The sequence below is a fragment of the Spirillospora sp. NPDC052242 genome, assembly GCF_040679555.1.
Lineage (GTDB): Bacteria > Actinomycetota > Actinomycetes > Streptosporangiales > Streptosporangiaceae > Spirillospora.
On the sequence record NZ_JBFAUZ010000024.1, the window covers coordinates 1 to 113,728 of the forward strand.

A 113,728-nucleotide genomic window follows, 5' to 3' on the forward strand; every position below is an offset into this window, starting at 1 on the left:
ATCCGCGGCGAGAGCCCGTCCCGACGCGGCAACCGACAACTCAAACGGGCCTTCTACCTGGCCGCGTTCGCCTCCCTGCGCGACCCGATCTCCCGGGCCTACTACGACAAGAAACGAAGCGAGGGCAAACATCACGTCGCCGCACTCACCTGCCTGGCACGACGACGCACCGACGTACTGTTCGTCATGCTCCGCGACGGCACCCCGTACCGACCACCAACCCCCTCCACAGCTTGACGAAGCACATAGGGGCACCCTTTGGCGGCGCGGACGCTCACCGAGTCGATCGCGCAGCGCGACCAGAATCAAGACATGGTCTTAGGCATTTTCGCGCCTGCGGGACCTACAGAGGGGACGGTCACCCCATCATTGGAGTCAGCGCCGATTAACTCGGCGCGTCCTGCCAGCCCCGGGTGTCCCCACCTCGATCGGAGACCGTCGTGAAGAACAGCATGTTTTGGCGAGTTGTCGACAACGACAGTGGCGCCGAGGCCATCGTTAGTACGCCTGCCGAGGCGGTCGCGTTCATCAACAGCCGGTTCGACACCGATGAGGACGACGAGCCGTTCAGCTTCACCGAGGTCGGTCCCTTCGTCCCGAAGCCGCTCGGCGTCATCACCGCGTGGGCGGCCGGACAAGACGACGGGCGGACCGATGGGCGAATCGCACCGATCACGATCAGGCCGGTAGTAACCGACGGCGCCATCGACGAGTGCGACGACGTCGTGCTCTGGGGTGACGTGCAAGTCACGTGGGACCACGACGCGTACACCGTCAATGGGCCGGACGGCTTCGAGTGCGACGTCGCCGACAGCGCAGCCGAACTCAACGAGATCCTCGACGAGTACGCCACCGGCTACGAGTACGTCGAACCTGAGGGGTCCGACGGTCACGCGCGGCCGAGCCGGCGAGAGTTGATCCGGTACGGCGCCCAGGAGTGCGCCGGCCGGTTCGGGCATCTTGACGACGACGCTCTGCTGTGGCTCGCCGCCACCCGGATCACGCTCGCACTGTGGCGCAACACGCCAGTCGAGAACTGGCATGCCGGCAGGAGCCCGCTGCACGACGGCATGATGATGCGGATCAACGCGGCGACCACCCGGCTCGTGCGCTCGATGCTGTCGTTCGACCATGTCGACTGGGTCGCTGTCGGTCTCGCGGTGGTCGACCCGTCTCGGGTTCTGCCGACCGGACAGTCGGTGCTCGATCTCGGGTTGGCCTGTCACAACCCTGACGACCCGGCGCACGAGGACGATCCGCGCGATGACCTCGCGGAGATGGCACAGGACGCGATCGCTTGGGGCCGTGCGTACCGCCTCCACGAGCAGGAGTTCGGCCTGCGGACTCTGATCGAATTCTTCTGCGCGTTCGACAACGGCTGGTTCGGCGCGCCTAGTTGGGGGCGCATCGTCGACCGGTTCGTTGCCGCAGTCGACGACCGGGAGCACGGGCACTGGCGCCTGCACCGGGACGAGCCTTGGTTCGACGAGTGGTTCACCAGCCGTCCGGCGGACATTGCGGACAACGCTGAACTGCGTCGGCTCCTTCTTGCCGGGCCGGACCTGCTGTCCGAAGCAGCAGCCGATTGGTGCGTGGAAGGTGCCATCCGCTACGTCTGTCAGGACGATCATGCGAAAGGCTGCGAGCGGTGCGGTGTCCCGCTGGCGACAGAGTCGTCGGTTTGAAGCGCCCTGATCTGATGGAGCCTCCACCCGACCCGAAGTGCCTTTGTATTTGTCAAGTCACGGGTCAATCTGCCTGAGGTGATGTTCTGCGAAACACGTAAAGCGCGGGCCGCGTTTGGGCGATACTTGCTGCGAGATGTCTGAGACCACGAGTAAACGCGCGCTGGGGTTGGACGCGCTGGCGATCAGTGATCGGTTCCGGCTGCTGCATTTCGTCAAGCGCGACGACCACCTCACCTATCTGTGGATCTTGCGGGCGATCGACCGGCTTCGCGCTGTCCACCGTGTCCAGGTGGGTGTGGATGATGTCGCGACGGTCATGCGGGAGTTCAGCGGCGCCTACCACGATGCTCCGCTCCTCGACGACGTGACGTTGCGTCAGCGTCTGGACATGCTCGCTGATGATGATCAGGTGCTGCACCGGTTGGATGATGTGTCGCGAGCGGGGTCGCTGGCCCGGTATCGCAATCGGCAGTCGGTGTACCAGTTCACCGAACTGGGGTACCGGGCGTTCGCGCTGCTGGAGGATCTGCTGGCCGTGCGGGTTCGGGACGCCAACCTGTCGCGGCTCGCGTTCTCCGACATCCTCGATGATTTGCGATCTTTGGCGGCGGCGAACCGGGCTGGCGATGGTGAGCAGATCCACCGGCGGCTGACCAGGTTGGACGGGGTGATGCAGGACATGTCCCGCCGCTCCGCGCAATTCCATGTGACGCTGGGCGAGATTGTGTCCTCGAATGAGGCGTCCCAAGAGCTGTTTCTGCGCTACAAGAACGCATTGTTGTCACACATGAGCGACTTCATGGCCGAACTCGACCGCTACCTGCCGCGCTTGGAGGCGGCGGTTGACGAGGTGCAGGAGACGGGCGTCGCCACGATGCTGGCCCGCGCGGCCGAGGCCGATGACCGTCCCTTTGTCAGCCGCGCTGACCGGCTGGCCGATTGGGAGCGACGCTGGGAGGCGCTGCGTGGCTGGTTCACCACCCCCGCGCCGGCGTCCGCCCCGGTCTCGACGGGGACGACCATTGTGGCGGCTGGATCTGGAGTCGCACAGTTGCGAGCGGCGACTCGGGCCGCGGTGTCGGCGGTGATCGCGCTGCTGCGGCAGTTGGCCGAGGCCAACCGCAGCGGGGTCAACCGCTCCTCCGAGTTGCGCCACCTGGCCGCATGGATAGCGGCGGTCCCCGATGAGGACGCCGCCCACGCCTTGGCGACCGCGGCGTTCAACCTCAGTTCCGCTCGGCATCTGGGCGGGGCGCACGATGACGAGGAGCAGATTCCTGCAAACCGCACCTGGTGGGAAGCGCCGGGTGTCGAGGTGGCGCTCACGGTCTTCCGCACTGGGCGCAGCGCCGGCCCGGGGATCCCGCAGCCGGTCCGCGCCGATACCGGCGCGCGGGCGGAGCTTCGACGCCGCCAGGTGGAGGAGTTCACCGCTGAACGCAAGGCTGCAGCGGGCCTTGCCGAAACCGGCACACACGGCCGGGTGCTGTCGGAGCCCGAAGCCCGGGTGTTGTTCCGGCTGTTGACCAAGGCGCTGGAAGCTCGGACGGTGATCTCCGGGCGGGTCTCGGGCGGGTCTGGCAGCGACGACACCGTGACGCTGCGGCTGCGGCCCGCAGAAGTCGGTGAGGTGATCCAGATTCCTGGGGGGATGCTGCATCTACCCGGGTTCAGTCTAGAGATCACTCCTGCGGTCAAGCGCCGCCCGATGAGAGGCCGCCGTGGCTGAGCCTCGTGCCGCCGCGGACATTCCCGTCAGCGAACTCGGTTCTTTCCAAACCGCGGTCCGGTTGGTGCTGACCAACGACATCATCACTCCCACCCATCCGCGGCCGGGGGTGTTGGAGCGGGTGCTGCCGTGGGCTGACCAGCTCACACGCGACCTGCGTGAGCTGTTCGGCTACACCCTCGTCGCCACCACCCATCAGGTCCGCCTCGTCCGCCGCCTGGACGTGTTGGATCCCTCGCGCGGCAAGGTGTTCGTCTCCAAGACCGGGCGGCCCTGGGACCGACGCCGGATCGCCTACCTGTGCTTGATCATGTCCACCTTCCAACGATCCCGGGTGGAAGTCAGCCTCGCCGATATGGTCCGTGCCTTTGCGCCGCTGGCCGCGGCGACCGGAGGGCTGGGATTCGACCCGCTGGTCCAGGGCCATAAGGCTGCCGTCGTGGACGTGGTGACCTGGCTGGTGGACCGGGGCGCGCTGCGCCTGTCGGACGGCTCTGCCGAATCATGGGCCCGCTCAGCCGACGGCGACGCCCTGTATGACATCGACCACGACATCTGCGCGGCGCTGCTGCGGCCCGCCCGCCCGATCCAGCACCTCACCACTGCCGCAGGTCTTTTGGAGGACCCGGCGTCCTCGGTCGAGCAGCGGGTACGACGGCTGCTGTTGGAACGGCCCGTGGTGTACTTCGACGACCTAGACTCCGCAGCCGCGGCGGTGCTTCGTCGCGAGGACGTGACCGACAACCTGGCCCGCTTGACGGGGCTGGTGGCGGAACGGCGCGCGGAGGGCGTTGCGCTCATCGACGCGAGCGGGTCGTTCACCGACCGGCCGTTCCCAGGGCGCGGCGGAGCGGTCAGCCGCGCCGCCGGGCTGCTTCTGGCCAAGATCGCCGATGAGCTGGAAGGACGGACCCTGCACAAGGTCGAAGCCGCCTCCCACACCAGCCTGCAAGCCGACCTGTTGGACCGTATCGACGCCGGCCTCCCAGCCGACGGAATAGTCCACGAGCTCGCCTGGGCTCCACCACAGGCGCCTCCTCCACCCGGTGTTGCCACCGGCGCCCACCATCGTCTGTATTTCGTGGAACGGCACCGGCTGGAGAAGATGATCAGTGAGCTGTTTGAGGAGTTCGGGGCCTCCTCGTTCACCGCGACCTGGCAGGCCGACCCGATCGGTCTGCTCGGCGCGGCCCTGACGCTACTCACCGATCTGGCATTGCTCCGACCGAACCCCGGCGGGGCGGTGCTGTTGCCAGCCGCGCTTCGCTACCGCAACATCACCATGGCTCTCCCCACAGACGATGGCCAGCTCGACCTGTTCGGCGGGGCCGACACCACCACCAGCAGCAGCTCCAGCGATACCAGCACCGCCAGCGACGCCCGCGAAGGGAAGAGTGCATGACCCGGTTCCGTCCGACCCGCGCCGGACTGATCAACATCTGGGACTACGTCGATGAGGAATTCGTCTTCGCCGACGGGCGGCTGGTGCTGCGCGGCCACAACGGATCCGGCAAGACCAAAGCCCTGGAGGTACTGTTTCCCTTCATCTTGGACGGCGTCGCCGACGCCCGCCGCCTGGACCCCTTCAGCGGCGAGAACCGGACGATGAAGTCCAACCTGCTCTACCGCGGGCAGGAGTCGGAGTACGGGTTCGTGTGGATGGAGTTCGCCGGCGGCGACACCCCTGACGCGGACGCGGTCACGTTGATCATCGCGTTGCGTGCGCACAAGGACAAACCGGCCGCCAGCACGTCGTTCTTCGTCACCCGCAGGCGCATCGGCCTGGACTTCGGTCTGCTGTCGGCCGATTCTCGGCCGCTCACCGAACGGCAACTGGAAACGATCTTAGGTTCAGAGTGCCGTTTTGACAGCGCGACCAAGTACCGCGACGCCATCGACCACGCACTGTTCGGCCTCGGCCGGCAGCGGTACTCCCAGCTGTTGGACCTGCTGCTGGCGTTGCGGAGGCCACTGCTGGCAAAGGACCTGGACCCGGCCAAGGTATCGGACACGCTCACCGCCGGGCTCAGCCCCATCTCCGAGGACCTGATCGAGCAGGCGGCCCGGGATTTCGAGAACTTGGCCGCAGTGCAGAGCCTGGTAGAGGACCTGAACGCGGCCGACAGCGCGGCCTCAGCGTTCCTCCACGTCTACAGCGACTACCTGATGGTGGAGGCCCGCAGCCGGCTGAGCCGCTTTGCCGAGCGCACCAAGCAAGCGACCGAACATGCCACTCGGCTGCGTGAGGCCAGCCTGGAGATCACTCGGGCGACCACCGCCGAGGACAAAGCACGCGCCAGTATGGCGGAGGCCGACAAACGCCGAACCACTCTCGAAGGCCAACTGGCCGGCCTCAAACGAGATGAGGCCTACACCGGTCAGGGGCGGTTGAACGATCTGCGCGACCGGGTCGCCGCCGGCAATCGAGATCTCAAAGAACGGCGGCAGACGCACGTCACGAACGGACGGCACCTCACCGACCTGACCCGCGAAGCGGGCGACCTCGCCGAGAAGCTGAAGCAGTACCATCTCACCGCCGGTCGCCACGGCGCCGACCAAGCCCGGGCAGCACAGACGGCAGGCATCGACGACAGCGAAACCGACCTGCAGACAGCAAAGGCACGCGCGGCCACACGCCGTGACGACGTCGACCACGTCCGCGCCCACCTCAGCGAGGTGGCCGACGCCGTCACCCGCCAACAGCAGGCCGCAGACGCGGTGTCGGCAGCCCACACGAAACTCGAGCGCTCCGAAGATGCCTGCTGGGAGGCTGAGAAAGCAGTTGACCAGGCACGGGCCCGGGCGCAGCAACTCTTGAATGACTGGATCGGTCGATGGGGTGCTCCCCTCAGCGGTGAGGCGCTCGGTGACGTCGACGTCAATCCCGCCGCGGCGATTGTGGCGGCCGACGAGGTCACCGCCCTCACTCAGGCACTGGCCGCTCTCGACGGCGAGAACGAAGCGGTGCCGCTGCCGGCGTTGTTCGGTGAACTGACCGAACAACGCCGCTCCCTTCTCGGGGACGAGCGGACACGCCTCGGCATCGAGCACCAGCGGATACGCGGTGACCGCGACGTGCTCCACACCGAACGTGAACAAGTCGCCGCCGAACGCGACGACGCCCCCATGCCGGCCTCCACCCGTAACAGCGACCGCTCCGGACGTCCCGGCGGTCCCCTGTGGCAACTGGTCCGTTTCGCCGACGACGTCGACGACACCCAGGCCGCGGCGATCGAGGCTGCGCTGGAGTCCGCCGGGCTACTGACCGCCTGGATCCATCCCGATCCCGCGCTCACCGATACTGCTTACCGCGACGGCGAGCACGACGCCTACCTTCGGCCGCTCCCACCGGCCCAGCGCACGGCCGGACTCACACTCGCCAGCGTCCTGACGCCTGACGACCAAGACCTGGTCCCCACGAACGTGATCAGCGACATCCTGGCCGGCATCGCCCTCTCTCCCCTCCTGGGATCAGCGGAGGCAGGCCCGGCGGTCAGCTCGGCCGGGCAGTTCACTTTCGGCATCCACTTGGGCGCCTACAGCAAGCCGATCCCTCAATACATTGGTGCCACCTACCGGGCCACTCGCCGCGCCGCACGCATCGCCGGCTACGACCAGCGGATCAACGACCTGGACCGCGAAATCGAGCAACTGCAACGCCAGCAGCAGCAGATCGAGGAGCATTTGAAGCAACTGCGGCAGGCCCGCAGCGAGCTCCCGCCCATCGCGCCGATCCAGTCCGCACTCACCCGGCTCTCCACCACGTCCGCGCTCTTGGCCCAAGCCCGCACCGAACAAAGCGATGCCGCGAAGAAACTGGATGCCGCCACCGCCGAAACCGACGCCGCCCGCCGACGGCTCCGCCTCGCCGCCGCCGAACGGAGTCTCCCGGCCGAGGCCAGCCCGGTGGACCTCATCGCCCAGGCCATCGACGACTTCCTCCAGGCGGCGCGAGAAGCAGACAAGGTGAAGGCGACCATCATCGCCATCTCTGAGGAAGCCGATCGCCGGACAGAGATGATCACCCGGATGGGGGAGGAGCACGCCGAGGAAGCGGAACGGATCGAGGAGAAGGCCGCCGCCCACCTCCACCTGACCGAAGAACTGGCAGGCTTGGAGGAGAAGCTGTCCGCGCCCCTCAAACAAGTACTGGACAAGATCGGGCAAGCAGAGGCGGGCATCACGGCCGCCCGCAGCGACTGGGACTCAGCCGATGAGAAGGCCCGCCAGGAACACGACGCGCGTGTTCAGGCAGAAACGGCCTACCGGTACTGCGAGCAGTCTGTGCGGGACGCGGTCACCGCACTGCTCGAGGCGGCCCATCCGCTCGCTGTCTTCATCGAGACGGATCTGCGTCCTCTTCTCGGCGTAACTGCGACCACGTCATGGCCTCACAGCTCCCAATGGCTCCCCAGCGAACAGGCCACCGCACAACTGATCCCCCTGCTGACCGCACCCGATACCTCCAACGCCGACAGCGCCGACGCCGACACTGCCAACGGCACTTCCGTCGTCCACAACGCGCTCCAGACGCTCATCCCCGGGGACGCGGCGCAACTCATCAGCCTCCTTGATACTGCCGCCACCGGCCGGTCGGCAGGTGAGAACGCCCGTAAGGCCGCACGGCAACGCCTGTCAGACGCGCTGAAGGAGTTCAACGAGGCGCTCGCCACCCGCCAGGAGGACTACCGATTGGACTGGCAGGCCGGCGACACCGTCATCACCGTGAACGTCTACGACGCTGACGGGCGCCACCCCGTCGCCGACTTCGCCGCCCGGGTCCACGACCGGTGCGAGGAGCAAAAGTTCCTGCTGGAGGAACGGGAACAGACCGTGCTGGAAAACGAACTGCTCACCGCACTGGCCCAGCAGGTGTTCGACCGCGTGTATTTCGCCCGGGACCTGGTCAAGAACATGGACGACGACATCCGCTCCCGGCCGATGACCAACGGCCTGACCTTCGGGATCCGCTGGGTCGCCTCCGACAAGCTCACCGATTTACAGCGCCAAGTGTCCGATCTCCTCGGCTACCAGCAACTCGGCCCCGACCAGCTCGCCTACCTCCGCCAGCTACTGCGGCAGATGCTGCGCGAATACCGAGCCGCCCACCCGCGCGACACCTACCAAGAAGCCCTGTCGGCGGTACTGGACTACCGCGCCTGGCGGACGTTTGAACTCCGCCTCAAAGTCCCCGGCGAGGAGGAGGTGAAGCTGAGCAAAAAACGGCACACCCTGCTGTCAGGCGGGGAGAAGTCGGCCGCGATTCACCTACCGTTCTTTGCCGCCGCCAACACCATTTACTCCTCCGCCCATGCCACCTGCCCCCGCATGATCGCCCTGGACGAGGCGTTCGCCGGTATCGACGACCGCTACAAGCCCGATCTGCTAGGACTCACCGTCCAATACGACTTGGACGCCTTCATGACCGGGCACGACCTGTGGATCCGCTACGACACCGTTCCCGCCGCCGCGCATTACGACATGCACTCCGACAAACTGTCCCACACCGTGTCCGCCATGCTCATCCTCTGGGAGGGCACCGAACTCCTGGATGCCGGAGCTGGCTACGCGGGCAACGAGGAACTCGCAGCCGACTTGCTCGGCTTCACCCCTACCCGGCACGCCCCCAACAACGAGGGACTCCTCGCCGACCTGCAAGCTTTCACCGATGACGGTTCTCTCGCCGATGCCGATCATCCCCATCAGGAGGACTCCGACCAGGATTCTGAGGAGGCCGTGCTCTGATGGCGACGCCCGCCGATAGCCCCGTCAACCCGGTCACCGACACCCCCGATCTGGCACGGCTGCTGGCAGCCGCCCGCCGCTCTCTGGAACGCACCGGCGGCGACCTGAACCGCACGATCACACTCGCCCAGCTCACCGACGCCGAACGGCGAGCCGTCGGTGGCCTCCTAGGACGCCATATCGCACCAGGCGCCAAACGCGTCGAGATCAACCTGGAACAGGTGGACACCCGGCTGCGTTCTCTGTCAGGACACGGCCTAGCCGAGACACTAGGCCGGGAGAAGCCGTTGCGGGACCGGCCCGCCGAAGCAACTCGTGACAAGGCGGCCCGCGAACGGCTGCTGGCCATCGCCCATGCCAGCACCCTCTACCGCCAAGGCTGGTTCACTGCCTGGATCGAGGAGATCCGGGGCAACGGCACCTTCACCCGGCTGCTGAAGACGCCGGCCAGACTCAGCCATGCCGTCGCGGCCCTGGAACTTATCGACGCGCTCGACGGCTCGACCGTCACGTTGCCCAAACTCGCGACCCGAGCGACCGGCCATTCCCACGCCCTCGACCACCGCACCCCACTGTCGGCTTTGGTCCTGGACGCACTCGCCTCGCGAACCAACACACCCCGACCCGCCACTACCGAACAGCGCCGCGAGTTGTGGGACCAGTTCAACGTCATCGTCGATGACCTGGCCAGCACCGTCCTCGTCCTCAACCTCCCCGCCACAGGCAACGGACTCGGAGACTGGCTCTCAAGCGCTGCCGCCACCGCCACGCCCTTCCACATCACTCTTCATCAAATCCTCACCCACCCCCTTCACCTCGCACCGCCGCTGGTGTACGTCTGCGAGAACCCCGCCGTACTCCGGGAAGCCAGCGATGTCCTGGGGCCCACCTGCCCGCCCCTGATCTCCACACAAGGCCAGCCCTCTACCGCTTTCCACCGCCTCGCCACCAAAATCACCAGCAACGGCGGCCAGCTCCGCTATCACGGAGACTTCGACTGGCCCGGCATCACCATGACCAACACCATGACCAACCGCCACAACGCCCAACCCTGGCGGATGACCACCACTGAATACACCAACGCCGTCAACCACACCCACAACGACGACGAACCCACGATCGGCAGCCTCAAAGGCAACCCGGAACCCACCCCATGGGACCCGCCGCTCAGCGCCGCTATGATCCGACATAATCGCGTTATCTACGAGGAAGCAGTCGTCGACGTGCTCATGGGCGACCTGAGCAATCACCAGTAATGTATGTCTTGCTTCGTCTCGCATTGGTCGAAGACCTGACCCTGCCCTGACTTGCCAGGGTGGCGCTGGGGGATGGCCTGGTGTTGGCCGGTGCTGCTCCCAATCAACTTCGGGGATCGAGTCTGCTTCGGGAGTTGGAACGTCGGCCGCCCTCGGGACCGCCGCCCGGCTTGCTTCGCCGACTTCGAGGTCGGGTGGGCGAGAGGTATTTGGCGGTGGTCCGGGCTCTGGCCGGGGCGCCTGGCCATCCTTCGCACCGTTACCGGTGTTCCCGGCCGACATCCGCCAGGTCGTCTGCACCGGTTCCGCCAGGCCACCCGCCGCGGGCACTTCCCCTCCGGGCAGGCCGCACTCAAGGTGCTCTACTTGGTCATCCGGGCCTGGTCATCCGGCAACCACTGAAGAACCGGCCGAACCTCACCGGCAAGACCCCGGGCTGAAGAACGCGCCGAGCGCGCTGGCGCTGCACTACGGTGCACGCTCACGGACCAGTCGATCCGGCCGATCGAGTCGTCGTGGGACCTGCACCTGGGTCAGGATACGGTCGAAGGTGCCGTCGGCGGCCCACCGTCGGTACCGCTCGTACACGGTTTTCCAGTTGCCGTACCGGTCGAGCAGGTCCCGCCATGGGGCACCGGTCGCCAGTTTCCACAAGATGCCGTTCAGCGCCGTTCGGTGCTCGGCCCACGGGCCGCCCCGGGCGGGCTGAGCGGGCAGAAGCGGCTCGATCCGCCGCCACGACGCATCGGTCAACTCATGTCGTCGCACCACGACACACCGTCAACCCACACCCGCAAGATCGACCTCAGCCGAACAGCAAGATTTTCCGGACAGGCCCTAGAAGACTGCTGAACTGGCGCCGAACCCGAGAAGGCCGGACAAGATGCAGGTCGTCGAGAACCGGCACATCTATATCGATTAGCCTGGCAGTGACGTTGATGCAGTGGCTCATCGAGGTGGACGCCCCTTCTACGCGTGAGGCGGGCTGACGTTGGACGGGGAGGACGGGTACGAGATATCGGTCGACGTCGAGGCCAGCGAGGGGGTCGTGGCCGCCAACCATGAGAGGCTGGTCTCCCTGGCGCGCCATCTGCCGAGCCTGGCGCAGGAAGGCGTTTCCCCCAGCGCGCACATCCATCTGACGGCCGGGCAGGAGATCGAATCCTCCAGTGACCTCATACCCGAACGCCGCTGAGCCGTCCGCGCACCACTTTCCCCGACGGCCCACCGGACGGTCCGCAGTACCCCGCGGATAATTCGGTCAGCCATTCAATGCCCCTCGCCGCCAACCTGGTCGGCGGTCCACTGAACTGACCGGCCGAGTCGGATAAGCGGGTTCATGTAGGTGATTCCTGAAGTTGATAGACGAGGCCGACTTCCCGCGCGTAGTTTCTTACCGATCTACGGAGGGGCGCGCATGTCGTTGGTGGACGGGCCCGGCTGGTCGGCCTCCGGGCTGGAACAGCGGGCAGGGCGGTATCCGCTGCGGGTCGAGGCGCCGGTAATGCGGGTGGCCGAGCTGCTCGTCCCGGGGGTTACCTCGCAGACGCGATACGTCCGCTACTACGCGTTCTACGCCGCGCTGGCCGCGCACGCCGCCGAGCACGAGCTCGACGCGGACGCGTGCCGCAGGCTGCTGCGGCGCGGTGAGGCGGTGCTGGCGGGCGTCTCGCTGGTACATGACGACCCCGACGGGTGGCCGGGCATGGCCCATGGGGCCGACGAGACGAAGAGCTCGCTGGGGGCGGAGCTGCCGACCGCGCGGGTCGCCGACGCCGAGGACGCGGACCACCGCTATTCGTCGCGCGCCTGGGGATTCTGGGAGCAGTACAAAGGCCCGAGCGCGGTCCTCGGCACGGTCGTCGACGAGGGCGGCGCCTTGCGGCCGGGGCGGCACGCGTGTCCCGCCGAGGTGGTCGAACTGTTCGCGCCGCTGCTGCGGGCAGCCGAACGGGACGCGCTCGACGGGGCGCGCCTGGACGCGCTGGCGCCGCTGGCGATGCAGGCGCCGGAGCGCCCTGAGACGGCGTGGATGCGGGGCCTGCTCACCGCGACGCGGGACGGACGGCACGAGTCCAGGGAGTGGGAACGCGACGACCGCCGCCGACGGGACACGTTCCGGATGCTCGCACGGGCGTTGACGCTCCACGGCGACGAGTTCGATCGCGGTTGGGAGCACTGTGTGCGGTCGGCCGTCGCCTTCGGCGGCGAGGCCGAGACCGACCCCGTCCTGAGGGACGTCGACGGCGTCCTCGGGTGGCGCGGCCTGCTGTTGCGGAACTACTCGGTGAGCGCCTGGCGGCGGCTGTGGGCGGGCCTTGTCCGGTCGATGGGTTCGGACGGCGGAGAGGCCGACCGCACCAGGGACGAGTTGTGCGATTGGCTGATGGCGGCGATGCCAGACGAGTCCCTCCGCAGCGTCCTGGACGGGTTGCCGGACACGATGAGCGGCGGGCACCCGGCGCCCGCCGAGCGGCACGTCCTCGCCGGCGCCGACCGGCGTGACCCCGTGGTTCAACGTGAAGCTGCTGCTGGTTGGCGGCCTGCGGGCGAAACAGCTCGCGGGCGAGGCCCGCACGACGTTCCTGGGAGCGCGCGACATCCTCAACCCGCTGTGGATGCGGGGCGTGATCGACGACTTCGCCGACCGTCCCATGCGGGACCTCGCCGAGCGCCTCGTGGACGACATGCTCGCGCAGTCCAGGCGCGTGGCGCTCGCCAAGATGCGTCCGGACAAGGACGGACGCATGAAGGTGTTTTCCCGCGTGCACGAGCGCGGCGGACGCTTCTACAAGACGGGTGACGAAGGCGACAGCGACATCGGGACGCGCATCCACCAGACATCGGACCTCGCGCACCAGCTCGGCCTCGTCAGGGTCACCGCAGACGGGACGGCGGAGATCACTCCGCTCGGCGAGAGCCTGCTGGAGGTGACGGAATGACCTGGGAGTTCGCCTCGCCCCTCACTCTCCTCGGCGAGTGGCGCGACCGCGCCGACGAGGCCGACCTGCACGAGCTGGTCCTGCTCGGCTTCACCGTCGACCTGCCGTTCCTGGAGAAGACGCTGATCCCGACCGCGCGCGCCCTCGGCGCGCGGGTCACCGTGCTCGGCGACGCCGCCCAGAGGCTGTACGACCCGGTGGACGTGCGGTCGGCCGGGCGCTCCTACTTCCACGGACTCGCAGCCTGCCGGGGCGCGTTCCACCCGAAGCTGGCACTGCTCATCGGCGCGGACGAGGCCGCTGCCGCGATCGGCTCTGGCAACCCCACGATGGCCGGCTGGGGGTACAACGACGAACTCTGGACCGTCCTGCGCGGCCGGGACGACGGCGCCCCAGAGGCACTGCAGGAACTGGGCCTGTGGCTCACCGCGCTGGACCGTGCCGTGGCCATGCCTGCGTACGCGGCGGAGCTGCTGAGGGAGACCGGCGAGCGGCTCCTGGACTTCCGCGACGTGCCGCATCCGGCGAGGGTGTTGCACAACCTCGAAGTCGGCCTGCTCGAGCAGTTGCCGACCGGCCCCGTGGACGAACTCCACCTGTACGCGCCGTTCGTCGACCTCGGCGGGGACACTCTGGCGGCGATCATCGACCAGCTCGCCCCGTCCAGGATCGTCATGGGGCTGCAGGAGCGGTGGAGCAGCTACGACGGGGACGTCCTGCTGGGCGCGTTCGGCGGCTGGGACGTCGAGCTGCGGTCGCTCGCCGAGCGGCGGCCACGGCACGGCAAGCTGCTCGAATGGTCCACCGGCGGACGATGGCACGCCCTCACCGGGAGTGCCAACCTCACCGCGAGCGCCATGATCAAGCCCGTCGCGGACGGCAACTGCGAGCTCGGGGTGCTCGCGCCCGTCCCAGGGCCGCTGCTGCCCGAAGGGGCGGCCACGCCGCTCGCGGACCTCCGGGGACGGAAGACGGCCCGACCCCACGAGGGACGCCCGGCGCTGCTCGTCCTCGGGGCCCTCCTCACGGGCGCCGGGCTGCTTCAGGTCACGCTGGCCCGCCCGTACGCGGCGGAGGTCGCCGTCGAAGTCTCGCCGGACGGGGCGCCCGGTTCGTGGGAGACGGTCGGCACCGTCCCCGCAGGGGAGACGGTCTGCGAGTTCCCCGTCCCCGAATTCGCGGGCGCGGTGGTGCGGATCGCCGGTTCGGGGACCGGCGGCCGGAGCGAGTCACCGCCCGTCTTCGTCGTCCACCCCGCTCGCTGCGCGCGCCGCCGGGACGGCGACGAGCGGGTCGGGCTCCGCCGCGACTACACCGAGGAGGAGATCTTCGAGGACGACGAGTTGGGCCGCCGCTTCCAGCACGACCTTCTCCGCCTCGGCGATCTGCTCGCCGAGCACCGGGCGGTGCAGCCGGCCCGGACCGCCCGCCCGGCCACGGTGTCGGCCGTCCATGACCAGTACGCCGCCTTCCTGGACGAGTGCGAGCGCACGTTCGGCCGTCCCCTCACGCTCGGCGTCTTCGGCCGGGCCGGGCCGCCCGACCTGACCATGGGAGCGCGGTGGGACGTGGCCGCCGACGTTTCGATCGAGGACGAGGACCCGGACGACCCGAAGCCGCCGGACGGCGGTGAGCCCGCGAAACCGGGACCCGAAGAGATGACGTCGAAGGCCAAAAGGGAGTGGCGCCGCTGGACCGCGCGCGCGGTGGGAAGGTTCGTCCCCGAGAAGGGCGCCGCGGCGCCGATCATGATGCGCGTCCTGCTCGCCCGCCAGTTCGTCCGGCTGCTCGCCCGGGGCGTCTGGGAGACCGGCGACGAGTCGTGGCGCGAGCCGATGGCCCGCATCACCCGAGCGCTCGTCCCCGAACCGGCGGACGACCTTCCCGATGAGGCGGTGGAGCACGTGACGGCGCTGACCGCGGTCTGCATGGGGCTGCTGCGCGGCGGGGTCTCCCTCACTGGCGGCGGTCCGCATGACCTGCTCGCCGCCGACACCTGGGACGTCGTCCGGGAGCGGATCGTCGGGGCCCAGCCCGAACGGGCAGCGACGCTGTTCATCCCTCCGGCTGTGCCCCACGCGCGGGTGCTGGGCCGCTGGGAGTTCGAGCGTCTCGCGGACCTCGCCGTCGATCCGCTCGCCGCGGCCCTCGACGAACTGGCGGCGGAGAAACTGCACGTCGAGCACGACGCCGGGCTGTACCGGGTGACCGGGAGTTTCGGCAACCCGATCCGTGCCGCCGGTCGCGTCGCCACCCGGCTCGGACGGCACGTGGACACGGTCCTCGTCCATGCGATCGGTGATCGTGGAGCTGCTTTCGTCGCCTGGCAGCGCCCCCACCTCGTCCTGGCCAGCTCGCCCACTTGGCGCGGCTGGCGGGTGTACCGCCTGTCCGGGCTGGTTACCCCCGAGACCAGGCTGAGCGGCGACGGCGGCCCCCCGACTATCGGGCTCGTAGGCAAGCCGGTGCGGCTGGAGGCCGTTCCGCCCGAGGCCGCGCAGGACGTCCTCGCCCGCGCAGGGCTCGACCACCTGGAGGTCGTGCGGAGGTTGACCGGCGCGGGCGAGTGATGCCGCTTCGCAACAGTTCGGCAAGGCGCAAGAGCGCCCTGACTACTACCCTGTTGCGCACGTCAACACGTCGGGCGCGCGGCGATCGCCCTCTGCAATGCCGCCACCACGTGCCGGTGGCGATGGCAGAACCGCCGCGGGATCCACTTTCCAGCCTGCGGGTCCTGCTCAGGAGCTGCGTGTAGGCGCCAATCGGCCGCCCGCACTCCCGCTTGCGCGGCGCCGGCGCCATGCAAACTGATTCCGGCTCTTCCAATGAGTGCCGCGGGCGCTGGTGGCCAGGTCCGCTTTGATCACGTCTTGTAGCCACCCCAGATGGCCGCCCGACAGCGTCGTGCGTGCCCCGTCGTACACGCACGTCGACTCCAGGAAGCGCGGATCGGCGCCCACCGCGGCACGTGCGGCGTCCTTCCACTGCACCTGACCCCGCGCAGCGTGCAGTTGCACCGCTGCCATACCGAGCAGCAGCCGCCCATGGGTGAGGTCACGGTCCCGCAGCATCGCGGTCATGACTTCCGAATGATCGCTTTTGGGCGCCGCCAGCGCCGTGTCCCCAGCCTCGAACCGTATTCCAATCCGAGCATTCCCCCCCGATCTGTTACGGAAGGCAACGCACGGGCTCGGCGACCTACCGTGCCAGTGCCTGGTGATCGCCACGCCGGGAATCGTTGATTCGGTTGCCATGTGATCGGTTGGTCGGGATCCGGACGCCTAGTCCGCAGATCAGGTGAGGCGGCCGGCGTCGTCCGTCATGCTGACGAAGGGGGCGAGATCGCTGCGACGGCCGGCAAAGTGTCGCCTCGGGACGGGTGATGAGCCAGTAGTCAAGGGGCATCTCGATCTCGGCGGGGAGCACCCGTACGAGACCGTCGTTACGTGAGGCAAGGAAAGTTGGAAGAAGTCCGTCCCGCTTCCGGTGAGAGCGGCCGGCACGTGCGGCTGCGGCGAAGCGGGTCCGCCGCAGCCCGGCGGCTGCCGGCCCGGTGAACGCGATCGCCTGCACCGGAGCGGGCATCGCTTCGGCCGAACAGGTAGCGTAATCGCCTGCCCTCGCGAGCGCGGTGCCCCGCTTTCGGGAGCCAAAAAGGGAGCCACCACAATCAGACCGCTCCAGATCTGGAACGACGTGGGCAGGGTGTTTGTGCAGGTGAGAGGCTCCCCGATCGACTCAGGTCGACCTAGATCGACTTACCTTTTCTGCTTCACACCGAAGAGGTCACTGGTTCGAACCCAGTATCGCCCACCCTTACGACACAGGCCCTCCAGCGAGATCGCGGGAGGGCCTCAGTGATCAACTGGGAGGATTTTGGGAGATCATCTCCCTCCCACCCAAACGAGGTCACGAGAAACCTCCCACGATTTATCACGCTCCGTAGTCATGAAGCGGGGGCGTACGCACGCGCCCGCCCCCACCCGACGATCACGAGACGCTGGCGAGGCGCCTCCGCGAATCGTCCTTCTGCCCCGAGACGTCCACCGGGACACCGGCCTTCCGCGCGGCCTCAAGAAGGCCGTCCAGAAGCGGCACCGGTGAGTGCGCCCCGAGTTCGAGCCGCGCCGCCAGCGAGTCCTCCCACCTCCGCTGGAGCTTGGCCTTGAGATCGTCGCGCATGGTCTGCGACACGTGGGAGTACACGCCCCGAATTCCCGGCACGGTGTGCCCCAGCCTTTCCGCCTGGAGGACCTCGGGAATCGCGTCCTCCAGCATCCAGGTCTTGTGGCTGTGCCGCAGCCCGTGCGGAGTGAGCCCCTCGATCAGCGGCAGCCACACCGCAGGAGCCTGCCCCTCCCTCACGACCCGGACGCCCTTGCCGCGAGGAGGGACGAATTGCTTTCCGGGCACGGCGTCGGGCCACGCCGGAAGCGGCGTCCCCGGCCATACCGTCGCATCGACCAGCACGCTCTTCCCGATCTGCCGGGTGCCGCGTGGATACCGCCCATCGGCCGCCGGCTGGAAGATCCGGCGGGCGTAGGTGGACCGCCGGTGGTGGCGCCCATTGGGACTGAGGAAGAGAAACTGCCCACCACCACCGCACGCGGGGTAGCGGCCCTCACAAGCGCACCGGCCCCGCGTCCGCGTGCTCTGATCGGACACCAGCGCCGCCAGGAAGGGCGGCAGGTCCGCGGGCCGGTGGGAATCGTCCTTGGGCGGCACCTTCTCCACCTGCCCGGCGAGCTCGCGCAGCTGCCAGTCGATCTGGATGCGGTCCAGGCGGCACGCGGGCCGTTCCAGCCCGTGAACCTCGCCCCACCGCATCCCGGTGTAGGCGGTGAGGACGATCATGACGAAGTCGTCGTCGCGCCCCGACAGCAGTGCGCACCGTTCGGCCAGCAACAGCACCTGCAACGGCGTCGCCCACACCTTCTCCGGCCCTCGCAAGGCGACCGCCCGCCGAGCCCGCTTGCGTCCCCGTCCCCGCCGCTTGACCGCGACGTTCGTGGCGACCATGCCGCGGTCCTTGGCGTCCCCGAGGATCGTGCCCAGAAGCGACCGCGCGTCCGCCGCCGTCCGATGCGAGAACCCCTTCGTCCGGGTCCGCTTCTCCCAGGCGACGATCTCCTCCGGACTGGTGAACGTGCTGACCGGCCGGTTCCCGAACGCCGGGATGATGTGGTGATCGATCAGGTACCGGTACTTGGCCTCGGTCGTCGCCTCCAGGTCCTGCCCGGACCACCACAGCTCGACCCAGTCGGCCAGTAACGCCGCCCCGTCCCGTGGATCGTTCCACCTATGTCGCCGAATCTCCGTTTCCTGCTCCTCTCCCCACCGGAGCGCGGCCTGCTTGGTCTCGAAGCCCGACTGCGATGCCTCCGTCCCGTCCGGCCGTGTGTAGCGCACCCGCCACTTCTTGCCGCGCTTTTCGGCATACGCCATGAGTTCCTCCTCACTGAGTGGACGCGGCTCACCTCCGGCCGCGTCGCCGTACGACCGGCTGCTTGGCGCCGGCCGCGATGATTCCGTCGATGTCCTGCTCGCTGAACCGCAGGTGCTTGCCGATGAACGTGCACGGGATGGCCCGTGCGGTGGCCTTCTTCCTCAGCCAGGACTCCCGCACCTGCAGCATCGCCGCCGCCTCGGCAGGCGTGTACAGCCGGACACCAGCCCTACGGTCATGGTCGGCGCAGCCCCTCTCCGGGGCTCGATCGTTCTGCAAGGCACACCTCGCCTCTTCAGCGGGTCCGCAGGCCGCGCCGCTGTGCAGGCTCGCCCTACAGCCCCTCCTCGTGGGACGGACAGCGCCTTTCAAGAGAGTTGGACGACCGTGACCACAACTTTTACACAGAGAGTGGCCGACTGTGTACTCTAAGGCTTCGTGTCCGAGTGTTGGGCGAGCTCGCTGGTGGAGAGGACACCCACGCACCAATTCCAGACGATGCGAGGACGCCGTTCTTGCCCGGTGATGCGGCCGCGCACGACGCTGATCCCCGAACGCTTCAGCCGGGCTGCGGCGCGCACCTCCCGGTTCAGCCGGCTGATCCAGGTCGGCCGCGTGGCGTCGCCATCTGCTCGGGCAGGCGCAGACCCCAGACTGCGAGGCCCGACGTTTGACGCTGATCGACATGGGTCAAGGCTGCTCGCGCGGGCACCCGATGGGTCGAAACGGGGCGCGGTTGTGCCGGTCGGACCACCTTCGCGCGCTGCGAGGAAACCGCCATTGCGAGTTGAGTAGCGGGGAATGCCTCGGATCACCCCCGCACGCTTGGGGAAAACGGGAAGGGCAGCGGAGGCGCCGCGTCGGGATTCGGATCACCCCCGCTCACGCGGGGGAACCAGCGCCGGCACCCGATCGCCGAACGAGGCCACGGACCCCCGCGCGCGGTCGTCCTGTTCGGCTTCCTCGGGTTCGCGTCGGTGCCGCCGCTCCAAACGCGCATGCTGGAGGCGGCCGAGGGCGCCCCCGCGCTCGCGTCCGCCGCCAACATCGGCGCGTTCAACCTGGGCAACGCTCTGGGGCCCTTCCTCAGCGGGCTCGCCATCGACGCGGGGCTCGGCTACACCTCGCCGTTTTGGGTCGGCGGCGCGCTCGGCGCCGCCGGCCTCGCCATCGCCTCGTCGCCGGGGTTCTCGCCCGAACCGAACGGCGTCCGCGCACGCCCGTCCGGACGCCACCCACCGAGACCGCGTCACCGATCGCGCCTGAGCCACCGGCGGCCCGATCACCGCACCGCGCCGGCCGGTGCCGAGCGACCGTCGGCGTCGGGCGCGAGGTCCCCTTGCATGTCGACCCAGGTGTCGTTCCACGCGTGACCGTGCTCGGGACCGCGCTGCCAGGTGTGGGTGAGGTGTCCGTCTGGCGCGCGTCCGAAGACCGACAGGTCGCCGCTGGGGTTGAGAACGACTGCGGGGTCGCTGGTCAGGTGCCCGTGCAGGGGCGTCCAGCCCGACCAGGGGCCGCCGGTGCCGGTCTGCCAGCGGTGGTGCAGGCCGCCATCGGCACCGCGCGCGAACAGGACCATGCCGCCGTCCCGGCCGACCAGGACCGTGGGCCGTCCTTCCACCGCACCTTCCATGTCGACCCACGAGTCGTTCCACGCGTGGCCGTGCTCAGGGCCGCGCTGCCAGGTGTGGGTGACGCGCCCATCGGGATCGCGGGCGAACACCGACAGGGCACCGTTCGGGCTCAGTACCACCGCCGGGTCGCTGGTCAGGTGCCCGTGCAGGGGTGACCAGGCCGACCAGGGGCCGCCCGTGCCGGTCTGCCAGCGGTGGTGCAGGCCGCCATCGGCACCGCGAGCGAACAGGACCATGCCGCCGTCCCGCCCGACCAGGACCGTGGGCCGTCCCTGCACCGCACCTTCCATGTCGACCCAGGCGTCGTTCCACGCGTGGCCGTGCTCGGGACCGCGCTGCCAGGTGTGGGTGATGCGCCCCTCAGGGGCGCGGGCGAACACCGAGAGCGCACCGTTCGGGCTCAGGACGACCGCCGGGTCGCTTGCCAGCCGACCGTGCAGAGAAACCCAGTTCGGAGCCCACTCCCCGGCTTCCGACTGCCAGGTGTGCCACAGCGCGCCGTCATCGCCACGGACGAACACCACCAGCTTGCCGTAACGCCCGACCAGCGCCCACGGACGGCCCACCGCCGCACCCGCCGGGCGACCCAGCGACGTCCACTCCGACCACGCACCGCCCGGCGCGTTCTGCCACCGATGGATCACCCCGCCCGACCCATCGACACCGAACACCACCATCCCCGAACCGTGATCCACCACCGACGGCACACCCACACTCACCCGCGAAGCCCATCGCGGGGGTGTGCCGACCGCGGCGCGGGCCTCCCTGAGCAGTTCCCGTGCCTTCGGCTCGGCCTGGTCGTAGCGCGCCGGGAAGGCCGAGCGCTGGACCTCCTGCGCCGTCAGCCCAGCGGAGAGGTGGGGGAACTTCCGCTCGACGCGTACGGCGCGGACGAAGAACTGCTCGGCCGCGTAGGGCACGTGCATGATCTGCTGCGGCGTCCCCCAGCCCTGGCTGGGGCGTTGCTGGAAGACTCCGAGGGAGTCCAGGTCCCCGCACGGCAGGTTGTTCATGTGGGACTCGACCCATCCGGCTTCGAACCCGGCGAGCATCACCTTGTCGGAGACCTTGAGGTCGCGGCCGACGATGTAGACGGCCTTGGTCACCTCAAGGTCGCGATCGGGCGGGACATGGCAGGGCCGTGCTGATGCGACCCTTGTGGTTGCGGCCAGGTCGGGGGCGAGGTCCCCTTGCATGTCGACCCAGGTGTCGTTCCACGCGTGACCATGTTGCGGACCGCGCTGCCAGGTGTGGGTGAGGTGTCCGTCTGGCGCGCGTCCGAAGACCGACAGGTCGCCGCTGGGGTTGAGGACGACTGCGGGGTCGCTGGTCAGGTGCCCGTGCAGGGGCGTCCAGCCCGACCAGGGGCCGCCGGTGCCGGTCTGCCAGCGATGATGCAACCCGCCGTCCGCACCGCGTGCGAACAGCACCATGCCACCGTCCCGGCCAACCAGGACCGTGGGTCGTCCTTCCACCGCGCCTTCCATGTCGACCCACGAGTCGTTCCACGCGTGACCGTGCTCAGGGCCGCGCTGCCAGGTGTGGGTGACGCGCCCATCGGGATCGCGGGCGAACACCGACAGCGCACCGTTCGGGCTCAGTACCACCGCCGGGTCGCTGGTCAGGTGCCCGTGCAACGGCGTCCAGCCCGACCAGGGGCCGCCCGTGCCGGTCTGCCAACGATGATGCAGACCGCCATCGGCACCGCGAGCGAACAGGACCATGCCGCCGTCCCGGCCAACCAGGACCGTGGGCCGCCCTTCCACCGCGCCCTCCATGTCGACCCACGAGTCGTTCCACGCGTGACCGTGCTCAGGGCCCCGCTGCCAGGTGTGGGTGACGCGCCCACCGGGATCCCGGGCGAACACCGACAGCGCACCGTTCGGGCTCAGCACCACCGCCGGGTCACTCGCCAGACGACCACCCAGCGACACCCAGCTCGGAGCCCACTCGCCCGCCTCCGACTGCCAGGTGTGCCACAACGCGCCGTCATCGCCACGGACGAACACCACCAGCTTGCCGTAACGCCCCACCAGCGCCCACGGACGGCCCACCGCCGCACCCGCCGGACGACCCAGCGACGTCCACTCCGACCACGCACCACCCGGCGCGTTCTGCCACCGATGAATCACCCCGCCCGACCCATCGACACCGAACACCACCATCCCCGAACCGTGATCCACCACCGACGGCACACCCACGCTCACCCGCGGAGTCCACGGGGACGTGGTCCACCACGTGGTCTCCTTGCGGGCGCCTGCCCAGTTGAAGCTGAAGTGCACGTGATCGGTGTGCGGGTTGTCCCCGGTGTACGGCGTCCAGCCGGCGCCGTGGCGGTACGCCTCCCAGATGCGGCGGTTCCAGATCACGTACATGATCCCGAAGCGGCGGGCGAGCGCGTGGGGGTTGCCGTGCCGGTCCGTGGCCAGGAGCCAGTCGATGAGTTCGGACACGATGTGCCCTTGGGTGTGGACGTCCACTCCCCAGTCCCAGGCGCGCCCCTCCTTGTGCTCGCTGGGGCCGCCCCTGCGGCATTCCCTGCTGATGCCCATGTCCCGGGTGCCCGGGTAGGCGTCGAGCACCAGGGCGCGGAACGCCGCCGTTCCCGGCTTCGCCGGCGGGTCGCAGTCCCGCTGGCCCTCGAACCGCGAGTAGGGGTCGATCTGCGGACCGAAGTCAGGCGTGCTGGGGGGCATGTTCTGCACTCCTCGGAAAGGGCGTGGACCCGACACGGGGCAGCCTTTCCCCGGTCGCTCTCGTCCCGGTCACCGCGCGGTCACGCGGCCGGACGGGCCAACGGGGCGGCCCTCGGAAAAGTTTTTCGGACGGGCCGGTCACATCCGTCCGGTTCCCTTCGTCAGTGCGGTGTCAGAGCGAAACGCCACTGTGAAGGAGACCGACCATGAGCGCTTCCGCGACCACCGCCTCCCGGCTGCCGAACCCGCAGCAGCTCGTCCCCGAGCTCGGAGCCGTCGGCGGCGCCCTGTTCAAGGCCGTCGGGAACGGCTCGATCCCGCAGACGACCGTCGGGCTGGTGCAGCTGCGCGCCGGTCAGCTCGCCGGCAACACCTACCTGACCGTCCTGCACTCCGGGAACCTCCGCAAGGCCGGGGAGCCGGAGGAGCGGATCACTGCGGTGGCGTCCTGGCGGGACGCGCCGTACTTCACCGGCGCCGAGCGGGCGGCGCTCGCGCTGACCGAGGCCGTCCTCACGCCCGCCGCGGGCGGCGAGCGGGTCCCCGACGCGCTGTACGCGGAGGCGTCCGAGCACTACGACGACAAGGCCCTCGCGACGCTGGCGATGGCGATCGGGCAGGTCGGGTTCTTCACGCCGCTCGCGCTGATCGGCAAGCCGCTCCCCGGCGTGTCGCCCGCCGAGCAGTGGCGCGCGGCCGAGTAGCCCTCCCCGGACCGAAGGAACCCTAGAAGTTCCCCCGGACGACGACCCCAACGAGGAGCAGTGAGGGTCCGGAGCACCTCGCTCGCGGCCCTGAACGCATCCACGGGCGAGCCGTGCAGCGGCACAGACCGTGACAAGCGACGCCTCCGCGTCAGGCGAGCGTCAGCAGGAGGACGGCCGCCGCGGCTCCGGCCAGGCGCCGGACTCGTCGCCCGCCTGTGCGAGGGCGAGGTACTGCACCCCGATGCCGACGCTCGCGACGAGCCCGTCCCGCAGCGCGGCCCGCACCGGGTCCCGTTCGTCCGGGGGGGATTGCGACACCAGCCACAGCGCGGGCAGCACCACGGCGATGCCCGTCCAGGCCGTGGCCGAGGGGCGGTCGCCGAGCAGGACGACTCCGGCGACCGCGGGGAGCGCCACCCCGCCGACCGCGCTGACGGGGACGACCACGCTCATGGCGCCACGCGCGATGCCCCGGTACAGGAAGGCCATGGCCGCGCCCGTCCCGGCCCCCGACAGCGCGCCCCACGCCAGGTCTTCGGACCGGACGTCCGGTGCCGGGAGCAGCAGCGCGGCGACCAGCGCGCAGCCGAGCCCGCCGACCTGGCCGAGGAGGGCGACGGCCCGGAAGTCGGCGCGGCGGGCCAGCAGCCCGCCGGCGACGTCGGCGACGCCGTAGCAGGCGGCCGAGCCGAGCGCGAGCGTCGCACCGGTCATGTCGCCCCCCGGGCCCGGCGGTCGGCCTGCCCGACCGGGCAGGCCGCGCCGTCGGTGCAGCATTCCCGGTCGCAGAGGCGGCACATGACCTCGGCGTCGCCGATCTCGTCGTAGAGGCGGCTGAGGAGCTTGCCGAGCAATGCGGCGAGCAGCTCGCGTTCGCCGTCGTCCAGACCGGCGAGGACGCAGGTCAGCGGGGCGTCGCGCGCGGCGAGCATCGTGCGCGCGGCCGTCCGCCCGGCGGCGGTCGGCCGGACGCGGACGACGCGGCCCGCGGCGGGCAGCCGCTCGACGAGCCCGGCGGCCTGCAGCAATCGCGGAGAATCCAACAAACCAGCCTCTGAGCTCGGTAGACGCTCGGATCGAATCGTCTGGGTAGAGCCGATCCGTGGAAGAGTCCTCGCAGGTCAGCGGCAACTTCGTTGGATTTACGGCTGTTGCTACGAGAACCCCGGGTCGGCGGCGATCGGCTCGCGAGGAGGATCGGTTCCGTTGGTGGCGGGCTGAGTCCGGGCCTTGGTGACCGGTGCTCAGCCCGGCTGGTCGGGCGGCTGGCCGGCGAGCGCGGTTCGCGCTCGCCGGGCTGCTACTTGGTGACCTCGCGGTAGATCCGGGCGCCGTTGACCATGTCGACGCCGATGCCCGGCGTGTAGACAAGGCGGGACTGGGTGTCCCGGTCGGCGGGCATGCGGGCGCGGTCGGCGCGGGCGAGCGCGGCTCGCAGGGTGGTGGCGTCGAGGTCGGTGCAGTAGGCGGGGGAGCCGGGCTCCATGCGCCAGGACTCGGCCAGCTCTCCGGCGTCGACGGCGTCGAACCCGGTGTCCTCGACCAGTTGCATCACGACCTTCTTGGCGGCGGCGTCGTCTCCGGCGACGGGCAGGGCGATCCGGTCGGGCTCGCCCGGAGCACGTCCCAGGGTCGCGAGGGTGAGGGAGAACACGGTGTTCCACGCCTTGATGACCGGGCGGCCGATCTGCCTGCTGATCCAGGTGCTCTGGGGGGTGGCGCCTTCGAGTTCCTCGATGACGCCGTGTGCGAGCGGGTAGTAGTTGGACATGTCGACGATCACCGCGGAGGCGGGCGCCCGGCGCAGGGTCTCGGCCAGGGTGGGGATCACCGTGATGGGGACCGAGAGCACGATGACGTCGGCCTGCGCGACGGCGTCGGCGGTGGTGGCGGCGCGGGCGTGGAGCTCGTCGGCCAGTTCCTGAAGGGTGTGCGGGCCGCGGGAGTTGGCCAGGGTGAGGGCGTGGCCGGCGCGGGCGAGCGCGCGGGCGAGCTGGCTGCCGATGTCGCCGGTTCCGATGACCGCGATGTTCATGGATTTCTCCTGTTCGTGTCGCCGGCCTGCCGATGCGGGCCGGGCCGGGGCCGGTTAGGCCAGGGCCCTGCGCCGGTCCGGCATGCTGCCAGCGTACGCCACGCGTGACAGTGACTGTCAAAGATGCGGGCTGCTAGCATGGGGGTATGGCCGAGTCCAGAGTTCGCGACGTGGCCCGTCGTGCCGTCCATGCCGAGATCACCGCGGTCGCGGAAAGCCTGTTCCGCGAGCAGGGCTACGACGCGACCACGGTCGACGACATCGCCGAGCGTGCGGGCATCTCCCAGCGGACCTTCTTCCGGTACGCCAGAACGAAAGAGGACCTGGTCCTGGGCGAGTACGACCGGCAAGGCGAGCACATGGTCGACGTCCTGCGGTCGCGTCCGGCCGAAGAGAGCCCGTGGACGTCCCTGCGCCACGCCTTCGAGGTCGTCGTCGCCCCCCGCCGGGAACAGGCGAACCGCGCACGGGCGAAGCTGCTGCACTCGATCGTCGAGTCCAGCCCGGCACTGCGCGCCGCCTACCTCGACCGGATGGAACTCATCCAGCGCCGACTCGTCGACGTCCTCACAGACCGCGCCCCCGACACCGAAAGCCGCGTCGTCACCCGCGCCCTCGTCGGAGCCGCGTTCGCCGCCCTCCACGCCGTCATGGAGGCCTGCGACCCCGACGGCGAGGGACCGGACACCTTCGCCGCCGACCTCGACCACGTCCTGGCCCGCCTGGAACCCACCGGCACCCAGCGCTGACCCGGCACCGACCGGCCCCGCTGGAGCCGGCCGAGAGGCCGGCCCGCGCCCGCCGCGGTCCGGTCCGATCTGCCCGCGAAGAGGGCCGGTACTGAGATTTTGTCGATGGTAAGACTGCAGGTCAGGATGTTGCGCGCCCGGCAGGATTCGAACCCGCGACCGTCGGATTAGAAGTCCGATGCTCTCCAAAGCCTCCGCACCTGCAACGACCTGTGCAAACTCCCCACCCCACCCCGTCACACCCAAGATCATTCCGCGCGTGCTCCGGATCTTGCTCTCGTGCGCCTCCGCTTGGCCGTGCGCGGGAGTCCCGCCCGCTGCGCCGTCTCACAGGTAGATTGGGCACCATGACCGCTCGGCCCGAGGAGCCGACCGCGCCGCGCGATCCCGGCGAGGATCCGGCGACGATCTTCGACGCGCTCCCGCCGTCGCACCGCGACCAGTTCCGGGCCGAGTACGACGAGGCGCTCGACGCCGCTCACGACCTGGCGCGGTCAAGCAGGTCCTAGTCCTCCTACGCCGGTGGCGCCTGCGGGCCATCGCCTACGACCGTCCCGGCTACGAGGAGGCGGTGCAGGACGCGCTACAGGGCAAGGAAGACACCTTCGTCCGCTATACCCCTCCGCGCTGGGAAGGTCGGGTGTGACGTACCGCTTCGACGGCTTCCACGGTCGTGCGCTGTACGAACTGAATAGACTCCCCGAAGAGGTCCGAGACGGCCCCCTCCTCGAATGCCTCCTTCGCCTCCTGGAGGCTCCGTGGGACGCCGTCCCCGCACGACCGAGGCAGACCGGCGGGACCACAGGCCACCTGTACGGAGGCAACACGGTCCGAAGTGCTTATTCGCGTGAACGACCCAGCGTGGCAAGCGGCATCGCGCGAATGAGCGCTTCGGCGCGCGGGGGTCCATGGGGCGCGAGACCACCTGGTAAGCGCACGCTCAATCGCCGTGACGCAGCGACTGTCAGCCGGCGACGGCGTTAGCCGCACTACGGCCTTTGGCTGTGGAGTTCGGGAGAAGTGTCGGCAATTGCGGCCCGGCGGCAACCGCTGGTTCCTACGGCGCCAGCTATGAGCAGATGGAGGCTGTATGGGGCATCACCCGGCAGGGTATCCGTAAGAAATGGCCCGACGTCGTATGGAGAACAACCGTAGGTGACGACGCTCGGTGTCACAGACCGATCCCTGCGGTTGCGTTCTCAAGTCAAGCATCGAGGATCCGGATGTAACCGAGTAGAGCGCGGCTGTCGCGTGCCGATGGGGGACCGTCCGCTCGGTGCTGGAGGACGTCCTCGCCGCGACCGTTCACGCGCTGAACGAGCACAGCGTGACGGCATTGGTCAGCGAGGTCGACCGGGACCTACGCGCTGTGATCTCCCTGCCCGCGAATGCACCGGCGGACGCCATCGTCGATCGGCTGGCCGAGCAGATCGCGGCCCGGGGCCGCGTCGCGATCGGTGCCGGGCGCGTGGTGATCGCCACAGCCCACATCGACCGGACTCTGCGTGAAGCCCGGCAAGTCGTCGATGCGGTGCCGGACGAGCGGGCAGGCCCCATCGTGCACCGGCTCGAGGACGTCCACATCCGTGGGCTCCTCGCACTCTTGGCCGAAGATGACAGGCTGCGACTGTTCGTCTCACGCGAACTCGACGCCTTGCGAATGCATGACGAGAAGCACGGTGACGACCTCGTTCGCGCGCTGCGCGCCTTGGCACAGCATCCGAACAGCAAATCCGACGCCGCGGCCAGCCTCCACCTGTCACGCCCCGCCTTCTACGCGCGGCTGGCCAAGATCGAGTCGGTGCTGGGGGTCCGACTCGACGACCCGGACGTTCGGGTGTCGTTGCACGTCGCCCTGCTCGCCGACGAACTACACCGGGAACGGCACCGTTCCGGCTGATCCCCACGGTGGATCAGTTCGTTTTTGACGCGTCGATCCCTTTGAGCATTATCCAGGCCGCCACAGCGGCGGCCAGCAGGACCGCTGCGCTGACACCCGAGGTGATGCGCAGACCGGCGACGAAGGAGTCCTGGGCGGCCGACAGCAACGTGTCTCCTTGGACACCGCCGAGCGTGGAGGCCGCCTCCGCCGCGCCACCGATCGAGGCGCGGGCCTGGTCGACGGCCTCTGGCGGAGTGCCGGCCGGCGGAGTGAAGTTCCGGTAGACGCCGGTCACGATGGACCCCAGGAGTGCGATGCCGAGTGCTGTGCCGAGTTCGTAGGCGGTCTCGGCGACGGCGGAGGCGGCGCCCGCCTGTTTCATCGGCACACTGGAGACGATCACGTCGGAGGTGGCGGCGAATGCGAAGCCCGCCCCGATTCCGATGAGAAGTAGTGACACCAAGAGCAACCCATAGCCGGTGCCGCGCGCCAGGCTTGTCAACAGGGCGAGGGCCAGGCCGGTGCAGGCGAGCCCGCCGGCGATGACGGTACGGGCAGAGCTGCGGCGGATGGCGATCCCGGCCAGCAGGCTGGTGACCACGGCGCCTGCGGTAGCGGGCATTTCGGCCAGGCCCGCTTGGAACGGGGAACGGCCTTGGACGAGCTGGAAGTACTGGGAGAGGAAGAAGACCAGGCCGGTCAGCCCCAGCACGGCGAACAGATCGGCGGCCACGGCCGCGGAGAATCCGCGGTGACGGAAGAGACGGACGTCGATCAGCGGTGAGGGGAGCGCCCGCTGTCGGCGGACGAACCAGACCAGGGCGGCCGCACCGGCCACGCCCGCCGCGACGGTGGGGAGCGACCATCCGTGTGAGGCGATCTCCTTGATCGCGTACACCGTACCGGCCATGCCGATGAGGGACAGGCAGACGCTGGGCAGGTCCCACGGGCCTGCGGCCGAATTCTTCGACTCCGGCAGGAGCCTGGCGCCGACCAGGACCAACACGGCCATCACCGGCAGGTTGATCAGAAACACCGAGCCCCACCAGAAATGCTCCAGCAGTGCTCCGCCGACCAACGGGCCCAGGGCCGCACCGGCCGAGGCGCCGGAGGCCCATATGCCGACGGCGAATGAACGTTCACGCGAGTCGGTGAAGATGTTGCGGATCAATGCCAGGGTGGACGGCATCAGTGTCGCGCCGGCCACGCCGAGCAGGGCGCGTGCCGCGATCAGCAACTCCGGGCTGGTGGCGTAGGCGTTGAGCAGGGAGGCGGCACCGAAGCCTGCGGCGCCGATGAGCAGGAGCCTCTTGCGGCCGATGCGGTCACCGAGGCTGCCCATGGAGATCAGCAGCCCGGCCAGGACGAAGGAGTACATGTCGCCGATCCACAGCAGCTGGGTGCTGGACGGCTTGAGGTCCTCGCTGATGAAGGGGGTGGCCAGGCCCAGGACCGTGGCGTCGATGGCGATCAGGAGCACGGCGAGCACGAGGACGCTGAGCGCGATCCAGCGGGCGGGGTGCTCGGCGGTCTGTGCGGCTTGAGCCGGCAGCGGTCGCGGCGTCGTCATGTCCGCCTTCGTCCTTAACTGTTCGAGGTGTTGCTCCCTCCTGGCACTCGGGGCCGCGGGGGTACGGCATCGCACCGCGCCTTACCGCGGCCCGGTGTCAGCTGTCGAAGCCGAGGCCGAGGGTGTCCATCGTGCGGAGCCAGAGGTTGCGACGGCCGCCGTTGCGGTCGGCGGCTGCCATCGAGCGGCGGGTGAGTTCGATGCCGATCCAGCGGAAAGGCTCGGGCGGGAACGGAACGGGTTTGCTCCTGACCATGTCGAGGCGGGTGCGCGGGGTGTCCAGACCGTCGAGCCGGTCGAGGATGACCTGCGCTGCGAACCGGGTCGCGCCGACCCCGAGGCCGGTGAAGCCGAGAGCGTAGGCGACCCTGCTCTGGGCGGCGGTGCCGAAGAAGGCCGAGAACCGGCTGCAGGTATCGATCACTCCGCCCCAGGTGTGGGTGAACTGGAGACCCTCCAGTTGCGGGAATGTTCGGAAGAAGTTGGCGGCCAGTACCTGGAAGGTGGCCGGACGCTGGTCGAGATCACCCGAAAGCCGTGACCCGTAGTGGTAAACGGCGTCGTAGCCGCCCCACAGGATCCGGTCGTCGGCGGTGAGCCGGTAGTAGTGGAACTGGTTCGCGCTGTCGGACATGCCATAGCGATTGCGCCATCCGATCGAGTCCAGTTGCGCCTTGCTCAGCGGCTCGGTGACCATGGCGTAGTCGTAGACAGGGACGACGAACGGGCGCACCTTGCGCACCAGCGGCGGGAAGGCGTTCGTGGCCAGCGCGACTCTGCGGGCCACCACTCGCCCGTAGCCGGTAGTGACGACCATGCTCGCACCGCGGTTGCCCAGGCCGGTCGCGGGAGTGCGCTCGAAGATCCGCACGCCGAGCCGGACGCAGGCGTCGCGCAGGCCCCAGGCGAGCTTGGCCGGATTGACCAACGCCGTCCCGCGCCGGTCGAGAACGCCGGCGAGGTAGGTGGGCGAAGCGACCTCGGCTCTGACCTCCTCGGTCCCGAGGAACTGACAGGAGACGCCGAAGTGCCGTGCCGTCTCGGCGAATTCGCGCAGCTCGCCGACCTGGTAAGGCTGCGTGGCGACGTCGATCGCCCCGGTGCGCTCCCAGCCGCAGTCGATGCCGTGGCGCCGCAGCGTCTCCTCGATGGCGTCGAGGTTCTCCATACCGAGGCGTTCCAGCTCTGCCAATTCGTCCGGCCATCTGGCGAGCCCGTTGCCGAAGCCGTGCGTGAGAGAGGCCGAGCAGAAGCCGCCGTTGCGTCCGGACGCCGCCCAGCCCACCTCGCGGGCCTCGATGAGGACGACGTCTCTACCGGGGTCCCGTTCCTTGGCCAGCAGCGCCGTCCACAGCCCGCAATACCCGCCGCCCACCACCACGAGGTCGCACTGCTCTTCCCCGGCCAGTGCCGGGAAGGGCTCCGGCCGCGCCGGGTCCTGGAGCCAGAAGGGGGAGGGGTCTGCGTTGACGAGTGAACGTGTCGGATCGGTGGCGGGTACGACAGTCATGACTGCCTCCGGGCCCGCTCGACCGTGCCCCGCGGGTAGACCAGGCTCCACCAGTCGGCGATCATCGCGGGACCGTCCTGTCCGTCGACGGTGAAGGTGCAGCGACGCAGCACCTTGTAGCCGCGGTCCTTCGGTTCGACGGCGAGGGTTTCGTAGGTCGACAGCACGCGCTGGCCCATGTGCACCGGTGCGATGAACCGCACCCTGTCCAACCCGTAGTTGAGCCCCCACATCGTTGATGCCGAGGCGGGCGATGCGAGTTTGGCGGCCGCGTCGAGCATGCCGAGCAGCAGGAAGCCCTCGACGAGCGTGGGCGGGAACTCGGGGATGTCGTCGGGATAGGCCTTGTCGAGCCAGGTGCTCTTGGCGAAGGCGCGCAGTTCCTCTTCGCCCAACACGAACGGTGCGCCGTCCATGATGTGGCCCACCGACTGCGGGAGATTCTCGATCGTCACCTCGTTCATGCGGCTCCTCCGCTGTGCTCGGTGCGGTCCCAGGCGTGGGTGGTGGTGTGCGCGTCGTCGATCATCAATTCCTTCTTGGGGATGCGTTGAGAGGGTGTGCGGGGAAACGGAGAAGTACGGTGCTCGATGTAGCGGGGCACCTTCGGAGGGGTGAGCCGCTCGGCGCAGAATCGGACGAGTTCGGCCGGGGCGAACGCGGCGCCGGGGATGAGCTCGACGTAGGCTTTGATCTCCTCGCCCATGACCTCGTCCTGGACCGGCACCACAGCTGCGTCGAGGACGCTGGAATGCCGACGGAGGACGGCCTCGACCTCGGCGGGCGCCACGTTGACGCCGCTGCGGCGAATGACCTCCTTGCGGCGCCCTTGGAAGTAGTAGACGCCCCGCTCGTCCCGCCGCATCAGGTCGCCGGTGCGCAGCCAGCCGTCGTGCAGGACTTCGGCGGTCGCCTCGGGGTCGTTGAGGTAGCCGCCGAAGGTGACTTCGCCACCGAGTTCGAGTTCGCCCGAGCCGGGGCCTTCGACGATGGCACCGTTCACGTCGACCAAACGCGCCCGGATGTCCGGCAGCGGGATGCCCAGCGCGCCCGTGCCGACGAACTCGTGGGCGACGTGCGGCGGCATGGAGATCGCCGGCCCGGACTCCGAAGAACCGTACGCCTCGGTCCAGGGGAAACCGAACCGACGTTCGAGTTCGGCATGCCGGTCGGGCGGGATGGCCAGCGCGACGGCGTGCCGAATCGAATGGTCCCGGTCGGCCGGGCTCTCGGGCCTGCTCAGGAGCATCTGCGGCACCGACCCGATGGTGAGGATCGCGGTGGCGCCCGTGGAACGGGCCACGTCCCAGAATCGGGTCGCACTGAACCGGCGCATCAGTACAAGCGAGCCCCCCGAGCACATCGCCGCGAACAGGAAGTACAGCGGGTCGCCGTAGTGCAGTTGCAGCGGCATGAGCAGACGATCCGTCTCCTGCGAGAGCCGCGAACGGCGCAGGTGTACATCGATGTAGCGGAGGGTTTCGACGTGGTCGCCGGCGAGTGCCTTCGGTAGGCCCGTCGTGCCGGAGGTGTAGCCGATGTCGACCAGTTCGTCGACGCGCGCACTGACGTCCGCGAACCGGACCGGCTCGACACCGTTCATCAGCCGGTCGAAACCCGCCGGTTCCGGGCCATCGACCTTGATGACCGTGCGCAACGGGGGCGCTTCCTCTACGAGGGCGGCCAGAACATCGTGGGAGTCCTCATCAGTGATCGCGAGAACGCAGCCGGAGTCCTCGATCGCGTATCGGGCGTCGTGCGGACCGGTCCGCGGCGACAGCGAGACGATCACCGCGCGGTTGGCGAGGACCGCGAGGTAGGCGATGACGAACTCCGCACGGTTGCCCACCGCGAGGGCGACCCGGTCTCCCACGCCGAGGTACCGCGCGAGCAGACCGGCGAGCCGCTCGGCTCGTTCGCGCAGTTCGTGACCGGTGATCGTGAAGCCGTCCTCGAACAGCAGCACGGGCCGGTCGCCGTGGATATCGATGCCATGCCCCAGGACCGTCAGCAGCGGCTCGCGCGGGCACCCCTGCCAGGTGCCCGGGAAGTCCTCGGGCCAGGCGACGGGGGTGATGGTGGACGAAACCGACATGCGTCTCCTCCGGGTCTGACGGACGTTGGCCTTGCCGGATGAGACGGCACACTACCATTGAAATATCCGCCACGTTACATAACGAGCGGGATGTGTGGGGGTGGTCGTGCGAGGTGGTGTCGTACGCTCCGACAGGAGGTCCGTGAGAGTCGGAGGGCTCGATGACCTGAGCAAACTCCTTCATTGCTGCCAGTCTTGCTCGTGGTCGGATTGCTCTCGGCCTCTATGGTCGAGGATGTTCGTATGTGTTGTGTTACACGACAAGCGTCATACATAATCTCGGGATCAACCTCAACCCCGGGAGGCGGCATGTCGGACGGCGAGCTGTACTGGAAGAGCGCCGCAGAGCTCGGAGACCTGTATCGGCGCCGGGCCGTATCGCCGGTCGAAGTGGTCGATGCCGTGCTCGAGCGGATGGACCGTGTCGATCCGGCACTGAACATCATGGTCACCGTCACCGCCGATCAGGCGCGGGCGGAGGCGAAGGAGGCAGAGCGGCGGTTGCGGTCCGGAGAGGCGCTGCCGCCTCTGTTCGGTGTGCCGATGACGGTCAAGGACCTTGCCGAGACGGCCGGCGTGCGGACCACCTACGGATGCACCGCCTTCGCCGAGTACGTGCCTGAGGAGGACGCGATCGGGTGGGCGCGTCTCAAGGAGCAGGGAGTCATCCTGCTGGGCAAGACCACCACGCCCGAGTTCGGGCTCCTGGGCGTTACCGAGAGTAAGCTCACCGGTGCGACGAGCACTCCCTGGCGACCGGGCTACAACGCGGGCGGCTCCAGTGGCGGCGCGGCCGCGGCCGTCGTCGCGGGCGTCGGTCCGGTCGCCTGGGGCTCGGACGGCGGCGGGTCCATCCGCGTGCCGTCGTCGCTGTGCGGTGCCGTGGGGATCAAGCCGTCCATCGGCCGGATTCCCACCGCGGAGAACACCGACGGCGACTCCACCGACGGCCCCATCGCGCGCACCGTGCTGGACGCCGCGCTGGTGTTCGAGGCGACCGTCGGCCACCACCCCTCCGACCGCTTCTCGGTGCCGCGCGACACCCGCAACTACGTCGAGGCCGCCAACACGCCGGGCGATCTGACGGGGGTGCGCATCGCCGCCTGCTATGACCTGGGGCAGAAGGTTCTCGACCCCGACGTGCGCAGGCTCTTCACCCAGGCTTTGCAGGACATGCGCGCCGCGGGCGCCACCGTGGTGGAGGTCGGCATCGAGCTGCCGGACACGTCGGTCTTCTTCGACCACATCAACGGTTATGAGTACCTGGAGTTCGTCGAAGAGATGCGGGCCGGCGGCCTGGAGCTGTGGCCGATGATCCAAGAACTGGCCGAACGTGCCAAGGGCGTCACCGGACGGCAGGTCAGCGCTGCTTTCCGGCGCGGTAAGACCGACATCTACAACGCCTTCGTTACCGCGATGACCGGCGCCGACGTCATGGTGACGCCGACGACGCCCGTCCCGGCCTTCCCGCACGGCGGCGACTACGGCCCCACCCGCCTGGTCGACGGCCAGGAGGTGCCGCCGCTCGGCCTGTTGATCCATTCGATGACCGAGCCGCCCAGCCATGCCGGGCTCCCCGCGATCACCGTGCCCGGCGGCTTCGACGCCGACGGGCTGCCGATCGGCCTCCAGTTCATCGGCCGACTCTGGGCCGACGCCGACGTGGTGTCGGTGGCCGCGCGCTACCAGCGCGTGACGGACTGGCACACTCGTCACCCTGAGATCTGAGCCCTCGTATCGGCTCTGAGTCCCGGCCGGCCCGACGATCTGATCGTTGGGCCGGCTTTGCTTTGGCGGATCCGACGAGACCTGTGTTTCCATCCGGTCAACTCCGGCTTCATGTGTTGCATGTTTTATGTGGTGGGTTATATCTTCGCCGTCACACGTTGCGCATGACGTGGGTCACAGGCCGCTCGACGGCCCTGACGGAGGAGACCGCATGAAACTCACCCCCTCGACAGCGCGCGGGCTGGCATCGGCCGTCGGAGTGCTCCTCGTGAGCAGCACGCTCGCGGCGTGCAGCGGCGGAGGCGACACGACCCCCGCGCCGGTCGGCGCGTCCGATCTCGTCTCGGCTCTGCCGGCCGCCCAGGGAGAGGTCGACGAGATCACCTGGAACGTCGGCGGTGAGCCCGACACCCTCGATCCGCGCAACGCCGTGAACTACGGCTCCGGCCAGATCGTGCGCAACATGTGCGAGGGCCTACTGAAGATGGACGCGGCCTTCAACGTCTCCCCGAATCTGGCGACCTTCGACCAGGTGTCACCGACCGAATTGAAGCTGACGGTCCGCGAGGGCGTGAGGTTCTGGGACGGCAAGCCCGTCACGGCCGAGGACGTCGCCTACAGCCTGCAACGTTCCGCCGCCGAGGAGTCGGCCATCGGCTACGCCTTCATCTTCGTCGAGAGCATCGAGGTCACTGGCGACCGAGAGGTCACCGTGGCGTTCACCAAGCCCGACTCCACGTTCGTGAACAGCCTGGCCACCCTGTCCGGTGTCGTGATCGAGAAGGCATGGGCGGAGAAGACCGGCGACAAGGTCGGAACCTCGACCGGCGGCCTGATGTGCACCGGCCCGTACAAGTTCGATTCGTGGCGGGCCGGGAGCGGCGTCACGATCGTCCGCAACGACGATTACTGGAACCCCGAGCTGAGGCCCGAGGCCGGCAAGGTCGACTTCACGTTCGTCTCCGACGACACCGCGCTGGCGCAGGCGCTGGAAGCCGGTGAGATCGACGGTGCCTATCAGGTGCCCACGTCGACACTGGCGAAGCTGTCACAGTCCAAGGCCGGTCGTCTGGTGTTCGGCCCCTCCACGCAGAGCATGGGGCTGGCCGTGGCGCGTCCAGACGGGCCCTTGAAGGATCAGAAGCTTCGGGACGCCTTCCAGCGGGCCGTCGACCGCGCGGCGATCGCCAGGGTCGTCTTCAACGGAGCCGCCCAGCCCAACTTCACCCAACTGACGCCCGTGACCTGGCCCACCGCTGAGCGCGGTATCTACCAGCCCGACTATGACAAGTGGCGCAGCGCGCGGTCCTACGACGTCGAGGCCGCCAAGCAACTGGTCGAGGAGTCCGCGTATGACGGCCGCGAGCTGGTGCTGGCCATCCAGGGCGGCGACCAAGCGGCCTCGCGTATCGCGCAACTGTTCCAGCAGCAGGCCAAGGCGATCGGCGTCAAAATCAAGATCCAGTCGATGCAACCGCTGGTGTTCGACCAGGCCGGCTACGACGCCGGCAAACGCAAGGGCATTGACCTGATCTACAGCGCGAGCTTCAACAGCCAGCAGAACCCGCTGGAGCCTCTGGGGTTCGATCTGCTGCCCGACCAGCCCTACAACTACACAGAGTACGACAACCCGCAGGTCACCAAGCTGCTGGAGGAGGCTAGGTCTTCCTTTGACGCCAAGGAGCGCGCGCAACTGATCGTCAAGGCGCAGGAGATCTACGAGCCCCAGACGGGCATGATCTCCCTGGTCTCCACCAACACCGCCACCTTCCTCAACAACAGGCTGACCGGCGCCGTCACCTCGTTCGCGTACTGGTCGATGCCGCAGATGGCCTACATCGGCGCCGCGAAGTGAAAAACTCGGCACCGCGCCGCGAGGCGACCTCGCGCAATGGAACGGTGAGGCGGTTCGTCACAACGATACTGGGGGCCGTCGCGACGATCCTGGCCGCGTCGTTGGTCATCTTCGCCGGTCTGTCGGTGGCACCCGGCGATCCCGTCGCCCAGCTCCTGGGTGCGAAGGCCACCGATCAGGCACGCGCGAACCTGCGCCAGGATCTGGGCCTGGACGACCCGTTCCTCGAACGCTACTGGCACTGGCTCACCGGCGCCCTCCACGGCGACTTCGGTGTCTCGCTGACCTCGCGCCAGGACGTCACGGCCTTGATCGGGCCCCGCCTGGCGACCACGTTCCTCCTCGTGGCCATGGCGGCATTGCTGGTGGTGCTGCTCGGCATCGGGCTCGGCGTGATCGGCGGCGTCGGCGCTCGCGGGCGAGCCGTGGTCTCCGCGCTCGTCGGCCTGGGCATCGCGGTGCCGAGTTTCGTCGCCGCCAACGCTCTGATCGGCGTCTTCGCGGTCAAGCTCGGCTGGTTTCCCACCTACGGAAGCGGGGACGGCTTCGCCGACCGGATTTGGCATCTGACGCTCCCGGCGGTCGCCCTGTCGATCGGCTATGGCGCCTACGTGTCCCAGTTGACGTCCGCCGCGGTCGCCGAGGAGTCCGAGAAGGAATACGTGGTGACCGCACGCGGACGCGGCGTGCCCAGCGGCATCGTGCTCCGCCACCACACCCTCCGCAATGCCATCATGCCGGTCCTCACCGCCTCGGGACTGGCGGTCGCCGGCCTGGTGGCCGGAACCGTGGTCGTCGAGCAGATCTTCGCCATCGACGGCATCGGGGCGCTGCTGATCCGCAGCATCACCAGCAAGGACTACCCGGTCGTGACGGCGGTCAGCCTCATCATCGTGATCGTGTTCGTCCTGGTCACCACCGTTATCGACCTGATCCAGGTCGCCCTGGATCCGCGAGAAAGGGCCAAGTCCTGATGGCCGTCACCTTGGCAGCCGTCGGGGACGTCACCCGACGCAGATTCGCCGCGATGGGCCGACCCGCGCTGGTCGCCTCGGCAGTGGTCGCGGGCGCCCTGGCGGTCCTCGCGATCATCGGCCCGTGGATCGCGCCGTACGACCCGGACGCCACCGATGTGCTGTCCTCCGGCCAAGGTCCGAGCGCCCGGCACCTGCTGGGTACCGACTCCCTCGGCCGCGACATCCTCTCGCGTGCCCTGGCCGGAGCCCGGCTCAGCTTCGCGGGCCCCGCTGTGATCGTCCTGATCAGCACCGTCCTCGGCACGGCGCTGGCGATATTCAGTGCGTGGCACGGTGGATGGGTCGACCGAATGGCCAACCGCTTTCTCAACGTCATGTTCTCAGTACCCGGCATCCTGGTGGCGGTCCTGTCCTCGGCTGTGTTCGGTGCCGGTTTCTGGGCCCCTGTACTCGCCCTCGGCGTGGTGTACACGCCTTATATGGCGCGCGCCGTGCGCAGTGTGGCGATTCGCGAACGCCATCAGGGCTACGTGGAGAGCCTCCAGCTCGCCGGCATGTCCTCCTGGCGAATCGGTTTCCGACACCTGGCACCCAACGTCATGCCGATCGTCGTCGCCCAGGGAACCTACGGGTTCGGCACGGCGCTGGCCGACTTCGCCGCGGTCTCCTTCATCGGTCTGGGCGTCCAGCCGCCGCAGGCCGAGTGGGGCGTCATGGTGTCCGACGGCCGCTCGGAACTGCTGGACGGCGCCCTCCAGCAAAGCCTCGTGGCGGGCACCCTGATCGTCGTCACGGTCATCGCCTTCAACGTCCTCGGAGCGCAGCTGTCAACAAGATCTGGAGGCCGTCGATGACCCCAACGCCCCTCCTCGACATTCACGACCTGCACGTCCGTGTGCGTCATCGCGGAGAGCAGCGCACCTTGGTGCGCGACGTCTCCCTGAGTCTCGACACCGCCGAGTCCATCGGCCTCGTCGGAGAGTCCGGCTCGGGCAAGTCGATGACGATCAAAGCCGCGATGCGGCTGCTGCCACCCGGAGCCACCGCTGAGGGACAGGTGGAGTTCGGGGCGCGCGACGTCCTGAAACTCAACCGCCGTGACCTGTCCCGCTACCGTTCCCGCGAGGTGGCGTTGATCCACCAGGATCCCCGTGCTCACATCAACCCCACCCGCACCATCGCCCAGTTCATTACCGAAGGTGTCGTGCACACGGGCCAGATGACGAAGGACGAGGCGGTTGAACGGGCCTGCGACCTGATGGCCGACGTCGGCATCACCGACGCTCAGCGGCGTATGAGGCAGTTCCCGCACCAGTTGTCGGGCGGTCTGCTCCAACGCGTCATGATCGTTGCCGCGCTGCTCCCATCACCGCGGCTGATCTTCGCCGACGAACCCACGACGGCGCTGGACGTCACCGTCCAGTCCGACGTCATGGCGATCCTCGGGGAACGGATTCGCGATCGGCAGGTGTCCATGCTGTTCGTGACTCACGATCTGGACCTCGCAGCCGCCGTCACCGATCGGCTCGCGGTCATGTACGCCGGCACGGTGGTGGAGTCCGGCACTTCTGCCGAGATTTACCGGCGGCCCCTGCACCCCTACACCGCGGGCCTGCTCCAGTCGCGGCCATCCACGGCGGAAGTCCGCCGACCGACCGCGATCCCGGGGCGGCCCGTCGCGGCTTACGAGGCGGGAAAGGGGTGCCCCTTCGCGCCCCGTTGCTCCTTCACCACGGACCGCTGCCACACCGAACGGCCTGACCGCCGAACCGTTGAGGGCCGGTCGGTCGCCTGCCACCGCGTCGAGGAGATCGCAGACCTGCTGAAGGAGCACGCCCCATGACCGCCGTTTCCGACCGTGACCTCGTCGTGGACGTCAAAGGGCTGTGCAAGACCTTCCACAGCCGAAGCGGCGGGTCCCGGGAGGCGCTGCGCGACGTCAGTTTCTCGGTCGAACGCGGCTCGTGCCTGGCGGTCGTCGGAGAGTCAGGCTCAGGCAAGACCACGGCAGCCCGGATCGTGGCCGGGCTGGAGACGGCCTCTGACGGCACCGTCGAAATCATCGCCCCGAGAACCGCCGGCACCTCTCGCCGTGGCGTGCAAATGGTCTTCCAGGACCCCTACGGTTCCCTCGACCCGCGGCAAACGATCGGGGCGGGCCTGCACGAGTTGCTGAAGATCCACGGGCTGCGCCGCAAGGCCGAGCGTTCGGCCCGCGCGACGGAGCTCCTGGAGTCGGTGGGCCTCGACGATCGGCATGCCGCGCAGTACCCGGCGTCCCTGTCGGGAGGCCAGCGCCAGCGCGTCGCGATCGCCCGCGCACTCGCGCTGGAGCCCGCGCTGCTGATCCTCGACGAGGCGGTCTCCGCCCTCGACGTCAGCGTGCAGGCCCAGGTGCTCAACCTGCTGGCCGACATCCGCGAACAGACCGAGATCAGCTACCTGTTCGTCTCCCATGACCTCGGCGTCGTCCGCCAGGTCAGCGACACCTGCATCGTCCTGAAGAACGGGCGTCTCGTCGAGACCGGACGCACGGCCGACCTCCTGGATTCGCCCGAGGAGGCTTACACCCAGGCGCTGATCGACGCGGTACCTCGTCCTGGCTGGCGTCCGCGTCGCCGCACCGCCTGAATCCACAAGCGGCGGAGCGCTGGCCGACTCACGACCCTAGGATATAACAATCGTTGTACAACGAAAGGAATAAGATATGGGTGTGGACCTCAGCGACACCTCGGAGGTCGTGACGATCCACGTCGACTCGCCCGCCGCCCTACCGGCGATCGTCGGCCGATCCTTCACGACCCCCTGGTTCTCGGTCGACCGCGATCGCTCCGACCAGTTCGAGTTCGCGACTTATCTCGACAGCTATCCCCACCCTTACGAGGAGCAGGAGGGCGACGGCTACGGCGACGGGCTCGTAGAGGGCTTTCACCTCCTCGCAATGATCGACTACCTGCTCAACCACGTTTTCGTGGCGGACTTCCGCTGCGTGCCCTGGAACTACGGGCTCGACCGTGTCCGTTTCGTCTCGGTCGTCCGCGTCAGCGACCGGTTCCGCATCACCGGGACCGTTCGCGAGGTCGTGGATCGCTCCCCGCAAGGTCACCTCGTCGTCACCGACCTCACCGCCCACGTGCAGGGCCGTGACAAGCCGGCTTTCGTCGCCACGCAGCGCGCCCTGTGGGTCACCGACGACACCGCTGGCCCGGCCGCAGCCCAGCCCACCCGCTGACTCCTCCCGACCCCAAGGACCACCTATGACGCAGATCGTCACCGCTCTGACACCGCACCAGCAGTCACTGCGCGGCAAGACAATCCCCGACGCCCTCGATGCCGCTGCACAGGCATGGCCGGACGGCCTGGCGCTCCATGAGATCGAGGGGGCGCAGCGTTCGCTGACCTGGAGCGAGTTCCGGGCCGCCGTAACCGGTTTTCGCTCTGGCCTGGAGTCGGCGGGCGTCCGTCCCGGCGACAAGGTCGGGGTGATCGTGCGCAACCAGATCGAGTTCCCGATCGCCTGGCTCGCCATCGTCGAGGCGGGCGCAGCGATCGTCCCGCTCAATCCCAAGTACACCGTCCGCGAGATCGACTTCGTGCTCGGCGACGCCGGCGCGACCTGGCTCGTCGGCAGCCACGACCTCATCGAAGCCCACGCCGAGGACGGACGCGTCGGCCCCATCGGCCTGCAGCGTGTCATCTCCATCGGACCCGGCGAACTGGCCGGGCTCAGCTACGAGAAGCTCTTGGCCGCGCCTCCGACGCCCCGCCGCACCGACATCGACCCGCTCGAGGTCACCAACATCCAGTTCACCTCCGGCACGACGGGATTGCCCAAGGGCTGCCTGTTGACGCATGAGTACTGGACGGAGTTGGGCATCTTCGGCGCGGCCCTCGACCCGGACGCCGTCCGGATACTGGCCGACCACCCCTTCTACTACATGCAGAACCAGGCCTACCTCATGATGGCGCTGTTCAAGGGCGGCGCCCTCTACATCACCCCGGGCCTTAGCCGCCGCAAGTTCATGGACTGGCTGCACGACTACCGCATCGACTTCGTCTGGATCGACGAGGACATCCTGCTGTTCCCCGAGGACCCGCGCGACGGGTCGCTGGCTCTGCGGCGTGCCCCCGTCGCCGGGATGCCCGGTGACGCCTACGCCCCGATACTCCAACGGTTCGGGATCAAGGCCCGCGAATGCTATGCCAGCACCGAGATCGGCTCGGGCACCGCGGTCCCCTTCGACCGCGACGACCTCGCGGGCAACGGGTCGATGGGCTTCTGCTTCCCCAACCGAGAATCCAAGATCGTGGACGAGGAGTTCAACGAAGTCCCGGCCGGCACGCCGGGGGAGCTGTGCTTCCGCGGCCCGGGCATGATGCTGGGCTACCACAACCGACCCGACGTCAATGCCGAACTGTTCCTGCCCGGCGGCTGGTTCCGCACCGGCGACGTCGCCGTCAAGGACCACGACGGTCAGCACTTCTACAAGGGCCGTCTTCGCGACATGATCCGCCGCAGCGGTGAGAACATCTCCGCCGCCGAACTCGAACTCCACATCGGCGGCATGCCGGGCGTCTCCGACATAGCCGCGGTGCCGGTACCCGACCCCGACCGCGAAGAGGAGGTCAAGGTGATCATCGTGCCTGAAGACGGCGCGGACCTCACCGCCGACCAGGTCATCGCGTGGGCCAAGGCGGGGCTGGCGCCGTTCAAGGTGCCTCGGTACGTAGAGTTCCGTGACGAGTTGCCCTACACCGCCAGCGGCAAGGTGCACAAGGCGGCGCTCAAGGAAGAACCGGAGCCGCTCCACGAAGCCGTCGTCGACACCAAGTCCTGAACGCGCTTGCGGCGGACGGCGATAGCGCGTCCGCCGCAACGGCGAAGCAACGCCTTGCATGCCCCAGCCGGTGTGCGCCCGCCGGCCAACGCAGCCGCACCATCGTGGTCTGCTCGTTCCCGTTCCTGGCGGGTCGCGTTACCCAGGCTCCTGCGGCAGTGCAGTGAGCGTGCCCCGTAGCCCTCAGCGCGGCTCTAGGATGTAATCATTGTTGTATAACGAGTTTCCGCGGGAGGGTGCAGTGCCGATCTACGTCGACCATGACGAGCGGCGCGAGAAGATCGTGGACGCGGCTGTCCGGGTGCTGGGGGACGGCGGCTTCGCCAATTTCTCCCTCCGCGCGGTGAGCGACCGGCTCGGTGGCTCCGTGACCATGGTCACGCACTACTTCTCCAGCCGCGAGGCCCTGCTGACCAAAATGCTCGAGCAGACCCTGGAAGACGCACGCGCCGCCCAGGAGGAGTTGGCCGCGATCGAGGACCCGCACGACCGTCTCGAGGCCGTCGTCCGCTACTTCCTCCCCATCGACGAAGAGGCGATGGCCATCGAGCGGGCACGCGTCGCGCTGGTCAGCCACCGCAACGTCGAGCCGGCCATCCAGCAGCACCTCACGCTCGTGGAACCCGGCATGCGGAACCTCATCAGGACCGCCATCCAAGACTTCATCAGTCCATACCAGATGGAGGCCACGATCGACCTGATCCGCCTGTGGACCAGCGGGGTCGTGCTTTCGGCGATCGAGCATCCGGAGATGTGGACTCCTGAGCGGCAGACCGAGGCGCTGCAGCACTTCATGAATCTGATCGAACTGCCGATCACCACCGCCTGACCCCGCACCTCCGCACAGGGCGCCGGTCCTCCCGGCACTAAGGTCTCGCCCGAGAGGCGGGGACCGGTCTTCCTGGAAGACCTCTGCTCGCCGAACTCGTGCTCGACAGTCTCAAGGGCACCGTATGGTCCTGGCCGACCCGCCGCGGGAATCGACCGTGCCCGGCCGAGCTTCGTCCGGTCCGAAGATCTGACGGCAACGATCGTGGTCAGAGCCGGTGGCCAGACCGGCTGGTCTGTTGGAGAGCGCGAGCACCGACGCCCTTTGTGGCCCCACTCCCGGCGTGGCCGGGCCAACGGTTCTTTGGCCGGTCCTTCCGACACCGTGGGGGAGTTCTCGGGCCATGAACGGTTGGGATCTCGGCGTCTTCAGCGCGCTCTCGGTGCGGCACGTCTCGGTGCCCCGCTGCACGAAACGTCTACAACGGCCCCTCGAGCCACGGCCGTCCTCGCCTCGCCTCGCCACGAGTCGAGGCGAGGCGAGTTTGACGGCCGGATCCTGCGGCGGATAAAACTGTACCGTCGCGACGGTACAGTTCGGGGGGATCGAATGAGCGAAGTGTTGAGTCCGGTACGGCGCTGGGCGTCGCTGGCGGTGCTGGTCGGAGCGGTGTTGCTGTTGGCGATCGACGCGACGGTGCTGTACCTGGCGGTGCCGTCGCTGACGGCGGAGTTGTCACCGACCGCGACCCAAGTGCTGTGGATCGGGGACATCTACTCCCTGGCCCTGGCAGGCCTGCTGGTGACGATGGGCAACCTGGCCGACCGGATCGGCCGAAAGAAGTTGCTGCTGATCGGTGCGGCCGCGTTCGGTCTGGCCTCGGCTCTGGCGGCGTTCGCACCATCTGCGGAGGTGCTGATCGCAGCACGTCTGCTACTGGGTGTCGCAGGCGCGACGATCATGCCGTCGACGTTGTCGCTGATCCGGAACATCTTCACCGATCAGATCGAGCGCACCCGGGCGATCGCGATCTGGTCGGCCGCAGCGGCGAGCGGCATCGCGCTCGGCCCCCTAATCGGCGGGGCGCTGCTGGAGCACTTCTGGTGGGGCTCGGTGTTCCTGATCAACCTGCCGGTGATGCTGCTCGTGGTCGTCGGCGGCGGCCGGCTCCTGCCGGAGTCCCGCAACCCCGCCCCTGGCCGGTTCGACCTGATCTCCAGCGGGCTGTCGATGCTGGCGATCATCCCGTTCGTGTATACGATCAAGCAGCTCACCGGGGGCACGTTCGGGCCCACCGCCGCCGTTGCGATCGTGGTCGGCGTGGTCGGTGGCGTGCTGTTCGCGCGTCGTCAGCGGCGGACGGATGCACCGATGATCGATGTGAACCTGTTCCGCAATTCCGCGTTCAGCGGGGCGGTGCTGGTCAACTTCGTCTCCGTCTTCGCGCTCAGCGGTGTGCTGTTCTTCTTCTCCCAGTATCTTCAGCTCGCTCGTGAACTCAGCCCGCTGCAAGCGGGACTGGCGCAACTCCCTGCGGCGCTTTCGGCGATGGCCGCGGTCGCGGTGGTCGGGTTCCTGCTGACCAGGCTCGGACGGGGGCGAGCCATCGCCGTCGCCCTTGTCGCCGGTGCGGTCGGACTGGGGCTTCTCGCAGCGCTGGGAAGCAGCGAGCAACTGATCTGGGTGCTGCTGGCCGTGGTCCCGTTGGGCGTGGGGATCGGGGTCGCCGAAACCCTCAGCGTCGACGCCGTGGTCTCCGCGGTCCGCCCGGCCAAGGCCGGAGCGGCGGCGTCGGTGGCGGAGACCGCCTATGAGCTCGGTGTCGCGCTCGGCATCGCGGTCCTGGGGTCGGTCGTCACCGTGTTCTACCGCTTCGATCTCTCCCTGCCGTCCGATGTCGCCGGCGATGCCGCGCGGCGGGCCGAGGACTCTCTTGCGTCCGCGACCGCGGTCCTGAAATCCGGCAGCGCGGCACTGCAGGCGGCACAAGAGGCATTCGTGTCCGCCATGCAGGTAACCACCCTGATCGCGGGCGGGGTGATGGTGATCGCCGCGATCGTGGCTTTCACGCTCATCCCGAACAACAAGGACGCCGCGTCGGCAGAGCACTGACATCCCGCTTCGGACCCGCGAGAAAGAGGACGACGATATGGCGCGAACGGCTGGACGCAGCGCGGACGAAACCAAACGACTGATCCTGGACGCCGCCGCGCACTTGATCGGTAGGCACGGCACTGCCGTGCCCGTCTCAGACATCGCTGAAGCCGCCGGGGTATCCAAAGGCGGTTTGCTCTATCACTTCCCCAACAAGGAAGAGCTCCTCAACGGACTTGCCACCGATCTCATGACCCGGTTCCGACAGAATGTCGAACAGGCCGCATCCGAAGAAGAGGATCGAAGGCCGGGCAGACTCACCAGGGCATACATTCGGGTGAGCTTCGCCCACGCCGGTGATCTCACCGGGCTGCGTGACTACATCGCTCTGGCCGCGCACCTCATGTTCGAACCCGGCCTAGAAGAGCTCGCACAGCAGGACGCGAAGCAATGGCGCTCTGCTCTCCTCGACGACGGCCTCGATCCGGCGGTCATCCGCGTGGTCATCGCCGCCACCGACGGCAGCAATAGCGCACCCCTGTGGGGAGCCGTCCTCAACGACACCGACCGTGCCGAACTCGAAGCAGACCTTATCGCGCTCACTTACCGCGTCGGCTCGCCCGCCGGAACGTGCAGCGGTTGAGGGGCCCGAGGCGCAGATCGCCGCCGAGCTGCCGACCGGGCCGCGGCAGGTGGAGAAATGCGAGGACGAGGCCGAGGCATTGCGGTCCAAGCGCACGCCGCCGCACGAGGCGGCCTTCGCGCGGATGGAGGCCGCGCTGAACCGCGGCCCCGCCGCCCACGGCTGGCCCCATGAGCTGCTTGGCCGCAACGGCGGGTCGGGCCAGGTCTCGGGACGCCGCGCGATCGCAAACGCGGTCTTCACGCCTTGACCGCGAGTTCGGGGTGCACAGAGAGGCCGGTGCCCACGGCTCTGGTCGCGCGCATGAGGGGAATGGCGGCCAGCGCGGTGCCCAGAGCGAGGACCACACCGAGCGTGGGTGCGCCCCACATGTCGAGGATCCAGCCCACGGGAGCTGATCCCAGGCCGGTGCCGATCGCCGTTGCTCCGGTTGTGGCGGCGATCCATCGGCCACTGGGGTCGGCGGACGCCGCGACCGTGAGCACCAGGACGAGGAGGCCCATGTAACTGATCTGCCAGATCAACGCCGCCACGGCGTAGGAGACGGCCCAGGGCACGACGGCGATCACCAGCTTGGCGACGATCTCGACGGCGATGAACGCCGCCATGACGGTGAGCCGCCCGAATCGGCGGCACGCGATCGGGCCCATGATCGCGCCCGCCAGCGACCCCACAGCGATGACCGACAAGACTACGGAGACGGCGTTGGCCGACATGCCCGCGTGGTCCTCACCCAGGATTTCGGCGTAGGACCAGGCGCCCTGTTCGGTCGCTCCCAATAGCACAAGAGCCAGCAGGAACAGGAGCGGAACCGGCTTGTCCGAGGACGAGCCGGGGCTGTGTTCGGCTGCCTCGGGCAGTGCACGGACCAGCCAGTACGCCGGGAAGCACAAGACGGCGAGGATCGTGAAGGCCGTAGTGCCGCCCCAGGCGTCGTTGGCCTCGGGAATGAGGATGATGAGGGCTGAGATGACGACCGTCCCGCCCAGCACCGTGACGGTCGAGGCTTTATCGGTGTCGTCGGTTGCGGCGATCGCCGCCATGGCAGCGGCGTAGACCGCACCGAGCCCAACACCGGCAATGGCGTTTCCCAGGATGAGGAGACCAAGGGCCGGAGCGGCCGAAGCCAGGACGAATCCCGCCATGGTGGCGATGAGTCCCGCCCTGGCCAGGCGGACGCGGCCGGGGCAGGCCGCCCTGGGCGCCAACACGAGGGCCGCCAGCGCCGTGGCAAGCAACTGCACTGTCGCGACCATTCCGGAGGCGGTGTTGGACAGGTGGAAACGGTCTGCCATGCCCGGTAGAAGGACGGGCATCAGATTGGCGCCGATGTTGCCCAGCGTGGCGCCCGTGACCAGAGCCGCGCCCACACCGATGCTGATCGCTCGGACCGGCGACATGCGGCTCATCGGCCGCGCCCGTGTTCGGCAGCGGGGGTGAGGGAAGCTTCACCCGCCATCCGTGGCCGCTGTTCGGACATCTGGCACCTTCTCTCGCAAGCGCCGAACACCTGGCCCGGACGCGGGACATCAGCCGATCGCCACCCCTGTCGCACAGGGGCCGGCGCCGCCGACTGGTAGCACGGTCGCACGATGACCGTCGGGCTCCGGTGCGATCGGAACGTGGGTTCTACCTCGTACAACGTTGTATGTTCATCGTTTTACAACGGAGTAGACTTATTAATAGGGCAAGTCCCGGGCGAGATGCAAGGGGCATGTCCGGCATAAGCCGCTCGCGGCCTCGTCGCCCCCAGCGCCGGAAGCGGGTGATCGGTCAGATGAACCAGCGGCCCCAGGTGGCAAGTACTCGCCGGTCGACCAGGTGTCTCCGTTGGTCGACGGACAGTGCAAGGGCGATGGCCTCGCCCGACCGACGGGCTCGGCGGGCGAGGTGATCGGCGCCTGACCCTGGCGTCGTTATGCAACAGTCGTTATATAATGCTTCCTACCTTAAGGAATCGAGGGGTCGAACCCGAGCGTCGGCCCGGTTGAGGCCGGAGGCTCAGTCGATTCGGAGCCGGACCGTGAGGCCGGCGATGTCGGCGCGGCCAGGTGTCTCCAGGACGTCCGGCCCGTCCGGACGCAACCTGTGTTGAGAGGAAGACGAAGTGCCCTTGGGAAACCAGGAAGTTCGGTCCGGCGGCAAGGCGTGGGGGGCGACCGTGCCGGACAATGAGACGATCTTCGCGTGGGTGAGCGACCTGGCCGCTCTCGGCAGGCGCGGTACCAACGCCCCAGGAGATCGCCGGTCCGTCGACTATCTGCTCGGAGCCTTCCGGCAATTCGGCCTTACCGATGTTCAGGTGCAGGAAACCGAATCCTTCCACTGGCGAGCCTCGCGTTCCCAGTTGACCGTCGGCGCCACACCGATCCCGCACTCGCCGGCAGTGTTCTCCTTCAACCTCCACGACCGCAACGGCCCGTTCTCCACGGGACCGGACGGCCTGTCCGCGTCGCTCGCCGACGTAGGCGACGGGAAGGACGACGACTTCGCGCGGATCGACGTCGCCGGCAAAATCGTGATGTTCAACCTGCGGTTCCTCATGCCCCGCAGCCTGCTGTTGGCCGTCGGCGAGTTCGTCTATGACCCCCACAACACCGTGAAGGCAGCTGACCTCGACACCGCCAATCCCTATCTCACCAATTACGAAGACGTTCTGGAACGAGCGATCAACGCGGGCGCGGTCGGTTTCGTCGGTGTCCTGGCCGACTACTTCGACTCTCACGACATCCATCCCGAGTACACCGAGGGCATCACCATCCCCGGCCTATGGGTCACCAAGACCGCCGGCGCCCGGATTCGCGCCCTGATCGCTTCGGGCGCCCCCCTTGCGCACATGCGACTGGAGGGCTCGCGGGTTCCCGCGATGGCTCGCACCGTGATCGGTTACCTGCCCGGCCGCAGTACCGACACCATCATGATCCAGTCCCACCATGACGCCGCATGGGACGGCGGTGTGGAAGATGCCTCGGGCACTGCCGAAGTCTTGGCCCTGGCCAGCTACTACAGCCAGATTCCGCACCAACAGCGGCCCAAGACCCTGATGTTCGTCCTGATGGACAGCCACTGGACCGGCTACCAGGCCCACGAGCACTTCGTCGAAGCCTTCGTCAACCGCCCGGCCACCCCGCATCGGATCGTTGCCAACGTCACCCTCGAACACATCGCCAGACAGGCAGAGATCGGACCCGACGGACACCTCGAGGTCCACGACCTGCCCGAGTACCGCGGTGTCTTCGAGAACGTCAACACCGCACTGAAGACCGCCATCGAGGAGGCCGTCACCACCCACGACCTCCAGCGAACCATCCGCCTGCCCAGTGACAAGATAATTCCCCTGATCGGTGAACTCCCCACCCCGACACCGTCGACAAGGTTTATAAATCCGACCTGGCTCCCGTCGCCCGAGCATTCGTCGACATCATCGACCACTTGGCGATCACACCCAGCGAGCAGATCCGAGGCTGACCGGGCAGGCCGCCAAATCGCAGGCTGGACTCACCGATATGCAGGCCATGACGGTCGCGCAGCAGTTTCCTGGTGGTCCGCCCGATCCATCCCTTCCGCTTCGACCGCCTCGCCTCGGCTCCCGACCACGGTCGTCGGCCATCAGCGTCGACGGCTCCCCACGACCAAAGACGTGACCGGCACAATTCCAGGAGGGACATGTCGTTCGTCGTTAACACTATGCAAGCTGCACTCACCGACGATGAGGACGGCACCAAGAGCATCGTCCTGCGCGAAGACGGAGTCGTATCGCGGGGCATCTGGCAGATCGAGCCCGGCATCGTCACCGACGTCGAAGAAGACGAGATGTTCGTCGTCATCGAAGGACGTGCCACCATTGAGATCGAAGACGGTCCGACACTCGAGGTGGGCCCCGGCGACGTCTGTCTACTCGACAGGGGCACCAAAACGACCTGGCACGTCCACGAACGCCTGCGCAAGGTCTACCAGATCACCGAAGCGCCCTGAGGCACGGTCCGAATGATGTTCCCCTGGTTCGCCGGACTCGATGACCATCGCGCCTGGATGTAGGCGCACCAGGTTGTCGGAGGCGTGCGGAACATGCGCACCGCACGCTCACGGAGCCTGCGGTCGGGGGCGTACTTTCCCGAGTGGCTGCTGGAGCGCCGCCGCCGGGCCGAGCAGGCCCTGGTCAGCGTGGTGGCCACCTCCTATCTCCTCGGCGTCAGCACCAGACGGGTGGACAAGCTGGTCGAGCAGATGGGCATCAAGGGCATCTCCAAAAGCCAGGTGTCGGAGATGTCGAAGGTCCTGGACACGCAGGTGGCCGCGTTCCGCAACCGTCCGCTAGAGGCCGGGCGGTATGCGTTCGTGTGGGTGGACGCCCTGACCCAGAAGGTCCGCGAGGGCGGCCGCATCGCGGGCGTCCACGTGCTGGTCGCCACCGGCGTGAACGCCGACGGGCACCGCTAGATCCTCGGCATCGAGGTCACCTCGGCCGAGGACGGCGCCGGCTGGCTGGCGTTCCTGCGCGGCCTGGTCGCCCGCGGCCTGTCGGGCGTCCAGCTGGTCATCTCCGACGCGCACCGCGGCCTGGTCGAGGCGATCGGGGCGACGCTGCCGGGCGCGTCCTGGCAACGGTGCCGGACCCACTACCTGCGCAACCTGCTCACCAAGGTGCCCAAGTCGGCGCAGCCGTGGGTGGCGACACTGGTCCGCACCATCTTCGACCAGCCCGCCGCCGAAGAAGTGGCGGCCCAGCACGCCCGGGTCGTCGACTCCCTGGCCGCCAAGCACCCGGACGCGGCCGGGCACCTGGACGAGGCCAGAGGTGATCTGCTGGCCTTCACCGGCTTCCCCCGCCAGATCTGGCGGCAGATCTGGTCGAACAATCCCCAGGAGCGGCTGAACAAGGAGATCCGCCGCCGCACGGATGTGGTCGGGATCTTCCCCGACCGGGCCGCGATCGTCCGGCTGGTCGGGGCGGTGCTGATGGAACAGACCGACGAATGGGCCGAGGCCCGCCGCTACATGGGCCTGGACTTCCTCGCCAAAGCCCGCCTGCGCGTCATCGAAGACACTCACTGCAGGTCAGCCGCCCGCCGGTAGTTCGCATCGCGCGGTCTACCGGCCGGTGGTCAGGGCCGCGGGGACGGCTCCGGCGGCGCGCGGTTCCTGCAGGTCGGGGATGTGGTTGCAGAGGGTTCCGACCGACACTCCCAGCAGCTTGGCGATCGAGGTGACCGACCGGTCGGGGGCGGCCAGCAGGTCGCGGGCCGCCTTGAGCAGGTCGGCGTTGACGACGGTGGGCCGGCCGCCGCTCTGGCCGCGGTCACGGGCAGCCTGCAGGCCCTCGTGCCGAGGAGCCAACGACGTGATCCGCTCCACAGGATCCGCGGCGGCTCGAGGAATGAGGCCCGCAGCCGATTGGTCAACGGCACCCGAACCAGCGCGCCCTCGCGACCGCCCACCCCGACCGCACCAGCGCCGCGATCGGGGCCAACATGGTCTTCTACTCGCTCGGTTCCGCGCTGGGAGCGGCCGCGACGACGGCGCTGTTCGACGCCACCGGCTGGCTCCGTCCCGCCGTTCTCGGGGCCGCTCTCGCGCTGGGCGCGCTGGTCACCTGGGCTTTCTTCTCAGCGGGCGGTGGGCGCCGGGGTCGACTCGGGGGTGCCGGGGAGGGGCTCGGTGGCCGGGTCGGTCAGGTGGGGGAGCCGGCGGTCGAGCCATCGGGGGAGCCACCAGTTGGCTTTGCCCAGCAGGGCCATGGTCGCGGGCACGAGGAGCATCCGGACGACCGTGGCGTCGAGCAGGATCGCCGTGGACAGGCCCAGGCCGAGCATCTTCACCAGCGGTGACGGGTGGGCGACGAAGCCGAGGAAGACCACCGTCATGATCAGAGCGGCGGAGGTGATCACCCGGCCGGTGCCCGCCAGGCCGCGCGCGACCGACTCGGTGCTGTCGCCGGTGGCGTCGTAGCTTTCGCGGATGCGGGAGAGCAGGAACACCTCGTAGTCCATGGACAGGCCGAACAGGACCGCGAAGAAGATCGTGGGCAGCGGTGAGGCGATCGCATACGTTCCGTCCAGGCCGAACAGGTCCGCGCACCACCCCCACTGGAACACCGCGACCACGACGCCGTAGGCGGCGCCGATGGACAGCAGGTTCATGACGGCGGCCTTCAGCGGCACGACGACGGCGCGGAACAGCACCATCAGCAGCAGGAACGAGGTGGCCAGGACCGCGGCGATGAAGATCGGGAGGGTCTTGTCGAGCTGTCGGGTGAGGTCGTCGGTCATGGCCGTCATGCCGGAGACGGCGACGTTGGCGGGGACCAGGTCGCGAACGCGCTCCAGCGTCCGGGAGGTTTCGGCGTCCGCGGGGGCGCTGGTGGGGAACGCGGGCACGACGACCGCGTCCCCCTGGGGAGAGGTCCGCGGCGTGCCCACCGCGGCGATGCCGGGGTCGGCGGCGAGACGTTCGGTGAGGTCGGGGATGGTCCGGGCGGTCACGCCCGCGCGGCGCAGGTCGGCGACGAGCAGCAGCGGGGCGTTGTGGCCGGGGCCGAAGCCCTCCGCCAGGAGGTCGTACGCGCGGCGGTGGGTCGTGCTCGTACTGTCGTCGCCGGCGTCGGGGTAGCCGGTCTGCATCCACAACGCCGGGGCGGCGAGCGTGAGCAGCAGCGCCGATGCGCCGAGCAGATACGGCCAGGGGCGGCCCGAGACACGATGCGCCAGACGCCACCATGCCCCGTCTTCGGTGCGCTTGGCGGAGGAGCGGCGGCGGCGGACGACGCGTCCGGCGTCGATGCGGTCGCCCAGCAGGAACAGCAGTGCGGGCAGCAGGGTGAGAGCGGTGGCCACGGCGAAGAGCACGACCAGCGCGGTGCCGAGCCCGACCGAGGCCAGCAGGCCCAAGCCCGTCAGCAGCAGCGCCGACATCGCGACGACGACGGCGCCTCCGGCGAACAGGACCGCCGAGCCCGCCGACGCCATGGCGTTCGACAGTGCGGTGCGGTTGTCCTGACCGGCCGTCCGGTTCTGGCGGTAGCGGGCCACGATGAACAGGGCGTAGTCGATGCCGACGCCCAGACCGATCAGCATGCCGACGCTCGTTGCGGCGCTCGTGACGTCCATGGCATGGGCCAGCAGCGCGATGCCGGACAGCCCGGTGGCCACCGTGACCACCGCGATCCCGATCGGCACCAGGGCGGCGACGACCGTTCCGAAGACGATGAGCAACACGACCAGGGCGGCCAGCAGACCGGCCACCTCGGTGCCCGAGGTCTCGGTCTCGGCGTTGATGAACGCGGCGTCGCCGCCGACCTCCGCGACGGCGCCGGCGGCCCGTACCGGCTCCAGCGCGGCGGTGATCGCCTTCACCGGCTCGGGGCCGAGCCCGGCCGAGGGCCGGTCGAAGGTGACCTCGGCGTAGCCGATGCGCCCATCGCGCGACACCGTGCCGGTGGCGAACGGGTCGGCGACGGCGGCCACGTCCTCGGCATCGGCGATCCGGGCGAGGGCCGCCTGGATGGCGGGTCGGTAGCGGTCGAGCCGGTCACCCTTCGGAGCGGCGAAGACCGCCTTGGCGCTGCCACCGGCCGCCTGCGGGAAGCGCTCCTCCAGAAGCTCCATCGCCCGTTCGCTCTGGCTGCCCGGAGCGACGAGGTCGTCGGCGAACTTGCCGCCCGCGGTGCCCGCCAGCCCGATGACCAGGACGGCCAGGAGAGTCCAGAGCCCGATCGTTAGCCATGGTCGGCGGGCGCTGGCGTCGCCGATGCGACGGATGACGCGATGCATGACGGTGCTCCTTCGGGGGCGGATGCGGCGGCGAGTGCGCCGGGGTGAGCTGTCGCACCCACCGTGCTCGCCGGGGCCGCCGCAGTCGCCCGTCCACCGGCGGAACCGATCCCCGTCGCGCAGCGGAGGCCCGCTCCGCCTCGCGGCGGATGACCGGTGTGTCGGTTCCCGCATACGGTGGCCCCGCGCCCGCCGACAAGCCGCGGAGGGCACCGCATCTCGCATCGTGGAGCGCAGGTGAACCGCACAACGCCGCCTTCCCGCCCGCCCGCCGAGGCCGCGGCAGGCCGCCCCGGAAGGCTCCGGGGGCCCTTCGCCCGCCGGCCGCGCGCCATGGACGCCGTCCTCGCCGGGCTGGTCCTCCTCATGCTGGTGCTCGTGCACGACATGCCCGGAGACGACCTGGCCTTCCGTCCCCTTCGCGACCTCAACCTCGCCGCCCTGCCGGTCTTCGCCGCGGCCGGTACGGCGTTGTACTGGCGACGCCGGACCCCGCTGGCCGCTCTGAGCATCACCTTGATCGCCTGGGCCCTGTTGCTGCCGACCACGCGCACCCTCGTCGGCCTTCCGGTGCTCATCGCCCTGTACAGCGCCGGACGGTACTCGCCGGACTCATGGCGGGGGCCCGCGGGCGTCGTGGCGGCCGTCGCCCTGGTCATTGTTGACCTGCGTACGGAATCCAGGCCGTGGAGTGAGGCCGTCTTCGGGGTCATCGTCATGGTCGGCCTGTGGTACGTGGGGCGCGGTCTCCGGCTGCGCGATCGCCACGCCGCCCGGCTCGTCGCCGAACAGGCGGCCGAGGCCGTCCGCATCGTGGCCGACGAGCGGACGCGCATCGCCCGCGAGCTGCACGACGTGGTGGCCCATCGGGTGAGCGTCATGACCGTTCAGGCGGGCGCGGCCAAGGCGATGGCCGCGCACGCCGCCGACGGCCCGATCCCGGAGCAGGCACTGCGGGCGATGGGGGCGGTCGAAGAGGAGGGACGGCAGGCGCTGGCCGAGCTGCGCCACCTGCTCGGCATCCTGCGTCCTGAGAACGATGCCGGCGGCCCCGAGCCGCAGCCCGGCCTGGCCGACGTTCCCCGCCTCGCCGACCAGATCCGCGCAACGGGCGTCGCGGTGACCCTGTCGCTCGCCACGCTCCCGACCGGACTGCCCGCTCGCGTGGACCTGTTCGCCTACCGCATCGTTCAGGAGGCGCTCACCAACGTGCTCAAGCACGCCGGTCCCGGCGCCCACGCCGACGTCCGGCTCGCGGCCGCCGGCGGCGAGATCGTCATCGAGGTGCGCGACGACGGCGGCGGCACCGCCGCCCTGCCGGGAGACGCCCGGGACGGAACGTGCGGCCACGGCATCGTGGGGATGCGGGAGCGGGCGCTACTGTTGGGCGGCACACTCGACGCCGGGCCGCGCCCGGACGGCGGGTTCGACGTCACCGCCCACCTGCCCACCGGAGGCGAGTCCGCGTGAGCATCCGTGTCGCCATCGTCGACGACCAGGCCCTCGTCCGCGGCGGCTTCGCCATGATCTTGCAGATCCACGACGACATCGAGGTCGTCGCCGAGGCCGGGACCGGCACCGAGGCGATCGAGGCGGCGCGCCGGCACCGGCCCGACGTGATCCTCATGGACATCCGGATGCCGGACATGGACGGTCTGGAGGCCACCGAGCGGATCCTGGCCGAATCCGACTGGAACGTCAGGGTGCTCATCCTGACCACGTTCGACCCGGACGAGTACGTCTACCGGGCGATGCACGCCGGTGCCAGCGGCTTCGTCCTCAAGGACATCCCACCCGACCAGCTCGCCACCGCCGTGCGCACCGTCGCCGACGGCGGCGCTCTGCTGGCCCCCTCGATCACCCGCCGGCTGATCGGCCGGTTCGCCCGGCGGCTGAGCGTCAACACCGCCGTGGCCGAACGCCTGGAACGCCTCACCGACCGGGAGCGCGAAGTGATGGCCGCCGTGGCCCGCGGGTCGAGCAACTCCGAGATCGCCAAACAGCTCTTCATCGGACCCGCGACCGTCAAGACGCACGTCTCCGGCATCCTCACCAAGCTAGGCCTACGTGACCGCGCCCAGATCGTCATCTTCGCCTACGAGAGCGGCCTGGTCGAGGCAGGCGACCGCAACATCGGCCACTGACCGGCGGTGGCGGGCCTACACCGGCTTTTGAGCCGGCTGGGCGGTCGGGGGTCAGGGTTCTCGCTGAAGGTAGCCGCTGGCCGAGCGGAGCCAGGAGATGGAGGACCAGGTAGAGAACGAGTCGGGCATGAGGCCCATCAGCGGTCCGAGACGAAAATCGCAAGTCAGGCCATATCTGTTGGGTTTTCGGCGATGCTGCCGGGCCCCCGTAACCGAGATCGACAGAAGACGTCCCGTCCCGGGCCGGGCGGATACCAGCATCGACACCATGGACTGGTGGCGACGCAAGCCCTCCCGGCTCACCGACAGCGCCCCCGACCTCGCCGACATCCGCCGCGACCTGGTGTGGAAGTTCGGCGAAGACATCGCTCACGCGATCGGGCTGACCGGCAAGGCGGGGTGACGACTGGCCACCAGGGTTCCGTCTTCGAATTGAGCTTGTTCCGCTTTGACGGGCGCCTGAGTCAGGCAACGTTCGGCTGGACGGCGCAGCACCTTCCGAGGACGGATCTCAGCTTTCCGCTAGCGGGGAAGCGGTCCGTCCTCGGCACGTTACATCAAAAGATATTCCAAGCATCCCCGTGTTTTTCTGCAATACCTGGACGCCCCACCATGACCACCTTCGTGGACCGCGTCGAGCTGCATGCCGCCGCAGGTAACGGAGGCCACGGCGCGGCCTCCCTGCACCGTGAGAAGTTCAAGCCGCTCGGCGGCCCCGACGAGTGCAACGGCGGCGATGTCATTCTCGTCGTCGAGCAGTCCGTCACGGCGGTCTTCTCCCGAATGTGACCCTAGGGCCGAAGTAGCTCCGTGATCAGTCACGGTTGCGGTTCGTGATCGTCACGAACCGGGTGTACCACGCGGTAGCGCATCTCCTTCTCCTACTACCGGCGGATGCTGCCCAAACTGCTGGCGGTGATCGAGTCCAAGTGCAACAACACCGCCTACCGGCCGGTGATGGACGCCCTGGACGTGCTAGCGCGCTACGCCGACGTGCCGAACAAGGTCCGCCACTTCGACGGCACCGACAAGGTGCCGATCACCGGCGTGGTCCCGGACGCCTGGCTGGAGGCGGTCGTGGACTCCGGTGGGGTGATCGAGCGGGTCTCCTACGAGCTGTGCGTGCTGGTGGCGCTGAAGAACACGCTGCGCCGCCGGGAAATCTACGTGCACGGCTCGACCCCCTGGCGCAACCCCGAGGAGGACCTGCCGGCCGACTTCGAGGGCGACCGCGACGTGCACTACGAGAACCTGCGCCAGCCGCTGGACCCGGCCGAGTTCATCACGCGCCTGCAGGAGGCGATGCGCACCTCGATGGACCAGGCCGCGGCCGCGATCGGCCGCAACCGCTCGGGCGGCACCAAGGTCAAGACCCACCGCGGTGAGCCCCGCTGGCATGTACCCGACCTGGGAATACTGGCCACCCCCGACAATCCAGGTAGTTGCGGAGGTTGCGTTCGTAGCGCGGGGACAGGCGACGGTAGCCGGTCAGCGGGGAGGATGGTGCGTTCGATCACCCAGCGGCGCCGCCCGAGCCGGTCGGAAGACTCGATGCCGATGCGGGCGATGCTCGGGAGAACGCGGACGCTGCGGAGCCATCGGCGCAGGTCGGGACGGTCTCAAGGCTTGTCCGCATGCAGCTTGCCGGCCTGACGGAACCAGCCCCGTTCCGGGTCGTGTCTCGTTCGCGAACCCGGCCACCATCGGTTTCAGGCCGTGCATGTCGTGGACGTTGCCCGCCGAGACGCCAACGACGACGGGCAGCCCGGCCGCGTCGGACAGAACGTGCAGCTTGGAGCCGGATTCCCCGCGGTCGACGGGCTGGGGCGGGTGTGCTCGCCCCCCTTTTCGCCCGCACGTGCGCCGAGTCCAAGATGATTCGCGACAGGTCCAGCAGCCCCTCATCGGCGAGCCGGTCGAGCAGGACCTGGGGCAGCCGCGCACCCCAGCCCGCGCTGACGCGCAACCTCTGCGTCCCGAACTCCCCTCTGGCCGGTGTGTTGCATAGGCGACCGCCCTATGCAACACACCGGCCAGAGGCGACCGTCCAGGACGAACACACGCTGCGGCAGGCAGGGTGCTTCACAAGCCCAGGTCCAGGGCCGTTCCTCCGAGTCACCGACCACGGGGGACCCACGAACTCGGCGACTGGTGCTCAGCCCAGACGGCCGAACCTGCCTCAGCAGATCCGCCTGGCCCGTTGGAACGAACTCAGGCGGCCGGCCTCGTGGGAGTGCGGCGGGATGGCCGAAATCTACAAGAGGCCACCACTCCGACCATGATGGCATTGGCGTCGAACGTCTCCAGGAAGGAAATCCATGCATTTCTCGTACGCCATCGTCTACGTCGCCGATGTCTCCCAGGCTGTCGAGTTCTACGAGCGGGCCTTCGGACTGACGCGCGGTTTTGTCCATCCGTCCGGGGACTTCGCCCAGATGGACACCGGCATGACCTCGCTTGCCTTCACCAGCCACCACCTGGGCCGAAGCGCCGTACCGGTGACATATGCGGCGCTCGACCCCCAGGCGATGCCGGTGGGGTTGGAATTCACCTTGACCACCGAGGATGTGCCTACCGCCTTCCGCCGGGCCGTCGAGGCGGGCGCCACCGCTCTTGCCGAGCCGCACGACACCCCCTGGGGACAGGTCGTGTCGTATGTGCGGGATCCCTTCGGGGTCCTGGTCGGGATCGCAACGCCGGTGAGTGTGTCCTGAAACCTGTGGCCCTGGGGAGATCGCCAGGTCATCTTGGGAGTTCCCCAGGGAAAACGCCCCGACGACCTCCGACGTGAGCATCCGGGCGTAGCCCCCAAGCGGGGGCTTCTGCATTTACTGCACATTGCCTACGCGCGGGCGCGCGTGAGGACGGCTCGCCGGGACCCGGGGGGTGTTGATCAAACATCTACCGGTGAGGTGTCACCAAGATCATGGCCAAGGGCAGCTAGTACGAGCCCGGCCAGCACGTCGGTCTCTAAGTCGGCGAGTTCTTCCTCGCTCGACGGCGTTCGCCGCTCGCGCCGGCCGTGCGGCCGCAGACGATCAGTCGTGCGGCCACCGGGCGCTGACGTCGCGCTCCGGCGGGCTCGTGAGCTCGACACGGTCCGCGGGATCACGCAGCCTTTTGTGAGCACCACGGCCTGCCGTTCCTCGGCAAGGCGCTGGTGGCGTATCTGCCCGGTGACCGGATCGTCGGGCTGTCCAAGCTCGCCCGGGTCGTCGAGCACTACGCATGCCGCCCGCAGGTGCAGGAGCGGATGACCAAGGAGATCGCCAGCCACCTGCACAAGGAGCTGAACCCGTCGGGGGTCGGCGTGCTGCTGCAGGCCGAGCACCTGTGCATGACGCTGCGCGGCGCTCATATGCCAGGCAGCTTGACCACGACGACCTCGCTGACAGGCGCGATGCGCGACGACGAGCGGACCCGCCGGAAGTTTTTCACGTGTTTCTGGCACCGGACTGCACTGTGGATCGGGATCTGCTGGAGTACGTGCGGTCACCGCGGTTCCAGCGCTTGGAGCGGGAAACCAAGCGGAACTACGTGGACCGCAATCGGGGGGTGGACTGGCATCGGAACGAAAAGTCGCGGTAGGCGGTCGCCCGGGATGACGGCGGCGGGACTTCTCGTTCCGATGTGTGCGCGGTGACTATCAAGATCACGTGCGGCAGGCCGGCGGGGCGAGGTGCATCTGGTGGTCGTGGTTGATCGCTATGCGCCGGGCGGGTTACGGGGTGCGCCGGGTGCCCTTCAGGTCGGCGGTGCTGTGCGGTGGTCGAATGCGGCGAGCGTCTGCTCGATCTCCCTGGCCATTGAACGAAGTCGCCGCAGCTCTTCGGTGGGCAGGGCCGGGGGCGCGCTGTCGACGCGCGCGTCGACGTCGAAGACGGTGTTCGCGCGGTGCCACGCGCTGAACCGCTCCAGGCTCCTGCCTGTCGCGTCCTGTGTCACGCCCTCGAGGAGGAGCAGCGGATCGCCGGGTTCGACCTCGAGCGGCGCGGCCAGGTCGGTGGTCGCGGCGACGGCTTGGACCTGGCGTGGGCCGCCGACCGGCACATGGCCTGCGTCGCTCATGAGCGTGAGCAGGGACGCTCCGTCGAGCAGCTCCGCGGTGAAGTGGGGGAACAGCTCGCGGGGGACGAAGGTGCGCATGAAGACGACCGGAGTGTCGTCCACGCACCGCAGGCGCTCGATCCGCCAGGTGTGAGCGGTGCCCAGTGCCTCCTGGGCGACGGGTGGTGGTTCGGCCGTTTCGATGCTGAGGACGTGGGTGCGCAGTTTCTGACCGCGCGCGGCTGCCTGCTCGCCGAGTCCGCCCGCCCGCTGGACGGTGCGGTGCAGCCCGGCCGGGGTCGCGACGACACTTCCGCGCCCGCGTCTGCGCTGGATCACTCCCGCGGCGGCCAGGCTTGCCAGCGCCTGGCGGACGACGCTGCGGGAGACGGCGAACCGTCGCTGCAGCTCCTCCTCCGTGGGGAGGGCGTCACCCGGGACGAGGGCGTGGTCGTGGATCAGCTGGTAGAGGAGGTCGCGGAGTTGGGCGTGCAGCGGCTGCGCCGCCGTCCGGTCGAGACGGTCGGCCAGTTCGTCCAGGCCCACGTGTTTCCCTCGCATCATCCAGTGGCGTCGAGATGCAGTCTATGGCTCGACGGCGTTGCGGCTCGGCAGCAGCAGAACCTTGCACGCCTCACCGGTCAGCAGCTGGACGGCCTCGTCCACGCGCGCGAGCGGCATCCGATGGGTGATCAACCACTCGAGGTCGAGCCGGCCGGACTCCAGTAGCAGCAGGGTCTGTTCCCAGGTCTCCCACAGCCGTCGTCCGAAGATGCCGCGCAGGGTGATGCCCTTCTTGTTGATGTGCGCTGCGATGTCGACCTCGGCGGCACGGCTGGGGTGTCCCACCGTCACGATGGTCGACTCCCGCCGTGCGGCCTCGAACAGTGTCGTCAGGGTGCCCGGTGCGCCGGAGCATTCGAAGGCGACGTCGAACCCGCCGCGCCGCCCGGTCAGCTCGCGGCACCGCTCCGCGACGCCGTCGCCTGGAGCGATGGCCGTGACGCCGAGCCCTTCGGCGTGCCGGCGCCGGTGCTGGTTCGGCTCGACGACGACCACGTGCGCGGCGCCCATCTGCCGGGCGAGGTAAGCGATGATCAGCCCGACCGGGCCCCCTCCGCTCACCAGCACCGCTCGTCCCGCGACCGAGTAGTTCGCGCGCTGAACGGCGTGCACCGCGACGCCCGCGGCCTCCAACAGCGCACCGGTTTCCAGCGATGCGCCCTCGGGCAGGGGGACGCAGATCTCCTGGGGTGCGGCCATGTATTCGGCGAACACGCCGTCGATGTGCATGCCGATGATGCCGGTGCGCTCGCACGTGTGGGCATCGCCGGTGCGGCAGGGGAAGCAGCGGCCACAGGTCAGATGGCTCTCGAAGGCGACCCGGTCCCCGACCCGGAGGCCCGTGACGCCGGCGCCGATCTCGACGACGGTGCCCGCGCCTTCGTGCCCGAGTACGGTCGGCAGGTTGAGGCCGAACGCCTGCGCCGAGGGCGTCCACTCGTAGAGTTCACGGTCGGTGCCGCACAGGGAGGCGGCCGCGATCTGCACGACCACGTGCCCGTCGGTCGGCTTCGGATCGGCGTGGTCGGTGACGTAGTCGACGCCGCGACCTGCCTGGTTCTTGACTATGGCCTTCATGAGTCCGTCCGTTCTGGTCGTGGACTTAAGAGATGTGGCCGGCGAAGCGGCGCAGGATGTCGGGCGGCCCGACCTGGCCGCCCTTGAGGAGGAGGCGGCAGCCGGCCACGGCGGCGGCATCGTCGGTGCGGCAGACCGGGCCGGCGGTGACGAACTGGTCGGCCACCCGCAGCCGGCGCACGCCCATCGCGGTGAGCGCATGGCTCGACGTGTCGCCGCCGAGCACGGCGATGTCGCGGGTCAGGCCGGCCATCGCCATCCGTGCGGCGAGGCCGCCGATGAGCCCGCCCACGTGCTCGGCTGCGATGGCGCCGCGCGCGTAGCGGGGGTCGGCGATGCCTCGCGTGGTGTGGACGACGACGTCGCGGCCCGCCGCCAGCGCGGTGCGGACCCCGTCCTCGATGAGGGCCTGCGTGTCAGGGGCGGGACCGTCGAGGAGCTCGGTGGGGACGGCGACGTCTTGCCAGCCGTGGGCGACGGCATCGTCGATCTGGTCCGCGGTGACACTGGAGGCGGAGGCGCTCAAGGCCAGCACCGGTCCGGACGCTCGCTGCGGCTCCGGTGCGCGGGCCCGCCCCTGTGACACGGTCCTGGCCAGCGCGGCCATGATGCCGCCTGACCCGACGACCAGGGCGGGCGAGCCCGGTCGGCCGCCCTGGCGCAGCGCCGCGGCGATCGTGTCGAGGTGACGTTCCTCGACGGCATCGAGCACGAAGGCGGCGAGTTCGGGGTCCTGGCGCCGGTCGTGCCAGCGGCCGCTGAACGTGCCGTCGTCGTGGGCCGGCAGGTGCACCTCGCCGACGCGCGCGAGCGGGCCGGTGAGCTGGCCGGCGAGGATGCGGCGCAGATCGGATTCGTGCATCGGGGTCGACGGATGACGCGACATGACGGGGTGCCGGTCGAGCCGGTACACGGTCTGCGCGTGGGTCGCGTAGTGGTCGCTGAACACGGTGAAACGACCGAACTCGGGCTGTGCGGGCGCAACCGGAATCGGCCCGTGGCCGGGATGGCGCTCGCGCAGGAGCTCGATGCCGCGGCCGATGCTGCCGAGCGCCGGCGCGCTGTCGAAGGTCGAGCACACCTTGTAGAGCAGGACCTCGACGTCGGCATCGGCCATGCGCTCGAGTTGACGGCGGACCAGTGCATCGAACGCGGCGCCGCCGAGCGATCGCGCGGGTCCTGCGATGCCGACCACGTCCGCGTCGGTGGGCAGGGGACCTTCCCCGACGACCAGGACGGCGTCCAGGCCGTACTTGTGGGCCTGCGCGAGCACGTCGCTCGCGCCGGTCAGGTCGTCGGCGACGAAACCGAAGAGGGGGCTCATCCGGCGCCGCCGAACTTCTCGACCGCGTGCAGCAGTGCGGGATCTCCCTTCGCCGCCCGCCGGCGCGCCGCGTCGGCCAGCGGCTCGCCCGCCGCGGCGGCCGACCACGCCTGGCGCAGGCTGTGCACTCCGGCGCCCGGCCCGTCCGGGTGGGCGGCCACCCCGCCGCCGGCCAGCATCAGCAGGTCCATGGAATCGACCGCGGCGAACGTCGGGCCCGGGGTGGTGACGTTCTGCCCGGACGAGAGCGTCGGCACGGGGGTCAGCGTCGTCCCGAGCGGCGTGAGCAGGCTGCGGACATTGTTCGCGACCTCGTCGTCGGTCTCGTAGAACTTGCTGCCCAGGCCGCTGACATGCAGGTGGTCGGCACCGGCCAGCCGGGCCAGTTGCTGCCACACGCGGTAGGACGTCCCCAGCCCCGGCGCCCGCATCGACGCGGCCAGTCCGGCACGGTGCCCGTGGATGGGCACCGCGGCGAAAGAACGCAGCCACGCCAGCGCAGGCAGGCCCATGACCGGCACGTTGAGCATCACGCACCGCCCGCCCGCCTCCACGACGAGATCGTGACGCGCGCGTAGGCCCTGGAGGTCACCGGTGATGTTGAAGGCGTACATCGTCGGATGGCCGGTGACCTGCTCGGCCTTCCTGATCTCCTCGGTCGCGATCGCCGCGCGCCGCTCCAATGGCAGGTAGCGCGGATCGGTCATCAACTCGTCGTCCTTGATCAGATCGATCGCGGCGAGGGCGAGTTCCCGCACCACCGTGCGGAACCCGTCCTCGTCCAGGCCGATGTTCGGCTTCACGATCGTCCCGATCAGCACGCCCTCGACGTCCCCCATGAGCCGCCGCGTCCCCGGGATGCCGAAGGCCGGCCCGGCATGGCCGGCGATGAACTCCTCGGGGAGCCGGATGTCTTCCAGCCTGCAGGCGTACAACGCACCGAGCTCGAAAAGGTTGCCCGCGACGGCGCTCTGCAACGTCGCCAGGTCCGTACCGACGTTCTCCATCGGGAACTCGACGTCGACCATCGCAGCGCGGACCTTCTCGGGGTTCGTCCGCGACGGCAGGGCCGGGCGGCGGTCCTCGAGCAACTCGACGCGCGTCACCCTGGCACCATGCCGCTCGTGCAGTTCCGGCGTCTCACCCGGCACCGCGACGAACGTGCCACTGGACTGTTCGCCGGCGAGGATCGCCGCGGCCCGTCCGGGATCGATCTCGGACTCCAGGTAGTAGGTGCAGCGGATGGTCCGCCGGTCGCGCATCGATTTCTTCTCCTTCTCTGCTGGATGGGGGACGCTCAGGCCGGCGTCTCGGCCACGGGGTCGTTGCTCGTCAGGCCGCCGGCGCGCTTGAGCACCCAGGAGGCGACGACCGGCGCCAGGACGGCGGTCACCAGCACCGCCGACGCGGCCTGGGCGGCGGCCGACGGCACGAACGGCAGGAAGCGCGGGTCGGCGGCGGCCACGACCGCGGGCACCGCGACCGCGTTGCCCGCGGTGGTGCCCGCCGCGAACCCGATCCCGCTCTTCTCCTTGCGCCGCAACACGAACCGGTAGCCGAGGTAGGTCAGACCGCCGGTGAAGAAGACCACGAACGCCCCGAGGACGATTCCCTGCAGACCGCCGGTGACGACGACGGACAGGCTGATCCCGGTGCCCACCGCGAACGACATGAACGGGATGGTGACGTTCGGGACATGCTCCAGGACGTGTGTCCATTCACGGTCGACCGCACCGATGACCAGCCCCAGCACGAAGGGCACGACAGCGGCGACCAGCGCCACCACCGGGATGTCACCGAGCCCGGACGCCCCAAGGTAGAGCAACGCGAGGAACGGTCCGTCGTCGAAGGCGCTGGCGACGTAGGCCCCGGTGTCGCGTTCATCGCCGTACTCGCCCGCGAAGGCGAGCCAGAGCGCGCCATTGCTGTTACCCATGATCGCCAAGAGGGCGAGGATCGAGACGCCCATGACACCGTCGATCCCGACCAGCAGCCCGAGGGCGACGGCGACGGACGCCGGGATGAGCGTCTTGCACACCAGCACCACACCGGTCGTCGTGGCCGCCGCTTTGCCGTTGTGACTGCCCGTGATCTGCGCGCCGGTGGCGAAGACGAGCAGTGCGATCAGTGCGAGCGCACCGTCCTTGAACAGGGCCTGTGTGAATCCACCGATCTCCAGCACCTGAGGGGCGAACGAGTTGATCAAAACACCCAGGGTGAGCGGGATCAGCATCAGACCCGCAGGGACCTTCTGCATCAATGCGAAGAGCGGGAGCCGCGAGCGGCCGTGCTGGAGAGGCGCCATTGACATCCTCATGCCCCTTCGTCCGCGCCGCAACTGGACGGCGTCACCGACGATTTGTCCGTACGAATTGTACGTACTTTAAGGTGTCGGCTTGGCTCGGGCAAGAGGTGACCGCGACCGGTTCAGTCGTCGGCGCCGACAAGGAGCGGCCCGCCCCCGGCCTCGAGAAACACCGGTACAGCCTTCAACGCCAAGTCGGCGATCACGACGTCGAGCCGTTCTGTCGGGCCACGATGCCCGGCGTCGAGACGGGCACGTACGGCGCTGTGGAGGACCTGGCCCGCAACCGCGTGAACCTGAACAAGGTGATCACGTACTGGCCGAACATGCTGGCCACCCCACGGGAGTTGAAGCTGCCCATGGCCCACCGCACTGACCTGGTCCACGACCGCACACGCGTGATCAGTCGCCTGCGCGAGTTGCTGGAACGCCAACTACAGGTCACCAACACCGGGCCGCTGGTGCTGCTGACCGGTTATCAGACCCCGGCCGCTCTGCGTCAGGTCGGCCGGGCCGGGCTGGAGACCTGGCTGCGCAACCGCAAGGTCCGCGGCGCGGTCCAGTTCGCCCGGGCCGCCATCGATGCCGTCGACCGGCGGCACCAGCCTGCCCGGCGAGCCCCTCACCGCCCAGCTGATCACCGTTCGACCACGTTGCGGCGCCGGTAGAGGGCCGGGTCGAACGCCGGCGGGCGCCCGCCGGTGTTCAAGCCACGGCGGGCGCGTCCGGCCTTCTGATCGGCGCGTTCGGGGATGGTGGCGGCGATGCCCCGCTCCCGCAGCGTCCGGCGGATCGCCGCCGAACTGTAAGCCGTGTCGGCGATCACCGCACCGGCCGGCACTGCGGACGTCCCCGCCCGGCCCGCGGTCCCCGGATCCCCTCCAGCACGTCCGGGAAGACGGTGCAGTCGTTGACGTTGCCGACGGTCGCCAGGATCGACAGCGGCAGGCCGCCCCCATCGGCGGCCAGGATGAATCTTGGTGTCAGCCAGCTCCGCGACTGGGATCTCCACGACGCCGGTCGGCTCGCCCCGTCGGCCAGTGGTTCGTCGTCGGCCATGAGGGACGAGTCGTAGCGCAGGCCCAGGTCACGCGCTATGGCCAGGGGTGGGGCCCAACTGTATCGATAAGGGTGTTTCACCTGCCCTTCCCGGCCTCGTTGATGGGGGCGGCGGCCGTGTTCACCCGGCCGCGGACGTGTCGGGGTCGAACTGGAAGACCTGGCCGTCCCCGGCGGGATTGCAGGGGAGTTGGTGGAGCGAGGTCCCCTCGTCGGTCGAGCTGGCCGGGACGCCCAGGCACAGGCCGCTGTGCACCAGGCGCAACCGGAAACCGGGGGCGGGGGCGGAGACCCGCTCCAGGCGGTAGTCCTCTCCTCCGGCGTTGGCTCCCCGCTCACTGCAGTAGTCGTCGAAGACGAAGGCGCCGGGCGCGGTCTGCGCCTCGCGAACGCCCATGCACCCGGAACCGAAGGTCGGATGCTCGGTGGTGATCCGGTGGGTGCCGCCGGGCCCGGGGAGCAGGGTTCGGGCGGGGGACGCGCTTGAGCAGGGGAATTGGCGGACCCGCCCGCTGGTGTCGCCCTCTGCTTCGGAGAGGCAGAGTCCCGAATGGACCAGCCGGACGCGGTAGCGCCCGGGTGCCGGGACGGCACCTTCGTCCGGGGCGGTCGACGGTCCCAGGTTTCGCGATGCCCCCGTCGGACGGTCGAGGGGGTGGGAGCCCCCGGACGACAATGCGACCGTCGTGAGAACGAGCGCGATCACGGCAAGGGAGACCGCGGTCGTGCGGGCCGGTGAGCGAGGCGTCGGACGTTCGCGTGGGGGCGGGGCGCCCGCGGGTCCGGTCGGGACCGGGCGCCGGGCCGTCGCCTCGTCACCGTCGGCGACCCGTTCCGCGCCGTCGACCGCCGCCACCGCCAGGCGGCGCCGAGCCTCGACCCACTGCGCGACCTGGTCCGGTGGGCACCCGCAAGCCCGGGTGAATGCCGCCACGAACTCCTCTCGCGGCAATGTCGTCCGTCCGAGCACGGTGACCAGAGTGCTCTTCGGCAATTGGTCGCCGGCGGTGGCCGCTCGCTTTTCTATCTGCCGAAAGCTGAGCCCTGACCGGGCCTTGAGTCGTCGCAGCTCGAGAACCAACTCCCCCGCGGTGGACGGATCCGGTGGATTGCCAAGCCCGGTCACGTGTCGACCACCTTCCGCGTAAGCCCATGGCGCTCTTCTCGATGTGTCCGGTGACCTGCCCGGACATCATCGACCGAACTCGACCGACAGGGATTCTTGCCCGCGTCCACCGGCAAGTCAAGACTGCCTCATGAGAGGCTCCGTCCGCGCGGACCGTCGTTTCATCTGAAGTCCAGAGCACTTCCTCTTTCTGCTCAGTGAATCCGCAGTCCGGCGCCGGATCCTCTTTTCGTCACAGGTACACACAAAGGAATCGGGAAAGGGCATGAGCCACGTTCCTCCGGCGCGACCGGCGCCGGCCTTCAGAATCCTGGGCCGAGTGGAGCTCTACCTGAACGGGAGGCGCGAGCGCGTCGGTGGGCCGAAGCTGAAGGTCTTCCTGCTGGCCCTGCTGGTGCACCGAAACGATCCCGTGCCGCTCGACCGGCTGGCCGAGGCGATATGGGACGACAACCCTCCGACGTCGGCGACGGCGAACATCCGCAACTACGCGATGGCGGCCCGCCGGGCGCTCTCCCGGCTCGGCGATTCCGCCATCGTGACCGATGAGGGCGGATACCGGCTGGTCGTGGATGCGGAGCGGGTCGACTTCTTCCGCATGGAGGAGCTGGTGGCCGAGGGGGCGTCCGCGGCCGCCCGCGGGGACGGCTCCACGGCCGCCGGATGCGCCGCCGAGGCGTTCGCGCTCAACCGGGGCCCGGTCGGGCACGGGCAGGTCTGCGGACGGTCGCTGGCGGCCCGGCTGACCGCGCTGAACGAGCAGCGGCTGACGCTGCTGGAGGAGCTGGTCACGGTCCAGCTCGACCTGGGCGGGTACGCGGAGGCCGCCCGTCACCTCCGGCTCCTGCTCGGCGAGGTGCCGCTGCGCGAACGATGCTGGGCGTTGCTCATGCGCACGCTCCACCGCATGGGCGACACGGCCGGCGCGCTCACGGCGTTCCGGGAGGCCCGCGAGACGCTCGTCGAGCTTCTCGGGGTGGAGCCGGGGAAGGAGCTCCAGGACCTCCACAGGGCCGTTCTGAGAGGGGAACCCGAACTCCCCGGGGACGTGCGCCAAGGGACCCGTCTCAGCGCGCGGGAGCCCGCGGAACGGCTTGGTGGGCCGGGCCGCGGGGTGCCCCGGCAGTTGCCCCTGGGCGGCCGGTTCTCCGGCCGCGCCCGGGAACTGGAGGCCCTGTCCGCGGACCTGCTGCGAGACCGTGCGCTCCCCGCGATCAGCGTCGTCAGCGGATCGCCGGGCGTGGGCAAGTCGGCGCTGGCCCTGCGCGCGGCCCGCATGGTCGCGGACCGGTTCCCGGACGGGCACCTCTACGTCGATCTCGGAGGACCGGGGCGGGACGAGCGGGTGACGGCGGTCCAGGCGGCTGCGGGGTTCCTGCGAGACCTCGGTGATCCCGGCGCGACCACGGTCCGCGGTCTCGCCGAGGCAGTGCCCCGGTTCCGCTCTCTGAGCTCCCGGCTTCGGCTTCTGATCCTGATCGACAACGCCGTCCACGAGTCCCAGGTGGAACGGCTGTTGCCCACCGGGGCGGGCTGCGCCGTGGTGGTGACCTCCCGATGCGCGCTGCCCATCGACCATGCCAGCCACATCCGGCTCGGCGTCATGGGGATGGCGGAGTCCATCGCACTTCTGGAGGACCTCGCCGGGACGGAACGCGTCAGGGCCGACCGGGACGCCGCCGGTGAGCTGGCCCGGCGATGCCGGTTCCTCCCGCTCGCCCTCCGGGCGGCCGGGAGACTGCTGACGGCCCGTTCCGACAGGTCCCTGAGCAGCGTCGTCGCCGAGTTCGCCGAGGACGCCCCCCGGATTCTGGATCGGTACGGCGATCCGGGCGTGAACTGGCGTTTGAGGACGGCGTACGAGCGGGTGGTCCGCGACACACCGGGGATCGGGCCGCTGCTGCGGCTTCTCAGCACCTCCGGAGATGCGACGATCACGACTGCGGATACCGCGAAGATACTCGGCGACTCGTCGGGCCGGGTTCTCGATCACCTGTGCGACGAGTGCCTCATCGAACCGGCTCCCGAAGGCCGCTATCGGGCGGTGCCCCTGCTCGAGCTGTTCCGGGGCCTTCTCCGCTGACTGCGGACGGCCCGGTCGGGCGGGGGCCTCGCGAGACGAGGCCGCCCGCCCGGGCGCGCTCACGGCGCGCGGCGGGCGGGCGGCCCGGGGGGTCACGGCGCGCACGCCCCCGAGAGCATGAAGCGAGCACGCCGGGAAGCCGCCGTCATCAGGCGGAGCAGGCTCCGCAGGAGGTCTCCCAGCTGTACTGGCGCACGCCGTCGCAGATCCGGTCGTACCTGATCTTGTTCTGCCACGGGACCGTGCAGCCGCTGACGCAGCAGCAGTACTGGTTGTAGCAGGCGGCGGCCGCCGCCTCCGCGGGCACCGGAGGAGCCACCATGTGCACCAGGCGCTCACCCAGTCGTTCGAGTTGCTTGACCATTTCCCTTCCTTTCTTCGCGGGGACTGTCATGAAAGACATTAATCCCCGGCCATCAGAACGCCATATAATTTCCGCTATAGGGGACGCGCGGACCGCTCCTGCGTTCCGCGCAGCACTTTCCCGACGACGTCCCGCTCCAGGTAATAACCGTGCGCACGCGAATCATGGCTGGAGTCCGCGTTGTCGCCGACCAGGACGAGCCGGCCCGGCGGGACCACGGGCTCGGGCACATCGCGCAGTGCGGGGATCAGGTCACGCGGGACGTCGTCTCCGGAACGCGCGAGCACCCGTTTGATCAGGCAGGGCCCGAGCCTCCGCCCTGGGGACGCCTGCGGCGTTCCGGGCTCGACGTCCCGTACCACCACCACGTCGCTGGGACGAACCGCGTCTCCTGCGACACGGCGCACCACGAGCCGCTGGCCCGGACGGAATGTGGGTTCCATGCTCGGCCCGATAACGGTGGCGACCAGATACCGCCGCCGCACCCACAGCAAGGCACCGGCGGCGGCAAGTGCGCAGCCCAATGGCACGACCGATTTCTTCGACATTCTCCCAACTTCCCGGAATTCCCCCAGGCGACGAGTCTCACGCCGTGGGCGTTTCCTCCAGATAGCCCCGCGACTGCAACCGGAACATTCGCGCGTACGTACCGCCGCGGGCCATGAGGTCCGCGTGGGCGCCCTGCTCGGTTATGCGCCCGTCCTGGAACACCGCGATGGAGTCGGCGTCGCGGACCGCCCCGAGCCGGTGCGAGACGAGGACGCCGGTTCTGCCCGCCCGGTACCCCTTCAGCCGCATGTGGAGCTCGTGCTCGGCCTCCGCGTCCAGGCCGGAACTCGGCTCGTCCAGAATCAGCAGGTCCGGCGTCTCCCGCAGGAAAGAGCGGGCCACCGCGAGACGCTGCCACTGCCCGCCCGACAGCAGGACCCCGCCGGCTTCCTCCTCCGTGTCGACATCGGGGAACATCCGGCTGAGGAGAGTGTCGTAGCCGCGCGGCAGCTCGGTGAGACGGTCGTGGACGCCGGCCCGCCGGGCGGCGCGTTCGAGCCGCGCCTGATCGTGCCGGGCCGAGAGATCACCGATGCCGATGTTCTCCCGTACGCTGAGGTCGTAGCACATGTAGTCCTGAAAGACCGTACTGAGGTGTGCGCGGAACTCGGCCGGGTCGAACTCGCGGACGTCGATGCCGTCCCAGCGGACGGTTCCGGCCGTGGGGTCGTACAGTCGGCACAGCAGCTTGACCAGGGTGGACTTGCCCGCGCCGTTGTGGCCGACCAGGGCGAGCGTCCGGCCGGCGGGGATGAGCAGATCGACTCCCCGCAGCACCCAGGGCCGGTCCTCTCCGTAGCGGAACCAGACGTCCCGCAGCTCGATCCCCCGCTGCAGCGGCGGGATCGGCCGCACCCGCTCGGCGACCTGGAGATCGGGCGGAGTGCTGATCACCGCCCGGTAGTGGCCGAACACCAGAAGCGCCTCGTGCGCCGTCGACAGGCTCTTGACCGCGTTGGCGAGCGCGCCCTGCGTGCCGGAGACCGCGGCGATGAACACCGCCACGTCACCGATGCTGAGCCGTCCGCTCCCGATGGCGCCTGCCGCCCAGACCAGGCCGCCCCCGGCCACCGACGCCGCCAGCAGCGCTAGGACCCCCTGGGTGCCGAGTGCCTTCAGGTCCAGCCGCCGCCGTGCGGCGTTGATCGCGGTCAGTTCGGAGAGCATCTTGCCGCGCAGGTGGTCCGCGGCGCCGAAGACCCGCACCTCCTTGGCGGCCTGGAGGTCGCGCAGCAGATGCGCGTAGAACATCTCACGCCGTTCGGCCGGGCCCAGCCGCCGGAAGAGCAGCGCGCGTCGATGATTGAGCGCGCGTTCGGCGATCAGCACCGGCAGGACGGAGGCCACGACGACGGCGGCCATGACGGGGGCCAGGACGAGCAGGGTCCCCAGGAACCCGCCCAGGGTCAGCATCGCCTGGACGAACTGGATGACGCCGCCGAGCACGCGGGCCGGGCTGTCGTTCCCCGACTGCTGGGCCAGCATGAGACGGTCGTGGAACGCCGGGTCCTCCAGCCGGGCGAGCCCGGGCAGACCGCCGACCTTCGCGAAGAGCCGGTCCTGAGTCGTCAGCTTCAGCCTGCGGCCGACCTCGGCCGAGGCGTACTCCGACACGTGCGGGAGCACCGCCGCGACGACCCCGACGGCGGCCAGTGCGACGGCCACGGCCAGCAGCGACGAGAGGCCGTCCGGGGCTCCGGCCGCCATCCGGTCGAGCAGCGTCTTGGTCAGCCAGGCGACCGCGACGGGCGTTCCCCCGGCGACCAGACCGGCCGCGGCGCACAGCGCGACATGCGCGGGAGCGGCGCGCAGGGCGAGGAGCAGCGCGGCCGGGGCGTCGCGGAACTCCGCCCGGAGTCTCCGCGAGCCCCCCGGCCGCCGCCGCGGGCGACCGGTCATGCCGGGACGGCGTCCGGCAGGTCGGCGACCATGCGCGCGGAGGTGAGGACCACGCGGTTGCCGTCGAGGACGCCGAAGGCCGGGGTGCCGTCCACCGCGAAAGCGGTCTGCACCGGGCCGTCCGGAAGCTCCGTGATCACCTGCGCGGCCTCGGTGAGCCGTCCGCGGTACTCCTCGACGTCGTCGGACGGCCCGTTCACCACGGCGAGGACGTGCTCGCGGCCGCCGGGGAAGCTCGCCGCGTAGCGCACGAACTCGGGCAGCGCCTCCTCGCACGGGCGGCAGCCGGCCGAGAAGAACCCGATGAGCAGCGGGGCGGGCAGCGAGTCTCGCGACACGGACCGGCCGTCGGTGGTCGTGGCGCTGAAGGGGGCGGGCACGTCGCCCATGTTCGGCCTGGGGCGGCGCCGTTCGTCGTCCAGCAGCCTGGTGTGCTCGCGAAGCCGCCGGACGACTCCCAGCGTGAAGACCAGGTTCACGGCGCACAGCAGTGCCAGGACGACCACCAGGGCGATGAGATAGGGCATGCGGACCTCCTTGGTGCGGGTTCGGGCCGTCGTGCTCAGCGGGACGCGACGTCCCGGCCGACGGCGAACAGGTCGACGATGTCGTCGAGGAAGGCGACCAGGAGCGCCGCCACGCACCCCGTGGCCGCGGCGATGGCGGCGCCACCCGCGTCGATCCGGGCACCGGGGCTCGCCGACTCGGAGACGAGCGCCACCAGAACGGCCGTGGAGAGCAGCGCGTTCCGGGCGACGTGCCGCCACCCCATGGGCGTCCCGCTCGCGCCGAAGCACCGGCAGGTGACGCGGTCGCCGTGGCGCATCGAGACGAGGATGATCGCGGTGAAGACCGTCAGCAGCGCCAGCGCGGTGACCAGACCGGCCACGAGCGGGGCCGCCGTTCGGCCCGCGAGCGCGATGCCCAGCAGCAGCGGAACCGCCGCCTCGGCGCCCACGGCCGCGACCGCGACCCGGTCGGCCCGGCGCCTCGGCGTGACCCCCAACCCGCGCACCGCGTCGACGAACGCGTTGAACGAGGCGCGGTCGCGCACCTTCGACAAGGCGGCGAGGACGAACGTGATCCCGATGAGAGACTCGCACCCGATCGCGGCGTAGCTCATCCAGCACTCCCCAGCGTGATTCCCGCCATTCCTCGAATCAAGCTAGCGAGGCCCCATATAAGGCCCATATAGAAGGCCGTACAGCCTTCTGTGACGCATTCGAAGATGGCTTGACATCCGCCGTGCGTCGTCCGCACTGGGAGATCTACGTATTAATAGACAGTGTCCTACGTGGTGGGTTTGATCAGTTACTTGTAGCAGGTGATGGCGACGGCGAGACCGAGAAAGGCCAGGTAACCACGGGCGTTGCGTTCGCAGCGCGGGGACAGGCGGCGGTAGTCGGTTAGCCAGGAGATGACGCGCTCGATCCAGATGACAGGTAGTAGTTCTCGGTTGCTAGAGCCTGTCCGGCGAATCTTGGTGTTCGGGCTGAGGACGATCTTGCCGGTGGGGTTGATGGTGTGTCGTGGTGCGACGGCATGAGTTGACCGATGCGGCGTGGCGGCGGATCGAGCCGCTTCTGCCTGCCCAGCCAGCCCGGGGCGGCCGGTGAGCCGATGACCGCACGGTGCTGAACGGCATCTTGTGGAAGCCGGCGACCGGTCTCCCTTGGCGGGATCTTTCCGAGCGGTACGGCAATTGGAAGACCGTCTATGAGCGGTACCGGCGGTGGGCCACCGACGGCACCTTCGACGCGATTCTCACCCACGTGCGGGTCCACGATGATTCGATCGGCCGCATCGAGTGGACCGTCAGCATGGATTCCACGATCGTGCGAGCGCACCAGTACGCGGCCGGTGCTCGCACAATGGGGAAGCCGGCGGGACGAACCGGGCATCCGGGCAGGCGCTCGGGCGGTCACGGGGCGGGCTGACCACCAAGATTCACCTGGCCGTCGACGGGCGCGGCCTGCCTCTGTCGATCGTGGTCACCGCCGAGAACGTCAACGACTGCACCGTGTTCCACAGGTGCTGGAGGGTATCCGGGTGCCGTGGCCCCGGGCGGGGTCGCCGCGGTGCCGGCCCGTCCGGGTGATCGCTGACAAGGCCTACGGTTCGGCCGCGATCCGCCGGGCCTTGCGGGAGCGGGGCATCGCCGCCACCATCCCCGAACGCGCCGACCAGAAGGCCGGACGCGCCCGCCGGGGCTCGCGCGGCGGGTGCCCGCCGGTGTTCGACCCGGCCCTCTACCGGCGCCGCAACGTGGTCGAACGGTGCGTGGGTCGGCTCTAGCGATGACGCGGCATCGCCACCCGGTTCGACAAACTCGCCCGCAACTACCGGGCAGGAATCGTCCTGATCAGGGCCCTGCTTTGGATCAGCGCATGGTCCACCGGACAGGCCCTAGAAGCGGATCGGGATGACGCAGCGTTCATCACCGCGACGCTGGCGCTCTGGCTGTACGAGAAGATCACCGCGCCGATCGGGCCGGACGGCACCCGCGTGCCCAAGGAACCGTTCGTCCTGCGGTAGCCACCGCGCACGTGACCGTCCCGTCCTCCGCCGCAACCCGACGAAGGATAGCGATGTCGCTCACCGACATCGGTCAGGTGCACGGCGCTTCCACGTGACAACGAAACCGTAGCCGCCCCTTGGGCCGGCCAGTGCACTCGGCGCGGCGCCTGCCGGGGCGTTGTAGGCACACGAAACCCCCAGTCGGTCTATTTGCCATGAATCGACATGAGGGCAAGCAAAACCAACATGACGGGCCGCTGCCACGCGTCCAGGTCCCGCAAACGCAATAGCTAATTAATATTAACCTCAAGTCGCAGAATCCGATGTTCGTCTTGCTGATCGAGGGTACTGCCTAGGCGAGCTAGTGAGCGACCTGTGACCGCCGGAGGGCAATAAATGTACAAGTCCGTCGACCCCAGTTGGGTTCCTCTCGCGCTGCCCGAATTGACCTTCCGTCAACGGGGGGAATATTGGCTTGCATTGAACCCCACAGTCCCGGCCTGGTTCGTGACAAATTACGCAGGCGCCTTGCTGCTGCAACTGGCGGATGGTTCGAGAGCGGTAGCCGACATCCATCGGCTTATCGTCGACTTCGGCATCGATATAGAACTCGGGCACGTCACTGAATTGTTCGAATCGGCCAAAAAATCGCTGCTCTTCAGTGCAGGTCGACAGAGTGAGAACGAGTGGGGTTCCCAACAACTCGCGGCGGTCCATCTTCATCTCACGAATCGCTGCAACCTGCAGTGCACCTACTGTTTTCGGGAGTCGTCGCCTGGCCTTCCCATCCATTATACGGCTGACCACTTCATCGATGCGCTCCACACGATGAAGCCGTTCGCGACCGAGAATCTGAAGATCACTTTTACCGGCGGGGAACCCATGATGTTTCCGGGCTTCGAATCCGTGGTGGAGGCCTCGACCGAATGCGGATACACCAATCTCCTCCTCACCAACGGGATGCTCATCAGTCCGGAGCGGGCGGAATTCATCGCACAGCATTTCAGTAGCATCACGATCAGCCTGGACGGCCCGACAGAGGAAGTGCACTCGGCTACCAGGGGGCGAGGCAACCACAAACGGGTACTCCAGGGAATCCGGCGGCTGGCCGATGCGGGCGCCAAGGTCCATGTGAAGGTCACCGTGTCCCCCGACAATCTTCCCTACTGCGACCAGGTCGCCAAGGTCCTTCCCGATACGGTTCCCGTTCAGTTCACTCCGATGATGCCCATGGGACGAGGGCAGGAACTACACCGCGACTTCATCGACAACGATGCCTTCGTGGGCCTGAACCGCGGCCTTGCCCGTGCGACGGATGGACGGATGTCCACGAGCTATATGCCCGGTCATCGAAGCAGGCGATGCCATGCCGGACTGTTCAACATCAGCATCGCCGACACGGGTGACGTCTATCCGTGCCATCTGTTCCACCAGGACCAATTCAAACTCGGCAACATCTTCACGCAGCCTTTCGGTGAGATATTCTTCGGTGAGCAGAATCGGTCCTACGTGAAGACGATGGACGTCGAGGCGAACAACGATATCTGCCGCTCATGTGAAGTGCGGTTCCTCTGTGGCGGCGGCTGCAAGGCGAACACTCTCCATTCGATCGGCGACTACCGGGGCGTGGACCGCTATTGCGGATACATCAAGACGACGATCACCGATGACCTGTTCCGGTCATGCGGTGTAGCGGTCGAGCCTGTGGACGGGATGGAGGTCGAAACTCTCACCGGCAGACCAGAATCCACGTTTCTGGGCATGCCGAGTATGGCGAGCAAGAGCACAGGAACCGGTGGCGGAATCGAGATGACCACGAGTGCATAGCCAGTAGGAGAAGCGACGTGCCCAAACCAGTTGACCACGATGGGCCAGACCCGAGCCGATACTTCCTGATTCCACGCGACCGGGAAGGGAACTACGTCGATTCGGCTGAGGAGATCGTCAGAGCGAATGGCGGGCAGGGTTACACGCATACGGCCCGTCCGGCCACTGCCAGGGCCTCAGACTCAGACCGGCTACTGCTCCTCGAAATGAAGAACGCACTGCCTCCACAAGTGGAAATCGTCGCAGAGAACCCGTTTCTCATTCTTCGGATCGACTCGGCCGAAGACCCGGATATGGATTTGCAATGCGCATGCCAATGCGGAGGAAGTCACAGCTGCGGTGGCCACGGTAACGGCATCGTATAAAGACGACTCGGTACAGGAGTAAAATTGACATCAGCAAATCAGGATGCGGGGAGCAAGTACTACCTCATCCCACGTGACAGCGAGGGCGAGTACATTTTCTCGGCCGAGCAGGTTGCCCGTGATAACGGGCTGACCGGCTTCACCCAGATCATCCGCTCGGCCAAGAGCTCTCCGACGGAGGGCGAGAACATGGTCCTGCTGGAACTCCAGCACCTGGTCTCGGGACGCATCCACCTGAACCTCGACAGCCCGTTCCTCGTATTGCGCATCGACAGCTCCGAGACCAGGGGACCGACTTCCTCCACCTGCCGGTGCGTCGACACCGGCTGCGGAATGGGAGCCACACAGATCGAGTCGGATGTACGCCCTCCCGGCAGGGGACAGGCACAGACTTCGTGAATACATGGCCACGCTGCGGTAACCCAAAGCTGTGGCTGCCGATTTCGACGGGAGGAGCAAAATGACCGTACCACCTTCCCAGCAGCGTTCCGACGGAAGTCAGTACTTTCTAATTCCGCGTGACCCGGAGGGCGAGTACATTCGTACGGCCGAACAGATCACCCGGGATCACGGTGTCACGAGTTTTACTCAGACAGTCCGCCCGAGCACAGGAAAGGTCTCGGACTCAGACCGGCTACTGCTCCTGGAGATGCGAAACGCCCTGCCCGCGCAGGTCGAGATCGTCTCGGAGAATCCGTTCCTCATTCTTCGGATCGACTCGGCCGAAGACAGCGATATGGCGTTGGCAACCTGCCAATGCCAATGCGGCGGAAGCTTCAGTTGCAGTGGCGGCGGCGGCGGTCACCAATGACCCGGTGGCAGAATCGGCACCCGGCCGCGTCGTTCATCACCAGACACAATCCCAAATCCTCGCCTTCCTCGCACTCGTTGAACTCCTTGCTGCCGTACGTCTACTCGCGCAGGCAGGCGCTGAAGCGGGCGTAGAGTACCGAGCCCGTGGTGCCTGCCACGCCGGTGCAGATCAGCCCGCCGCCCTCGCCCGGTGCGGAAGAGGGACTGTACGGTTTTCGGTGTAACTTTTGATCAAGGAGCGACCCATGACAACCGAAGAGAGCATGCCTCTTTGCTGCTCAGGCCCTGCTGCATGAGCCGGAAGTATTCCTCCCGCTCACGCACCAGCTTCCTGGGCCCTTGGGCGACCGTCCGAAGCTCCCGAACCTTGAAGTCCATCGCACCCCTCGAGCTGGGGTGTTGCGACGACCACTAGAACGGAAGGAGCAACTACGGGCCTACAGTGATCCCCGTCGGGATCCACGAGGCAGGGTCATCACTGTCGCCCACCTTGCGCTCGGCCCCGACCTTCCTGTCCCTGTCGGCGGTACGGACGCCACAGCGGTCTACTGGTCGCCGGTATCGACCGCGCTCACCCGCCGCCGGCCATTGATCACGAGACGATCCTCCGCGACGGCCTCGAACGCGCACGCTCGCAACTGGAGCACACCACCGTCGCTGCGACCTTCTGCACCGAGCCCTTCACCATCAGCGACCTGCGCCACATCTACGAAGCAGTGTGGGGATTCAAGCTGGACCCCAGCAACTTCCGCAGAAAGGTCACCCGGACCGTCGGCTTCCTCGAATCCACCGGGCAGCACTACCTTCCCCAGATAGGCCGCCCCGCGCTCCTGTATCGACGCGGCAACGCGACCACACTCTCCCCGCCCCTCCTGCGTTCCGGCCAGACCTCGCTACCCGAAGGCACGAGTTGATCCGTTGGCGATCCCGCTACCAGGCGATGCTGGGCTTACGGTTCGGCGGTCCGACCCATTCGTTCTCAGCCGTGGCGCAGTGGACCAGGGGGTGCGACTCATCGAGGGATTCCGGGGTGATCATGATGCTGGCGAGGCGCTCGGCCAGTGCGAGCAGGCCGGGTGCCTGCTGGAGGTTGCCGCCGCTCATGGGCAAACCGATCTTTGCGACGTCATCCAGGTGGGCTTGCGGATGGGGTCCTGAGGCCATGTCCGCTTGTACCTGAACCCGGCGAGCTTCTGCTGGGCGAGTTGACCGTGGAGCACGTGCGGGAGATATCCGTTCGGATCGTTCACGATCATCAGGCGGAAGGACGCGTGATCCGACAAGCAACGCTGAACCGGATCCGTGCGACGCTGCGCAGCGCGCTGAACGCCGCGCTGCGGGACGGCCTCATCACCGAGAACCCGGCGGCGTTGCTGGTGTTGCCGACGGCGCGGCGGCCGCGGGCGGTGGTGTGGACGGCTGCTCGCGTCGAGCATTGCGAACGTACGAGGGAGTGTCCGGCGGTGGCGGTGTGGCCCCCGCTGACGGATCTGCCTCCGGCTGCCTCGGCTCAGTCGGCGGCATAGAAGCTCCGCGGATCGTTCGTCGACACGATCTCACGGCCCAGCGGTGTCAGCGAGACGGGGATCAGCTTGAAGTTCGCGATGCCCAGCGGGATGCCGATGATCGTGATGCACAGCACGATGCCGGTGAGGATGTGCCCCAGCGCCAGCCACCATCCAGCGAAGATCACCCAGATGATGTTGCCGATGCTCGACGCTGCGCCCGCGTCCGTGCGCCGGACCAGCGTCGCGCCGAACGGCCAGAGCGCGTAATTGGCGATCCGGAACGACGCGATGCCGAAGGGGATCGTGATGATCAGGACGCAGCAGATGATGCCCGCGATGACGTAGGAGGCGGCCATCCAGATTCCGGCCAGCACCAGCAAGATGATATTGAGCAGGGTGGTTCACCTCGAGAATTCTTGCAGTCTCACCGGTGGCGAAGTCGTACAAGTAGATGCTCGTCCCCGAGGTGACGACGACTACCTTCACGTGGTGAGTGTTGCGGCCGTACCCGGAACGGCCCGGCGCCCTCCGCATGGCCGGGGGTCCGTGGCCGGCTCGCCGCCCCGCTCAGCCGGGAGTCTCGGCCGGGCGGCGGGCGGAGGCGAAGGCGCGCAGTTCGCGGGCGACGTCGGGGCCGGACGGCGTGTAGATGACCTCGCCGAAGCCGATGTCGCCGAGCCTCGCGAGCTTCCGGCCGATGCGGGGCGCGTCCCCGACCATGGTGGTGACGTCGATGTGCTCCAGGAGACGGCGGTCGCGGTCGGGCAGGTGGGTGACGTGGCCCTCGAAGGTCAGGAGATGGCGCTCGTCCTCCGGTGCCAGCGCCTCGAGTTCTTCGCGCCAGGCGCGCCCGCCGGGCATGGCGTCGACGGCCGCGGCGCCCCCGGCGGCGTAGGCGTTGTGCCAGTCGACGACGCGCCACGGCCCGACCGCCTCCCGGACGCGGCGGGACGACGGGTCCTCGCCGGGGTCGAGCACCGTGCCGGAGACGATCGTCGCGGTCGGCAGGGCGGGGTGGGGAGGGCCGATGATCCCGTCGGCGATCTCGGTGGCCAGCGCCGTGCCGCGGGGGCCGAAGACGCTGAGCCACAGGGGGACGTCCGCCGGGCGGGGGACGGTGAGGCCGTCGGCGTGCAGCATCCGGGCGGGCCTGCCGTCGACGGTCGCGGTGCGTCCGGCGAGCAGGTCGCGCACCGCGGTGACGTACGCGCCGAGGGCGTCGATGCGCATCGGGCGCTGCCCGACGGTGAGGCGGGCGGTGAACCCGGTGCCGAAGCAGGCGCGGAACCGTCCGCCGGAGACGCGGGCGACCGTGGCGATCGCGGACGCCATGGCCATCACCGACCGCTGCTGGGGGATGAGGACCGCGGTGCCGAACCCGATGCGGGTCGTCCGCCCGGCGGCCAGGGCCAGGTGGACGAACGGGTCCTCCCACAGCGGCGCGGAGTCGTAGATCCATACCCGGGCGTAGCCGAGTTCCTCGGCCAGGACGGCCAGGTCGGCGAAGTCCGGGCCCGGCGGGAGTCCGCAGGACAGTTCCGGGCCGGACGCGCCGGTGCTCGCCGCCGCGGTCACGTCGGAAGCTCGAATCCGGAGAGGATCACGACGTTCGAGTCGGCCGCCGCAAGCCGCAGCGGCTTGGCCTCCCGGTAGGAGGCCGACTCGTACCAGGCGCGGGCCGCCTCGACCGATTCGAACTCCACGACGACGGTCCGGTCGCCGTGCCATTCGCCTTCGAGGACTTCGGGTCGCGTGTCGACCGAGAGCACCTTGGCGCGGCTTTCGACCAGGGCCCGAGTGGACGCGCGGCTGTAGGCGTCCATGCCGTCCTGGTCCTTGATGGCCTCGGTCAATATGACATAGCCCTTGGGCATTGACTCTCCTTCGAGGGGCGGGGGCCTGGGCGTGCGGCGCGCCCAGGGGGCCGTGCGTCAGGGCGCGGGGTCGCCGACGCGGTGGATCTGGGCGTCGGCGCCGTTGACGACCTGGGGCTGGTGCCAGATCTCGACGCACATCGCGACCATGATGGTCGAGTGGACGAGCTGGAGCAGGCGGCGGGCCTGCTCGGGCATGTCGTCGAGGGGGAACCCGTCGCAGTGGTCGAGGGCGTCCCGGAGCCGCGGGAAAGCGGCGTCGTAGAACGCCTGCAGTTCGGGCATCGTGCTGGACATGCGCCGTTCCCAGCGTTCGGACTCGGTCGCCAGGCACCAGGTCTCGGCGAAGGGTTCGAGGTCGGAGAACTCGGGGGGAAGCAGCGTGGCCGTCATCGGGGCAGCCCTCCCAGGTTGGACCAGTGGTCGTCGACCCAGTCGCCGACCGCCTTGTGGAAGTGGCGTACCAGCAGTTCCTGGTCGTTGAGGGGGAAGTCGTTCTCCACCGCCCGCGACTCGAGTCCCTGCTGGGTGCCGACGAGCATGCCGGCGTCCTGGAGCGCGAACTCCTTGAACATCACGACGGCGCACTCCTGCGCGGCGCGGTCGCTGGCGTTCTGCGCCGGAGGGAAGTAGAGCGTGCCCTCGTACCGGTGGGTGTTATGGGAGGTGGGCCAGTACGTGTACACCATGTACCAGCCGCTCGCCCAGATCAGGATCTCCATGTTCGGGAAGATCTGGAAGTTGTCGGTGACCCACTGATCGACCTTGCCGGGGTTGGTGCCGGGCAGGTCGGTGCCGAGGTCGGGCTCGTTCCAGGGGCCGAACAGGCCGCTGCGGGTCGCGATCTCGATCGGGTACTGGTAGTCGGCGGGCCACAGCCGGCGCGGGGCGCTGGAGACGCTGACCATCCGGTGCGGGCCGTCCAGCTGGTAGTGCGGCGCCTCGAACCCGGTGACCTTGGGACGTGCGGCGGGCGTCGCCTCCTGGCTGTGCAGGACGGGCACGTGGTAGTACTCCTGGAAGGCGTCCAGGAAGATCTTCCAGTTGCAGCCGACGTCGGCGCGGAACGCGTACCGGTCGGTCATCCGCTCGAACGGGTAGCCCTCGAGCGGCGTGATCATCGGGCCGAGGAACTCCCGCAGCGACTGCGGCGGCTCGTCGGCGAGGTTGACGAACACGAACCCCGCCCACACGTCGCAGTGCACCGGCTTCAGCCCGAAGTCCGACTTGTCGAGGTCGAAGAACTCCTCTTCCTGCTGGACGAACGTCAGTTCGCCGTCCAGCCCGTAGCGCCAACCGTGGTACTTGCAGGTGAACTGGCGGCAGGTTCCGGACGTCTCCTCGCCGGGGTAGTCGTTCCACACCAGCTTGTTGCCACGGTGCCGGCAGACGTTCTGGAAGGCCCGCACCCGCCCCTTCAGGTCGCGCACCACGATGATCGAGGTGTCGGCGACCTCGATCTCCTTGGTGAAGTAGCGTCCGTTGCGCGGCACGTCCTCGACGCGGCCGACGTTCAGCCACGTCCGCTTGAAGATCGCCTCGCGCTCGGCCTCGTAGAACGCCGGGGAGATGCAGTCCTCGTAGGAGACCACCCCTGTGCCGAGGTCGGGGTAGTGCTCGGTCCAGCTGCCCTCTGCCGGTTTCGGGTAAAGCGCCATGTCCGTCCTCCAACGACGGGTGTTGCGAGCATCGGTGACCGTGGACGTCAGACCACGGGTTCGACGACCAGGTCCAGGTAGGCGGCGCCGGAGTCGGGGACCCGGGGCTGCTTCCACACCTCGACGGGGAACGACGCCATGATCAGACCCTGCATGAGGTGCATCAGCGTGCGGGCGTCGTCGGGCAGGTCGTCCCACGGGTGCCCGTCGATGTGGGCGATGGCGTCCTCCAGCCTGGGGAAGGCCGCGTCGTAGAACGCCTGCATCTCCTCCATGGAACTGGCGAGCCGCTTCGCGTACAGCTCGGGTTCGGTCGGCAGCGCCCAGTCCGCGTACGGCTCCAGGTCGGCGAACTCAGCGGGCAGCGGCATTCCGGGCCTCCTCGCCTCGGTGCTCCGCGACCCGCTCGCGCGCCACCCTGTGCAGGTGGCGGAGCAGGATCTCCTGGTCGTTCACCGGGAACTCGGTGACGGCACGGCTGTTCAGCATGGTCTGCGTGGCTTCGAGGGTGTTGCCGTCCTGGAGGGCGTACTCCTTGAACGTCAGCGTCGCCAGCTCCTGCCCCAGCCGCTCGCGGGCGTTCCTCGGCGGGACGAAGTACAGGTTCGCCTCGAAGACGTGCCGGTCGACGGCCGTCGGCCAGTAGTTGTAGGTCAGGTACCAGCCGGGGGCCCAGACCAGCAGCATGAAGTTCGGGAAGATGATGAACGAGTCGGTGCCCCACGACTTGTGCCGCGACGGGTTGATCGCGGGAGGCAGCGGGTCGAGGCCCTCGATGGCCGGCCGGTCCCAGGGCCCGAACAGGCCGCTGCGCAGCGCCCGCTCGATCGGCTTCACCATCGACGGGTCCTTCGGCGGCGCCATCCCGCCCCACGACGACACCATCGAGTGCGGGCCGAACAGCTCGTAGTGCAGCGCCTCGAACCCGGTGTTCGCCAGCTTGTCCGCCTCGCTCTTCACCGCCTGCTTCTGGTGCAGGATCGGCGCGTGGTAGAACTCGGCGAACGCGTCGATGAACAGCTTCCAGTTGCTGCCCACCTCGGCCCGGTAGGAGTACACCTCGGTCATCTCGTGGAAGGGATAGCCCTCCAGGCCCTTGCCGACCTCGCCCAGGTGCTCCAGCAGGCTCTCCTGCGGGTCGAGGTTGACGAAGACGAACCCCTCCCAGACGTCGCAGGCGACCTCCTTGAGCCCGTACCGGGACTTGTCGAGGTCGAAGAACTCCTCTTCCTGCTGGACGAACGTCAGTTCGCCGTCCAGCCCGTACCGCCACGCGTGGTACTTGCAGGTGAACTGCCGGCAGGTGCCCGCCGACTCCTCGCCCGGGTAGTCGTTCCACACCAGCTTGTTGCCGCGGTGCCGGCACACGTTGTGGAACGCCCGGACCTTCTTGTCCTTGCCGCGCACGATGATCAGCGACGTCCCGACGACCGCCAGCTCCTTGGTGAAGTAGCTGCCCACCTTCGGGACGCGTTCGACGCGGCCGACGTTCAGCCACGACCGTCTGAAGATCGCTTCCTTCTCCTCCTCGAAGAAGGCCGGATCGATGGAGTCGCGGTAGTCCACCGGACCGGTGCCGAGCTCCGGATAGTTCTCGGTCCAGGAACCCGCGGCGGGTTTCGGGAAGTAGGCCACCGTTCTCACCCTTCGTGTCATCGGGAGGCGCCGAGCCGTCCGCGGACGCGCCGACGGTGCTCGGCGGGCGAGATCGTCAGCGGTCGCCCGCCGCTCGGGCTCGGGTGCCGAGCAGAGCCGACGGCGGAGGCGGAACCCTTTCCGTCCGGCCGGTCCCGGAAAGTCTTCAGGCCCCCGCCGCAAGCGCGGCTCGGAGTGAGTCCCATCATGAACGCCAATGAGGGGCCCGGTGAAATAGAAGTTCGTGATGCCTCTATGCGCGGGCCGTATGTCGGCGTCGACGTCGACCGGCGGCGGTGATCAGGCGTAGAACGGGCTCGGCTGGACCGATCGCCACCTGCCGTCCGTCACCGCGAGGTGAACCTGGTCCATCAGCGAGCGGGCGACGACCTGGGCGGCGAGAGGCAGGCGCACGCCCCGCGGCGTGGCCAGGACGACCGAGCGGCGGACCTCGGGTTCGCACAGCGGTGCCGCGGAGAGCAGCCCCTGGGCGACGTCGTCGGCGGCCCCCACGCCGGGCAGGATCGTCCAGCCGTGCCCCGCCTGGACGAGCCGCTTCTGCACCCGCAGCGAGTTCGTCTGAACGGCGACGTCCAGTTCGGCCCCCGCCTGCCCGGCGGCCCGGTCGATCAGCGCCCGCAGTGCGTGCCCCGCCGCCGGCAGGACGAGCCGATGTTCCGCGACCTCGGCGAACGGGACGGGCCGGTCCTCCCGCAGTTCGTCCGCTGCGGGCGCGACGGCCCACAGCCCCTCGCGGAGGAGCGGATTGGTGTGCAGGGACTGTGAGTTGTCCATGTTGTACAGCAGCGTCAGGTCGAGGTCCTCGTTGTCGAGCCATTGCTGCAGGTGCCCGGAGTAGGCGGTGACGAGCCGCAATTCGATTCCGGGGTGTTCGGCGGCGATGGCCGACACCAGCGGCTCGGCCAGCAGGTCGGTCACGCTCTCCAGCAGGCCGACCGTCACGATGCCCGACACCGAGACGGGCGTCGGCTGGATCTCGGCCCGGGCCCGCTCCAGCTCGTGCAGGGCGCGGCGGGCGCGGTACACCATGTGGGCCCCCGCCTCGGTGGGCCGCATGCCCTGCCGCGTCCGCTCGAACAGCGGCATGCCGACTTCCTGCTCCAGAGTGCGGATCTGCCGGGTGACCGCGGGCTGCACCAGGTGCAGGATCTCCGCGGCACGCGTGACGCTGCCCACCTCGGCCACCGTGACGAGCGCCCTGAGCTGCTTCAGGTCCATCGGGCGTTCCTCCGATTCACTCCTGGCATGGCCACATCAAAGATTGCTATTTCGTTTGCTCTCGCATCATTGTCCATGATGGATTCGGAGTGTCCGCGCCGTCGGATGAGGGAGACATCGGTGGAACTGTTCGGAGTGGGCGTGTGGAGTCCCCATCTGCGGTACGGCGACCCGGTCGAGGCGGCGGAGGCGGCCGCCGAACTCGAACAACTGGGCTTCAGCGCGCTGTGGATCCCGGACGCCGGGGGACCGGTCTTCGACACCGTCGATCATCTCCTCACCGCGACCCGCCGGACGACCGTCGCGACGGGCGTCCTGAACCTGTGGATGCACGCGCCCGCCGACGTCGCCGCCTCCTGCGACGCGCTCGCCTCCGCCCATGGCGAGCGGTTCATGCTGGGCATCGGAGTGAGCCATGCCCCCCGCGTCGAGGCCGCGCGGGCCGGTCCGTACCGCAAGCCCCTGGCCGCGATGGGCGCCTTCCTGGACGAGCTCGACGGTGCGGCGCCGCCGGTGCCCGCCGAGAGCCGGGTGCTGGCCGCCCTCGGACCGAAGATGTCCCAGCTCGGGGTGGAGCGGGCCCGCGGCGTCCATACCTACCTGGTCACACCCGCCCACACCCGGCGAGCACGCGAAACCCTGGGCGACGGCCCGCTCGTCCTCCCCGAACAAACCGTGATCCTTTGCCCGGACGCGGACGAGGCACGAGCGATCGGGGTCGACTGGCTGCGCCGCTACCTCGCACTGCCCAACTACGCGGCCAACCTGCTGCGCCTGGGCTTCGAGCCCGACGACCTGGAACGCGTGAGCGACCGCCTCTTCGACGCCCTCATCGCCTGGGGAGACGAGAAGGCGATCATGAAACGGGTCGATGAGCATCGCGCGGCCGGTGCCGATCACGTCTGCCTGCAGGTGCTGACAGCGGAGCCGAAGATCTTCCCGCGCGAGGAATGGCGCCGCCTCGCGGCCGCGCTCTGCTAGTCGCCGGTGCGATGCTGGAAAGGCGGGCTGGAGGTCTGCAAGCTCACGACGAGAGACCCGCCCGCACGCGAATCGGGACCAAGAACCCGTTCCTGAGCGGGCCTGACCCGCCCAAGACCGCCACCACACTGGCCGGAGTCGCCGCCGTGGTGTACGGTGGGCGGTAATGGTTGTAGTCGAGTTTTGCGAACGTGGAAACGCCCGCGGAGTTCCGACAGCGGAGCTTCAGCAGCGGGCGTTTCGTCATTTGGGGGCCACTCCAGACGGGCGTACGGCCAGCAGCCCGGATCGACGCGGCCGCGTCGATCCGCACCCGTCCGAAGGAGACACCCATGACTCAGGGAACCGTGAAGTGGTTCAACCCCGACAAGGGATTCGGGTTCATCGCGCCCGATGACGGCTCCGCCGACATCTTCGTTCACCAGTCGGTGATCGAGAGCGACGGCTTCCGTACCCTCGAAGAGGCCCAGAAGGTGGAGTTCACCTCCATCCGCGGCCCCAAGGGCATGCAGGCCGACCTGGTCCGCGCGCTCTAACAACGCGCCGAGAACAGATCGCCGACGGGCAGGTCCGCGCAAGCGGGCCTGCCCGTCGGCGTGACCAGGCGAAAAACCCCGACCGGGCTGGTCGATCAGGACAATGACACTGGGCCACGTACGCGAGCGCGGGTAGTGGCTGCGGCCAGCGTCGGGTTCAGCCACATCTCCATGAAGGTGATGACCCGGGCTTCGGACATCGGCGGGCATCGTCAGACGGCTACCGGGTTCGCGCTCAGCATGGGCACGCCCGCCGGTCGCCGACGACTCTTCCGCCCTCGCCCACAGTCCGTGATCCAGCACCACATCGCCACGAACCCGTCCGGCCCGAGCGTGCGGTGAACCCCGGGGCCGATACCAGGACCAGGCGGTCGGTGGGCAGGTCGTCGTGCTTGGCGCGCATGTGTGGCCGAGAGTGAAGTGTGGCCCCGGTGATCAGGGCGCCGGCGGCGTAGCCGATGTCGCGCCGGAAGCGGTAGGTGCCCAGGGCGTTGGCGCGCCAGGTGGGGTGGGCGTGGTCGGACACCGAGGCGATGAGGGCGGGGTAGACCATGGCGGTGCCGATTCCGAGGGCCACCGCTGACAGGACGCCGGCCAGCACCTGGTGGTCGGGTCCATGGAGGCGACGGCGCCTGTCATGCATCGCGTTTCCGTAGCAGCAGGCCGCCGACCAGAAGGGCCCCTAGGGTCCAGGCGGTCAGCACGCCTAGGCCTTCCCAGGGGGAGAGCGGGAGAGCGGCGAGGTCGGTGGTCGCCTGGATGGCGAGTCCGGCGTTCATGGGGGAGACCTGCCACAGCAGGCGTTGCCAGTCGTCGTTGGAGATCAGGAGGATGAGGGCGGGGAAGAGGTAGAGCAGCCCTAGGACGACTGCGATGGCGATGGCGGAGTCTCGTACGGCGGTGGCGACGCCCAGGCTGAGCAGGGCGATGAGCGTCAGGTACAGGATCGAGCCGATGGCGGCACGGAGCATGGGGCCGCTGGTGAGAACGAGAGGCTCGGGTGGGAACCCGTTGTGGAGCAGGATGGGGCGGGTGACCAGGACGGAGACGAGCACGGCGATGCTCGCGGTGCCCAGGGTCACGGCGGCCAGAATGATCGATTTGGCGGCCAGCACGCCGGTCCGGTTCGGCATGGCCGTCAGGGTGAGGCGGATCATGCCCGTGCCGTACTCGCCGCTGATCGCCAGGGCGGCCAGGACGGCGACGAGGGACTGGCCGGCCTGCACGCCGAAGAGGCTGATCTCGGCGGGGTCGTAGCCGCAGGCCTCGGTACCGCATGAGACGAGGGCGGAGGCGGCGCAGCCTGTGAGGACGGTCAGCGCGATGATCGCGAGGAGCAGCCGACCGGTGGCCCTCAGGGTGCGCAGCTTCGTCCACTCGGCGTGCAGGATCGCCATCGCCGGGTGTGCGGGCGAGTGATGCCTCATGCGTCTACCCGACGGAGCCGGAAGGCGGCAAGGCCGACGGCGAGGGCGGCGTAAGCGGCGAGCACGGCGAGCCCTGCCAAGGGTGGCAGCGGGTAGAACCCGGCTATGGGCGAGTAGTGGGCGAGCACCTGGGGGTATTCCGGGATGCTCTGCTGGACGGCGAAGCCGGCCGCCGGGGTGACGCTCAGCAGCCATCGGGCCGCGCCGTCGGGCAGGATCGAGGTGGTCGCCACGACGTGCGGCACCACGATCGTCGCGATGGCGGTGATGACGGCCGCGATGCCGCGGCGCAGCAACGCGCCGAAGGCCAGGGCCAGCACTGCGGCCAGCGCGAACAGCACCGCCATGCCGACCACGATGCGTACCTGTGTGAGCAGGGGCGCGGGGAGGACGGCGTTGCCGTTGCCGCGCAGAATCCTCCCGCCGACCACGAAGGTGACCGTGGTGGCGGGCAGCGCGACCGCGAAGACGACCAGGCCGAGCGCGAGGGCTTTGGCCGCCAGTGTCCGGCCGCGCCGGGGACCGGCCAGCAGAGTGGTCCGGATCAGGTCGTGCCGGTACTCGGCGGTGATGAACATGACCGCGACGACGATCACCAGGATCAACCCGGTCAGCGCGCCGGCGAGCGGGGCTTCGCCCTTCAAGCCCTCCGTGGCGGGCGCGATGTCGCCGACACCGCTCACGGCGACGACGCCGTCGGACCGGACGGCGCGGCCCGGATGGTGCGGCGCCCCGTCGGGCCCGATCGTGACGCCGATGTCGTCGTCGCGCCAGGTCTCCGGCGCGTTGCCCGTCACGGTGACCCGGTCGAACGTACCGGTGGTCTCGGTGAAGCGTTCCGCGGCGATGGTCCCGCCGAGGTCCCCCTGCGTGACGGTCAGGTCGCCCGGGGAGGTCGCGAACATGCCGATCTGGACACTACGCGGCAGCCCGGTCAGGGATGCCGTGCCGATCCGGGTCCACGTGCGGCCGTCGGCGGACTCGAACCCTGTGAGCGTGTCGCCGGAGCGGGTCAGCCGCAGCCACAGCGGCGACCGCTCGGAGACGTCACGGTGCCGACCGGCCAGGTCGTGGGTGAAGTTGTACTGCATGCGCACGCCGTGCTCGCCGGTCATCATCACCGCCGCGTACGGTGCGCCCTGCCGGGTGCTCTCTTTGATCATGACGCCGGCCTTGGCCCACGGAACCACTCCGGACACCACGTTCCGTTCGCCTGCATCGGCGCTGGGCTTGCGAATCCGGCCGGTCATGGAGGTGAGGCGTACGGTGATGCCGCCGTCCCCGGTCAGCGTGCGGTGCGAGAAGTAGAACTTGTCATTCACCGCCTCGCCGGTCGGTGCCGTCGGAGGCGGCGGGCAGGCGACCGCGACGGGGCCGGCGCCGCATGAGGAGTGACTCCCGGATGCCGAGAGCAGCCCGAGCCCCACGGTGACCAGTACCCCCGCGATGGTGGCGGCCACCCAGCCGCGTACCGTTCTGAACTTGGTCCACTCGGCATGCAGGAGCCTGCCGAACTCGACTCCGGCATTGCTTTCTCTCTCGCGCCGGACGGTGCTCATCGTGCCGCTCCCCGGTACTCGACGGCGTTGCCGGTGAGGTCCATGTAGGCCTGCTCCAGCGTCGCCCGGTGCGTCGCCACCTCGGAGAGGGGAACCGCGGCGGCGGTGAGAACGGCCACGATCCGCTCGGCGGGCAGGCCGGTGACGACGAGGGTGTTCTGATCGGCAGGCTGCACGGTGGCACCGGCGCGGCCCAGCACCGGCGTCGCCGCGGCGGGCTCGGGCGTCCGAAGCGTGACCCGGCCGCGGGAGGCCGCCGCGATCAGTTCGGTCACACCGGTATCGGCGATGACGCGGCCCCTGCCCACCACCACCAGATGGTCGGCGGTGCCCTCCAGTTCCCGCATCAGATGGCTGGACAGCAGCACGGCGCGCCCTTCATCGGCCAGGGACCGCAGCAGGTGGCGCATCCAGACGATTCCTTCAGGGTCGAGACCGTTGACCGGCTCGTCCAGGATCAGCACGGGCGGGTCGCCGAGGAGAGCGGCGGCGATGCCGAGCCGTTGACGCATGCCCAGGGAGAAGCCGCCCGCTTTGCGCCGGGCCACCGGCCGCATCCCGACCTGATCGAGCACCTCGTCCACCCGTCCGGCCGGCAGGCCCTGGGAATGGGCCAGCCACAGCAGGTGGTCGCGTGCGGTGCGACTCGGCTGCAGCGCCCCGGCATCCAGTAGCGCCCCCACATGGCGCAGCGGCGCACGCAGTCTCGCGTACGGCCGCCCGCCGATCAGCGCATGGCCCTCGTCGGCCGCGTCGAGCCCGAGGATCACCCGCATCGTGGTGGACTTGCCCGCCCCGTTCGGGCCCACCAACCCGGTGACCCGGCCGGCCCGGACAGCGAACGACATGCCGTCCAGCGCCGTGGTCGAACCGAACCGCTTGCACAGCCCGTCGACTTCAATGATTTCTTGCATGCGATCGGTTGTACGGACCCGTGCCTAAAACGGGGCGAACGAAGGCTGTCACATCGTTGTTAGGATCGGCGCGGCATCCTTGGAGCCATGAGAACCTGGCGACGCCGAAGGCACACCGTACGAATGCGCCTCACCGTCCTATACGGGGGAATGTTCCTGCTGTCGGCCGTCGGGCTGCTGGTCATCATCAACGCCGTGGGCCTGAGCGGGAGGCGGATCAGCCAGTCCGCGTCCACCGCCGCACCTGCGGCCGAGCCGACCACGTTGACCGCCGCGATCCACCGCATCGCATCGCTGCAGGCCCGGCTGTCCGACGCCCAAGCCGCGCAGTCGCGCCAGCTTCTGATCGCCTCGGCGGTGGCGCTCGCGGTCATGGGCCTGGTAGCGATCGTGCAGGGCCGGGTCGTCGCGGGCCGGGTGCTGCGCCCACTGCAGGCGATCACCACGACGACCCGCCGGATCACCGCCGACAACCTGAACGAGCGACTGGCCCTGTCGGGCCCGGGCGACGAGGTCAAGGATCTCGCCGACACCATCGACGATCTGCTGGAACGGCTGGAGAACTCCTTCTCCGCACAACGCCGGTTCGTGGCCGACGCCTCCCACGAACTGCGCACTCCGCTGGCCACGATGAGGGCTTCGCTGGACGTGGCCTTGGCCAAGCCCGAGCCCGTCCCCGCGCAGACCACCGCACTGGCCGTCCGGCTCCGTAACGAGCTCGACCAGGTCGACCGCCTCCTGGAAGGACTCCTCTCACTCGCCCGGGCGCAGCACGCCACTCTGGCCGACCGTACGAGGCTCGCGCTCGGACGTCTGGCGGCCGAGGCGCTGGACGCCAGGGCCACCGCCATCGCGGCCAAGGGCCTGACCATCGACTCCACGGGCCTTGCCGGCGGCGCGTGGACGCGGGGAGATGGGACGCTCCTGGCGCGCATGGTCGACAACGTGGTCGACAACGCCGTCCTCCACAACGAAGACGGCGGCTGGATCCGGCTCGCCGCCACCACCGATGACGCGACGGCCGAACTCGTCGTGGAGACCGGCGGACGCGTCCTCGCCCAGGAGGAGGTCGATCGGCTGGCGATGCCGTTCCAGCGGCTCGCCGCCGACCGCACCGGTTCCGCCGACGGCTCCGGGCTGGGCTTGTCCATCGTCGCAGCGGTCGCCGCGGTGCACGGCGGCGTCCTGCACCTGCGAGCCCGGCCGGAAGGGGGCCTCACCGTCGCCATCGCACTGCCCTCGGCCGAGTTCGAGGTGGCGGCGTGAGGGTGCTCGTGGTCGAGGACGCTCGTTCCCTGGCCGACGTACTGGCCGAGGGGCTGAGCGATCAGGGCATGGCCGTGGACGTGGCCTACGACGGCCTGGAGGCCGCGGCCAAGCTCGATCTGAACGCCTACGAGGTGATCGTCCTCGACCGGGACCTGCCCGGCATCCACGGCGACGCGCTCTGTCAAATGATCACAGATCGCGATGACCGGGCCATGGTCATCATGCTCACCGCCGCCGATTCACCGGTCGACCGGGTCACGGGCCTGACTCTGGGAGCCGATGACTACCTGGCCAAACCGTTCCACTTCCCCGAACTGGTGCTGCGCATCCGCTCCCTGGCCCGCCGCCGCCCCTCCGCACGGCCCCGGACATTGCGCGCGGCGGGCATCGAGCTCGACCCCGCGCGCCGCACCGCCACCCGCGACGGCCGCCACCTGGACCTGTCGGTCAAGGAATTCGCGCTGCTCGAAGCCCTCCTTCACGCTGCTCCAGCCTTCCTCAGCACCGAGGACCTGCTCGAACAGGTGTGGGACGAGCACGCCAATCCGATGACGAACACCGTCACGGTCACCATCGGCCGCCTCCGCCGCAAACTGGGAGGCCCACCGATCATCACGACCAGACCCGGAGCCGGATACCGGATCACGCCGCCCCCCGCCACGCCACCCTGCGCCGAGGGCTGATCCGATGATCCGGCGACCCGGATCGAGTTACCGGCGGCTCGGGTGCTTGGAGACCGTGGACTGGGCCGGCCCCGGCTCGCGTTGGTCGTTGCCTACTGTGACCGAGGGGCTGTGGTGGTCGAGCCCCACTCCCACAGCGCCTGCAGGACCGGTGCGAGGGCGCTGCCGCGTTCGGTGAGGGCGTAGCGCACTCTTGGTGGCCAGCCCGGCTGGCGGTGCCGGTCGAGGGCGCCGGCCTCGACCAGTTGGGTCAGCCGGTCGGTGAGGACCTTGTCCGAGAGCGCGGGTAGGGCCTGTGCGAGCTGGCTGAAGCTGCGCGGGCCGTGCAGCAGTTCGAGGATGACCAGGGCGGTCCACCGTCCGCGTATCGCGGCGAGGGTGATCTCTACCGGGCACGACGGGGAGGGCTCGACCACCGGGCCCGGGCAGCTGTGCAGGAACTCGGTCGCTGTGTAGCTGACCGTTTGGTGAGCCACGGAGGGCCTCCTTAGCGTTGTCGGCACATCCCAGCGTGCCAGGGCCGGGAGCCGGCCCGGACATCGGTGCGGCATGCCCGTACCACCGGCCAGGCGACCCATCCGAGCGGAGGAGCGACGTGGTGCAACCCATGGAGAAGATAGCGATCGCGGAAGTGGTGACTCGGCTCTTTCATGCGCTGGACGCGCATGATTGGCAAACGATCGGCGCACTGGCGACCGATTCTGTTGATCTTGATTACCCGTCGAAACAGGGTGGCCCGGAACGGGTGTCCGCAGACGATTTCGTGTCGGGCCTGCAGAGTTTCCTCCCTGGTTTCGATGCCACGCAACACCTGCTGGGTCCGGTCGTCGTCGAACTGGGCGAGGAACCCGAGGCGACGGCGCGGTTCGACGCCCGTGTCACACACCTGATCATCGAAGCCGCCGATGCCCCTATCTGGGTGATCGGCTGTCACTACACCCTTGGCCTCGCACGGCGAGACGGTGGGTGGAAACTGTGTTCCTCCCGTGTCCGGGTGGTGTACGAGGAGGGCAACCGCGACCTGGAAGCCGCAGCGCGTCAACGGGCGCAGCCATCGTCGCTCTAGGGGCCTCGCAGAACCTGACGGGAGCAGCGCGCGTACCCGATCCGGCCCCTGCTGGGGATCAGGCGGGCCGCTCGCGAGCGGCGGTGAAGGCGTTCTCGGCCGCGTCGATCTCGGCGATCTGCTTGAGGATCTCGCCGGGGGAGGATTCGCCGACGACCTTCTGCAGCAGGGGAGTGCGGTCGAGGATCAGGTCGCGTACCGCTCGCAGGGGTCGCGGTGCGTGGTGGAAGACCTGGCCGAGGATGTACGCCTGCTGGGACCGGCGGGCGGTGTGCGGTTTGCGCGGCTCCTCGAACGCCTGGAGCGCGGTTCGTACCGCGGTGTGGTCGGACAGGTCCACGCCGGCGAGGCGGCGGCCCAGGAAGTAGCCGTCCTCGGTGGCCATGCCGGCGCCGTAGGCGGCGTAGGGGGAGGTGGAGTGAGCGGCGTCGCCGACGAGGGTGACACGGCCCTTGGACCACTGCTTGAGCGGTTTGCGGTCGCGCAGGACCCAGCGCTGGACGTGCGCCGGGTCGGTCGCGGCGATGAGGCGCGGCAGTGGTGCGGCGAAGCCCTCGGCGAGGCCGGTGGCGGTGGCGTGCAGGTCGCCGGTGAACTCGGTGCGGGCGTCGTGGGCGGTGAGCATCCACCATTGGAAACCGTGGCGGCCCTTGTTCCGGATGGAGGTCCAGCTTCCCTGGACGGTGCGGTTGTGGGAGATGATGCACAGGCCCGGCTCGGCGTCCAGGTCGTCCGCGAAGGTGTATCCGCCGAAGATGTGCAGGTTGTGCTCTCGTTTGGGGGTGTCGCCCCACAGGGTGCGGCGGACCATGGAGTCGATGCCGTCGGCGCCGACCAGCACGTCGGCTTCGAGGACGTCGCCGTCGTCCAGGTGGACCCGTACGCCGGCCTCATCCTGCTCGAAGCGTTCCACATGCCGGTTGACCTGGAGCATTCCCGCGGGGAGCGCGGCAAGCAGGCGTTCGTAGAGTTCCGGGCGTAGCAGGCCGATGAATCCGCCGCCGTAGTCGCGGACGACGTCGTCGGGCAGGTGGACGGTCGCGCGGCGGCGGCCGTCGACCCGGCGGAACTCGGAGTGGCAGGGCGCGCCCAGGTCGTCGATGTCCACGCCCATCAGGCCGAGCGTCTTGATGGGCGGGGGCCACAGGTTGAGGATGTTCCCGGCCGGCCGTGCCTGCGGGTAACGCTCCAGGAGCGTCACCTCGTGGCCTGCCTGGTGGACCGAGAGCGCGGTGGCCATGCCGGCGGGGCCGGCGCCGATGACGACGACGCGTCCGCGTCTGCCGGAGGCGGCGTTCATGATGTTCTCCTCGGGTGGGTGGGACGGGCTGTGGCCGGGAGCAAGCCGATGGGGCGGGCGGGAAGCCTCACCCGGCGGGGGACGCCTCGTAGACGATCATCGAGGGCTGGCCCTGCACCAGGCCGGGCACCCGGGCCAGGAACGTCGTCGCGCGTCGCCTCCGCCACCGCGCGGGCGGCCGCCAGCAGCTTCTCGCGGCGTCCGGGCAGCGCACGGGCCTTGCCGGTCACGATCAACATGTTCGTTCTCCAGAGCCGTCGGGCGTGCATCTGTGATCACTCAACGTAAAACCGTAGCGTGCACTACGTTTTGAGGATGATGTAGTCCAGGTCACGTCGCTGTCAAGGGGGCGGGTTCGCGAACCTCGGGCGGCCGAGCGGCGAGAATGTCCTTCATGAGCCCGCAGAACTCCTCGTCCGCCGACCTGTCGATCCGGCCGCCGCTCCAGGAACGCAGTCGCCAGGCGTGGGCGCGTGTGCTGGACGCCGGCGTGGCGATCATCGAGGAGGGCGGCCTGGAGGCGTTCACCATCGCCGCCGTCTGCGAGCGCGCCCAGGTCGCGCCGCGCGCGATCTACGCTCGTGCCGACACCAAGGACGCCCTCTTCCTCGCCGTCTACGAGCACGGCCTGGCCCGGGTGGAGGCCGACCAGGCCGTTCTCACCGACACCGAACGGTGGGCGGGCTCACCGGCGGAGGCGGTGGTGCGCGGGGCGGTCGAGGAAACGGCCCGGATCTTCGCCCGGCATGACCGTTTCCTGAAGGCGATCGTGCTCATCTCCGGAGCCCACCCCGAGGTGCAGCGGCGAGGCGGCGCCAGCACACGGAGGCTCGGCGACCAGTTCACCTCGCTCGTTCTGGCTCACCGGGACCACATCACGCACGACGACCCTGAGAGTGCCGTGCGCACCTGCTTCAACACCACCTTCGCGGCTCTGGTCGTCCGGGTCGCCTACGGTCCCGGGTTCACCGCCCCCGAGACCGATTACGCCACGTTCACCGCCCAACTCGGGGACGTGGCCGTGCGCTACCTGCTCGGTGGCGAGCCGCCCGCCGCAGGCTGACCGCGGCGGCGTGCACAGGCTCAGCCGAGGTGGTCGAGGTCCGCGCTCGCCTCGTAGTGGGTGACGGCGGGAGCCGTCGCGAAGAACTCGCCCACGGTCGCGCGCCACTCCTGGAAGAGCGGTGAATCGCGGAAGCCGATGGTGTGGGCTTCGAGGGAGTCCCAGCCGACCAGCAGCAGGTAGGTGCCGGGGTTCTCGACCTGGCGGACGAGCCGGGCCCAGCGGTAGCCGGTGGCCTGCGCGATGACCCGGTGGCCGCGGGCGAAGGCCTCCTCGAACTCCTCCTCGCGGCCGGGGACGATGCCGAGTTCGGCGTGTTCGACGATCACGACGTTGCTCCAGATGCTCGGTGGGCTTCGCTGAATCGCGGTGGGCGCTTCTCGAGGAACGCGGCCACCCCTTCGGCGTGCTCGGGGCCGCGGGCGGCGATGCCCTGGGCGTCCGCCTCGGCCGCGAGGACGTCGGACGCGGGTGCGTGCGCGGCGAGGCGGAAGACCCGCTTGGTGAGGGCGAGCGCCGTCGCGGGACCGGCGGCCAGCGCTTCGGCGCGCGCCTGGGCTTCGGCGGCCAGGTCGGCGGCGGGGACGACCGCGTTGATCAGGCCGAGGTCGAGCGCCCGCCGGGCGTCCAGAGGGCGTCCGGACGCGGCGAGCTCGTAGGCGCGGGCATGGCCGAGCGCGCGGACCAGGACGCCGGACAGGCCGGTGTCGGGGACCAGGCCGACCTTGCCGAAGGCGCAGGTGAAGCGGGCTTCTTCGGCCGCGACGACCAGGTCGCAGACCAGGGCGAGTCCCATCCCGGCGCCGAAGGCGAGGCCGTTGACCGCGGCGATCACCGGCGTGCCCATGCCGGTGATCGCGGTGACGAGCGGGTTGTAGGTGTCGCGGACGGTCGCGCCGGCGTCGTCGAGTTCGTGCCGGGCGGCGAGGTCCTGCCCGGCGCAGAACGCGCGTCCCGTGCCGGTGAGGACGATGGCCCGGACGGACGGGTCCTCACCGGCCCTCGTCAATGCCTCCAGGAGCGCACGGCGGGTGGTCTCGTCCAGGGCGTTGAGCCGGTCGGGACGGGCCAGGACGATCCACTCGACCGCGCCCTTCCGGTCGACGGTGACGGTGTTCATCGGGAGTCCTCCTCGGCGGGCGTGTGGACGGCACTGCGCTCGGCGCCGTGCCCGGAGTAGCCGCGCTCGGCGTAGGGGAAGCCGTCGAGTTCGGTGTCGCGGTCGTCGAGCTGGCGGTAGTAGGAGCGGATCTCGCCGATGCGGCCGTCGAGGGTGAAGGCGAACCATTCGGCGCCCCGTGTCGCCACCCGGCGGCCGGAGCCCTGCGGCGTCCAGAACATCGTCCATTCGATGACGGCCTCGGAGGCGCCGTCGAGGATGTGGTCGACGATCCAGACGGCGTCGATGAGTCGGTGCACCTTGCGCCAGTAGCGGGCCAGGTGCTCGCCGCCGTGCACCGCGGCGGAGCCGGGGTTGGGGGCGAGGAACCAGTGGACGACGTCGTCGGCGAGCGTGGCGCGCATCAGCGGGACGTCTCCGGTGCTGCAGCCGTCGTAGTAGCGGGCGATGGTCTCCAGGTGGCCGGTCATCGCTGGATCGCCTTCGTCTCGACGAACTCGTCGATGCCGTGGTGGCCGAACTCGCGGCCGATGCCGACCTCTTGTAGCCGCCGAACGGCGCGGCGGGGTTGAAGGCGGCGCCGTTGACGTCGACCTGCCCGGTGCGGATGCGGCGGGCGACGGCCAGCGCGTGCTCCTCGTCGGCGCTCCACACGCCCCCGGCCAGGCCGTAGGGGCTGTCGTTGGCGATGGCGACGGCCTCGTCCTCGCCGTCGAAGGGGATGATCGTCAGGACCGGGCCGAAGATCTCCTCCTGGGCGATGCGGGAGGCGTTGTCGACGCCGGCGAAGATCGTCGGCCGCACATAGAAGCCGTCCGGCAGGCCGTCGGGCGGGGTGTCGCCGCCGAGGACGAGCGTGCCGCCTTCGCGTCGGCCGAGCCGGATGTAGTCGAGGACGGTGTCGCGCTGCCGTGCGGAGGCCAGGGGGCCGAGGCGGGTGGACGGGTCGAGCGGGTGGCCGACGGTGAGCCGTTCGGCCGCGGCGCGGGCGAGGTCGACGGCCTCGTCGTGACATTCGCGCGGGACGAGCATGCGGGTCCACGCCGAGCAGGTCTGCCCGGAGTTGAGGAAGGCGTTGCCGACTCCCGTCTTCACGGCGCGGCCGAGGTCGGCGTCGGGGAGGACGATGTTGGCGGACTTGCCGCCGAGTTCCAGCGACACGCGGGTGATGTTCGCGGCGGCCGCCCGCATGATCGTCGTGCCGACCGCGGTGGAGCCGGTGAAGGAGACCGCGTCCACGCCCGGGTGGCCCGCGAGCGCCTCGCCGACCCGCGAGCCCGGGCCGGGCACGAGGTTGAACAGTCCGGCGGGCAGTCCGAGACGGTCCGCGACCTCGGCGAACGCGTCGGCGAACGCGAAGGCGGAGAGCGGGGCGACCTCGGCGGGCTTGGCCACCACGGCGCATCCGGCGGCGATCGCGCCGCCGACCTTGGCGACGAGCTGGTGCAGCGGGTAGTTCCACGGCGTGATCGCGGCGACGACGCCCACGGGCTCGCGCACGAGGAGGGAGTTGCCGGTCTCGCTCTCCCACGCGTAGGCCGAGACCGTGTCGGCGAAGGCGTTCAGCACGGAGACCGGAAGACCGACCTGGATCCGCTGGGAGATCTTCAGCGGGGTGCCGACCTCCAGGCTGACGACCCGCGCGATGGCGTCCTGCCGCTCGACGAGTGCGGCGGCCAGGGCGCGCAGCGCCTCGGCCCGCTCGGCGGGCCCGCTCCCCGCCCACGCGTCGGCGGCGGGACGGGCGGCGGCGACCGCGGCGTCGACGTCGGCGGGTCCGGCCTCCCGGACGTGTCCGAGCACGCCGCCGGTCGCGGAGTTAGAGAGGCCGGCGGCGCCTGAACACCACCTGCCCGGACATTCCCCGCAGCCGCGGACTTACCTGCCCGAGGTCATGTTGGAGGTGAGAGGTGCTGGGAGCCGCAGTTGGTGAATGCGTTCCCCGCCGTCCGCACCAGAACGATGAACGGCGGTGACGCCGCTCAATCCGGCTCGCCGCCGCCGTTGGCCGGTCGGTTGCTGCAAGCGATCCCTAGGGGTAGGCGCCGACGGTGATCCGGCCACCGTCCACATCGCCGCCATCAACGAATGGCTCTGATCGACTTTGAAACAGGACACTAGGCGCCCCCGGGCCGTCCGTTGGGCGGGGCGGGGGCGGTGCGCGGCCGGAGGAGCGAGGCCAGGTCGTCGAGGACGTCCTTGACGTGCTGGATCTCGGCCGGGTCGGTGCTTCCGATGGCGGCCGCGACGGCGCCGTCGATCTCGGCGGGCGGAGGCGTGCGCGCCTGCCGCCGCGCCTCTTCGGTCGGGCGGACGAGCGTCCGGCGGCGATCTCGTGGGTCGGTGACGGTTTCGAGAACTCCGCTGTCGCGGAGGCGGGCCACGCACGAGGAGACCTGGCTCTGCGGGAAACGGACCCGGCCGGTGATGTCGGATATGGAGCTTTCCGGGTTCTCGAACACGTCGAAGAGGACCGCGCGCGCCGGGGCGCTGAGCTTGGTGAACTCGATGTCCGGCATGGCCTGTTCGCCGAGCTTCATCAGCCTGCGGCCCAGTTGGAAGAGTGCGAACGCGTCCATCGCGCCAGGTTACAACGAAAGAGATGCATCTATCTTGATGTAAATGCTCCGTCCGGGTTACCCTCCCGATCGTGCTGATCCGCCTGCTGCCCACGTACCTGCGCCCGCACCGGCGGGCGCTGGGCGTCGTCATGGTCCTGCAACTCCTGCAGACCACCGCGGCGCTGCTGCTTCCCGACCTGAGCGCCGACCTGGTGGACGACGGCGTGCTGAAGGGCGACGCCGCGTTCATATGGCGGCTCGGCGGGGTCATGGCCGTGGTTGCGCTCGGCCAGCTGGTCTGCGCCGTGGGTGCCGTGGTGGTGGCGGCGCGGGTCTCGGCGGAAGTCGCCGGCGAGATGCGGGCTGCGCTGTTCTCCCGCGTCCAGGACTTCTCCGCGCACGAGGTGAGCCGGTTCGGTGCCGCCTCGCTCCTCACTCGGACGACCAACGACGTCCAGCAGATCCAGATGTTCGTGCAGATCACGCTGTCGTTCATGGTGACCGCCCCTCTCATGTGCGCGGGCGGCGTCGCCTTCGCGCTGGCGCAGGACGTCGCGCTGTCGCTGCTCCTCGTCGTGGTGGTGCCGGTCCTGGGCGGGCTGGTGATCGGGCTCCTGCGCGTGATGACGCCGCTGTCGGCCCGGCTCCAGGAGATCATCGACGCGGTCAACCGCATCATGCGCGAGCAGATCATGGGGCAGCGCGTGGTGCGGGCGTTCGTCCGGGAGGAGCACGAGCGGGAGAGGTTCGGCGACACCAACGACGCGTACACCGAGGTGTCGCTCCGCCTCGGCAACGTGATGGCGCTGCTGCACCCGGTGGTGACGGCCGTCGCCGGCGTCGCCGGCGCCGCGGTCGTGTGGTTCGGCGCGGGACGCGTGGAGGCGGGCGAGACCGGAGTGGGGGCGCTGGCGGCGTTCCTCGGCTATGTCCTGCAGATACTCGGTGCGGCGATCATGGCGACGTACCTGCTGCGGCAGTGGCCGCGTGCCGACGTGTGCGCCCGGCGCGTCCAGGAGGTCCTGGCCGCGCACAGCGGCATCGCCGAACCCGCGAGCCCGGTTCGCGCGCTCGCCGAGCCCGGGACGGTCGAGCTGCGGGGGGTCGGTTTCGGCTACCCGGGCGCGGAGGAGCCGGTGCTGAGCGGTGTCGACCTGCGGGTCGAACGCGGACAGACGGTCGCGATCATCGGCGGCACCGGCAGCGGCAAGAGCACCCTGCTCGCGCTCGTTCCGCGGCTGGCCGACGTCTCCGCGGGCACGCTCCTCGTCGGCGGGGTGGACGTGCGCGAGATGGATCCGCGCCTGCTCAGCCGGACCGTCGGCTACGTGCCGCAGCGGGCGTTCCTGTTCTCCGGCACCATCGCCTCCAACCTGCGGTTCGGCGCACCCGACGCCGATGACGGCGACCTGTGGCGGGCCCTGAAGGTCGCGCAGGCACGCGACTTCGTCGCCGCCCTGCCCGAGGGCCTGAACGCGCAGGTCACCCAGGGCGGGACCAACCTCTCGGGCGGCCAGCGCCAGCGTCTGGCGATCGCCCGCGCACTCGTCGGCGGGCCCCAGGTGTACCTGTTCGACGACGCGTTCTCCGCCCTCGACCATGCGACGGAGGTCCGTCTGCGCGCGGCGCTCGCCGCCGAGACCGCCGACGCCACGGTGATCAGCGTGGCCCAGCGGGTGAGCACCGTCCGGGACGCCGACCGCATTGTCGTCCTGGACAAGGGACGCGTCGTCGGTTCCGGGACGCACGCCGAACTGTCGGCCGCCAACCCGATCTACCGGGAGATCGTCCTGTCCCAGCGCACCGACGCGGACGCGGCGTGAACGGCGGCGTGGGCCGCCTCGGGCGGGCGATCGGCCGCGAACGGCCGGCGGTCATCGGGCTCGTCCTGTTCGGAGCGGTCAGCGTGCTGCTGTCGGCGGCCGGGCCCCTCCTGCTGGGCCGGGCCACCGACCGCATCGTGCGCGGAGTCCTGAACGGCGGCATCGACCACGCCGCCGTCGGGCGTCCGCTGCTCGCCGCGGCCGGCGTGTACGTCGTGGCCGGAGTGTGCGCCGTGGTGCAGGCACGCCTGGCGAACCTCGCGGTGCAGCGCTTCCTGCGCCGGATGCGCGACGACCTGGAGGCGAAGCTCTGGCGGATCCCGCTCGGATACTTCGACGGGCCCCGGCGAGGTGAGGTCCTCAGCCGCGCCACCAACGACGTCGACAACCTCGGCAACAGCCTCCAGCAGGCGCTCGTCCAACTCGCCATCCCGCTGTTCAGCATCGTCGCGATGCTCGCGATGATGTTCTGGGTCTCCTGGCCGCTGGCCGTCATCGCCCTGGTCACCGCACCGCTGTCGGTCCTGGTCGCGGCCCGCATGGGCGCACGCGCACGCGCCCCCTTCGCCGACCAGTGGCGCCATACCGGCACCCTCAACGGCGAGATCGAGGAGATGTACACCGGCCATGCGCTGGTCAGGGCGTTCGGCCGCCGCGACGAGGCGATGGCGGCGTTCGCCGAGAGCAACGCCGAACTCGTCCGGGCCACGCGCAGAGCGCAGGCGGTCTCCACGGCGATCCAGCCGGTCATGATGTTCGCGAGCAACCTCACGTACATCCTCATCGCCGTGGTCGGCGGCATCATGGTCACCACCGGCGGGTTGAGCGTCGGCGGCGTCCAGGCGTTCTTCCAGTACTCCCGGCAGTACAGCCAGCCCTTCTCGCAGCTCGCCAGCATGGTCGGCATGATCCAGTCCGGGCTGGCCTCGGCCGACCGGATCTTCGAGCTCCTCGACGCCCCCGAGCAGGCCCCGGACCCGGCGTCCCCGGCCTCCGCGGACGGCCCGGGCCGTGTCGCCTTCGAGAAGGTGTCCTTCGCCTACACCCCGGACCGCCCCCTGATCGACGACCTGTCACTGGTCGCCGAACCCGGCCACACCGTCGCGATCGTCGGCCCCACCGGCGCCGGCAAGACCACGCTGGTCAACCTGCTCATGCGCTTCTACGAGGTCGGCGAGGGGCGCATCACCATGGACGGGACCGACATCGCCCGGATGTCCCGCTCCGGCCTGCGGTCTCGCATCGGCATGGTCCTCCAGGACACCTGGCTGTTCGACGGCACCATCGCCGACAACATCGCCTACGGCGCCCGCGGCGCCACCCGCGAGCAGGTCGTCGCGGCCGCCGAGGCCGCCCACGCCGACCACTTCGTCCGCACCCTCCCCGACGGCTACGACACCCGCATCGACGACGACGGCGCCAACCTCAGCGCGGGAGAGAAACAGCTGCTCACCATCGCGCGCGCGTTCCTCGCCGATCCGGCCGTCCTCATCCTGGACGAGGCGACGAGCTCGGTCGACACCCGCACCGAGGCGCTCGTCCAGCGGGCCATGACCCGCCTGCGCGCCGGCCGCACCGCCTTCGTCATCGCCCACCGCCTCTCCACCGTCCGGCACGCCGACACCATCGTGGTCATGCAGGACGGCGCCATCGCCGAACAGGGCACCCACGACGACCTCCTCGCCGCCGGCGGTCCCTACGCCCGTCTCCACGCCGCGCAGTTCGCCGCCACGGCCTGACCAAGAAGAGAACAAGGCATGAGCAGCAACCCGATCATTCCCGATCCGTCTCTCTGCCGAGTAGGGGACGATCACTACCTCGTCACCTCGAGCTTCGAGTACTTTCCCGGCGTACCGATCTTCCACAGCCGTGACCTGGTTGCCTGGGAGCAGATCGGCAACGTCCTGGACCGCCCCTCCCAATTGAACGTCTCGCCCGGGCTGAAGCATGCCGGTGGCGGGATCTACGCGCCGACCCTGCGCCACCACGACGGCGTCTTCTGGATGATCACGACCAACCGTGCCGACCTGCGCAAGGGGCACCTCATCGTGCGCGTCCAGGCGTGACGATCGAGGTCCCGGCCTTCCTCGAACCGAAGAAGCGATGACCCGCTGTGCTCGTCTGAGCTGAACCGCAGACCGCCGCGGCTGCGGCGGCCGGCCGGTCCGCGGCGTCATCGTGGTTCAGCACGGCTGTCGATAGCGCTGGGCGAACCCGGCCGTCCGTCTTCCTCCGACCCGTCACCATGTCCGGGTGCCGCTCATGCATCCGGTTGGCGGAGCGGACGGTGCCCGAGCTGGAGCGAGCCCGGGCAAGCGGTCAACCGTCGAGGACGCGACGCAACCAGTCGACGCGTGCCGCGCGGGCCTGCCGGGCCAGCGGGGAGTCCGGGACGGCCGTGTCGAAACCGTGGAATCCACCGGGCCAGACGTGGAGTTCGGCGCGGCCGCCGGCCCGCCAGATCGCGGTGGCATAGGCGACGTCCTCGTCGCGAAAGGTCTCCGCGGAACCGACGTCGATGAAGGCCGGAGGCAGGCCCGACAGATCGGTGGCCATCGACGGAGAGGCGTAGGGGTCGGCGTCCATGCGGTCAGAGCCCAGGAGGGCGGACCAGCCGATCTCGTTGGCGGCGCGGTCCCACATGTCGACGCCCGCCATCTGGTGGGCGGACGGCGTGTCGTTGCGGGCATCGAGCATGGGGCAGTTCAGGAGCTGGCCCGCCAGCGCGGGACCGCCGCGGTCGCGGGCGAGCAGGGCCAGCGCCGCGGCCAGACCACCGCCCGCGCTCGCCCCCGCGACGATCAACCGGGCCGGATCGAGGCCCAGTTCCTCGACATTCGCAGCGACCCAGCGCAGGCCCGCGTAGCAGTCCTCGACCGGTGCCGGGTGCGGATGCTCAGGGGCCAGCCGGTATTCCACGGAGATCACCGCCGCGCCCACTTCGGCCGCCAGATCGAGCATCTCGGGCAGGCCCGACCGGCTGTTTCCCGAAATCATGCCGCCGCCGTGGACGTAGAACAGCCCCGGGACATTACGGCCCGCCGCGGCCGGGATGCACACCACCAGCAGGATGTCCGCGGCTCCCGCAGGGCCCGGCACATGGCGTTCCGTCACGGCGAAGGCACCGTCGCGTTCCAGGTCCTCCAACGATGGACGTGTGTAGCCGTCGATCTGCCGCGCCCGCTGGACCGGATCGGAGGAGAGCGGTGCCGCCGCCAGGCGACCGCGCATGGCTTCCACGGCCTCGCCCAACATCGGATCGAACGGCACGGGCGGTCCTACCTGGGGTGCAGTCGTCATCATCAGCTCCCGCTCTCAAAGAAGGCCCCGTCTCCACATCCGCCGTCACCCGCACCACGTCGTCCGACGGCACCCTCGGACCGTCGGTAATTCTCAGAGGGCACAGCACTGGTGCTGACAGGCGAATGCGATCGTCACCAGTTACTTTGCCGTAGTTCACGCTCGATGGGCGGTCGTCCCGTCGTAGTAGTTGGTGCCGTGCGGGCGCGGCGGAATGCCTCGGGGCGTGCTGTTTCCTCGCATCGCCTGGAACGATGAGCAGGCCCGTGTCGGCCTGGTGGACGGCTTGGTCGGTGACGTGCTGCGGCTGCTGGACCACTTGCCCGAGCAGGAACTGGGCGAGGCGGCGGTCACCGCGGTGGGCCTGCGGCCCTGGTCGCCGGGCAGAGCGTCGAACCGGCCGACGGTTCCGACGGCCGCGACGGGTACCGTCGCGGACCGGGTGATCTCGGTCGTCTATCCCAGGCCAGGCACGTGCACAAACCCGCGCCCGCCGCCAGGACGGTTTCAAGGCCCATCTGGCCGTCGAGCCCGAAACCGGCCTGTTCACCGCCGTGGCCCCTGCGGCCGGGCGCAAGTGGCTGCCCATCGTGAGGCCGTCGTCGGCTTGGACCTGCTCGCCGTCGAGCGGGCACCGGCTGTTCATCAAGCCCGCCCCGCTACGGCCCGCCGTCCCCGGCGGCTTCACCCCGGACGACTGCGTCATCGACACCACCCAGGGCACCGTGACCTGCCCCGCCGGACGCACCGCCCCGTTATCGGACACCGGCGGACGGCACCGCCAGCGCAAAGCCATGTTCGGGGAGATGTGCACCGGATGCCCCCTGCACGAGCGATGCACCAACGCCAAGGCCGGTCGGATCCTGACCATCCGCCCCCACCACGACCTCCAGGCCGAAGCCCGCCGCCAGGCGGCCGCCGATCCGGCCTGGCAGGCCGATTACCGCCGCTGGAGGCCACCGGTCGAACGCCCCGTCGCCTGGTTCGTCCACCACGGCAAACCGCCGCCTCCGCCACCGCGGCACCATCGCAGGCGACGCCTGGCTGCACACCTACATGTACCACCGCGGCCACACCGCACTCCGCGGCCTCCCACCCGCCAGCCGCGTCCCCAACCTCACGGGACAGAACAGCTAGGCCGTGTTTTAGGTAGCGGGTGGCTCTTGGGCGGATAGTTCTTCGGCCAGTTCCATACAGCGCAGGCGGGCTGGGGAGAAGTCGTAGGGCATTTTGCCGACGGCTTCGAACACGCTCATGGAGTCAGCCTTCCGCCTGGCAGAGTTGAGGTCGGCCTCGTCCTCGCCGTCATCGGCGGTAGCAGGGTGCAAAGTGTCCCAGGCGTCGAAGAGGGCATCGTCGTCCTTCCCCAGGCCGGACTCCTCGATGACGGTCTGCAGGGCGCTTTCGAAGGCGTGCCGTTCGGCGGCCACCTGAGCCACCCGCGGATCATCGACGGCGACGCTGTCATCGAGTGCCTCCTCGGCGTCATCGATGCGGTCGGAGGCCTCCCGCAGAGTGGGATGCGTGGCCAAGACGACGAAGCGGGTGGCCTGGACGGCCGCGCCGAGCGGGCCGAAGATCCGCTCAGTGACCAGCAGACTGTCCAGGTCCGCCTGACGCAGGGAGCCCTCGGGCAGGCTCTTGAGACGGCCGGTGACGAAGTCGGAGAGCAGGCCCATCCGGCTGCCTTCGGTGCGCATCCGCTGTACAGCGGTCCGCTGCCGCCGCAATTCCGCCTCCTGCTCGGCGAGGGTTTCCTCCAACCGCTCCAGGATGCCCGCGATACCGTCTCCGCTGTCCGCACTGGCGGAAGCCGTGCCGGTGGTAAAGGCGTCACGGATGTCGTCCAAGGCGATCCCGGCGTCGGCCATCTTGCGAATCCACAGCAGTCGGATCATGTCCTCGTACCCGTAGCGGCGGCGGCCATCGCCGCCCCGCTCAGGCTCGGGGAGCAGGCCGATCTCGTGGTAATGGCGAATCGCCCGCGGCGTGATGCCGGCGAAGGCCGCCGCGTCACCGATCTTGACCTGGCGAGGTGGCATGAAGGACGAATGCATGAGCAGGGACCTTTCTTCAAGGGACCGGGATGTGAGTCCACCGAACCACATGCCGCTACGGAAGGTGCAACCCCATACACACCGCCCCGCGCCATGCCAGGAAACGCGCTCTTTCTCCGTAATAACCGCAGGCTCGTCCTTTCCTGCTGGGGCATCCGCACGATGGCAGACCGAGGGTTCACAGCCACTGATGAATCGTTGCGACCTTAACCGTCGCCTCGAACCGAACCGCAAGTTCGTCGTACCGGGTCGCCATGGCCGGTGCTGCTTGAGACGGCTGGCCCCGTCTTCGACCGCATGCCGGGCCTTGTAGTCCTCGCGGTCGAAGACGGCGGACGGCCACCGCCATGGCGCCTGCGGTTGCGGACCTGATCGACCGGCTCAGGAATCGTGCACTTGATGCCACGTCTGCTCAGGTAGGCGCGTTATTCGGGCTCTTGCTCGGATCGTCGATACCTGGGCGGCTCATCAGGATGCGGAAGGTTGGCAGGCAACGACCTCGGGGTGCACGTCAGCGGAGTGGGTCCTCAGGATTTGGTGGCGTCGCGGATGTGGCGTCGGTGCGGCGGCCAACGATCGCGTCCGATCGCCGGGGTGGTGGGACGTCATGTAGGCGCCGGACGACAGTTGACCGCCTACAGCATCGCGGTAACGGGCCGGATGCCGACTGCGGATGGTCTGCCGTCATCCGGGTGTCGGCCGTGTTCTTGGCGTCCCGGCACGCAGATCGTTGGGCGGCACTGGACGTCGGAGAGTGGGAGATGGGACATGCCTGGAGGGCGAGTTCCGGCCGACGAGCGAACATCGAGCGAACACGGGGACGTACCCGGACGGAACGGGCGGGGGCAAACCGGGGCATTCTCGCTTTTGCTCTGGTCGCGGGTGGTGGGTCGCGTGGGACTCGAACCCACCTACCCACGGCATCGACACCGCCACCGAGCACCGGTTGACCATCGCCATGCGCCTGGAGGACCGATGGTGGCTGGGAGTCCGCTCACCACCCCCCATGCCACAGGCTGCGCATCCCTCGAGAGATGGCTCGGCCTCGTCCGGTGCGCCGGGCTCCCGATCGTTCGCGCCCCTGCCCGGCGGTGCCGTCGATCCCACGCTCGGCGAATGCGCCGCCATCGCCGCACCGCGTCGGGATACGCGTCATGCTGTGGACGGGTCAATCTCCGAAGGCCGCCTGGTGGGCGGCGGCGCAGGTGTGCGGGAGGTCGACCGGTACGACGACGCTGCCGGTGATCGTGGTCCGCGGTGCGAACGGGATCGCCCGCACCCGGGTGGAGCGGATCTCCGCGACCTGGTCGCCTGGCAGCACGGTCCAGCTGCGCGGATTGGCACCGACCTCGACGAGCGTGTCCTGGACCGTCCCGGCAAGGCGGCCGGCCCGGGCTTCGACCCCGGCCTTCCGCATCGCGGCCGTCAAGGCCTCCGGCAGGAACAGGCCGTGGTCCGGCGACGGGATCCGCAGATCGCCGACGGCGAGATCGGCCGGGGCGATCGTCGCGTGACCGGCGGCCGGGTGCCGCGCCGACACGACCGCGAACAACTGCTCCGTCCACGTCGGCAGCACCCTCAGCCCTGGCGCCGAACGCACCCCCCGGGCCAGTGCCAGATCGATCTCGCCTCGTCGCACCTCGTCCAGGCGGGCCGCCAGCGGAAGGTCGACCAGCGCGACATCGACGCCGCGCGCCGAGGGGTGTTCGCGCAGCGCGTCGATCCCGCGCTCCAGACGAGCGGTGAACCCGGCGGCCGTACCGATGCGCATGGTGCCCGCCGGCTCACCGGCGGCGGCCCGGACCCGGTCCGCGGCCGCGAGCGCGTCACGCGCCGCGGCGAGCACCCGGTGCCCCGCGGCGGTGAGCCGAACCCGGCGCGGTGAACGGTCCAGCAGCCTGACTCCCAGCTCCCGTTCCAGTTGAGCGATCCGCCTGCTGACCGCGGGCTGGGCGATGTGCAGCCGCTCGGCGGCCCGCCCGAAGTGCAGCTCCTCGGCGACCACGACGAAGTAGCGCAGTGCGCGCAGTTCCACCGAGCCCCCTCTGTTCTGCGACGATGCCGCCAGGTTATCGAGCGCGTCGGAACCGGTTCTGGTCGCCGATGGGAGCGTGGTGCTGGGATCGGATCATGGACATCGACTTGGGCCTGCTCGGCGCCCATCTGCGCGAGCACGAAGTGAGCCCGGAGAGCGCGGTGGAGGTGGAGCGGGCCGGCTACGGCACGCTCTGGCTGGACGCATCGCCGCCGGCCGACCTCGCCTTCGCGGAACAACTGCTCGACGCCACCACCCGGATGGTGGTCGGCACGAGCGTGGTCAACGTGTGGACCGCGGACGCCGAGACCGTCGCCGCCTCTTACCACCGGATCGTCGCCAGGCATCCCGGCCGGTTCATCCTCGGCGTCGGGATCGGGCACCGCGAGGTGCACGCCGAGTGGGCGTCGCCGCATGACACCTTGGCGTCCTACGTGCACCGACTGGCGCTGGCCGGCGTCCCGGCCGAGCGGGTGGTGCTGGCCGCCCTCGGCCCGAGGATGCTCCGGTTGGCCCGCGACCGCACCGCGGGTGCCATCCCCGGCATGGTCACGCCCGAGCACACCCGGCGGGCGAGGGAGATCCTCGGTGGGGACAGGCTGCTGCTCCCCGGCCACTTCGCGCTGCCGGAGCCCGACCCCGAGCGGGCCCGCGCCGTTGCCCGGGCCGCACCGCCAGGGCAGGCGTTGCAGGTCACCAACTACGCGAACAACCTCCGGCGGCTGGGCTTCACCGACGAGGACCTCTCCGGCACCGGTAGCGACCGCGTCATCGACGCGCTGCTCGCCTACGGCGACCCGGCCGACCTCGCGCGCGGCCTGATCGCACACCTCGACGCCGGCGCGGACCAAATCGGCGTCTACCCCCTCGGCGACGCCCCCATCGCCACCCTCCGAGCGGTCGCGGACGCCGTACTGGCCATCAGGCCCGAGTGACCGGGCGGGAACGCGCCGGCGAGCACCACGGCCTCCGGTGGGGGCCGCGCCCGGCCGCGTCCAAGTAGTCTCCACGCGGGTTCGTGAACGCGCCGCTACCAGCCCCCGCACACCCGTGCGGTTCGTCTTCCGCGACGGCGGCTTCGCCGGAGGGCTGCCCGACTGGGCGAACGCTGGTAGGGCCTGTTTCAGAGTTGATCAGAGCCATTCGTTGATGGCGGCGATGTGGACGGTGGCCAGGTAGCGGACGGCGAGCTTGTCGAACCGGGCTGCGACCGCACGGTGGCGTTTGAGCCGGTTGATGCCGCACTCCACCGCATGGCGCTCGCGGTAGTCGGCCGGATCGAACCCGGGCGGCCGGCCACCCCGGGCGCCGCGCCGCAGCCGGTGGCGGGCCTGGTCGGCGGGTTCGAGGATCGTGGCCGCGATGCCCCGCCGTCGTAGGTGAGCCCGGATCGTCCGGGACGAATCTCAATGATCGTGTCAAGCCGCAGCAGCCGTGATCGGTGGTGCTGGGGTGAAGGTGCGGTTGTCGCGCAGCAGGGCCCACAACACGTCGACCAGACGTCGGGCCAGAGCGAGCAGTGCCTGGGTATGGATGCGGTTCTCGCTGCGTTTGCGCTGGTAGAAGGTTCGGGATGGGCCGTCGGCGCGGATGCTGGTCAACGCGGCCATGTAGAAGACCCGGCGGAGGGTGCGGTTGTAGCGTTTGGGGCGGCGCCAGTTGCCGGTGATGCGGCCGGAGTCCTTGGGGACGGGTACCAGCCCGGCGTAGGACGCCAGACGGCCGGGGTTGGCGAAGGCGGCCTGGGCGTCGCCGCCGACCGCGACCAGGAACTCCGCGCCCAGGATGGGGCCCATGCCGGGCAGGCTCTGGATGACAGAGGCCTGCGGATGTTCCCGGAACCGGCTGTTGATCAGCTTGTCGGTGTCCTTGATCTCGCGGTCCAGGTCCAGCAGCTTGCGAGCGAGTCGTTTGATCAGCAGGGCGGTGGTGGCCTCGCCGGGCAGCACGACGGTCTGCTCGGCAGCAACCCGCAGGGCGGTGGAGGCCATGTTACGGATGCCCTTGCGCCAGGCCCCGTTCTCGATCAGGTACTCGGCCAAGCCCTCGTGTCCGGCGGCGCGGACCTGGCCTGGGGTGCAGAAGCCGGTGACCAGGATCAACGCCGACCGGGTGGAGTAGTCGAAGGCGGCCTCCAGGCCAGGGAAGACCGAGCCGAGCAGCTCGCGCAGCCGGTTGATCCCGCGGACCCAGTCGGCCATCAGGTCCTCGCGGTGCGCGGTCAGGCGAGCCAGCTCGACCACCAGCTCGTCGGTGACGGTGATGGCGGTCAAGTCCCGGCGCATCCGGGCGACCTCGGCGATGACCGCCGCGTCCTTGGCATCGGTCTTACCCTCGCCGCGGAACATCCCGGCCATGCCGTGCACCGTCCTGCCCGGCACGTAGACGACGTTCTGCCCGCTGGTCAGCAGCACCGCGATCAGCAGCGATGCCATCGGGCTGACCAGGTCCACCGCCCATCGCACCTCGTCTCCGGACCGGGCCCCACGCGCCACGAGCTCCTCGACTTGCTGCTGGCCGTTGCCTACCTTGACCGACCACAGCCGCCGGCCGTCGGCATCCACCGCCACAGCGTGGTGGCTGGTCTTGCCGGCATCGATGCCGACCCAGATCACCTCGGGAACCGCCACCTGCCCTGCCCTCTCGTCTTTACAGGTCAGCCCATGGGACGTCCCCGCTGGCAAGTCCCTAAACAGCGACGGTTCGCATCAGATCTCAATAAGCAGTCGGGGAGTCCCGGACAACGGGGCGGCCATTCCTCCCGAGCCACAGCATCAGCAGTAAGCCTTCAGCCACACCCCGTCGTCCCGGGCATCCAGAACGACTCGCTCCAGACATTTCGATCTTAGGGAGTACGCCTTGTCCCCGCGAACCCGTTCGGGCCGGGTGCGCGGGTGCCCGCCACCGATTCGGGCGACTCGGATCCCGGCTATGACCGCCTCGAACTGCAACGCGTCGCCGCGCTGCCCGGCGGTGACCACCAGCGACAAGGGTTTCTGGCCCTGCTCGCAGGCCAGGTGCAGCTTGGTCGACAACCCGCCCCGCGACCGCCCCAAGGCGTGGTCGCCGGGCTCGTCGTGGTTCCGCCGGGCGGTTCGGCCTGCCGTTCGCCGTGCCGGCGGGCCCCGGCGGCGTGCTGGTGAGCGCGCAGGACGGTGGAATCGATGCCGACCTGCCAGCCGATCAGCCCGGCGGCGTCGGCCTCGGCCTGCAGCCGGGCTCCAATGTGGGAGGTCATAGCTGGTCAAGGCGGGTGCGCCGCCAGGAAGCTGAACCCCGAACCCGCGGATTAAGAGGGACGCTGCGTCGGCGGTGCCGTCATTTGCGAGGGCATCAACCTCAAGCGCGCCGTCCGCGCCCTGAAAAGTCGGTTGTTCTCGTATCAGGGCGGCGCTCTCGAAATTGCATGGCACCAATCTGTCCGCGTCCAGTCCCATATCCATGCCGCTACATCTTGCTCGGTGCCGTCCGGTTTCGAAGCCGCCGAGCGAACAACGGGTGAACACGGTCGGCCGCCACCGTGAGGGTGTGAGTAGGGCGCCGCACGACCATCGGGTTGTGGGCTGCAGTACGGAGGGTGCGTCGGAGCGGCACGGGCGGAGCCCCGACGTGCTCCGCTCGGCGATCGCCTTGAGGGCTCCCAACTACGTCCGAAGCGGGGGCTAGGGTCCATTTCCGTGGACGCTGCTGATCTCGA

Annotated in this window: 98 protein-coding genes, 1 tRNA gene and 13 pseudogenes (1 of these 112 cut by a window edge); 55 read left to right on the top strand and 57 right to left on the bottom strand. The window is 69.2% G+C overall.

What is annotated here, in order from left to right; genetic code table 11:
- From AB0L25_RS20450 to AB0L25_RS20475, 6 genes and pseudogenes are all read left to right on the top strand, one after another.
- Positions 1-237: pseudogene (locus AB0L25_RS20450) on the top strand (IS110 family transposase); the annotation flags it as partial.
- 203 nt (positions 238-440) lie between these two features.
- Positions 441-1,685, top strand: coding sequence for a hypothetical protein (locus tag AB0L25_RS20455; protein ID WP_500174219.1), 1,245 nt, complete (start codon positions 441-443; stop codon positions 1,683-1,685).
- 136 nt (positions 1,686-1,821) lie between these two features.
- Positions 1,822-3,417, top strand: coding sequence for a TIGR02677 family protein (locus AB0L25_RS20460; RefSeq protein WP_500174220.1), 1,596 nt, complete (start codon positions 1,822-1,824; stop codon positions 3,415-3,417).
- The gene (locus tag AB0L25_RS20465) at positions 3,410-4,819 is read left to right on the top strand and encodes a DUF2398 family protein (protein ID WP_500174221.1); all 1,410 of its coding nucleotides are present in this window, start codon (positions 3,410-3,412) and stop codon (positions 4,817-4,819) included. The genes AB0L25_RS20460 and AB0L25_RS20465 overlap by 8 nt, the downstream gene beginning before the upstream one ends.
- On the top strand, positions 4,816-9,162 hold the full coding sequence (locus tag AB0L25_RS20470) for a TIGR02680 family protein (RefSeq protein WP_500174222.1): 4,347 nt from the start codon (positions 4,816-4,818) through the stop codon (positions 9,160-9,162). Before AB0L25_RS20465 ends, AB0L25_RS20470 begins: the two co-directional genes overlap by 4 nt.
- Positions 9,162-10,418 carry a TIGR02679 family protein gene (locus tag AB0L25_RS20475; RefSeq protein WP_500174223.1) on the top strand — a complete coding sequence of 419 codons (1,257 nt, stop codon included), beginning with the start codon at positions 9,162-9,164 and terminating at the stop codon, positions 10,416-10,418. The genes AB0L25_RS20470 and AB0L25_RS20475 overlap by 1 nt, the downstream gene beginning before the upstream one ends.
- A 452-nt stretch (positions 10,419-10,870) precedes the next feature.
- Here AB0L25_RS20475 and AB0L25_RS20480 read toward each other — a convergent pair.
- Positions 10,871-11,189: pseudogene (locus AB0L25_RS20480) on the bottom strand (transposase); the annotation flags it as partial.
- A 220-nt stretch (positions 11,190-11,409) separates the two neighbouring features.
- Between AB0L25_RS20480 and AB0L25_RS20485 the strand changes: the two are divergent.
- From AB0L25_RS20485 to AB0L25_RS20495, 3 genes are all read left to right on the top strand, one after another.
- Positions 11,410-11,613, top strand: coding sequence for an Imm32 family immunity protein (locus tag AB0L25_RS20485; RefSeq protein ID WP_500174224.1), 204 nt, complete (start codon positions 11,410-11,412; stop codon positions 11,611-11,613).
- A gap of 1,324 nt (positions 11,614-12,937) precedes the next feature.
- A complete protein-coding gene (locus AB0L25_RS20490; RefSeq protein WP_500174225.1) occupies positions 12,938-13,360 on the top strand; it encodes a hypothetical protein in 423 nt (140 codons plus the stop codon).
- Positions 13,357-15,930, top strand: coding sequence for a phospholipase D-like domain-containing protein (locus AB0L25_RS20495; protein WP_500174226.1), 2,574 nt, complete (start codon positions 13,357-13,359; stop codon positions 15,928-15,930). Before AB0L25_RS20490 ends, AB0L25_RS20495 begins: the two co-directional genes overlap by 4 nt.
- A gap of 168 nt (positions 15,931-16,098) precedes the next feature.
- Here AB0L25_RS20495 and AB0L25_RS20500 read toward each other — a convergent pair whose 3' ends face one another.
- The 4 genes from AB0L25_RS20500 to AB0L25_RS20515 form a co-directional block, all read right to left on the bottom strand.
- A complete protein-coding gene (locus AB0L25_RS20500; RefSeq protein ID WP_500174227.1) occupies positions 16,099-16,440 on the bottom strand; it encodes a hypothetical protein in 342 nt (113 codons plus the stop codon).
- Between the two features lie 910 nt (positions 16,441-17,350).
- The gene (locus AB0L25_RS20505; protein WP_500174228.1) at positions 17,351-18,805 is read right to left on the bottom strand and encodes a tyrosine-type recombinase/integrase; all 1,455 of its coding nucleotides are present in this window, start codon (positions 18,803-18,805) and stop codon (positions 17,351-17,353) included.
- Between the two features lie 28 nt (positions 18,806-18,833).
- The gene (locus AB0L25_RS20510) at positions 18,834-19,022 is read right to left on the bottom strand and encodes a helix-turn-helix domain-containing protein (RefSeq protein ID WP_500174323.1); all 189 of its coding nucleotides are present in this window, start codon (positions 19,020-19,022) and stop codon (positions 18,834-18,836) included.
- Positions 19,023-20,088: 1,066 nt separating this feature from the next.
- A complete protein-coding gene (locus AB0L25_RS20515; protein WP_500174229.1) occupies positions 20,089-23,139 on the bottom strand; it encodes a PLL family lectin in 3,051 nt (1,016 codons plus the stop codon).
- 206 nt (positions 23,140-23,345) lie between these two features.
- On the opposite strand from AB0L25_RS20515, the gene AB0L25_RS20520 reads away from it, so the two are divergent.
- Positions 23,346-23,843: a carboxymuconolactone decarboxylase family protein gene (locus AB0L25_RS20520; RefSeq protein WP_026405180.1), complete on the top strand. Its 498-nt coding sequence runs from the start codon at positions 23,346-23,348 to the stop codon at positions 23,841-23,843.
- Positions 23,844-24,005: 162 nt separating this feature from the next.
- Here the strand turns inward: AB0L25_RS20520 and AB0L25_RS20525 are convergent, their stop codons facing one another.
- The 3 genes and pseudogenes from AB0L25_RS20525 to AB0L25_RS20535 form a co-directional block, all read right to left on the bottom strand.
- Positions 24,006-24,560, bottom strand: coding sequence for an EamA family transporter (locus AB0L25_RS20525; protein ID WP_500174230.1), 555 nt, complete (start codon positions 24,558-24,560; stop codon positions 24,006-24,008).
- Positions 24,557-24,889 (bottom strand): winged helix DNA-binding protein, encoded by a 333-nt coding sequence (locus AB0L25_RS20530; protein ID WP_500174231.1) that lies wholly within the window; start codon positions 24,887-24,889, stop codon positions 24,557-24,559. Before AB0L25_RS20530 ends, AB0L25_RS20525 begins: the two co-directional genes overlap by 4 nt.
- Positions 24,890-25,146: 257 nt before the next feature.
- A pseudogene (locus AB0L25_RS20535) lies at positions 25,147-25,893 on the bottom strand (NADPH-dependent F420 reductase); the annotation flags it as partial.
- A 134-nt stretch (positions 25,894-26,027) separates the two neighbouring features.
- Here AB0L25_RS20535 and AB0L25_RS20540 point away from each other — a divergent pair.
- Positions 26,028-26,630, top strand: coding sequence for a TetR family transcriptional regulator (locus AB0L25_RS20540; protein WP_500174232.1), 603 nt, complete (start codon positions 26,028-26,030; stop codon positions 26,628-26,630).
- Positions 26,631-26,762: 132 nt separating this feature from the next.
- Here the strand turns inward: AB0L25_RS20540 and AB0L25_RS20545 are convergent.
- Positions 26,763-26,828: transfer RNA gene (locus AB0L25_RS20545), tRNA-Arg, on the bottom strand.
- 149 nt (positions 26,829-26,977) lie between these two features.
- Here AB0L25_RS20545 and AB0L25_RS20550 point away from each other — a divergent pair.
- A complete protein-coding gene (locus AB0L25_RS20550; RefSeq protein ID WP_500174233.1) occupies positions 26,978-27,139 on the top strand; it encodes a DUF6247 family protein in 162 nt (53 codons plus the stop codon).
- 767 nt (positions 27,140-27,906) lie between these two features.
- Entirely contained in the window at positions 27,907-28,530 is a 624-nt protein-coding gene (locus tag AB0L25_RS20555; RefSeq protein ID WP_500174234.1) for a PucR family transcriptional regulator, read from the top strand.
- Positions 28,531-28,543: 13 nt separating this feature from the next.
- Here the strand turns inward: AB0L25_RS20555 and AB0L25_RS20560 are convergent, their stop codons facing one another.
- From AB0L25_RS20560 to AB0L25_RS20575, 4 genes are all read right to left on the bottom strand, one after another.
- On the bottom strand, positions 28,544-30,082 hold the full coding sequence (locus AB0L25_RS20560) for an MFS transporter (RefSeq protein WP_500174235.1): 1,539 nt from the start codon (positions 30,080-30,082) through the stop codon (positions 28,544-28,546).
- A 97-nt stretch (positions 30,083-30,179) separates the two neighbouring features.
- The gene (locus tag AB0L25_RS20565) at positions 30,180-31,592 is read right to left on the bottom strand and encodes an NAD(P)/FAD-dependent oxidoreductase (protein ID WP_500174236.1); all 1,413 of its coding nucleotides are present in this window, start codon (positions 31,590-31,592) and stop codon (positions 30,180-30,182) included.
- Positions 31,589-32,056 carry a hotdog family protein gene (locus tag AB0L25_RS20570; RefSeq protein WP_500174237.1) on the bottom strand — a complete coding sequence of 156 codons (468 nt, stop codon included), beginning with the start codon at positions 32,054-32,056 and terminating at the stop codon, positions 31,589-31,591. Before AB0L25_RS20570 ends, AB0L25_RS20565 begins: the two co-directional genes overlap by 4 nt.
- Positions 32,053-33,687 carry a class I adenylate-forming enzyme family protein gene (locus AB0L25_RS20575; RefSeq protein ID WP_500174238.1) on the bottom strand — a complete coding sequence of 545 codons (1,635 nt, stop codon included), beginning with the start codon at positions 33,685-33,687 and terminating at the stop codon, positions 32,053-32,055. Before AB0L25_RS20575 ends, AB0L25_RS20570 begins: the two co-directional genes overlap by 4 nt.
- Positions 33,688-33,996: 309 nt before the next feature.
- On the opposite strand from AB0L25_RS20575, the gene AB0L25_RS20580 reads away from it, so the two are divergent.
- From AB0L25_RS20580 to AB0L25_RS20635, 12 genes are all read left to right on the top strand, one after another.
- Complete coding sequence (locus tag AB0L25_RS20580; RefSeq protein ID WP_500174239.1) at positions 33,997-35,415, top strand: amidase; 1,419 nt, start codon at positions 33,997-33,999, stop codon at positions 35,413-35,415.
- A gap of 211 nt (positions 35,416-35,626) precedes the next feature.
- Positions 35,627-37,270: an ABC transporter substrate-binding protein gene (locus AB0L25_RS20585; protein WP_500174240.1), complete on the top strand. Its 1,644-nt coding sequence runs from the start codon at positions 35,627-35,629 to the stop codon at positions 37,268-37,270.
- Between the two features lie 44 nt (positions 37,271-37,314).
- Positions 37,315-38,244 carry an ABC transporter permease gene (locus AB0L25_RS20590; protein WP_500174241.1) on the top strand — a complete coding sequence of 310 codons (930 nt, stop codon included), beginning with the start codon at positions 37,315-37,317 and terminating at the stop codon, positions 38,242-38,244.
- Positions 38,244-39,101: an ABC transporter permease gene (locus AB0L25_RS20595; RefSeq protein ID WP_500174242.1), complete on the top strand. Its 858-nt coding sequence runs from the start codon at positions 38,244-38,246 to the stop codon at positions 39,099-39,101. The genes AB0L25_RS20590 and AB0L25_RS20595 overlap by 1 nt, the downstream gene beginning before the upstream one ends.
- Positions 39,098-40,090: an ABC transporter ATP-binding protein gene (locus AB0L25_RS20600; RefSeq protein WP_500174243.1), complete on the top strand. Its 993-nt coding sequence runs from the start codon at positions 39,098-39,100 to the stop codon at positions 40,088-40,090. The genes AB0L25_RS20595 and AB0L25_RS20600 overlap by 4 nt, the downstream gene beginning before the upstream one ends.
- Positions 40,087-40,878 carry an ABC transporter ATP-binding protein gene (locus AB0L25_RS20605; RefSeq protein WP_500174244.1) on the top strand — a complete coding sequence of 264 codons (792 nt, stop codon included), beginning with the start codon at positions 40,087-40,089 and terminating at the stop codon, positions 40,876-40,878. The genes AB0L25_RS20600 and AB0L25_RS20605 overlap by 4 nt, the downstream gene beginning before the upstream one ends.
- 82 nt (positions 40,879-40,960) lie before the next feature.
- Positions 40,961-41,479, top strand: coding sequence for a hotdog family protein (locus AB0L25_RS20610; RefSeq protein WP_500174245.1), 519 nt, complete (start codon positions 40,961-40,963; stop codon positions 41,477-41,479).
- Between the two features lie 25 nt (positions 41,480-41,504).
- A complete protein-coding gene (locus tag AB0L25_RS20615) occupies positions 41,505-43,085 on the top strand; it encodes a class I adenylate-forming enzyme family protein (protein WP_500174246.1) in 1,581 nt (526 codons plus the stop codon).
- A 241-nt stretch (positions 43,086-43,326) separates the two neighbouring features.
- Positions 43,327-43,914: a TetR/AcrR family transcriptional regulator gene (locus tag AB0L25_RS20620; protein ID WP_500174247.1), complete on the top strand. Its 588-nt coding sequence runs from the start codon at positions 43,327-43,329 to the stop codon at positions 43,912-43,914.
- Between the two features lie 549 nt (positions 43,915-44,463).
- Entirely contained in the window at positions 44,464-45,966 is a 1,503-nt protein-coding gene (locus tag AB0L25_RS20625; RefSeq protein WP_500174248.1) for an MFS transporter, read from the top strand.
- A gap of 37 nt (positions 45,967-46,003) precedes the next feature.
- Positions 46,004-46,591 (top strand): TetR/AcrR family transcriptional regulator, encoded by a 588-nt coding sequence (locus AB0L25_RS20630; protein WP_500174249.1) that lies wholly within the window; start codon positions 46,004-46,006, stop codon positions 46,589-46,591.
- Positions 46,592-46,640: 49 nt separating this feature from the next.
- Complete coding sequence (locus AB0L25_RS20635; protein WP_500174250.1) at positions 46,641-46,841, top strand: hypothetical protein; 201 nt, start codon at positions 46,641-46,643, stop codon at positions 46,839-46,841.
- Here the strand turns inward: AB0L25_RS20635 and AB0L25_RS20640 are convergent.
- Positions 46,831-48,000 carry an MFS transporter gene (locus AB0L25_RS20640; RefSeq protein WP_500174251.1) on the bottom strand — a complete coding sequence of 390 codons (1,170 nt, stop codon included), beginning with the start codon at positions 47,998-48,000 and terminating at the stop codon, positions 46,831-46,833. The genes AB0L25_RS20635 and AB0L25_RS20640 overlap by 11 nt on opposite strands.
- A 1,457-nt stretch (positions 48,001-49,457) precedes the next feature.
- Here AB0L25_RS20640 and AB0L25_RS20645 point away from each other — a divergent pair.
- The 3 genes and pseudogenes from AB0L25_RS20645 to AB0L25_RS20655 all read left to right on the top strand — a co-directional run.
- Positions 49,458-49,760: pseudogene (locus AB0L25_RS20645) on the top strand (M28 family peptidase); the annotation flags it as partial.
- A gap of 518 nt (positions 49,761-50,278) precedes the next feature.
- A complete protein-coding gene (locus AB0L25_RS20650) occupies positions 50,279-50,566 on the top strand; it encodes a cupin domain-containing protein (RefSeq protein WP_500174324.1) in 288 nt (95 codons plus the stop codon).
- A 117-nt stretch (positions 50,567-50,683) separates the two neighbouring features.
- Positions 50,684-51,667: pseudogene (locus AB0L25_RS20655) on the top strand (IS256 family transposase); the annotation flags it as partial.
- Positions 51,668-51,682: 15 nt separating this feature from the next.
- On the opposite strand, the gene AB0L25_RS20660 reads toward AB0L25_RS20655, so the two are convergent.
- Positions 51,683-51,928, bottom strand: a complete 246-nt coding sequence (locus AB0L25_RS20660) for a hypothetical protein (protein WP_500174252.1) — start codon at positions 51,926-51,928, stop codon at positions 51,683-51,685.
- 269 nt (positions 51,929-52,197) lie between these two features.
- Positions 52,198-54,360: an MMPL family transporter gene (locus AB0L25_RS20665; protein ID WP_500174253.1), complete on the bottom strand. Its 2,163-nt coding sequence runs from the start codon at positions 54,358-54,360 to the stop codon at positions 52,198-52,200.
- A 237-nt stretch (positions 54,361-54,597) separates the two neighbouring features.
- Between AB0L25_RS20665 and AB0L25_RS20670 the strand changes: the two genes are divergently transcribed.
- From AB0L25_RS20670 to AB0L25_RS20690, 5 genes and pseudogenes are all read left to right on the top strand, one after another.
- A complete protein-coding gene (locus tag AB0L25_RS20670; protein ID WP_500174254.1) occupies positions 54,598-55,830 on the top strand; it encodes a sensor histidine kinase in 1,233 nt (410 codons plus the stop codon).
- Positions 55,827-56,504: a response regulator transcription factor gene (locus AB0L25_RS20675; protein WP_500174255.1), complete on the top strand. Its 678-nt coding sequence runs from the start codon at positions 55,827-55,829 to the stop codon at positions 56,502-56,504. The genes AB0L25_RS20670 and AB0L25_RS20675 overlap by 4 nt, the downstream gene beginning before the upstream one ends.
- Positions 56,505-56,772: 268 nt before the next feature.
- The gene (locus tag AB0L25_RS20680; protein WP_500174256.1) at positions 56,773-56,907 is read left to right on the top strand and encodes a hypothetical protein; all 135 of its coding nucleotides are present in this window, start codon (positions 56,773-56,775) and stop codon (positions 56,905-56,907) included.
- 209 nt (positions 56,908-57,116) lie between these two features.
- Positions 57,117-57,278: pseudogene (gene obgE / locus AB0L25_RS20685) on the top strand (GTPase ObgE); the annotation flags it as partial.
- A 120-nt stretch (positions 57,279-57,398) separates the two neighbouring features.
- Positions 57,399-58,157, top strand: a complete 759-nt coding sequence (locus tag AB0L25_RS20690) for a hypothetical protein (RefSeq protein ID WP_500174257.1) — start codon at positions 57,399-57,401, stop codon at positions 58,155-58,157.
- Between the two features lie 48 nt (positions 58,158-58,205).
- On the opposite strand, the pseudogene AB0L25_RS20695 reads toward AB0L25_RS20690, so the two are convergent.
- A pseudogene (locus tag AB0L25_RS20695) lies at positions 58,206-58,409 on the bottom strand (transposase); the annotation flags it as partial.
- A gap of 413 nt (positions 58,410-58,822) precedes the next feature.
- Between AB0L25_RS20695 and AB0L25_RS20700 the strand changes: the two are divergent.
- A complete protein-coding gene (locus AB0L25_RS20700; protein ID WP_500174258.1) occupies positions 58,823-59,218 on the top strand; it encodes a VOC family protein in 396 nt (131 codons plus the stop codon).
- A gap of 446 nt (positions 59,219-59,664) precedes the next feature.
- The gene (locus AB0L25_RS20705) at positions 59,665-60,147 is read left to right on the top strand and encodes a GTP cyclohydrolase I (RefSeq protein ID WP_500174259.1); all 483 of its coding nucleotides are present in this window, start codon (positions 59,665-59,667) and stop codon (positions 60,145-60,147) included.
- Between the two features lie 101 nt (positions 60,148-60,248).
- Here the strand turns inward: AB0L25_RS20705 and AB0L25_RS20710 are convergent, their stop codons facing one another.
- From AB0L25_RS20710 to AB0L25_RS20730, 5 genes are read right to left on the bottom strand one after another with little or no spacing between them, the layout of a single operon-like run.
- Positions 60,249-61,097: a GntR family transcriptional regulator gene (locus AB0L25_RS20710; protein ID WP_500174260.1), complete on the bottom strand. Its 849-nt coding sequence runs from the start codon at positions 61,095-61,097 to the stop codon at positions 60,249-60,251.
- A 39-nt stretch (positions 61,098-61,136) separates the two neighbouring features.
- Positions 61,137-62,192: a zinc-dependent alcohol dehydrogenase gene (locus AB0L25_RS20715; RefSeq protein WP_500174261.1), complete on the bottom strand. Its 1,056-nt coding sequence runs from the start codon at positions 62,190-62,192 to the stop codon at positions 61,137-61,139.
- Positions 62,193-62,217: 25 nt separating this feature from the next.
- The gene (locus tag AB0L25_RS20720; protein ID WP_500174262.1) at positions 62,218-63,516 is read right to left on the bottom strand and encodes a four-carbon acid sugar kinase family protein; all 1,299 of its coding nucleotides are present in this window, start codon (positions 63,514-63,516) and stop codon (positions 62,218-62,220) included.
- On the bottom strand, positions 63,513-64,778 hold the full coding sequence (locus AB0L25_RS20725; RefSeq protein WP_500174263.1) for a RuBisCO large subunit C-terminal-like domain-containing protein: 1,266 nt from the start codon (positions 64,776-64,778) through the stop codon (positions 63,513-63,515). Before AB0L25_RS20725 ends, AB0L25_RS20720 begins: the two co-directional genes overlap by 4 nt.
- 35 nt (positions 64,779-64,813) lie before the next feature.
- Complete coding sequence (locus AB0L25_RS20730) at positions 64,814-65,833, bottom strand: 2-keto-3-deoxygluconate permease (RefSeq protein WP_500174264.1); 1,020 nt, start codon at positions 65,831-65,833, stop codon at positions 64,814-64,816.
- 95 nt (positions 65,834-65,928) lie between these two features.
- On the opposite strand from AB0L25_RS20730, the gene AB0L25_RS20735 reads away from it, so the two are divergent.
- Positions 65,929-66,489: a hypothetical protein gene (locus AB0L25_RS20735; protein ID WP_500174265.1), complete on the top strand. Its 561-nt coding sequence runs from the start codon at positions 65,929-65,931 to the stop codon at positions 66,487-66,489.
- Here the strand turns inward: AB0L25_RS20735 and AB0L25_RS20740 are convergent.
- The 4 genes and pseudogenes from AB0L25_RS20740 to AB0L25_RS20755 all read right to left on the bottom strand — a co-directional run.
- Positions 66,459-66,662, bottom strand: coding sequence for a hypothetical protein (locus AB0L25_RS20740; RefSeq protein ID WP_500174266.1), 204 nt, complete (start codon positions 66,660-66,662; stop codon positions 66,459-66,461). The two genes, AB0L25_RS20735 and AB0L25_RS20740, sit on opposite strands and share 31 nt — an antisense overlap.
- Positions 66,644-66,880: a hypothetical protein gene (locus AB0L25_RS20745; protein WP_500174267.1), complete on the bottom strand. Its 237-nt coding sequence runs from the start codon at positions 66,878-66,880 to the stop codon at positions 66,644-66,646. The genes AB0L25_RS20740 and AB0L25_RS20745 overlap by 19 nt, the downstream gene beginning before the upstream one ends.
- A gap of 121 nt (positions 66,881-67,001) precedes the next feature.
- Positions 67,002-67,277: an RICIN domain-containing protein gene (locus AB0L25_RS20750; protein ID WP_500174328.1), complete on the bottom strand. Its 276-nt coding sequence runs from the start codon at positions 67,275-67,277 to the stop codon at positions 67,002-67,004.
- 495 nt (positions 67,278-67,772) lie between these two features.
- A pseudogene (locus AB0L25_RS20755) lies at positions 67,773-68,006 on the bottom strand (helix-turn-helix domain-containing protein); the annotation flags it as partial.
- A gap of 319 nt (positions 68,007-68,325) precedes the next feature.
- Here AB0L25_RS20755 and AB0L25_RS20760 point away from each other — a divergent pair.
- Positions 68,326-70,089 carry an AfsR/SARP family transcriptional regulator gene (locus AB0L25_RS20760; RefSeq protein WP_500174268.1) on the top strand — a complete coding sequence of 588 codons (1,764 nt, stop codon included), beginning with the start codon at positions 68,326-68,328 and terminating at the stop codon, positions 70,087-70,089.
- Between the two features lie 148 nt (positions 70,090-70,237).
- Here the strand turns inward: AB0L25_RS20760 and AB0L25_RS20765 are convergent, their stop codons facing one another.
- The 5 genes from AB0L25_RS20765 to AB0L25_RS20785 form a co-directional block, all read right to left on the bottom strand.
- Positions 70,238-70,453: a hypothetical protein gene (locus AB0L25_RS20765; protein WP_500174269.1), complete on the bottom strand. Its 216-nt coding sequence runs from the start codon at positions 70,451-70,453 to the stop codon at positions 70,238-70,240.
- 74 nt (positions 70,454-70,527) lie between these two features.
- Positions 70,528-71,001 carry a S26 family signal peptidase gene (locus AB0L25_RS20770; RefSeq protein ID WP_500174270.1) on the bottom strand — a complete coding sequence of 158 codons (474 nt, stop codon included), beginning with the start codon at positions 70,999-71,001 and terminating at the stop codon, positions 70,528-70,530.
- Positions 71,002-71,038: 37 nt separating this feature from the next.
- Positions 71,039-72,901 (bottom strand): ABC transporter ATP-binding protein, encoded by a 1,863-nt coding sequence (locus tag AB0L25_RS20775; protein WP_500174271.1) that lies wholly within the window; start codon positions 72,899-72,901, stop codon positions 71,039-71,041.
- Positions 72,898-73,428 (bottom strand): thioredoxin domain-containing protein, encoded by a 531-nt coding sequence (locus AB0L25_RS20780; protein WP_500174272.1) that lies wholly within the window; start codon positions 73,426-73,428, stop codon positions 72,898-72,900. The genes AB0L25_RS20775 and AB0L25_RS20780 overlap by 4 nt, the downstream gene beginning before the upstream one ends.
- 35 nt (positions 73,429-73,463) lie before the next feature.
- Positions 73,464-74,024: a MauE/DoxX family redox-associated membrane protein gene (locus AB0L25_RS20785; RefSeq protein WP_500174273.1), complete on the bottom strand. Its 561-nt coding sequence runs from the start codon at positions 74,022-74,024 to the stop codon at positions 73,464-73,466.
- A 406-nt stretch (positions 74,025-74,430) separates the two neighbouring features.
- On the opposite strand from AB0L25_RS20785, the pseudogene AB0L25_RS20790 reads away from it, so the two are divergent.
- From AB0L25_RS20790 to AB0L25_RS20805, 4 genes and pseudogenes are all read left to right on the top strand, one after another.
- Positions 74,431-75,283: pseudogene (locus AB0L25_RS20790) on the top strand (IS5 family transposase); the annotation flags it as partial.
- A 531-nt stretch (positions 75,284-75,814) separates the two neighbouring features.
- Positions 75,815-77,245, top strand: a complete 1,431-nt coding sequence (locus AB0L25_RS20795; RefSeq protein WP_500174274.1) for a radical SAM protein — start codon at positions 75,815-75,817, stop codon at positions 77,243-77,245.
- A 389-nt stretch (positions 77,246-77,634) separates the two neighbouring features.
- Positions 77,635-78,009, top strand: a complete 375-nt coding sequence (locus AB0L25_RS20800; protein ID WP_500174275.1) for a hypothetical protein — start codon at positions 77,635-77,637, stop codon at positions 78,007-78,009.
- 31 nt (positions 78,010-78,040) lie between these two features.
- Complete coding sequence (locus AB0L25_RS20805) at positions 78,041-78,421, top strand: hypothetical protein (protein ID WP_500174276.1); 381 nt, start codon at positions 78,041-78,043, stop codon at positions 78,419-78,421.
- Between the two features lie 257 nt (positions 78,422-78,678).
- On the opposite strand, the pseudogene AB0L25_RS20810 reads toward AB0L25_RS20805, so the two are convergent.
- Positions 78,679-78,801, bottom strand: a pseudogene (locus tag AB0L25_RS20810) (IS30 family transposase); the annotation flags it as partial.
- A gap of 45 nt (positions 78,802-78,846) precedes the next feature.
- On the opposite strand from AB0L25_RS20810, the pseudogene AB0L25_RS20815 reads away from it, so the two are divergent.
- Positions 78,847-79,337: pseudogene (locus AB0L25_RS20815) on the top strand (NUDIX hydrolase); the annotation flags it as partial.
- A gap of 16 nt (positions 79,338-79,353) precedes the next feature.
- On the opposite strand, the gene AB0L25_RS20820 reads toward AB0L25_RS20815, so the two are convergent.
- Entirely contained in the window at positions 79,354-79,527 is a 174-nt protein-coding gene (locus AB0L25_RS20820) for a hypothetical protein (protein WP_500174277.1), read from the bottom strand.
- A gap of 101 nt (positions 79,528-79,628) precedes the next feature.
- Between AB0L25_RS20820 and AB0L25_RS20825 the strand changes: the two genes are divergently transcribed.
- The gene (locus tag AB0L25_RS20825) at positions 79,629-79,949 is read left to right on the top strand and encodes a hypothetical protein (protein ID WP_500174278.1); all 321 of its coding nucleotides are present in this window, start codon (positions 79,629-79,631) and stop codon (positions 79,947-79,949) included.
- Here the strand turns inward: AB0L25_RS20825 and AB0L25_RS20830 are convergent.
- From AB0L25_RS20830 to AB0L25_RS20865, 8 genes are all read right to left on the bottom strand, one after another.
- Complete coding sequence (locus tag AB0L25_RS20830; protein WP_500174325.1) at positions 79,934-80,326, bottom strand: YccF domain-containing protein; 393 nt, start codon at positions 80,324-80,326, stop codon at positions 79,934-79,936. The genes AB0L25_RS20825 and AB0L25_RS20830 overlap by 16 nt on opposite strands.
- A gap of 172 nt (positions 80,327-80,498) precedes the next feature.
- Positions 80,499-81,506 carry an LLM class flavin-dependent oxidoreductase gene (locus AB0L25_RS20835; RefSeq protein WP_500174279.1) on the bottom strand — a complete coding sequence of 336 codons (1,008 nt, stop codon included), beginning with the start codon at positions 81,504-81,506 and terminating at the stop codon, positions 80,499-80,501.
- A complete protein-coding gene (locus AB0L25_RS20840) occupies positions 81,503-81,805 on the bottom strand; it encodes a DUF1330 domain-containing protein (protein ID WP_500174280.1) in 303 nt (100 codons plus the stop codon). The genes AB0L25_RS20835 and AB0L25_RS20840 overlap by 4 nt, the downstream gene beginning before the upstream one ends.
- A 57-nt stretch (positions 81,806-81,862) precedes the next feature.
- Entirely contained in the window at positions 81,863-82,198 is a 336-nt protein-coding gene (locus tag AB0L25_RS20845; RefSeq protein WP_500174281.1) for a hypothetical protein, read from the bottom strand.
- On the bottom strand, positions 82,195-83,463 hold the full coding sequence (locus AB0L25_RS20850; protein WP_500174282.1) for an aromatic ring-hydroxylating oxygenase subunit alpha: 1,269 nt from the start codon (positions 83,461-83,463) through the stop codon (positions 82,195-82,197). Before AB0L25_RS20850 ends, AB0L25_RS20845 begins: the two co-directional genes overlap by 4 nt.
- A 47-nt stretch (positions 83,464-83,510) precedes the next feature.
- Positions 83,511-83,834: a hypothetical protein gene (locus tag AB0L25_RS20855; protein WP_500174283.1), complete on the bottom strand. Its 324-nt coding sequence runs from the start codon at positions 83,832-83,834 to the stop codon at positions 83,511-83,513.
- Positions 83,818-85,098, bottom strand: coding sequence for an aromatic ring-hydroxylating oxygenase subunit alpha (locus AB0L25_RS20860; RefSeq protein ID WP_500174284.1), 1,281 nt, complete (start codon positions 85,096-85,098; stop codon positions 83,818-83,820). Before AB0L25_RS20860 ends, AB0L25_RS20855 begins: the two co-directional genes overlap by 17 nt.
- Before the next feature lie 300 nt (positions 85,099-85,398).
- Positions 85,399-86,337, bottom strand: a complete 939-nt coding sequence (locus AB0L25_RS20865) for a LysR family transcriptional regulator (protein ID WP_500174285.1) — start codon at positions 86,335-86,337, stop codon at positions 85,399-85,401.
- Positions 86,338-86,457: 120 nt separating this feature from the next.
- Between AB0L25_RS20865 and AB0L25_RS20870 the strand changes: the two genes are divergently transcribed.
- Positions 86,458-87,318 carry a TIGR03620 family F420-dependent LLM class oxidoreductase gene (locus AB0L25_RS20870; RefSeq protein WP_500174286.1) on the top strand — a complete coding sequence of 287 codons (861 nt, stop codon included), beginning with the start codon at positions 86,458-86,460 and terminating at the stop codon, positions 87,316-87,318.
- 332 nt (positions 87,319-87,650) lie between these two features.
- Entirely contained in the window at positions 87,651-87,854 is a 204-nt protein-coding gene (locus AB0L25_RS20875) for a cold-shock protein (RefSeq protein ID WP_500174287.1), read from the top strand.
- A 635-nt stretch (positions 87,855-88,489) separates the two neighbouring features.
- On the opposite strand, the gene AB0L25_RS20880 is transcribed toward AB0L25_RS20875, so the two are convergent.
- Genes AB0L25_RS20880 through AB0L25_RS20890 form a run of 3 tightly spaced genes read right to left on the bottom strand, consistent with a single transcriptional unit; the run spans position 88,490 to position 91,754 of the window.
- Entirely contained in the window at positions 88,490-89,251 is a 762-nt protein-coding gene (locus tag AB0L25_RS20880) for an ABC transporter permease (protein ID WP_500174288.1), read from the bottom strand.
- A 26-nt stretch (positions 89,252-89,277) separates the two neighbouring features.
- On the bottom strand, positions 89,278-90,840 hold the full coding sequence (locus AB0L25_RS20885; RefSeq protein ID WP_500174289.1) for a DUF1349 domain-containing protein: 1,563 nt from the start codon (positions 90,838-90,840) through the stop codon (positions 89,278-89,280).
- On the bottom strand, positions 90,837-91,754 hold the full coding sequence (locus AB0L25_RS20890; protein WP_500174290.1) for an ATP-binding cassette domain-containing protein: 918 nt from the start codon (positions 91,752-91,754) through the stop codon (positions 90,837-90,839). The genes AB0L25_RS20885 and AB0L25_RS20890 overlap by 4 nt, the downstream gene beginning before the upstream one ends.
- 150 nt (positions 91,755-91,904) lie before the next feature.
- On the opposite strand from AB0L25_RS20890, the gene AB0L25_RS20895 reads away from it, so the two are divergent.
- Together AB0L25_RS20895 and AB0L25_RS20900 are read left to right on the top strand one after the other, a co-directional pair.
- On the top strand, positions 91,905-93,020 hold the full coding sequence (locus AB0L25_RS20895) for a sensor histidine kinase (protein ID WP_500174291.1): 1,116 nt from the start codon (positions 91,905-91,907) through the stop codon (positions 93,018-93,020).
- Complete coding sequence (locus tag AB0L25_RS20900; RefSeq protein WP_500174292.1) at positions 93,017-93,706, top strand: response regulator transcription factor; 690 nt, start codon at positions 93,017-93,019, stop codon at positions 93,704-93,706. The genes AB0L25_RS20895 and AB0L25_RS20900 overlap by 4 nt, the downstream gene beginning before the upstream one ends.
- A 92-nt stretch (positions 93,707-93,798) precedes the next feature.
- On the opposite strand, the gene AB0L25_RS20905 is transcribed toward AB0L25_RS20900, so the two are convergent.
- Positions 93,799-94,182, bottom strand: coding sequence for a winged helix-turn-helix transcriptional regulator (locus tag AB0L25_RS20905; RefSeq protein WP_500174293.1), 384 nt, complete (start codon positions 94,180-94,182; stop codon positions 93,799-93,801).
- A gap of 131 nt (positions 94,183-94,313) precedes the next feature.
- Here AB0L25_RS20905 and AB0L25_RS20910 point away from each other — a divergent pair, with 131 nt between their 5' ends.
- Entirely contained in the window at positions 94,314-94,772 is a 459-nt protein-coding gene (locus tag AB0L25_RS20910; protein WP_500174294.1) for a nuclear transport factor 2 family protein, read from the top strand.
- A 58-nt stretch (positions 94,773-94,830) separates the two neighbouring features.
- Here AB0L25_RS20910 and AB0L25_RS20915 read toward each other — a convergent pair whose 3' ends face one another.
- Both AB0L25_RS20915 and AB0L25_RS20920 read right to left on the bottom strand, forming a co-directional pair.
- A complete protein-coding gene (locus AB0L25_RS20915; protein ID WP_500174295.1) occupies positions 94,831-96,072 on the bottom strand; it encodes an FAD-dependent oxidoreductase in 1,242 nt (413 codons plus the stop codon).
- A gap of 67 nt (positions 96,073-96,139) precedes the next feature.
- Entirely contained in the window at positions 96,140-96,286 is a 147-nt protein-coding gene (locus AB0L25_RS20920) for a hypothetical protein (RefSeq protein ID WP_500174296.1), read from the bottom strand.
- Between the two features lie 180 nt (positions 96,287-96,466).
- On the opposite strand from AB0L25_RS20920, the gene AB0L25_RS20925 reads away from it, so the two are divergent.
- Entirely contained in the window at positions 96,467-97,135 is a 669-nt protein-coding gene (locus AB0L25_RS20925; protein WP_500174297.1) for a TetR/AcrR family transcriptional regulator, read from the top strand.
- A gap of 20 nt (positions 97,136-97,155) precedes the next feature.
- On the opposite strand, the gene AB0L25_RS20930 is transcribed toward AB0L25_RS20925, so the two are convergent.
- The 5 genes and pseudogenes from AB0L25_RS20930 to AB0L25_RS20950 form a co-directional block, all read right to left on the bottom strand.
- Positions 97,156-97,464 carry an antibiotic biosynthesis monooxygenase family protein gene (locus AB0L25_RS20930; RefSeq protein ID WP_500174298.1) on the bottom strand — a complete coding sequence of 103 codons (309 nt, stop codon included), beginning with the start codon at positions 97,462-97,464 and terminating at the stop codon, positions 97,156-97,158.
- Entirely contained in the window at positions 97,461-98,255 is a 795-nt protein-coding gene (locus tag AB0L25_RS20935; protein ID WP_500174326.1) for an enoyl-CoA hydratase/isomerase family protein, read from the bottom strand. The genes AB0L25_RS20930 and AB0L25_RS20935 overlap by 4 nt, the downstream gene beginning before the upstream one ends.
- Complete coding sequence (locus AB0L25_RS20940) at positions 98,252-98,725, bottom strand: nuclear transport factor 2 family protein (protein WP_500174327.1); 474 nt, start codon at positions 98,723-98,725, stop codon at positions 98,252-98,254. Before AB0L25_RS20940 ends, AB0L25_RS20935 begins: the two co-directional genes overlap by 4 nt.
- Positions 98,726-98,843: 118 nt before the next feature.
- A pseudogene (locus AB0L25_RS20945) lies at positions 98,844-100,058 on the bottom strand (aldehyde dehydrogenase family protein); the annotation flags it as partial.
- Positions 100,059-100,372: 314 nt separating this feature from the next.
- Complete coding sequence (locus AB0L25_RS20950; protein ID WP_500174299.1) at positions 100,373-100,834, bottom strand: helix-turn-helix domain-containing protein; 462 nt, start codon at positions 100,832-100,834, stop codon at positions 100,373-100,375.
- A 71-nt stretch (positions 100,835-100,905) separates the two neighbouring features.
- Here AB0L25_RS20950 and AB0L25_RS20955 point away from each other — a divergent pair, with 71 nt between their 5' ends.
- The 3 genes from AB0L25_RS20955 to AB0L25_RS20965 are packed head-to-tail and all read left to right on the top strand — an operon-like array spanning position 100,906 to position 104,705.
- Positions 100,906-102,639 (top strand): ABC transporter ATP-binding protein, encoded by a 1,734-nt coding sequence (locus AB0L25_RS20955; RefSeq protein ID WP_500174300.1) that lies wholly within the window; start codon positions 100,906-100,908, stop codon positions 102,637-102,639.
- Complete coding sequence (locus AB0L25_RS20960) at positions 102,636-104,378, top strand: ABC transporter ATP-binding protein (protein WP_500174301.1); 1,743 nt, start codon at positions 102,636-102,638, stop codon at positions 104,376-104,378. The genes AB0L25_RS20955 and AB0L25_RS20960 overlap by 4 nt, the downstream gene beginning before the upstream one ends.
- An 18-nt stretch (positions 104,379-104,396) precedes the next feature.
- Positions 104,397-104,705, top strand: coding sequence for a family 43 glycosylhydrolase (locus AB0L25_RS20965; RefSeq protein WP_500174302.1), 309 nt, complete (start codon positions 104,397-104,399; stop codon positions 104,703-104,705).
- Positions 104,706-104,958: 253 nt separating this feature from the next.
- Here the strand turns inward: AB0L25_RS20965 and AB0L25_RS20970 are convergent, their stop codons facing one another.
- A complete protein-coding gene (locus AB0L25_RS20970; protein ID WP_500174303.1) occupies positions 104,959-105,909 on the bottom strand; it encodes an alpha/beta hydrolase in 951 nt (316 codons plus the stop codon).
- A 755-nt stretch (positions 105,910-106,664) separates the two neighbouring features.
- Here AB0L25_RS20970 and AB0L25_RS20975 point away from each other — a divergent pair.
- Positions 106,665-106,922, top strand: a pseudogene (locus tag AB0L25_RS20975) (transposase); the annotation flags it as partial.
- A 162-nt stretch (positions 106,923-107,084) separates the two neighbouring features.
- Here the strand turns inward: AB0L25_RS20975 and AB0L25_RS20980 are convergent.
- Complete coding sequence (locus AB0L25_RS20980) at positions 107,085-107,996, bottom strand: MerR family transcriptional regulator (RefSeq protein WP_500174304.1); 912 nt, start codon at positions 107,994-107,996, stop codon at positions 107,085-107,087.
- A 1,168-nt stretch (positions 107,997-109,164) separates the two neighbouring features.
- The gene (locus tag AB0L25_RS20985; RefSeq protein WP_500174305.1) at positions 109,165-110,031 is read right to left on the bottom strand and encodes a LysR family transcriptional regulator; all 867 of its coding nucleotides are present in this window, start codon (positions 110,029-110,031) and stop codon (positions 109,165-109,167) included.
- Positions 110,032-110,126: 95 nt separating this feature from the next.
- Here AB0L25_RS20985 and AB0L25_RS20990 point away from each other — a divergent pair, with 95 nt between their 5' ends.
- Positions 110,127-110,966 (top strand): TIGR03620 family F420-dependent LLM class oxidoreductase, encoded by an 840-nt coding sequence (locus tag AB0L25_RS20990; protein WP_500174306.1) that lies wholly within the window; start codon positions 110,127-110,129, stop codon positions 110,964-110,966.
- 483 nt (positions 110,967-111,449) lie between these two features.
- Here the strand turns inward: AB0L25_RS20990 and AB0L25_RS20995 are convergent, their stop codons facing one another.
- On the bottom strand, positions 111,450-112,661 hold the full coding sequence (locus AB0L25_RS20995; protein WP_500174307.1) for an IS110 family RNA-guided transposase: 1,212 nt from the start codon (positions 112,659-112,661) through the stop codon (positions 111,450-111,452).
- Between the two features lie 144 nt (positions 112,662-112,805).
- A complete protein-coding gene (locus AB0L25_RS21000) occupies positions 112,806-113,066 on the bottom strand; it encodes a transposase (protein WP_500174308.1) in 261 nt (86 codons plus the stop codon).
- Positions 113,067-113,708: 642 nt separating this feature from the next.
- On the opposite strand from AB0L25_RS21000, the gene AB0L25_RS21005 reads away from it, so the two are divergent.
- On the top strand, positions 113,709-113,728 hold the 5' portion of the coding sequence (locus tag AB0L25_RS21005; RefSeq protein ID WP_500174309.1) for a tetratricopeptide repeat protein. 1,363 nt of this gene lie beyond the right edge of the window; the window shows 20 of its 1,383 coding nt (coding positions 1-20); it begins with the start codon at positions 113,709-113,711; its stop codon lies beyond the right edge, outside the window.

What these genes read in the sequence shown, in the direction of transcription:
- AB0L25_RS20470 (WP_500174222.1), top strand. Translation starts at nt 4,816, where the DNA reads ATGACCCGGTTCCGTCCGACCCGCGCCGGACTGATCAACATCTGGGAC.
- AB0L25_RS20560 (WP_500174235.1), bottom strand. Translation starts at nt 30,082, where the DNA reads ATGACGACGCCGCGACCGCTGCCGGCTCAAGCCGCACAGACCGCCGAG.
- AB0L25_RS20980 (WP_500174304.1), bottom strand. Translation starts at nt 107,996, where the DNA reads ATGCATTCGTCCTTCATGCCACCTCGCCAGGTCAAGATCGGTGACGCG.
- AB0L25_RS20580 (WP_500174239.1), top strand. Translation starts at nt 33,997, where the DNA reads ATGTCGGACGGCGAGCTGTACTGGAAGAGCGCCGCAGAGCTCGGAGAC.
- AB0L25_RS20915 (WP_500174295.1), bottom strand. Translation starts at nt 96,072, where the DNA reads ATGAACGCCGCCTCCGGCAGACGCGGACGCGTCGTCGTCATCGGCGCC.
- AB0L25_RS20575 (WP_500174238.1), bottom strand. Translation starts at nt 33,687, where the DNA reads ATGTCGGTTTCGTCCACCATCACCCCCGTCGCCTGGCCCGAGGACTTC.
- AB0L25_RS20525 (WP_500174230.1), bottom strand. Translation starts at nt 24,560, where the DNA reads ATGACCGGTGCGACGCTCGCGCTCGGCTCGGCCGCCTGCTACGGCGTC.
- AB0L25_RS20595 (WP_500174242.1), top strand. Translation starts at nt 38,244, where the DNA reads ATGGCCGTCACCTTGGCAGCCGTCGGGGACGTCACCCGACGCAGATTC.
- AB0L25_RS20865 (WP_500174285.1), bottom strand. Translation starts at nt 86,337, where the DNA reads ATGGACCTGAAGCAGCTCAGGGCGCTCGTCACGGTGGCCGAGGTGGGC.
- AB0L25_RS20475 (WP_500174223.1), top strand. Translation starts at nt 9,162, where the DNA reads ATGGCGACGCCCGCCGATAGCCCCGTCAACCCGGTCACCGACACCCCC.
- AB0L25_RS20630 (WP_500174249.1), top strand. Translation starts at nt 46,004, where the DNA reads ATGGCGCGAACGGCTGGACGCAGCGCGGACGAAACCAAACGACTGATC.
- AB0L25_RS20990 (WP_500174306.1), top strand. Translation starts at nt 110,127, where the DNA reads ATGGACATCGACTTGGGCCTGCTCGGCGCCCATCTGCGCGAGCACGAA.
- AB0L25_RS20605 (WP_500174244.1), top strand. Translation starts at nt 40,087, where the DNA reads ATGACCGCCGTTTCCGACCGTGACCTCGTCGTGGACGTCAAAGGGCTG.
- AB0L25_RS20840 (WP_500174280.1), bottom strand. Translation starts at nt 81,805, where the DNA reads ATGCCCAAGGGCTATGTCATATTGACCGAGGCCATCAAGGACCAGGAC.
- AB0L25_RS20495 (WP_500174226.1), top strand. Translation starts at nt 13,357, where the DNA reads ATGACCTGGGAGTTCGCCTCGCCCCTCACTCTCCTCGGCGAGTGGCGC.
- AB0L25_RS20895 (WP_500174291.1), top strand. Translation starts at nt 91,905, where the DNA reads ATGTTCCTGCTGTCGGCCGTCGGGCTGCTGGTCATCATCAACGCCGTG.
- AB0L25_RS20500 (WP_500174227.1), bottom strand. Translation starts at nt 16,440, where the DNA reads ATGACCGCGATGCTGCGGGACCGTGACCTCACCCATGGGCGGCTGCTG.
- AB0L25_RS20650 (WP_500174324.1), top strand. Translation starts at nt 50,279, where the DNA reads ATGCAAGCTGCACTCACCGACGATGAGGACGGCACCAAGAGCATCGTC.
- AB0L25_RS20600 (WP_500174243.1), top strand. Translation starts at nt 39,098, where the DNA reads ATGACCCCAACGCCCCTCCTCGACATTCACGACCTGCACGTCCGTGTG.
- AB0L25_RS20715 (WP_500174261.1), bottom strand. Translation starts at nt 62,192, where the DNA reads ATGAAGGCCATAGTCAAGAACCAGGCAGGTCGCGGCGTCGACTACGTC.
- AB0L25_RS20515 (WP_500174229.1), bottom strand. Translation starts at nt 23,139, where the DNA reads ATGCCCCCCAGCACGCCTGACTTCGGTCCGCAGATCGACCCCTACTCG.
- AB0L25_RS20520 (WP_026405180.1), top strand. Translation starts at nt 23,346, where the DNA reads ATGAGCGCTTCCGCGACCACCGCCTCCCGGCTGCCGAACCCGCAGCAG.
- AB0L25_RS20505 (WP_500174228.1), bottom strand. Translation starts at nt 18,805, where the DNA reads ATGGCGTATGCCGAAAAGCGCGGCAAGAAGTGGCGGGTGCGCTACACA.
- AB0L25_RS20730 (WP_500174264.1), bottom strand. Translation starts at nt 65,833, where the DNA reads ATGAGGATGTCAATGGCGCCTCTCCAGCACGGCCGCTCGCGGCTCCCG.
- AB0L25_RS20700 (WP_500174258.1), top strand. Translation starts at nt 58,823, where the DNA reads ATGCATTTCTCGTACGCCATCGTCTACGTCGCCGATGTCTCCCAGGCT.
- AB0L25_RS20795 (WP_500174274.1), top strand. Translation starts at nt 75,815, where the DNA reads ATGTACAAGTCCGTCGACCCCAGTTGGGTTCCTCTCGCGCTGCCCGAA.
- AB0L25_RS20570 (WP_500174237.1), bottom strand. Translation starts at nt 32,056, where the DNA reads ATGAACGAGGTGACGATCGAGAATCTCCCGCAGTCGGTGGGCCACATC.
- AB0L25_RS20640 (WP_500174251.1), bottom strand. Translation starts at nt 48,000, where the DNA reads ATGAGCCGCATGTCGCCGGTCCGAGCGATCAGCATCGGTGTGGGCGCG.
- AB0L25_RS20585 (WP_500174240.1), top strand. Translation starts at nt 35,627, where the DNA reads ATGAAACTCACCCCCTCGACAGCGCGCGGGCTGGCATCGGCCGTCGGA.
- AB0L25_RS20910 (WP_500174294.1), top strand. Translation starts at nt 94,314, where the DNA reads ATGGAGAAGATAGCGATCGCGGAAGTGGTGACTCGGCTCTTTCATGCG.
- AB0L25_RS20680 (WP_500174256.1), top strand. Translation starts at nt 56,773, where the DNA reads ATGGACTGGTGGCGACGCAAGCCCTCCCGGCTCACCGACAGCGCCCCC.
- AB0L25_RS20950 (WP_500174299.1), bottom strand. Translation starts at nt 100,834, where the DNA reads ATGGACGCGTTCGCACTCTTCCAACTGGGCCGCAGGCTGATGAAGCTC.
- AB0L25_RS20770 (WP_500174270.1), bottom strand. Translation starts at nt 71,001, where the DNA reads ATGTCGAAGAAATCGGTCGTGCCATTGGGCTGCGCACTTGCCGCCGCC.
- AB0L25_RS20725 (WP_500174263.1), bottom strand. Translation starts at nt 64,778, where the DNA reads ATGCGCGACCGGCGGACCATCCGCTGCACCTACTACCTGGAGTCCGAG.
- AB0L25_RS20665 (WP_500174253.1), bottom strand. Translation starts at nt 54,360, where the DNA reads ATGCATCGCGTCATCCGTCGCATCGGCGACGCCAGCGCCCGCCGACCA.
- AB0L25_RS20625 (WP_500174248.1), top strand. Translation starts at nt 44,464, where the DNA reads ATGAGCGAAGTGTTGAGTCCGGTACGGCGCTGGGCGTCGCTGGCGGTG.
- AB0L25_RS20565 (WP_500174236.1), bottom strand. Translation starts at nt 31,592, where the DNA reads ATGACTGTCGTACCCGCCACCGATCCGACACGTTCACTCGTCAACGCA.
- AB0L25_RS20785 (WP_500174273.1), bottom strand. Translation starts at nt 74,024, where the DNA reads ATGAGCTACGCCGCGATCGGGTGCGAGTCTCTCATCGGGATCACGTTC.
- AB0L25_RS20855 (WP_500174283.1), bottom strand. Translation starts at nt 83,834, where the DNA reads ATGCCGCTGCCCGCTGAGTTCGCCGACCTGGAGCCGTACGCGGACTGG.
- AB0L25_RS20720 (WP_500174262.1), bottom strand. Translation starts at nt 63,516, where the DNA reads ATGAGCCCCCTCTTCGGTTTCGTCGCCGACGACCTGACCGGCGCGAGC.
- AB0L25_RS20550 (WP_500174233.1), top strand. Translation starts at nt 26,978, where the DNA reads ATGACCGCTCGGCCCGAGGAGCCGACCGCGCCGCGCGATCCCGGCGAG.
- AB0L25_RS20460 (WP_500174220.1), top strand. Translation starts at nt 1,822, where the DNA reads ATGTCTGAGACCACGAGTAAACGCGCGCTGGGGTTGGACGCGCTGGCG.
- AB0L25_RS20890 (WP_500174290.1), bottom strand. Translation starts at nt 91,754, where the DNA reads ATGCAAGAAATCATTGAAGTCGACGGGCTGTGCAAGCGGTTCGGTTCG.
- AB0L25_RS20940 (WP_500174327.1), bottom strand. Translation starts at nt 98,725, where the DNA reads ATGACCGGCCACCTGGAGACCATCGCCCGCTACTACGACGGCTGCAGC.
- AB0L25_RS20690 (WP_500174257.1), top strand. Translation starts at nt 57,399, where the DNA reads ATGCTGCCCAAACTGCTGGCGGTGATCGAGTCCAAGTGCAACAACACC.
- AB0L25_RS20880 (WP_500174288.1), bottom strand. Translation starts at nt 89,251, where the DNA reads ATGGCGATCCTGCACGCCGAGTGGACGAAGCTGCGCACCCTGAGGGCC.
- AB0L25_RS20925 (WP_500174297.1), top strand. Translation starts at nt 96,467, where the DNA reads ATGAGCCCGCAGAACTCCTCGTCCGCCGACCTGTCGATCCGGCCGCCG.
- AB0L25_RS20965 (WP_500174302.1), top strand. Translation starts at nt 104,397, where the DNA reads ATGAGCAGCAACCCGATCATTCCCGATCCGTCTCTCTGCCGAGTAGGG.
- AB0L25_RS20615 (WP_500174246.1), top strand. Translation starts at nt 41,505, where the DNA reads ATGACGCAGATCGTCACCGCTCTGACACCGCACCAGCAGTCACTGCGC.
- AB0L25_RS20875 (WP_500174287.1), top strand. Translation starts at nt 87,651, where the DNA reads ATGACTCAGGGAACCGTGAAGTGGTTCAACCCCGACAAGGGATTCGGG.
- AB0L25_RS20845 (WP_500174281.1), bottom strand. Translation starts at nt 82,198, where the DNA reads ATGACGGCCACGCTGCTTCCCCCCGAGTTCTCCGACCTCGAACCCTTC.
- AB0L25_RS20850 (WP_500174282.1), bottom strand. Translation starts at nt 83,463, where the DNA reads ATGGCGCTTTACCCGAAACCGGCAGAGGGCAGCTGGACCGAGCACTAC.
- AB0L25_RS20775 (WP_500174271.1), bottom strand. Translation starts at nt 72,901, where the DNA reads ATGACCGGTCGCCCGCGGCGGCGGCCGGGGGGCTCGCGGAGACTCCGG.
- AB0L25_RS20820 (WP_500174277.1), bottom strand. Translation starts at nt 79,527, where the DNA reads ATGAGCGGCGGCAACCTCCAGCAGGCACCCGGCCTGCTCGCACTGGCC.
- AB0L25_RS20745 (WP_500174267.1), bottom strand. Translation starts at nt 66,880, where the DNA reads ATGGCCGACGACGAACCACTGGCCGACGGGGCGAGCCGACCGGCGTCG.
- AB0L25_RS20885 (WP_500174289.1), bottom strand. Translation starts at nt 90,840, where the DNA reads ATGAGCACCGTCCGGCGCGAGAGAGAAAGCAATGCCGGAGTCGAGTTC.
- AB0L25_RS20540 (WP_500174232.1), top strand. Translation starts at nt 26,028, where the DNA reads ATGGCCGAGTCCAGAGTTCGCGACGTGGCCCGTCGTGCCGTCCATGCC.
- AB0L25_RS20780 (WP_500174272.1), bottom strand. Translation starts at nt 73,428, where the DNA reads ATGCCCTATCTCATCGCCCTGGTGGTCGTCCTGGCACTGCTGTGCGCC.
- AB0L25_RS20765 (WP_500174269.1), bottom strand. Translation starts at nt 70,453, where the DNA reads ATGGTCAAGCAACTCGAACGACTGGGTGAGCGCCTGGTGCACATGGTG.
- AB0L25_RS20750 (WP_500174328.1), bottom strand. Translation starts at nt 67,277, where the DNA reads ATGGGCGTTCGCGAGGCGCAGACCGCGCCCGGCGCCTTCGTCTTCGAC.
- AB0L25_RS20935 (WP_500174326.1), bottom strand. Translation starts at nt 98,255, where the DNA reads ATGAACACCGTCACCGTCGACCGGAAGGGCGCGGTCGAGTGGATCGTC.